The sequence below is a fragment of the Leifsonia sp. CL147 genome (assembly GCF_900114565.1).
Taxonomy (GTDB): Bacteria; Actinomycetota; Actinomycetes; order Actinomycetales; family Microbacteriaceae; genus Leifsonia.
Genome location: NZ_FOTM01000010.1, coordinates 1 through 113,827, shown reverse-complemented (window position 1 = coordinate 113,827; position 113,827 = coordinate 1). Strand labels below are relative to the sequence as shown.

Sequence of the window (113,827 nt, the reverse complement as noted above, 5' to 3'; positions counted from 1 at the left end):
CGGCGTCCTCGGCGCCCATCACCAGTGGTGCGGCTCCTGCCGCCTTCGACTTCCGCCCATAACGCAACCAGAAGAAGAGGTAGCAGGCCGCGGTGAAGGGGATGCCGAAGTACAGGGCGGCGATCTGAGTCGGGTCGAAGGCGATGGCGACCAACGAGATGAACAGCAGAACGAACGCCAGAATCGGCACGAGCGGGTACAGGGGCGTGCGGTACGGCAGCGTCTTCAGGTCGCCGCCCGCCTGGATGAACTTACGGCGGTGGAAGAACTGGGAGGCGACGATGGACATCCAGACCACGACGACAGCGAACCCGGCGATCGAGACGAGCACGAGGTAGACCGTCTCGGCAGCGATGACACTGGAGATGAGCGAGGCGAGGCCTCCGACCATGCTGACCGAGAGGGCGACGAGAGGGATGCCGCGGCGCGTCAATTTGGCGAGGACCCGGGGGCCGTGGCCTTCGCGTGCGAGGGAGAACAGCATCCGTGCGCACGAGAAGAGACCGCTGTTTCCCGCCGACAGCAGGGCCGTGATGATCACGAAGTTCATCACGTCGCCGGCGTAGGGAATGCCGACGTAGTCGAAGACATCGACGAACGGGCTGTTCGTCAGACCGGCCTGCTTGTACGGCAGGATCGCAGCGATCACCGCGATCGCGCCGATGAAGAAGATCACGAGTCGCAGAACGGTCGAGCGGAGGGCACGAGGGATGTTCCGCGCCGGGTCCTTCGTCTCGCCGGCGGCGACACCGATCAGCTCCGACCCGCTGAAGGCGTAGAAGACGGCGAGCGACGTCACCAGGATGCCCCCGATGCCGTTCGGGAAGAGCCCGTGAGGAGTGGTGAAGTTGCTGAAGAACACGGGCGCGTGATGGACCGTGGAGAACGGGGAGAAGCCGAAGACGGCTGCGCCGCCGAGAACGATGAGCGCGACGATCGCCGCGACTTTGATCATCGAGAACCAGAACTCGGTCTCACCGAACACCCGGGCTGAGATCGCGTTGATGCCGAACAGCACTGCCGCGAAGATCAGACACCACACCCAGACATCGACGCCCGGAAACCAGCGCTGCATGAGGATACCGGCAGCCGTGAATTCCGATCCGATCGCGACCACCCAGCACAGCCAGTAGAGCCACGCGGTCGTGAAACCGGTCGCAGGACTGATCGACCGGGCGGCGTAGATGTGGAACGCGCCCGAGACCGGGTACGCGACAGCCAGTTCACCGAGACAGGCCATCACGAGATAGACGACGACGGCGCCGATGCCGTACGCGATGATCGCACCGAGAGGCCCGGCCTGGTGGATCGTGTAGCCGGAGCTGAGGAACAGACCGGATCCGATGACGCCGCCGAGCGCGATCATGATGAGGTGGCGCGCGCCCATCGACCGTTGAAGTTTGCGGAGCGGAACCTGGGTTGCCGCCGTCTCCGGCAGCACGTTCGACAACTCCGCGCTTCGATTGGATGCAGTCATTGATCTCACCTTCGAGCTAAGAACTGTTGTGGGCTTTATGAACACTTCTAGGTGCATACTTTGCACGTTTGTGGAAACGGTATAGGGGCGTGTCGAAAGCCGCAACAGGGACAGTGCGTTCTGCTCCGTCGAATTGCCGTTTCGTCCATCTCTGGTGCCTGCCCCGAAATCGCGCAAAGGCCGGCCGCAATACAGTGCAACATGAGCAATTCGGAGTGCTGTGACGACCATACTGGCTTTCAGAGCGCACAGCAGTGCCGCTCCAGACATGCGGTAATGCGCCGCAACAAACCGGATCGGGCGGCTGCTCGGTCGCCAGAGACGGAGATGCAATGTCAGACCAGCGGCCCCTTCGGTTCGCCTTGTACGAGCAGGCAAGCGTCGGCTGCGGTGGGGCCCCGTCCCTCTGGACCCACCCGTCGGACGACCGCCTCGGGGTGAACTCGCTGGACCGGTGGCGGAACACGGCGATCGTCGCGGAGCAGGCGAACCTCGAAGCGATGTTCTTCGCTGACGTGCTCGGCCTCTACGACATCTACCGCGGGTCCGCTGCGGCCGCCGTCGAGTGGGCCGTCGAAGCGCCGGCGAACGACCCGTTCGTGTACGTCGCAGCTCTCTCAGCGCTGACGGAGCGTCTCGCGTTCGTCGTCACCGCTTCGACGACCTACGAGCACCCGTTCAGCCTCGCCCGCCGGTTCGCCACGCTCGATCACCTCAGCAAGGGTCGTATCGGTTGGAATATCGTCACCTCCTACCTGGAGAGCGCCGCCAGGAACTTCGGACTGGACGCCATGCTCGGTCCGCAGGACCGCTATCGCCGGGCCGACGAGTTCATGGAGGTGGTGTACAAGCTGCTGGAGGGCAGCTGGGCTGACGACGCCGTCGTCGCCGACCGGGAGCGGCGCGTCTACGCCGACGGCGAGCGCGTCCGACGGGTCGACCACGTCGGCCAGGACTTCCGGGTCGCCGGACCCGCCGTCACCTCCCCCTCCCCCCAGCGCACGCCGGTGCTCTTCCAGGCAGGATGGTCCCCGCGTGGCCAGCAGTTCGCCGCAGCCCACGCCGAAGTGGTCCTGCTGCCCAAGAAGGATCCGACGGAGATCCGCCGCGGCCTGGACAACATCCGGCAATTGGCACAGGCCTCCGGCCGGGCGGCATCGGACGTGAAATCGATGGCGCTCGCGCGGGTCATCACCGCGCCGACGGCGGCCCTCGCCCAGGCGAAGTACGACGACCTGCAGGCCAACTACCACCTGGAGGCGCAACTCGTCAGCTACGCCGGCGACACCGGCATCGACCTCAGCCGCTACGCCGACGACGAACCCCTGACGACGCAGAGCAGCGGACTGAGCTCCTACGTGCAGAAGTCCGGAGCCGGCCAGACACCGCTGACCGCGCGCGATCTCCGGGAGAGGTTCGCCCGCATCACCCGCGGATCCGACCTGCTGTTCATCGGCACCCCGGACGATATCGCCGACCAGATGCGCGACCACGCGAGCGCCTCCGGACTGGACGGCTACATGCTGAACCCGCTGACCAGCCCCGGAACGCTGGACGACTTCGCCGAGCACGTCGTGCCCGCACTGGCCGCGCGGGGCTTGTACGACACCGACCCCAAGGACGGCACGCTGCGATCACGCCTGCGCGAGGACCGATCCGACCGGCTGCCTGCCGCGTCCGCCGCCGGGTCGTACCGGTTCGGCTGAAGGAGGCCCTCAGAGCAGAACGCTCCCATCGCGTCCCTGCGGGTTGTACCGACGCTGCCGAAGAGCGGGATTCCGCTCGCGTGCGGCGTCGACGTCCGCCGTGGTCACCTCGAAGGTCGCCGTTGCCGGGGTCTCGCCGAGCTCGCCGAGGACGGCGCCCAACGGGTCGGCCAGGAGGCTCGTTCCGATCGAGATCGGGGAGGCCTGCGAGGTCGCGGCGACGAAACAAGTGTTCTCGATGGCCCGGGCCTTCGCCAGCGTGCGCCACTGGTCGACCTTGCCCGGGCCGGGAACCCAGGAGGCGCAGACCAGGACCACATGAGCGCCGGCGTCCGCGAGACGGCGGGCCAGTTCGGGGAAGCGGAGGTCGTAGCAGGCCATCAGACCGAATGTCAGGCCACTGACCTCGAAGACGACGGGTTCGAGGGAGTCGCCGGGCGCGATCCACTCCGATTCGCGGAAGCCGAACGAGTCGAACAGATGGAGCTTGCGGTAGCGGGCGATGACCGAGCCGGTCCCGTCGACCGCGATCAGCGTATTGTGCGGTCGCGGATCCGCGTCCGTCTTCTCGACGACGCCGGCGACGATCGCGATGCGGAGGGTGGCGGCCAGCTCCGCGAGCGCGGACACGAAGGGCCCGTCGACGGGCTGGGCCGCGGCGGCGAAGGACGCGTCGACGGCGCGCTTCTCGTACATGGTGTACTCGGGGAAGACCACAAGCTCCGCTCTGTCCGCGGCTGCCGCCTCCGCGGCCGTGCGGACGAGCCCGAGGTTGCGCTGGATGTCGTCGTCGGAGTCGATCTGCGCGAGGGTGATGCGCACAGTCTCTCCTTTCTCGGCCGGATCGCGTGGCCCGGACGGCCGCGGACAAGCATACGTCGGTCTCAGCGGGTCGCGTTCCCGACGACGGCGGCGGACGGCGTCCAGCGTGCCGGGTCGATGCGGCCGGAGTAGAGCGGCAGCTCGAGAGGCGCGTCCGTCGGCCGGAACTGGGCCCACATGCGATTGGAGCCCGCGGTTCCGGACCCGCGCACGCGGGTGACGGCATCCAGGTCGATCGTCTCGACGAGGATCGCCGGGTCTGCGCCCGAAGCGGCTGCGAGGACCGCGCCCTCGGGGTCCACGATGAGGCTGCGGCCCTCGCCGATCGGGCCGGCGCAGTTGACGCTCACGGTGAAGGTCTGGTTGACGATCGAGTTGGACTGGGCGAGCACGACCTCCTGGGCGCGGTCCGGCGTGGTGGTCTTGACGACGTTGACGACGGCTTCGGCGCCCATCCAGGCGAGGTGCCGGGTGACCTCCGGAAACCAGGCGTCGTAGCAGATGGAAAGCCCGAGGCGTCCGATGCCGGGAATGTCGAAGACGACGAACTCGCCGCCGGGGACGTACGGCTCGAAGGGCCGCCACGGGAAGACCTTGCGGTAGCTCGCGGTCAGCTCGCCCGTCGGCGAGAAGACGAGCGCCGTGTTGAAGAGCTCACCGGCGGGTCCGCGCTCGCACACGCTTCCGGGAACGAGCCAGACGCCCGCCGCCCGCGCGATCGCGCCGAGCTCGGCGATCAGCGGCGTGTCCAGAGCGATGGCGGAACTATCGAGCAGGCGGTTGCGGTCCGCGGGCGCGCGGTGCTCGGGACCGAAGAGGTGCAGCTCGGGATAGACGACGAGTCGCACAGCGGGGCCCGGGTGCGCGGCGGCGATCGAGCGCACCTCGTCCGCGAACACGTCGAGCGGAGTCCCGATCGGCAGCGGCTGCGCCTGGACCGCCACGATCTGCAGGAATCGTGCCATCGTCCTCACTCCTTCGTTCGTAGACCGGCTCACAGCAAAAATAGATCATTATGAGCGCTTATGTCCACCCGGGGCGGTTAGGGTGGAGGGATGACGTCGGGGAAGGACGATTCAGGAGCCGGGGACACGGCCGTGGCGGCCCTCGTGGACCCGGCCGTCGCGGGCATCATGCGCCTGAGCGCGCTGGAGACGGTGCGGGCTCGCATCGCGCTCGCGATCGAGCTGGGCCTCCTCGCCCGAGGAGAGCGCCTGCCCAATTACCGCCAGCTCGCCGAAGCGCTCGGGGTGAGCGATATCACCGCTCGCCGGGCACTGGAGAGCCTGGCTGACGACGGGCTCCTCGCCCGGCGGCGAGGCCGGGCGGGCGGGACCTTCGTGGCGGAGCGCGCAGCAGCGTCTGCGGTCTCGGCCGTCGGCGCCTACCTGGACGACGCCGAGAAGGTGCACGAGCTGATCGACCGCCGGACGCTGCTCGAGTGCGCCGTCGTCCATCACGCGGCGCTCGTCATCAGCGAAGCCCAGCTCGCCGAGCTCGACCGCTACGTCGAGCAGGCGGCGCGGGCCGAGGACTGGAGCGGCTACCACGCGGCCGACGAAGCCCTCCATCTGGCCATCGCCCGCGCGAGCGGCCTGCCCTGGGCCCTCCCGCACTACAGCACGACGCTCTACGCCCTGTACGAGTACTTCCTGCCGTACCCGGTCGCCTATCTGCACGGCGTCAACTCCGAGCACGTGGAGGTCGTCGACGCCCTCCGCCGACACGATCCGGTGGCTGCGGTGGCGATCATGGAGGCGCACGTCCAGACCCTCCATCGCTCCATGTTCATGGGCATCGCCACGGCGGGCGAGGACGCAGCGCGAACGACTGCGCCGGACGCCGACAGCTGATCGGACGTCCGGCGCGAGCCACGGTCGGTACTCAGTCGACGATGACGCCGGCGAGGTCCTCGCTCTCCGGGGCCGCGTTCTCGAGGTCGGCAGCCTGCTGCTCGGCCAGGGCCCGCTCCGCGGCGAGGTCGAGGTTGCGGGTGAAGAGCCAGTAGAGCGCACCGCCGACGGGGAGTCCGATGAACAGCGAGATGTCGACGCCGCCCATGCGCTGTGCGATGAACCCGGTGAAGAACGTGCCGATGCTGAAGAACGGGACCATGCAGGCGAAGGCGACCAGGTACGAGACGATCCCGGCCCAGCCCCAGCGCTTGTAGATCCCGTGCGGCTTGAAGATGTCGCCGATGGCGTAGTGGCCCTTGCGCACGATGAAGTAGTCCGTCAGGTTGATCGCCGTCCACGGGATGAAGAAGTACAGCACCAGCAGCAGGAAGTCCGCGAAGACCGTCGCGAAGTCGCTGGAGGCGTAGAGGGAGAGCACGCCCGAGATGACCGCGGTGACGCCGACCGTGATCACCCGCACCTTCAGGGTCGGCCGCACCTTGCGGATGCTGTCGATCGATGAGATCAGGGTCAGCGACCCTCCGTACATGTTGAGGACGATGACCGCCATCAGCCCGAACGCGATCACCAGCAGGGCGATGATGCCGAAGCCGGGGAAGAGACCGTCGGCGACGTCCCGGATCGCCGCCACCGGGTCGCTGGCGTTGAAGTCCTTGACGGCTGCGGCGAGGTACGCGCCGAGCAGGATCATCCAGGCGCCGCCGATGGCGCTGCCCCAGAACGTCCACCGGAAGGTCTTCTTCGGCGGGGTGTCGGCCGGGAGGTAGCGCGAGTAGTCGGACACGTAGATCGCCCACGAGATCTGGTACCCCGCGACCACCCCGAACTGCGAGAAGAACGCCAGCGCGTTGAAGTGCGAGATGTCGAACGACCCGGCCGGAAGGTGCAGGTGGACCAGCGCCGCGAACGTGAGCAGGGCGAGCACGACGACGGTGACGTAGGTGAGGTAGCGCTCGACCTTGTGGATGAGGTCGTAGCCGAAGAGGGCGACCGCCGCGCAGACGATGGTGACCAACCAGAACCAGAACGCATCCGCGCCGTGCCCGACGTGGATCGCCCCGGTGAGCGAGTCGCCGGCGAGGACCGTGTTGAAGACGTTGAAGCCGGCGTACTGCAGGAACGCGAAGAGCCACACCAGCAGCGCGCCGATGTAGCCGAACTGCGGGCGCGACTGGATCATCTGCGGCAAGCCCAGCTGCGGGCCCTGCGAGGAGTGCGCGGCCATGAAGATCGTGCCGACCAGCAGGCCGAGGACGATCGCGATCATGGACCAGATCAGGTTCCCGCCGGCTGCGATGCTCACGACACCGACGGCGAGGGTCGCGATCTGCGCGTTGGACATGAACCACAGCGGACCGATGTGCCACACCTTGCCGTGACGCTCGTGGTGCGGGACGTAATCGATGGACCGGACCTCGAGTCCGAGAGTGCTCCCGGTGGTCGTCCTCTGCTCTGACACAGGTACTCCTTCAACGTGTTGGGATACGACTGCGGAACGGGTGAGCCTGGGGGCGAACGCCTGGGGGCCTCGTCGTCCTGACACAGAACAAAATAGATCAGGATGATCCCTTTTGTCCACAGTCCTGTCAGCCATTGTCGAGCGTTGGCTACTAGGCTACTTTGGTACCCATCGACGAGAGACTGGAACAATGCCCGCCACCCAGAGCCCTGTAAAGGTTGATGCGGCCACCGATCGGCTGATCAGCGACGCTGCGCATTTCCTCGGTCGCACGAAGAAGGACATCGTCAGCGACGCTGTCCGCGAGTATGTCGAAACGCATCGTGACGAACTCAATGCAGCGATCACGGAGTCTCTGTCGCGGCTCGATGGGTCGAAGTCCGCCGCGGTCTCGGTGCTGACCGGCATGAGCGCCGCCGAGCTCGAGGAGCTCGGCGGCCTCCCGGCCGAGTAGTTCGTGGCCGACACGGCGCCGGTCCGCCCGACCAGGCGGGCACTGTCCGACCTGCGCCTCGATATCCCCACGATCGCCGTGCCGCTCAGTGAACTCGAGCATCCCGTCGTCGTGCGCGTCCAAGCAATCCCGGACATGGTGGCCGCCAACTCAGCCGAACGCGTTCTATCGCTGAAAGACCGAGTCTGGTTCAAAGTGAAGACAGGCGCCTGGCGTGGCGCAGCGGGCAACGTGCGCGGCGCGGTCGACGACAGCCCCCGCGCCGCACTCGAAACAGGGCAGGCCTGGTGGTGGTTGGCAGCGGCGGGCGCGCGACAGAACGACTCTCCTCAACGTGACTTCTACTCCAGGCTGGATGCGGAGGCACACGCGGCCGGCCCGAATAGTTGCTCGACAGACTTCCTCTTGCCGCAAGCATGGGACATCAAACGGCTCGAGGCCGAATTGGCTCTTGCACTCGTCAACGCAGTCCCCCCGCTCGTCAGGCGTGCCGCCGCACTCTCGATGCAAGAAGGCGATATCCGCGGATTCACGTACGGTCCCACCGACGTCCGGGTCCGTATCAGGATGCTCAATGACGGTCAGGTCTACTTGGCGATCAGCTCGGTCGGAGCAACCGACCCCGACTTCTTCGCGCTCCTACTCTCGGCATTCGACGGCCTCACTGTCCACGACTGGCTCCCCGAGCCCGGCCCATACCTGCAAGTACAGCCCGAACCAGGTGAGATCCTTTGGTCGACGATCCTGACTCCCGAGGCACAGCAGTCGCTGCTCCACGAGGTCGACGTTGAGGCGTCCGGCAACGAGGCACAAACGTAGGCATCGACCCTGACGACCTCGCGCGACGGCCATCCGCGTACTGCGTAGAGCGACCGAGCAGGTCGAGGCCCACACCTTCGGAACCTCGTAAGTCGCGCTGGCTTCAATAGAGCTTGGCGCGGGCGGCGTCCACGAATTTCGGTACGCCCGCCCGGGCGAGCGCGAGCAGAAAGTGGTCCACGGTCATCGCCGGGGAGTCGTAGCCCTCGACGAGTTCGACGAGAGCTCGGAGCGTAGGTGCGTGGTAAAGGTCGAGCTGGTCCAAGAGGAAGTCGTCAGGGTGCACGACTTCGAGGTCGAACGGCTCGACGGAGTCCTGCGGGAAGTCCCTTGTATTGAAGGTGACCAGCACCTCGGCGCCGCCGCGAACCGCGGCCGCGAGCACATGCCGGTCCTTCTCGTCATTCATCATCGTCGGCACAAGGTCGTCGTAGCCCGTAACCATCGCGTCGGCGAAGTAGCGCTCCATCGTGCCGACGCGCTTCTCAACGAGCACCGGATCCTCACCGTACTTCACAAGGTTCTTGGCAAGCTCGAACAGGACGTCTTTCGACCAAAGCGGTCGGAACAAGCTTCGGTCAGCGAGCTCCAGGATGAAGTCATTGAGGAGCGCCCCGTAGAGGACGTTGGTATCGAAGAAGGCCGGGAAACTCACTCAGCGTCGAACTCCGCGAGACGCTTGACCTCGGTCGCATTGCCGACCTGCAGTTTCGCACCGAGGGTGTCGCGCTGGAGCTCGCGCAGAGCAGCGCGGCGTTCTGCGCGGAAGTTCGCCTGGTACGCGACCAGGTCCTCCAGCCGGACGCGGCGATGACGGCCGGGCTTGTCGAAGGCGATGTCGCCGGCCTCGAGCAGGCGGACCAGCGTTGGGCGGCTTATCCCGAGGAAGTCCGCGGCTTGCTGCGTCGTCATGGTCATACCCTGCGGGACGACCGTGATGCCCTCACCGGCAGCGAGCGCATTAGTGACCTGGTCAAGGATGCGGAAGATCTCATCCGGAATCGGGCGAGCCTCGCCGCGCGGATCGACGAGCGCGGCCTTGGACGAGTTCTGGGCCAGATAGGACTCCAGCTCGCGCATCGTCTCGGCGAAGTCGAGCAGCTCTTCGCGAGCGTCGGCCTCGGGGAGGTAGGTCTGTGCCTTGCGGGCACCGCGTGGCGTATCGGTCGAGGTGCTCATGATGCCCATTGTATCCGGGCAAAACGAAAAAATCGAACATCCACCCTCGACGGGCAGCCCCTTTCATGGGGCCAGGAGAAGGCAGTCTCCTTACGAGCAGCACGATGACGACCCCGCCGGCCCGGTCGAGCACACACCGGTGGCGGGGAGGACCAGCTGCACCTTCGTCGCCGAGGCGATGTCTCCGGCGAGGTAGGCAGTGATGGAGCGGACCTGCTCGTAGCCGGTGGCGAGCAGGAACGTCGGCGCGCGGCCGTAGGACTTCATTCCGGCGAGGAAGAAGTCCGGCTCCGGATGCTGCAGCTCGGCGAACCCGTGCGGCTCCACCGTGCCGCAGGTGTGGACGTTCGGGTCGATCAGCGGCGCCAGGCGGGCGGGCGCTTCGACGATCTCGTCCAGCTCCAGCCGGATCTCACGCAGCACGTCCAGGTTCGGGCGGAACCCGGTGGCGTTCACGACCACATCGGTGTCATGCTCGACGACCTCTCCTGCGCGCTGCCCGATCAACCGCACCCCGCCCTGGATGGGGGCGACGCGGAGGATCTCGAACCGGTCGAGCTGATGGATGCCGCCGGTGCCGATCAGTCGGTCGACCCGCTTGCCGATGGCCGCACGGGCGGCCAGCCCGTCGTCGTCGGAGGTCGTGACGCGCACGGCGCCGGCGTTCCGGATGAGCCACGTGATCTGCGTCTCGGGCACCTCGCGCTTGAGGGCGGCGAGGTTCAGCAGCGTGTTCGCGGCGGAGTGGCCGGCGCCGACGACGGTGACGCGCTTGCCCGCGAAGCGGTGACGCTCCCGTCCCAGCACGTCGGGGAGGGCGTGCGAGACGTGGCCGGCGACAGCCGGCAGCCCGAGCGGGTCGAGACCGGACGAGGCGAGCCTGTTCGGGGTGAGGTAGGTGCCGGACGCGTCGATGACGGCGCGTGCGGTGACCTCCTGCACGCCGTTCGCATCGGCGATACGCAGCAGGAACGGGGTGTCGGCGCGGCCGGCGCTGCGTGTCCGGTCCATGCCCTCACGACTGACGGCGTCCACGGTCGCGCCGTACCGGATGCGGGAGTCGATCGCCTCGAGCTTCGACAGCGGCCGGAGGTAGGAGGCCACGAACTCGCCGCCGGTCGGCAGACCCGACCCCTCGGGCGGCGCCCATCCCGTCCCCTCGAGGAGGCGGAGGGAGGCTGGGTCGATCAGGTGACGCCATGGCGAGAAGAACCTGATGTGCGCCCATTTCTGGATGCTCGCCCCTGCATCCTCGCCGGCCTCGTACACGACGAAGTCGATCCCGCGTTCGACGAGGTTCGCCGCGGCGGCCAGCCCGATCGGGCCCGCCCCGATGATCGCGACCGGCAGGCCGACGAGACGGCTGCTGCGCACTGTGGGAGTTGTCAGGTCGACCAGAGTCATCGCATCCTCCATTGAGGTTCTTCGATGAATGGAGTCTGCCTCCGTCCATCGAAGTTTGTCAATATAGACGCTAGGATGAATCCATGAGCACTCCGGAAGCACTCCCCCTCACTCCGGTCGGCTCCTGCTGCACACCCCTCACCCAGGACGTGCTCACCGCCGACGACGCCGCGTCGATGGCCCTCGCGTTCAAGGCGCTGGGCGACCCGACCCGTCTCCGCCTGCTCTCGATCGTCGCCGCCTCCGGGGGCGACGAAGCGTGCGTCTGCGACCTGACCGAACCGATCGGTCTCAGCCAGCCCACGGTCTCGCACCACCTGAAGATCCTGATGGACGCCGGCTATCTCACCCGCTCCAAGCGGGGCACCTGGGCCTACTACGCGCTCGTCCCCGGCAGCCTCGACCGCGTCGCCGCGCTCCTCGCCACCGCGACCGCATCCAGGGCCTGAGAAGTCAGCGCGCGCGGGTTACTTGAGGCTGCCGAGCGAGAGCCCGCCCTGCCAGTACTTCTGCAGGGTGAGGAAGGCGACGATCAACGGGATGATCGACACGAGCGCGCCCACGATGATCAAGCTCCAGAGCGAATGCGAGCCTCCGTTGTTCGACGAGGCGAGCTGCGACCAGAGGCCGAGCCCGACGGTGATCGGGTAGAGCTTGGAGGTGGAGAGCATCGCCAGCGGGAGGAAGTAGTTGTTCCACGTCCCGACGATCGACAGCAGCAGCACGGTGATGAGGGCGGGACGCATCAGCGGCAGGGCGACGGTGAAGAACGTGCGGAACTCCCCGGCGCCGTCGACGCGCGAGGCGTCCAGCAGCTCGTCCGGAACAGCGTCGGCGATGTACACGCGCATCAGATAGACGCCGAACGGGCTGAGCAACGACGGCAGGATCACCGCCCAGATCGTGTCCGTGAGGCCCAGGTTCGACAGCAGCACGAACGTCGGGATGACGAGAGCGGTCAACGGGACCATGACGGAGCCGAGCAGCAGCGCGAAGGTGAAGTTGCGCCCGCGGAACCGGTACTTGGCGAAGCCGTAGCCGGCCAGGACGGCGATCACAGTCGCCCCGACGCCTCCGCTCACCGCGTACAGGACCGAGTTGCCCAGCCACTGGAGGTACTCGCCGCCGTTGTAGGTGAACAGGTCGGCGAGGTTCGCGAAGAGATTGAAGTCCTTGCCGAACCAGAGCGCTCCCGTGCCGGCGAACAGGTCGGGCGCGTTCTTGGTGCTCGCGACCAGCAGCCACCAGACCGGGACCAGGAAGTAGATCACCAGCACGACGAGGAACAGGTGCGCGATGATGTTCCGGGGCTTACGGGCCGTCCGCAGCGGCGCCGAGCGCCCGGCGTCGACCGGACGGGCCGTCTTCTCGAGGATTTCGGTCATTTGAGGAGGCTCCCCCGCTTGCGAGTGGCGAACATGAAGATGTACACGGCGATGAACACCACGATCCCGAGAGCGAACGAGATCGCCGACGCGTAGTTGAACTGGGCGTACGAGAAGGCCAGGTTGAACGCGTAGATGTTCGGCGTGAAGTCGGGAGTGATCGTCCCGTTGGCCACCGGTGCCAGCACCTGCGGCTCGGTGAAGAACTGCAGCGTCCCGATGAGGGCGAAGACGAGGATGAGGACGAGCGCCGAGGCGACCAGCGGGATCTTGACGCGAAGCGCCACCTGCCACCAGTTGGCGCCGTCGAGTTTCGCGGCCTCGTAGATCGAGGGATCGATGCCCTGGAGCGCCGCGTAGATGATGATCATGTAGTACCCGGCCCACTGCCAGGTGACGACGTTCAACAGCCCGGCGAACACGTTCCCCTGGCTGAGGAGGAACGGCGCCTGCGCGTTGAACAGGGAGAACAGCTGCTGGAGCGGACCGAACGTCGGGCTGTAGAGGAAGCCCCACATCAGCGCGCCGATCACCGCCGGAATCGCGTACGGCAGGAAGATCATCAGGCGCGAGAACCGGGCCAGCCGGGTCGTGAGCGCGTCGAGGACGAGCGCGGCCGCCAGCGAGACGAGCATCTGGACCGGGATCAGCACGATCGAGAAGCGGACGACGAACCACACGCCGTTCAGGAACGACGGATCGGTGAACGCCTTCACGTAGTTGTCGATGCCCGAGAACACCGTTCCCGTCGCCAGCCCCTTGGTGAAGAGGCTGAGATAGAAGGCGTACGCGAGAGGCGCGACGAGGAAGAGCACGAACACGGCCGCGAACGGCGCGATGAAGATCCAGCCGGTCCGCCCGCGGCGGGCCAGCATCTTCGCGCTGCCGGAGCGTGCGAGCGACGGTCGCGCAGCGGTGCGCGGTGGGGATGCGGTCGTGGTCGTGGACCCGACGGGGGCCATGGTCTCTCCCTGGATGTCGTGGGGGTCGGTTCCCGGGACGGGATGCAAGGGAAGTACCATCGCATCCCGCCCCGGAAGGGATTACTTGACGGTGAAGCCCTGGCTCTTGGCGTACTTCACCATGGTGGCCTGGAGATCGGTGGCCGCTTGCGAGCCGCTGATCTTGCCGGCGTTGATCTTCACGATCTCCGCCTGCAACTGCGCGTAGTAGTAAACGGAGAACGGGCTGTAGTCGAAACCCTTGTAGTTGTTCTCGGCGGGGATGTAGATGTCCTTGTTCGCGGTCTGGCCGTTGAAGAAGTCCACCGGGTTGTTGATGAACGCGTCCGACTTCAGCACGCCCTGGTTGAGCGGGAAGATCGTCTGGGTCTTCCAGCCGTCCGTCAGCGATGCGTCGTCCGCGTAGATCCCCTTCGCCACCTCGGCGGCGAGCTTCTTGTTCGTCGCCTGGGAGGTGACGGCGAAGGTCGATCCGCCCCAGTTGACCGAGACCTGGTCACCGGCGTTCCACTGCGGGAGCGGCGCTACGGCGAAGGAGCCCTTCTCCGAGCCCTTTCCGACGCCTGCGCCGGTGAGGTACCCCGGTGCCCAGGCGGCCGAGACGTAGGTGGCGTACTTGCCGCCGACGACGCCCGCGATGTAGTCGGTGGTGAACTGGTCCTGAGTGCCGACCACTCCCTTCTTCACCAGGCCGGCCCAGTAGTCGAGCACATCCTTCGCGGGCTGGCTGTCCAGGTTGATGGAGATGTTCTTCGGGTCCTGCAGGTTGTAGGTGAACGGCACGGCGCCCTTCTGCGCCATCAGCGCAGTGATCGCCGCAGGCACGTTGCTGCCCAGGTCACCGAAGAGCGGACCACCGGCGGCCTTGACCTTCTCGGCCGCCTGCGCGTACTCCGCCCAGGTGGTCGGCGGCGTGATGCCGTACTTGGTGAAGATGTCCTTGCGGTAGATCATCGCCATCGGGCCGCCGTCGACTGGGATCGCGTAGACGGACGAGCCCTGGGAGACGTCCTTCCAGGCGCCGTCGGAGAAGTTCTTCTTCACGTCGTTCGCACCATACGGCGCCAGGTCGACGAGAGCCTTCTGGATCTCGAATCCGGTCAGCTGGTCGGCCTCGAGCATGATGACATCCGGTGCGCCCTTGCCCGCCGAGATCGCGGTCTGGAACTTCGCGTACTCGGGTCCGCCCTGGCCCGCGACGGTCCAGCAGACCTGCACGTCCTTGTGCGCCCGGTTGAAGTTGTCCACAACCTTCGCCATGTTCGGGTACCAGGCCCAGACCGAGACCTGAGGCGCGTCGTTCATCATCTTGTTCGTGCAGTTCGTGAGCTTGGGGTTGCTCGCGCCCTGGGCGTCGGATCCGCCGCCCTGGCTGCAGCCGGCGAGCGTCGCGGCCAGCGCCATCGCCGCAACGGTGGCGACGAGTGCCATCCGGTTCTTTTTCACTGTGTTCCCTTCAGTGCTTCGAGTCGATGAAGGAAGGGAGAATGCGGCTGCCCGGAACGGTCATGCTGGATCCTCCTTGATCCTGATTTCTTCGTTTCTCCAACGTTATAGGAAAACGTTGTAGGAACATTGTGGCGGGGGATGCCGAGAAGTGTCAAGCACGCTTCCCCGGCGGGTGCTCAGGCCGGGACGGAGGCGACCGCCGAGCGCAGGACGCTCGACTCGCGCACGACCAGGCGGAACGGCACGTCGATCTCCTGGGGAGGATCCGACCGCTTCTTCCCGGCGATCCGCTCCACCAGCAGGCGGACGGCGGTCTCTGCGATCTCCTCGCGTCCCGGGTCGACCGTCGAGAGGGACGGCACGGAGTACCGGGTCTCGTCGATGTCGTCGAAGCCGATCATCGCGACATCGTCCGGGATGCGGAACCCGTTCTCCTGCAGGACGCGCATGGCGCCGAGCGCGATCACGTCGTTGAAGGCCACGACCCCGTCGAACGTCACCCCGCCGGCCAGCACGGCGTCCATGGCCTCGGCGCCCGTCCGCCGATGCCAATGGCCGACCGGGACGACCAGCTCGTCCCGGTACGGCACACCGGCGGCCGCGAGTGCCTCGCGATAGCCCGCGAGTCGCAGTCCGGCGGACCCGACGACTTCGTTCTCGTGCGCACCGAAGGCGAGAATGCGCCGGCGACCGAGCGCGAGGAGGTGCTCCGTCGCCGCTCGCGCTGCGGCGACGTTCTGCATGGTCACGTGGTCGGCGGGTCCATTGAAGATCCGCTCGCCCAGAAGCACGAGGGGAGTGGGGATGTCGAGGTGGGCGGCATCCTCCTGCCCCAGCGCGAGCACGCTGAACAGGATCCCGTCGACCATCCGCATGCGAGGACCGTGCAGGACCTCCAGCTCCTGCTCTCTCCGGCCGGCGCTCTGCTCGATCATCACGACCAGATCGTGGCTGGCCGCGTGCCTCATCACAGCGTCGGCCAGCTCGGCGAAGTAGGCGTTCTTCAGGTCGGGGATGATCAGGCTGATCGCTCCGGTACGACCGGACCGAAGACCACGCGCCGTCAGATTGGGCTGATAGCCGAGCTCCGCGATCGCCGCGAGCACACGCGCTTTGGTGTCATCCCGGATGTACGGATAGTCGTTGATGACATTCGACACGGTCTTGATCGATACGGAGGCCGCTCGCGCGACGTCGTGCAGGGTGACCGCCATGCCGGGCCCCTCCCCCTCGCCGGCTTGTCCGTGCGAGACCTGCGCAAATACTACAACGTTGCAGACCACCGCATCGCCCGCCACGCGGGACGGCACTCGCCCGGGCATGTTTCACCGTGTGACGCTCCGCGTGACTCGGGATGTCGATGGTCCTTATCCTCGATACACACCGCGCATCCCGCGCAGCCCCTCGACACCGTGAGAAGGAACATCGTGACCCGTCAGCCCAGCCCCACCGCGAAGGACGCCCTGCTCCGGGCCGCTTCCGGGCAGGGTGCGGAGATGTTCGACGACGGCTACGCACTGCACCCCATCGCCCGCCGCGCGGCGCTGGCCACCCCGTCGAACTGGGTCGACGCCTTCGTCGTCGCTGCGAAAGCGGACGGCTGGATCGAGCTCTCCGACCTCGACGGCGACAGCCTCCACTGCTGGCACTTCGACGACCTGCGCGAGGTGCTGGAGCCCGGCTCCCCCGTGGCGGTGCACGCCGTCTACGGCGTCCTCGCCGCCGGCGACGAACTCCTCAACGTCCGCGTCGGGCGCGCCTGAACCCCGGGTTCCTGACGTCGTGACCTCCTGACACGACGGAACGCCCAGCGTCTCGCCGGGCGTTCGAATCGTAGCGAGGGCTATGAGGCCATCATGGGCTTCATCGACGCCATCATCGCGTCGCACGCGTCCGCACAGTTCATGCAGACCTGAGCGCACATCTTCGCCGATGCGCTCGAGTCGCCCATGCCCGTGCAGTCGTCTCCGCAGGCGCGGCACATCGCCGACGTCGCCTGGAGCATCGACATCATCGCCGCCATGTCCCGCTCGCTGGTCGGCATCGGACGCAGCATCATCCGCATCATCGTGTTGCACATGTCCGCGCAGCTCATGCACATCGCCGAGCCCGACATGCCCTCCATCGACATGGAGCCCGCGCACATCGTGCACGCCTGCTCGCACGCCGCACACGCCTCGATACATCGCTGCATCATCGCCATGTCCATGCCCGCCATCGGCCCCTGGGCCGACTCGCTCATCATCGACATCATCTGAGTGGTCTCATCCATCACGTGCTCCCACCTCCCGCCGGCACGCGGAGGCAGGTCGCCTCGGAGTCGCCGTGCCGTAACACAGGCAACGATAGGAGTGCGCGCGCGTGGCCACAAGCGGTCCGCCCGGTCCGTGTCGCCGGAGGCGCACATCACGGGTAGGGTCGCAGTCCGACCGGTGGGCGCGCGAGCTGCGGTCAGCGTGCGCTCGTGGATGCGGCGAGAGAGTCGAGCGGCACGTTCGGGTCGCGCAGCGCATCCAGCGACACGACCTCGCCCGACCGGACGAGCGCCTTGATGTCGTCGTTGACGTCCCAGATGTTGACGTTCATCCCCGCGACCACCCGTCCCTCGCGAAGCCAGAACGCGATGAACTCTCCGGAGGCGGGGTCGCCGCGGTAGACAAGCTCCGCGTCGCGCGTGAGCGGCGCGAAGCCGGCGTACTCCATCCCGAGGTCGAACTGGTCGGTGTAGAAGTAGGGGATGGCGTCGTGGGTCACCGGCCGGCCGAGCATCGCGCGGGCTGCGGTGGTACCGCCGTCGATGGCGTTGGCCCAGTGCTCGCTGCGGATGCGCCGGTCGATCAGCGGATGGACGGCCCCCGCGATGTCGCCGGCGGCGAAGACGGCGGGTGCGCTCGTCCGGAGGGAGGCATCCACCAGGACGCCGTCGCCCGTGTCCAGCCCGGCGCGCTCGGCCAGCTCGATGAGCGGGACGGCGCCGACGCCGATCACGACCAGATCCGCCGGGAAGGTCTCGCCGTCCGCGAGCCGGACGCCGGTGGCATGGCCGTTCTCGCCGACGATGCTCTCCACCGCCACCGAGGTCCGGATGCGCACGTCGTGCTCGGCGTGCAGCCGGGCGAAGAAGCGCCCCAGCTCGTCGCCGAGGGCAGCGGCGAGCGGGACCGGATCGCGTTCCAGGATGGTGACCTCGTTGCCGAGCGTGCGGGCGGTCGCGGCGACCTCCATGCCGATCCAGCCGGAGCCGATCAGGACGATCCGCCGGCCGCCGCGCTGGAGGGTGTCGCGGAGGCGGTCGCTGTCGTCCACCGTGCGGAGGGAGACGACGCCGTCGAGGTCGGCTCCGGGTATCGGGAGCCTGCGGGGTGTCGAGCCGGTCGCCAGCAGGGCCCGGTCGAAGCGGTACCGGGTGCCGTCGTCGGTGGTGACCGAGCCGCTCGGGTCGAGGTCGGAGACCCGGGTCCCGAGGTGGAGGTCCACGTTGTTATCGAGGTACCACGAGGCGTCGAGGACGTCGATGCTCGCCCGGTCGTCGCTCCCCGCGAGATAGCCCTTGGACAGCGGCGGCCGGATGTACGGTGCGTGCCGCTCGGCGCCGAAGAGGTGGATGCGCCCGTCATACCCCTCGTCGCGCAGCGTCTTCGCCGCCGTCGCGCCGGCCAGGGCCGCGCCGACGATGGCGATGTCGGAGATCGCGTTCATCGCTCTGCACCCCCAGCGGTGAAGGCTGCAGGGGTATCCATCGTCCGTGACATGAGCTCCTCCTCGGTCTATGCCGAGAATACGGACGCGGGATTCTCTATGTCAAGAAATACTTTTTTAGACGTGCTGATTCCGTTCTGGCCATTCCGCATCCATCGGTGGCGGATGCGGCCACAATGAGAAGCACCGAGCACGATCGAAGGGCCGATGTGGCACACGCAGAGAACACGATCACGATCGCGAGGACACCGGATGCGGTGTTCGCGTTCCTCGCGGACGGGACGAACAACCCGCGCTGGCGGACCGGGGTGAAGTCCATCGAGCTCCGCAGCGGCACGCCGGGCGAAGTGGATGCCGTGTACGCCCAGACGCTCACCGGGCCCGGTGGACGCCCCATCGCCGGCGACTACCGCATCACCTCCGCGGTCCCCGGGGAACGGCTCGGCTTCTCGGTGATCGCGGGACCCGCGCGACCGACAGGCGAGTACACGCTGACGCCGGACGGGGACGGGACCCGCGTCCGGTTCACGCTGGACCTCGAGCCGACGGGGCTCCTGAAGCTGATGAGCGGGGCCATCCAGAAGACGATGACCGCGGAGGTCGGTCAGCTGTCGACGCTGAAGTCCGTGCTCGAAAGCTGAGAACGAATCGGCGGCTACAGGGCGAAGGGCGGGCGCTGCTCGTCCGGCGTGAGTGCCTCGGCGGGGTCGGTGCCGAGGGCGACGATGCGGTTGGCCGCATCCACGTGCACCACGACCGGGACGAAGGCCCGCGCTTCGGCGTTGTCGAGCTGCGCGTAGGAGATGACGATCACGGTGTCGCCGATCTCGGCGAGGTGCGCGGCCGCTCCGTTGACACCCATGACGCCGCTGCCGCGCTCGCCCGCGATCAGGTACGTCTCGAAGCGGGAGCCGTTGGTCACATCCACCACGGCGACCTGCTCGCCGGGCAGGAGATCGGCGGCCTCCATGAGGTCGAGATCGACGGTCAGCGAACCCACGTAGTGCAGGTCCGCGTGCGTGATCGTCGCGCGGTGGATCTTGGACTTGAACATGGTGCGCAGCACGGCGTCCATCCAATCACCCCTCGCTGAGAATGCGTCACCCCTCGCTGAGAATGCGCGACACAGGGGCGAGCGAATCCGGAGCAGGCGAATCCAGAGCGCGCGACCCGAGCGCCGCAGACACCCGCGCGGTCGTCGCGTGCAGGGCGGGCAGCAGCCCGAGCACGCCCTCGTACGGCAGCACGACGGTCGGCACCGAGATCGAGACCGCCGCGGCGATGCGTCCATCCGGCCCGAAAACCGGCGCGCCGACGCAGTTCATGAAGGTCTCGTGCTCCTGGTGGTCTTCGGCCCAGCCGCGCTCGGCGCTGCGCTGCACCTCCGCGAGCAGGGCGTCGGGGGTGGTGATGGTGCGATCCGTGAACCGCGGCAGCTCGATCCCGGAGACGACCCGGCGACGCTCGTCCTCATCCAATCCGCCGAGCAGGACCTTCCCGACCGCGGTGGCATGCAGGGGAGCCGCGAGCCCCACGTGCGAGTACATGCGGAGGGGCTGCTGCGACTCGACCTTGTCCACGTAGGTCGCCACGCCCGCGCGATAGGTCGCCAAGTGGATGGTCTGGCCGGTCTCCGCGCCCAGCTCCCGGAGGGCAGGGGCGGCGACGGCGCGCACATCCACGGCGTCGAGCGCTGCGCCGGCCAGCGCGAAGACGGCCGGCCCGACGCTGTAGCGGTGTGCGCTGTCGTGGGTGACGTACCCGCGATCCTCCATCGTCTGCAGGAGGCGGAGCACCGTGCTCTTGTGGACCTCGAGCCGGGCGGCGAGCGCATCCAGGCCGACCACCCCGTGCGCGATCAGGTCGAGGAGGTCGAGGGCCCTGCCGGTGGACTGACTCATGAGACGGCCTCGGAGTCGCGCCACGGGAGGGCGCCCGCGTGCACCCTCCAGCGCGACCATTCGTCGTCGCTCGCTGCTGCGATCCGGGCGCGCTCCGCCCGGCTGGGAACGGTGACCGGACGGTCGCCGTGCGCGATCAGGGCGAGGGCGGCGAGGGCGTGGCCCAGGCGGAGGGAGGCGACGTCGTCCCGGCCCTCGGCCCTCCCGCAGAGGAAACCGGCAGCGAAGGCATCGCCCGCTCCCACCGGCTCCACCACGTCCACCATCAGGCACGGGACGGTGCTGACGCCGCCGTCGCGCCGGTGGACGGCGGCCGCGCGGACGTCGTCCTTCAGGACGAGCGTCGTCAGCTGCGGGTTGCCGGCGAAGAAGCGCTCCGGATCGGCATGACCGAAGTGGGCTTCGGCCTCGTCGCGGCCGGCGAAGAGCAGGTCGGCCCGGCCGACGAGCGCATCCAGAGCGGCGGTGTCCCTGTCCTGCCACAATCGCGGACGGAAGTTGAGGTCGACGCTCAGCACCGTGCCCGGGCCGACCACCTCGCGCAGCCGGGCGACCGCGGACGCGACACTCGGCGCGAGAGCAGCGGTGATGCCGGAGGTGTGGACGAGCGCGGCGCTCCGGAGCAGCGCGGCGGCGGACCCCGTTGCGAACGTCTCGAAGCCGATGGCGGAGGCGGCCGAGCCGCGGCGGTAGTAGTGCATCCGCGTGGTGTGGCCGGCGGGGCCGAGCGTCGACTCCTTGATGTACAGGCCCGTCGGGCGCGTGGCGTCGCGTTCCACCGTGGAGGCATCCACTCCGTACTCTGCGGCGGCGTTCCGGATTCGCTCCCCGAATCCGTCATCGCCGAGCCGCGAGAGCCACGCGGTCGGCACGCCGAGGCGTGCGAGAGAGGTGGCGACGTTGAACTCGGCTCCGCCGACATCCGAGCCGAACGCCTCGGCCTCGGCAAGGGGACGATGCCCCTCGGGGTACAGCACGACCATCGCCTCGCCGATCGTGACGTGCGGTGCGCCGTGCGGATCCATGCTGGTCCTTCCTCGTTCGCCTCCTGGCATGGTAGACAGGATGCGCACATCACGCAACGTGCGTTGCATATGACGCAACGAAAGAGGAGACCATGCTCATCGAGACGCTCGCGGCGGACCACGCCCTCGCGGTCATCCGCGCTCCGCGCATCGACGACCCGATCGCCCTGTGCGCCGCGCTCGCCGCAGGCGGCATCCGCGTGATCGAGTTCACGTTCACGACTCCGGGTGTCGAGGAGGTGATCTCGGCGGCCGCGGAGTTGCCCGGCGTGGTGGTGGGTGCGGGGACCGTCACCGATGCGGCGAGCGCCGAGGCGGCCATCCACGCGGGGGCGCGGTTCCTGGTGACTCCCGGGATTCAGGAGGATGCCGCCGCCGTCGCCCGCGAGGCGGGGGTGCCCATCCTGCTCGGCGCATTGACGCCGACCGAGGTGATGAGGGCCGTCGGACTCGGCGCCGCCGCGGTCAAGATCTTCCCGGCCTCCCTGGTCGGACCCCAGTACCTGAAGGACCTGCACGGTCCGCTGCCCCGCGTGCCGCTGGTGCCCTCCGGCGGGCTGCACGCGGCGAACGCCGCCGAGTGGATGCGCGCCGGCGCCCTCGCCGTGACGGCCGGGTCGAGCGTGGTGAGCGCGGCGGACATCGAGGCGGCCGAATGGGATGCGGTGACGGCGCGCGCGCGGGAGTTCAGCGGCGCGGCGGCGGACGGCGTCGCGCGCCGGGGCTGACTCGCCGCGGCGCCTGACCCGGCACCGCTGACTGACCCGGCACCGCTGACTGGCTCGGCAGCGCTCGCAGCACCCTCCCAAGCCTGTGGTTGGAAGCGGAGGTGCCGTCGACGCGCATCCTGCGTGGACGCCTCCGTTTCCGGCTCGACGTCGGCGTGTCGGCGGTCATATCCTCCGTTCCCGACCGGATGACGGGGCGTGGCTCGCGCGTATCCCGCGGTGTGGCCCAGCCGGAAACGGAGGAAGTTGACGCGGTGGGGCGGCGTGTCGACAGGCAACGGAGGTTGCGGTCGGTCCTGAGGGCGGGATGTTCCTCCGTTCCCTACACGAAGGCGTGACCAGACGAAGGCGCGAGCAGACGAAGACACGAAGGCGGAGGGTCGGGTCGGGTCGGTGAGACGGGACTCGTGCGGCGTCGCTCAGTGGAAGTCGTAGGTGAGGTGGGTCGCGTTCGGCGTGGCGACGGACGAGACCTGGCGGAGGGTGCGGGGCGCGCCCTGCACGAAGAGCGGTGTGCCCGATCCGAGGAGGACGGGCGCCAGGTGCAGCACCAGGACGTCGGCCAGTCCCGCGGACACCGCGGAGCCGATCAGTGCGCCGCCGCCCATGAGGACCACGTCGAGGTCCGCGCCTCGATCGGCGGAGGCCGCCTCGGCCCGGGTGCGGGCCGCCGCGATCGCATCCGGTAGCCCGGTGGTGACGAACGTCCAGTCGAGGCCGGTCAGCCGGACGGACGCGGGCGGGGTGCTGGTGACGACCACGAACGCGGGCTTCCCGACCTCGCGAGCGCCGTATCCCACGTCGTCGCTCCATCCCCCCGGCCCGTCCACCAGGTCGAACAGATGCCGGCCCAGCACGACGGCTCCCGACCGTTGCGTGCCCTCGTGCACCACCCTCGCTTCGTCCGGGTCGTCGGAGAAGGCCCACTCGTGCAGCGCCATCCCTCCGTCTCCCATCCCGTTCTCGGGGCCGACGTTCGGGCCGGTGACGAAGCCGTCCAGCGAGACGGAGATGTCCGCGACGATGCGTGTCATGATGCCCACCCGATCCTTATTCAACGTATTTGTTGAATACGAATGTACGGCGGCGGGAGGCTCGCGTCAACACCCGAGCGGTGGCCGCAGCGCCCAGGGCACCCAGGGTGAAGCCGGGGTGAAAACCGTTCGGGATGCCGCGGTTTGCGCTTAGCTTGAGCCCAGCGGAAGCCGACACTTCCGCCGGGACGTTCTGAGAACGCCGCTTCGACCAGTAGTCAATCGAGGTCGCGCGACGACATGAAGGGGATCAGCGTGCACAGAGGGCAGAGGACACGACAGCGACCGACGGACCGACGCGGGGGACTCCCGCTGTTGCGGTCGGGGCGGATGCGGCTTTCCGCGTTCGTGGGGACTCTGGCCGTGCTGGGCTCCGTCCTGGCCGGGACCACGCTGGCCGCCGCGCCCGCAACTGCCGCCCCGGGGGACCCGTTCCCCGTCGCTGACCCGTTGGTCTTCGTCGCACAGGGGATACCGACGGGGCTTTTCGAGGCGACGACGGATTCGTCGGGAACGGTGTCGTTCCAGCCTGAGGGCCCGACCTCGCCCGTTGCGTATAACGCGATCTCGTACAACACGGCCGACAACTACCTGTACGGCATCGTGAGCTCGCCCAGCACTGCGGCTCTCCCGACGAATTCTCTGGTGCGGATCGGTCAGGGTGGTGTCCTGACCCGGGTGGGCACGTCCGTCTACGATCCGGGCACCAGCTGGAACGTTGGAGCGTTCGGGGCCGATGGCCTTCTCTATCTCGCCTCGAGCGCCCCGCCAAGCACGGTCATGCTCGCGGTCAACCCGACGACTGGCGCTGTGGTGCGCACGGTGGCGCTCTCGTCGGCGATGCCCGCGGCAGATATGGCCTACGCGAAGGGCTACTTCTGGGGACAAGCCCCTACGGCAACCGGTTCGGAGATGATCCGGATCAACCCCACTACCGGAGCACTGGACACCTTCCCGGTGTCGTTCTTCGTCAACGGTCCGACGGATCCCGCCGGCGCAGCGTGGACGTTCGGAAACGGCAACCTCGGCTTCTCGCAGAATATCTCAGGCCTGGTCACCCAGGTGGCTGTCACGAATCCCTCGGCTGCGACACCGACCTTCACCGTGGTGGCGCAGAGCCCCGGCCCGGCCAGTGGGAACAACGATGGTGCTGCCTTTGTCGGCAGCCCGACCGATCTGGCGATCGTGAAGACAGGCCCGCAGGCCCTGGTTCCCGGGGCGACCGTCACCTACCAGCTGACCGTCACCAACAACGGCCCGGGTAACTCGAGCGGGTTCGTGGTCGACGACACGGTGCCGGCGCCGCTGACGAACGTCGCTTCCCCGGATGCCGCCTGCACGGTGACCGGGAACAACGTGCGTTGCGTCGGTGGCCGGACCCTGGTGGGAGCCTCAACGACCTACACGATCACCGCGACCGTACCCGCAGCGGGAGCGACCGCCAACGTCTCGAACACGGCGACGGTCACGGCGAACGAGTCGGACCCGACCCGGGCCAACAACACCTCGACCACGACCGCGGCCCCCGCTGGACTCACGGTGGTCAAGCACGCGGGCGCTCCTGTCGATGTGAACGGTGACGGCATCACCGATGCAGGCGACACCATCCAGTACACGTTCAGCGTGAGCAACACCGGCGCGGTACCTCTCACCGGCATCGCCGTGAACGACGCCAAGGCCGGCTCCGTGACCTGCCCGCAGACGACCCTCCCGGCGGGCGGCACCGAGACCTGCGCGGCGGACGCCGTATACACGGTCACTGCGGCGGATGTCACGGCCGGTGCCGTGGACAACTCGGCCACCGTGACGGGGACCACTCCGGACAACACCCCGATCACCTCCATTCCGTCGACCACGTCGACCCCGACCACGGCTCCTGCGCCCGCGCTGACCGTGGTGAAGTCCGGCGACCCGTCCGGAGCCGACACGTTCCTTCCGGGCCAGGTGATCACGTACCACTTCGTCGTCACCAACACCGGCAACGTGCCTCTGACGAACGTCACGGTGAACGAAGGCGCCTTCACCGGCACCGGCACCATGTCGGCGCCCAGCTGCCCGGTGACCACGCTCGCCGTAGGAGCCCAGACCGACTGCACAGCCACCTACACGCTGACCGCGGCCGATGTGAACTCGGGTTCGGTCAGCAACACTGCGACGGCCGAGGGCACCCCGGTCGGCGGCAACACGCCCGTGCCGTCGGGTCCCTCCACGGTGACCGTGCCCACCCCGCCCCAGCCGGGAATCACGATCGCCAAGTCGGCCGACCCGGCCCAGGTCACGAAGGCCGGCGACACGGTCACGTACTCGTTCGTGGTGACCAACACCGGAAACGTCACACTGACCGGCGTCGGCGTCGCTGACACGGACTTCTCCGGCACCGGAGCGCTCTCGGCGATCGATTGCCCGTCGAGCACGCTGTTCGCAGGCCAGTTCGAGACCTGCACCGCCACCTACACGGTCACCCAGGCCGACGTGGATGCGGGGACTCTCACGAACACCGCAACCGCCACCGGAACCCCGCCTGACGGGACCCCGCTGGTCCCGGTGCCGTCCAACCCGACCACGGTGGACATCCCGCGCACACCGGCCCTCACGCTCGTGAAGTCGGCGGACGCGCAGGCCGGCGCAGTCGGACAGGTGATCACGTACAGCTTTGTGGTGACCAACACCGGCAACGTGACCATCACCGACCCCCAGGTGACGGACGCCGGCTTCACCGGTCACGGCACCCTCTCGCCGCTCACCTGCCCGCCCGGGCCCATCGCGCTGGCACCCGGCGATGACCTCACCTGCACTGCGACCTACACGGTGACGCAGGCGGATGTGGATGCCGGCTCGATCGCCAACACCGCGTCGGTGACCGGAACGCCGCCGCCTGGGACGACCCCGCTGCCGCCGGTCCCTTCCAACACGGTGACGGTCCCGACGAGCCCGCACCCCGCGCTCACCGTCGCCAAGACGGCGGACACCAAGCAGATCACCACGGCGGGCCAGGTCGTGACGTACTCGTTCGCCGTGAAGAACGTCGGCAATGTGACGATCACGAACCCGACCGTCACAGAGGGGGCCTTCTCCGGCCACGGCGTCCTGTCGGCCGTCACCTGCCCGACCGGCCACTCCACCCTCGCACCGGGTGAGGATGTCACCTGCACCGCCACCTACGCGGTCGTGGCAGCCGACCTGTCCGACGGCACGTTGACCAACACGGCCACGGTCACGGGCGACCTCCCGGGTGGCGGCACCATCACCTCCGACCCGTCAACGGCCTCGGTGACGGTGAACCCGCCGGCGGTGGTCTCGGTCACACCGACCGGGCTCGCGCAGACCGGATCCAGCGTCTCCGGGCCTGCGGTGGCCATCGGCTTCCTTCTCCTGGCGCTCGGCGGGGTGATCCTCGTCCTCCTCCGCCGTCGCCGCAGGGGCGAGGCGTAGAGGATCGGGCACTGAGTGCCGGTGAGGGGGCCTGCCGATCGGCGGGCCCCCTCACCGGCACAGCGGCGGCTCCCCGCCGCCGCGCACAGCGCTCCGAGTCGAACCGGACCGACGGCTCAGGAGGCGAGCGCGAGCTGACGGAAACGGATCACGGACGAGCCGTCCCCACCGTCCGCGCAATCGTGGGCCGCCTGGAAGGGGTCCACGGCGCGCCCGTTGGGGAGGACGACCTCGAGGTCCGCGTGGTCGGGAGCGCCGCGGTGACGCGCGACCTGACTCCACCGGCCCCCATCGGCCTGGACGAGGACCTCGCCGATCAGGCAGCCCAGGCTCTGCAGCGTGAACTCGTCGCCGACGAAGCCGTCCTCGGTGCGCAGCTCAGTGAACAGGCGCTCGACGTAGACGAGATCCTCCGGCACGAACGTGACGGTGTGGCCGTAGAACTCCCGGATGCTGCCCGCCATGCCACCCGCGAGCAACGAGCCGACCGCGGGGTCGGTCCGGCCTCGGCGCGTCGGGTCGCGGGGAAACGGGAACATGAGGCCAACGCTAGGGCTCCACGGTGCGGGACTGCGCGCCCCAGTTCGAGTGTCCTGCGCGTCCCGTCATGGGGTACCGCACAATCGAGGGTGAATGCAAGGGGATCGGTCGCCCATTGACCGCGCCGCCGCCCGGGGGTCTGATGGTCGCATGATAGCTCTCATCGTGATTCTGCTCGTGATCTGGGCGGTGCTCGCCATCTTCGGCTTCGTCATCAAGGGACTGCTGTGGCTGGCCATCCTCGGCATCGTGTTCTTCATCATCACCGCGATCGTCGGGTGGATGCGGCGAGGTGCCAACCGGACCTGATCGTCCCGACCGGACGGCGGCCGCGCTCGTGGAGTGCGGCCGCCGTCCTGTGCGTGCGGCCGTTCCGACTCTGCAGGGATCGACGCCGACCGCATCAGGGCTGCGCGTCCCGTGCCCGAGGAAGCAACGGGTTGACAGGGCAGCGGCAGCGCAGCGGCGAGCTGTCGGGACTTATCCACAAGCGGGAGTTCTCAACCGTTCGATGCGAGCGGTTGGACTTCGCGGCCGCCACGGACGAATGTTGGAGGCATGACCTACGTTGCCGCTCCTTCCCGTTATGACGACATGATCTATCGCCGGACCGGGCGCAGCGGCCTCGACCTGCCCGCCCTCTCGCTCGGGCTCTGGCACAACTTCGGCGACGACCGCCCGTTCGAGACGCAGCGTGCCATCGTGCGGCGGGCCTTCGATCTGGGCATCACGCACTTCGACCTCGCCAACAACTACGGTCCTCCGTATGGTGCGGCCGAGATCAACTTCGGCCGCATTCTCGAGGAAGATCTGCATCCCTACCGCGACGAGATCATCGTCTCCAGCAAGGCCGGCTGGGACATGTGGCCGGGCCCGTACGGGCAGGGCGGAGGCAGCCGCAAGTACGTGCTCGCGAGCCTCGACCAGTCCCTGAAGAGACTCGGGCTCGACTACGTCGACATCTTCTACTCGCACCGGCCCGATCCGAGCACGCCGCTCGAAGAGACCATGCAGGCGCTCGACACCGCCGTCCGGTCCGGCCGCGCGCTCTACGTCGGCATCTCCTCCTACGGACCGGAAGAGACCCGGCGGGCCGCTGAGATCCTCCGCGATCTGGGCACTCCCCTGCTCATCCACCAGCCGTCGTACTCGATGCTCAACCGGTGGATCGAGACGGAGGGGCTGCTCGACACGGTCGACGAGCTCGGGGTCGGCGTGATCGGGTTCACGGCTCTCGCGCAGGGGATGCTGACGGAGAAGTATCTGCACGGCATCCCAGAGGGGTCGCGGGCGAGCGCGGGCACGTCGTTCGACGCCGGCTGGCTGACCGACGACGCCGTCAGGCGGCTGCGAGCGCTCAACGGGATCGCCGAGAACCGCGGGCAGACCCTCGCGCAGCTGGCTCTCGCCTGGGCGCTCCGGGATGAGCGGGTCACCTCTCTCGTCATGGGGGCCAGCGGGGTCGAGCAACTGGAGCAGAACGTTGCAGCGCTCGGCAACCTGGCGTTCACGGACGACGAGCTCGCCGCCATCGACGAGCACGCCGTCGATACCGGGGTTGACCTCTGGGCGCGCGCCCGTCGCGGGGAGGTCTGAGGCGCGTCGTGGTCCGACGCGGGGAGGTCTGAGGCGGGTCGTGGTCCGACGCGGGTCGTGGTCTGCGGTGCGTACCACTGCCACCTCCGCTCGTCATCCCCTCCACAGGCGTCTGCGCGACGCCTACATTGGTTGTCGAGCACGCTGGATGTGACGAGGACGCCACCGGGGCGTCGGAGTGTTCCCGGCGTGTGTGGGGCGGGTCCCGGGCACGTGGCGTGAGCTGCCGGGATGCCCGGGACCCGATGCACCGCCCGGCCGATCGATCCGGCACGCGGCAGCACGGCGATTCCGGCCCTGGAGGCCAGGCCTGGGCCGCGGCGGACGGAGGGGAGATGTGAGTTTCGGTATCGCTCGCCCACGCGTCGCCCAGGGTTGTCTGGTTGTCTGGGCGGTGTTCCCGTCCGACGCTTAGAAGTAGTGGGTATGACTGTCCTCGTCGAACCGGAGATCCGGGCAGGCCAACCGCTGCGCGCGGTGCGGCCCTGGACCATCGCGCTCATTTTCGGCGTGACCGGCACCGTGCTCTGCGCTCTGTTCAGCTGGGTTCCGTCACTGTGGGGCGACGAGGCGGCGACGCTGCTCTCGGCGAAGCGCCCGGTCGGCAGCCTGCTCGGGATGCTGACCCACGTGGATGCGGTGCACGGCCTCTACTACCTCCTCATGCACGGCTGGATCCGGCTGGCGGGCGAAAGCGCGTTCGCGGTCCGGTTGCCCAGCGCGCTCGCGGTCGGCGCGGCCGTCGCCGCCGTCACGCTGATCGCCGGGCGTCGCGGGGGCGCACGCGCTGCAATCGTCGCGGGCGTGGTGGCCTGCGTGCTCCCGCGGCTCACCTATGCCGGCGAAGAGGCGCGATCCTACGCGTTCACGGCCGCCGCCTCGGCGTGGCTGACCCTGCTTCTGCTGTGGCTGATCGACGGCGGCGGACGTCGTCTGACTCCCGGCGCGCGGCGGCTCGCCTGGGTGCTGTACGGCGCCGGGATGGCAGCGACGTCGTACCTCTTCCTCTACTCGATCACCCTGCTCGTGGCCCACGGCGTCCTGCTGCTGGCCACCCGCGCCTCCCGGGCGACGCTGCGGGCGTGGGCGCTGACCTCCGCCGCGGCCGTGATCTCGCTGACGCCGCTGGCCGTGATGGCCTTCCTCGAGCGCAGCCAGATCAGCTATCTGGGCTCCACACCGGACGACCCCGCCATCTGGTACTACTTCCTCTGGTTCGGGATGCCCTGGGTCGCCATCCCCGCCTGGGTCCTGATCGGGCTCGCACTGTGGCCGGCGTGGCGCGCCTGGCGGCTGCGCGGATCCGTCCCTTCCGTCACCGGACCGCGGGTCGCGTCCACCCGGCTCGTCGCCGCCACCTGGCTGTTCCTCCCGACCGGCCTGATGCTGCTGGTCAACCTCGTGTACCCCATGTACACCGGCCGGTACTCGACCTTCGCAGCACCCGCAGCGGCGCTCCTCGTCGCCGAAGGAATCCTCGTCTTCGGACGACTCATCGGCAGCGATGTCCGCCGGACGGTGAGCGCGACCGCCGGGACGACCATCGTCTTCGTGGCGCTCTGCGTGCCGGTCTACGTGGAGGAGCGCGGACCGTACGCCAAGAACGAGAGCGACTGGGCGGAGATCAGCGCCGCCATGGCTGTCAACGCCAAACCCGGCGACGCGGTGGTGTTCGATGAGTCGGCGCGTCCATCACAGCGGCCGCGACTCGCGATGCGCACCTATCCGTCCGGGTTCGCCGGCCTCCGGGACGTGACGTTGGAGACCCCATACTACCGCAACACCTGGTGGGGCGACCGCGCGTACTCGGTGGTCCAGGCGGAGGCTCGCGACCGCTTCGACGGCGTGGACCGGGTGTGGATGATCGAACTGGACGTCGACGGCGCCCAGGACACGTGGGGGCTCGCCGAACTGCGCGCGCTCGGGTTCGACGAGACGGGCCGCCGCATGACGACGCACCGCAGCGCCATCATCGAGCTGACCCGCTGACCGAGCGCCGGCCGCCTACGCGACCGGCTGGATGAGGTGCGGGCCGTCGTCCTCCGTCCTGAACGGCGCCACCTGGTCGAAGCGCAGCGTCTCGGCCTCCGCGATTCCGGCGCGGACCGCTTCGTCGACGAGCTCCTGGTCGCCGACGATCGAGGGGTCGATCCAGTGCTGCCAGAGCTCCTCGGGCAGGATGACCGGGTTGCGGTCGTGGATGTCGGCGAGGGTCTGCACGGCGTCGGAGGTGAGGATGGTCGCGGTCAGCACCCAGCGTCCGGGGTCGTCGTCGGCTTTGCTGCGGTCGCGCCACCAGGAGTAGAGGCCGGCGAACCCCATCAGCTGGCCGTCCGGGTAGCGGATGAAGTACGGGGTCTTGTGGCCCTTCGGACCCTGCCACTCGTAGTAGCCCCGGGCGAGGACGATGGCGCGGTGCGACTGGACGGGCTTGCGCCAGGTGGACTTCTGGGCGATGTCCTCGGCTCGGGCGTTGAAGGTCGGGAACGTGGGCTTCAGCGTCTCCGACCACGACGGCACCAGCGACCAGTGCGCCCGCTCGAACCGCAGCTCCCGCGTCTTCTCCGAGTCGATGAGCACCGGGATGTCGTCGGTCGGCGCGATGTTGTAGTCCGCCTCCCAGTCGGCTCGCCACTCCTCCGGTCGCCGGCCCGTCCGCTCGACGAACTCGGTGATCTCTTCGTTGACGTTGTCGTCCATCGCGAACCTGCCGCACATGCTGCCAGCTTAGGCGCGACCTCCGACGTCGGTCGATGGACGGCCGAAAGCCCACGGATCACCCGAGCCTGCGAAAATGAGCAATATTCACCCCCAAATGCGGGTGTCGGGAAGCTGTGAAAACGATGTATTCTCACCTTTGTGGATACATGAGGAACAGTCACTTTACGGGACTCGAACTCGCCGTTCACACCACCCGAAAGAGCACCAACCCGACCCGCAGGTGAGATCCGTGTACCCCTTTCCGCCGTGCCGAGCGCTTCCCGCACTCAACCCCAACCGACCGGGGAGCGACCGGCACGCGCGGATCCACGGAGAGCACCCCACGAGCGGAGCCGGCGGCGGTGAAGCCGTTCGAGACCACGGTTTCCCCCCAGCCGTCGTCGGCTCCCTGGCCGGACCCGCACGCGGGACCGGCACTGCGGAGGTGATGGCATGACCGTCATCCGCCCGCGCCTCTTCGCTCCCGGCGCCACCACCGCGCTCGGCGACCTCATGTCCGGCCGCGCCTGGGCGCGTCTCTACCGCTTCCGGCTGCTGGCGACCGATACGGCCATCATCCTCGTCGCGACAATCGGCGCGGTCTTCCTCCGTTTCGGCCTGGACGACGCGGAGACCCCCTCCACGGGATTCCGCATCGAGTACGCGTACCTGTCGCTGATCATCGCCGCCACGTGGATGTTCACCCTCACCGTCTACCACACGCGCGATCCCCGGGTGGTCGGGATGGGCGTCTCCGAGTACCGGAGAGTGGTGTCGGCGACCGCCACGACTTTCGGCCTCCTGGCCATCCTCTTCCTCGTCGCCAAGGTGGACATCGCTCGCGGCTACTTCGTCGTGGCGCTTCCGGCCGGGATGGGCGGCGTGCTGTTCTCGCGCTGGCTGTGGCGGCACTGGCTCATCCGGCAGCGGACCTTCGACCACTACCTTTCGCGCGCCCTCGTGGTGGGACGCTTCGACGACGTCGACTACGTCGTCCGACAGATCCACCAGAAGTCGGGGGCGGCCTACAACGTCGTGGGTGCCGCCCTCGACACCGGGAGGCGGAAGGGTGCGAAGAAGGACGCGGAACTGCAGCGCCACCTTGCAGCGCCCGGGCGCGAGGTGCCGATCGTCTCCGACCTGGCCGGGGCGGCGGCCGCCGCCGCGCGTCTGGGCGCGGACACGGTGATCGTCGCCGGACGCGCCCTCAGCGGCGCCGACTTCGTGAAGAAGCTGGCCTGGGAGCTGGAAGGGACGGCGACCGAGCTCGTTCTCGCGTCGCCGCTCACCGACGTGGCCGGCCCCCGCATCCACTTCCGTCCGGTGGAGGGGCTCCCGCTCATCCACGTGGAGATCCCGCAGTTCGAAGGCGGAAAGCACGTCCTGAAGCGCGCGTTCGACTTCTTCGCCTCCGCCCTCGCCCTCTTCGTCCTCTCTCCGCTCTTCGTGGCGATCGCGCTGGCGGTGAAGCTCGACGACAACGGGCCCGTGATCTTCACGCAGGAGCGCGTCGGCCGCAACGGGGAGCGGTTCACCATGTTCAAATTCCGCTCGATGGTCCTCGACGCCGAGGCGCGCCTCGCCGAGCTGCAGGCGGAGAACGAAGGCCAGGGGCCGCTGTTCAAGCTGAAGCACGACCCGCGCGTGACCCGGGTGGGCCACTTCCTGCGCAAGTTCTCGCTCGATGAGCTCCCGCAGCTCGTGAACGTCTTCCTGGGCGACATGAGCCTGGTGGGTCCGCGACCACCGCTTCCCTCCGAAGTCGAGGGATACGAGAACCATGTCCGCCGCCGCCTCTACATCAAGCCCGGCCTCACCGGGATGTGGCAGGTGAACGGCCGATCCGACCTCTCGTGGGAGGAGAGCGTCCGCCTGGACCTCTACTACGTCGAGAACTGGTCGCTGACCGGCGACCTCGTCATCATGTGGCGCACCGTCAAGGTGATGGCACATCCCGTCGGGGCGTACTGATGCGCCCCCGAAGCACCACCAGCAACAGCAGCACCACCAGCAACAGCAGCACGACCGGCAGCACCAGCAGCACCGGCTCCAACCCGACCAGCCCCATCCCGACCACACAGACACCGAGGTTGTCATGAGCACATCACCCCGCCCTCGCTCTCGTTCCCTGGGCATCCTGACCGCCGTCCTCACGGCGATCGGTCTCGTCTTCGGCGGCCTCGCACTCGCCCAGCCGGCCCTGGCGGACACGGCTCCACCGGATCCGACGAATCCGGCGTCGCCACCGACGGTGGGCGCGGACGTCCTCCCCACCACGCAGATCGACGGAGTCGCGTGGGCGCAGGTCGTCGTGGGCAACACCGTGTACGTGGCGGGCAAGTTCACCACGGCCCGCCCCGCGGGAGCAGCAGCAGGGACGAACACGACGCCCCGCAGCAACCTCCTCGCCTACGACATCACCACCGGCAACCTGATCACCGGCTTCAACGTGCCGCTGAACGCGCAGGCGCTGGCGATCACGGCTTCGCCGGACGGCTCGCGGATCTACGTCGGCGGTGACTTCACGACGGCCGGCAGCGGCAACTACTACCGCATCGTCGCCATCAGCACCGCTACCGGCCAGGTCATCAGCTCCTTCCGGCCGATCATGGAGAGCGAGGTCCGCGCGCTCGCCGCGACGAACACCGCAGTGTACGCGGGCGGGACGTTCTCGTCCGTGAACGGGACGCCGACCGGATACATCGCCAAGATCAACGCCTCCGACGGATCGCTGAACACGACCTGGGCCGCAAGCGCCGACTACGTCGTGGATGCTCTCGCGGTCAGCCCCGACACCACCAAGGTGTACGCGGGCGGCCGGTTCCAGAACGCGAACGGGTCGAACCCGGCCTACGGCCTCGCCATGTTCGACGGCACCACCGGCGCCTTCCAGACGTTCGGCGCCAACTCGGTGGTCCGCGACGCAGGCGATCAGGCGGGGATCACCTCGCTGGTTGCGACGAGCGACCGGGTCTACGGCTCCGGCTACGTCTTCGGCACCGGCGGCAACCTGGAGGGCAGCTTCTCGGCCGACCCGAGCACCGGAAACCTCATCTGGATGGAGGACTGCCACGGCGACACCTACTCCGTCTGGCCCATGAACAACGCGCTGTATGTTGCGGGGCACCCCCACTACTGCGGCAACGTCGGCGGCTTCCCGCAGACGAACCCGTGGACGTACCACCACACCATCGCGTTCTCGAAGGCGCAGACCGGCACGCTGACGAACAACGGTGACGGCGCCTACGCCAACTTCACCGGCGAGCCCTCGCCGACCCTCCTCAACTGGTTCCCGCAGTACGTCACCGGCTCCTTCACGGGCCAGGGACAGGCGGCCTGGACAGTCGCCGGCAACGGCAACTACCTGGTGGCCGGCGGCGAGTTCCCGTACGTGAACGGCGTGGCGCAGTACGGCCTCGTCCGCTACGCGATGGACAACGTCGTCAAGAGCAAGCTCGGCCCGAACGTGAACACGTCGCTCGTGCCGAACGCCGTCTCCTTCAAGACGGGACAGGCGCGCGTCTCCTGGACGGCGACCTACGACCAGGACAACGTGAACCTCAGCTACAAGGTGGTCCGCGACGGCAACAACGCTAGCCCCGTGTACCAGACCACGCTGATCTCCAACTTCTGGACCCGGCCGTCGATGGGCTTCGTGGACACGGGCCTGGCCCCGGGATCCACCCACTCGTACCGCGTGTACGTGACCGACCCGGACGGCAACCAGATCTCCCGCCTCGGCAACACCGTGACGATCGCATCCACGGACAGCGGAGGACCGTACGCCGACTCGGTGACGAACGCGGGCGCCAGCTCGTACTGGCCGCTGGACGAGGCCAGTGGAGCGATCGGCTACGACCACGTCGGATTCAGTGACCTGCAGCTGCAGGCCGGTGCGACGCGCAACGGTGTCGCTGGCCCGATCAGCGGGAGCACCGCGACCACCTTCAGCGGCGCATCCACTGGATTCGCTGTGACGCCGTCGTCGATCACGGGCCCGAACACCTTCACGGTCTCGGCCTGGTTCAACACGACGTCGACGAGTGGAGGCAAGATCATCGGCTTCGGCAACTCCAACACCTCGACGACCTCGAGCAGCTACGACCGCCATGTCTACATGGACAACAACGGCCGGATCTGGTTCGGCGTCTACCCGGGAGGCGTGCAGACGCTGAACAGCGGCACCGGCTACAACGACGGCCAATGGCACCAGGTGACGGCGTCGCTCGGAGCGAACGGCATGCGGCTGTACCTCGACGGCAAGCAGGTGGGCTCGCGCACCGATGTGACGAGCGCCCAGAGCTACTCCGGCTACTGGAGGGTCGGCGGTGACAACCTGGGCGGCTGGCCGAACCGGCCGAGCAGCGACTTCTTCGCCGGCACCATCGGGCAGGTCTCCCTCTACCCGACGGTGCTCGACCGGACGACGGTCGTGAACCAGTACGTCGCCTCCGGTCGCCCGTCCCCGCTCCAGGCGGCTCCCAGCGATGCCTACGGAGCGGCGGTGTACAACGCGAACCCGGACATCTACTGGCGGCTGGATGAGACCAGCGGCTCCACCGCGTTCAGCGCCGACGCCTACAGCAACAACGGCACCTACTCGGGCACCGCGACGACGAAGGGCCAGCAGGGCGTCCTCTCCGCGACCGACAAGGCGGTGAAGTTCAACACGCCTCTGCACGGCAGCGGCGGAAGCCTCGTCTCCAGCAACCAGCAGTTCACGAACCCGACCGTCTACACCGAGGAGATCTGGTTCAAGACGTCCACGACGCAGGGCGGGAAGCTGATCGGGTTCGGCGATCAGCAGACCGGCCTGTCGAACAGCTACGACCGCCACATCTACATGCAGAACGACGGGCGCCTGGTGTTCGGCGTCTGGACCGGCCAGACCAACACCATCACCTCGCCCACGGCACTGAACAACAACCAGTGGCATCAGGTGGTCGGGGTGCAGGGCCCGGACGGCATGAGCCTGTACGTGGACGGCCAGCTCGTGGGCACCAACCCGCAGACCGCCGCTCAGGCCTACAACGGCTACTGGCGGATCGGCGGCGACAACACCTGGGGCTCGACGAGCGCGTACTTCAACGGGACCCTGGATGAGGCGGCGATCTACCCGAGCGAGCTGACGGCACAGCAGGTGGCGAACCACTACTCGCTGGCCACCACCGGGACGCTGCCCAACCAGACGCCGACCGCGTCGTTCACGACCACGCAGAACAGCCTGACCGTGAACGTGGACGGCACCGCCTCGAACGACCCGGACGGGACCATCGCCTCCTACGCGTGGGACTTCGGTGACGGCGCCACCGCCAGCACGGCGACCGCCAGCCACACCTACGCTGCGGGCGGCACCTACACGGTGGCCCTCACCGTGACCGACAACCAGGGGTCGACCAACACCGCATCCAAGCAGGTCACGGTCGTCGCCAACCAGCCGCCGGTCGCGTCGTTCACCTCCAGCGTGTCCAACCTGACCGCCTCGTTCGACGCTTCCGCGTCGTCCGATCCGGACGGGACGGTCGCCTCCTACGCCTGGGACTTCGGTGACGGGACGACGGGAACCGGGGTGAACCCGACGCACACCTACGGCAGCGCCGGCACCTTCACGGTGACGCTGACGGTGACGGACAACCAGGGTCTGGCCGGAACGCCGGCGCAGAACCCGGTGACCACCACCCTCCCGCCGAACCAGCCGCCGGTGGCCAGCTTCACGGCCTCGACGAACGGATTGACGGTCAGCGTGGACGGCACCGGATCCAGCGACCCGGACGGCACCATCGCCGGTTACGCCTGGGACTTCGGTGACGGCGCCACGGCGACCACGGCGACGGCCAGCCACGCCTACGCCTCGGGCGGCACCTACACGGTGACGCTGACGGTGACGGACAACCGCGGCGGAACCAACGCCGCCACGAAGCCCGTGACCGTGACGGCACCGCCGCCCGCGGCGATCGCGTCCGACACGTTCGAGCGCACCTCGGCCAGCGGCTGGGGCAGCGCGGACCTCGGCGGAGCGTGGACCGGAGCCGGCTCGGCGACGGCGTACTCGGTGGGAGGCGGCACCGGCCAGATCGTCGGGGCAGCCGGATCCACGAAGACGCAGCTGCTGAACACGGTGTCCAGCAGCAACACGGACACCACGGTCCAGTTCACGACGGACCGCACGTCGACCGGCGGCGGGATCTTCGTCTCCGCCCTCGGCCGGGTGGTGGGCACGTCCGAGTACTCGGCCCGCGTCTGGTTCCAGTCGAGCAACCTGGTACAGCTTCAGCTGCTCCAGGGCTCGACCGCCCTCCAGCTGGTGAACATCTCCGGCCTCACCTACGCTCCGGGCACCCAGTACCAGGTCCGCGTCCAGGTCTTCGGCACCTCGCCGACGACCATCCGGGCGCGTGTCTGGAAGGTGGGCGCCACCGAGCCGGCCACCTGGCAGGCATCGGTGACGGACAGCACCGCCGCCCTGCAGGCAGCCGGCGCCGTCGGCCTCCGCGCCTACCTCTCGGGTACCGCGACTGACGTGCCGCTCACCACGAAGTTCGACAACTTCGTCGTGACGCCTGCTCAGTAGGGGCATCCGAGGATGACACACGCCAGCCGTCGCCGACCTTCGCACACCGTTCTCGTCGCGCATCCCAGCCCGGAGCTCTACGGCTCCGACCGGGTGATGCTGGAGAGCGTGAGCGGTCTGGTCGACGACGGCTGGCGTGTCGTCGTCACAGTCCCGACCGACGGGCCGCTGGTCGCCGAGCTGCAGGCACGCGGAGCGTCCGTCGAGTTGTGCCCCAGCCCGGTGCTCCGCAAGAGCGTCCTCACCCCCCGAGGGTTCGCCCGGTTCGTGCGCACCTCCGCAGCATCCATCGTTCGCGGCACCGCGCTGCTGCGCCGGGAGCGACCCGCTCTCGTCTACGTCAACACGATCACCGTTCCCCTGTGGCCGCTGCTCGCGCGGGCACTGGGCGTTCCGGTGCTGACCCATGTGCACGAGGGCGAGGCGAGCGCCTCCCGGACGATGCGCCGGCTCCTGGCCCTCCCCCTCTTCCTCTCGCGGGTCCTGCTGGTGAACAGCAGGTTCAGCGCGAGTGTGCTCTCGAGTTCCTTCGCCCGGCTGGGCCGCCGGGCCGAAGTCGTCTACAACGCCGTGCCCGGACCGGACCGCCGGACGCCTCCGCGCGAGTTCATCGCCGGGCCGCTGCGCGTGACCTACATCGGACGGCTCTCACCGCGCAAAGGAGTGGATGTGGCGATCGACGCGGTCGGACGCCTCCGCGACCGCGGCATCAGCGCCCAGCTCAACGTGGTGGGGTCGGTCTTCCCCGGCTACGAGTGGTACCAGCGGGAGCTGGCGGCCTCGGTCGGATCGAAGGACCTGGTCGGCAGCGTCCGCTTCCACGGCTTCCAGCCGTGCGTGTGGGACATCGTGGGCGACGGCGATGTGGTCGTGGTGCCGTCCCGGGTGGACGAGCCCTTCGGCAACACGGCGGTGGAGGCGTTGCTGGCCGGTCGGCCGGTCATCGCCAGCGCGACCAGCGGGCTCCTGGAGGCGACGGCGGGGTACCGCACGGCAGTGACGGTTCGGCCGGACGATGCGGCCGCGCTTGCGGATGCGCTGGAGCTGACCATCCACGACTGGGATACGACGCTGGAGGCGGTCGGCGGCGACGCCGACGAGGCGGAACGCCGCCACGGGGTCGCAGGGTACCGGGAGCGGATCGCGCGCATCGTGCGGGAGGCGGCCCGGGGGTGAGGGGCTGCCGCGCGTCTCGGCGGGGCTAACGGAGGAGATCGAGTGTCGAATCTCCTTCAGATGGCAGTGCTGAAGGAGATTCGAACGGTATTCGTGCGAATCTCCTCCGCTTGCGGACGGACCCCCCGCGATGACGGCGGACGACGGGAGTCGGGGAGAGCGGAAGCCGACGGGCGCTCCGACCTGGGTATCGTCCTCTGCTGCCGGGGCTATCGAAGGAGATCGAGTGTCGAATCTCCTTCGAATGGCAGTACGGAAGGAGATTCGAACGGTATTCGTTCGAATCTCCTTCAGTAGGGCAGGGCCGTCGTCAGCGGCCGGGCTTCGCCTCCGGGGTTCCGCCAGTGTTGGCCAGCTCGAAGTCCTCGTCGTCCATGTCGGTGCGGCCGCGGGCGGCGGCGTCGCCGGCGCCGTCGGCGGCGCCGGCGCCGTCGGCGGCGCCGTCGGCGGCGTCCTCGGCGTCGGCGTCCGCCTCGGCCAGGCTCAGGTCCGCGTCGAACTCCTCGTCGAGGGGCGCGTCGTCGACGGCGTCCTCGGGGACGAGGGCGAGCTCCTCGTCCTCCATGGGGAGGGCGGGCAGGGGCGGGAGGGGCAGAGGCGGCGCCGACTGACGAGCCCGACGCATCGTCAGCCGGCGCCACCGGCTCTGGGGGCTCGCGGCAGCGGGGCGGTAGTAGCTGCTCGAGCTCTTGGTGGGGGCGACGCGGTTCAGCACCAGGCCGAGGATGTGCACGCCCGACTTCTCGAGGAGGTCCATGGTCTGGGCGAGCTGCTGGCGCGACACGCGGGTGCGGTCGGCGACGACGAGCGCGCCCTCGAGCGACCGTGCGACGATCGCCGCATCCACCACGGCCGTCATCGGCGGAGTGTCGAAGACGACGACGTCGTAGTCGTGCGAGACCTGCGCGATGAAGTCGGCCATGGCCCGGGACGACAGCAGCTCGCTCGGATTCGGCGGGATGGGGCCGCTCGTGATCACATCCAGGCCGTTCCACTGCTGGACGGCATCGGCCAGGGCGACCCGGCCGACGAGGATGGAGGTCAGACCCGAGCCTCCCGGGAGGCCGGTCGCGTCGGCCAGCGTCGGCCTGCGCAGGTCCGCATCCACGAGCAGCACCCGGCGGTCGCCTTCGGTGAGGGTCAGCGCCAGGTTGAGGGAGACGAGCGACTTACCCTCGTCCTCGATGGAGGAGGTCACCACGAACGCCAGCCGGTCGGAGTCGACGCTGACGAACTCGAGACTCGACCGCAGCCGGCGGTAGCCCTCCGCCGCGCTGGAGAGCGGGTCGGCGAGCAGGATCGGGCTCGGGAGCCTCCGCCGCAGTCGCTGGATCTGGGCGAGCATCGGCACGCCGGTCACACGCGACGCGATCTCCGCCGAGCGCACGCGCGTGTCCAGCAGCTCGCGGAGCACGACCGCGAGGACTCCGATCAGGATCCCGATGACGAAGCCCGCCACCAGGTTGAGCCGGACGTTCGGCGACGAGGGGGTGTCCGGCTTCACGGCGGTCTGGATGGTGCGCACCGACACGGTGGGTGCCCCCGCGACGCTCTTCGGCGCGATCTCCTCGACCTTCTTGCCGAGGGTGGCGGCGACGGCGTTCGCGATGTCGGCGGCCTGCTGCGCGTCCGGGCTGCTGACCGAGAGCTGCATGATGACGGTGTTCTGCGGCGTGCTCACGGCGATGGAGTCGCCCAGGTCGGCCGGCGTGGTCTGCAGGTCGAGCTGGTCGATCACGGGCTGCAGCACGAGCGCCGACTCGGCCAGCTGGGCGAACGAGAGCATCTGATTCTGCGTGTAGGTGGAGCCCTGGTTGAGGTCGTTGGCGGACCCGCCGAAGTTCAGCGAGAAGTACAGGCTGCTGGTGGCGGTGTAGACGGGGGTCGCGACCTGCGCGAGGCCCCATCCTCCGGCCAGTCCGGCGACCGCACCGATGGCGACGATGTACCAGAACCGTTTCAGCGCCGCGCCGAACTGGTGCTGGGCGGCGGTGGGAGTGCTCGAACCGGCCTCGGCAGTGAGCGGGGCCTGCGGGATGTGTCGGGCTGGCGCTGGCATCAGCGGGCGCTCCTTTCGGGCAGAGGTGCAGTCGTGGCGACCGGGGGCCGCGCACGGCGGTACCGGTCGGACGACACCAGGAGGTTCGCCTCGGCGGTGGCCGGGCGGACATGCTGGGTGGTGGCGGCGAGACCGACCGCCACCCAGAGGAACACGGAGTACTGGGTGATCAGGGCGACCGTGGCGAGCGCCGGGATCTGCGCGACCACCGCGATCGTCGCGGGAGTCGCCCTGCGGGTGACGACCAGGACGATGCCGGCACCGAGAGCGACGACGACCACGGCCAGCGCGATCAGCCCGCTCGAGAGCCCGGTGAGGATGAGCTGGCTGTCGATCGAGCGGAAGTTGCCGAAGTAGACCTGACCGGTGGAGTTCTTCTGGGCCGATCCCGCGACGCCGACGGCGTTCATGCTGCCGAGCAGGGAGAGGAGGTCGCCGCGGTAGTTGGCACTTCCGGTCGCCTCTGCTCCGGCATCGTCGAAGACGGTGGCGACGAGCGGGAAGAGCAGCGCGGAGACGATCGCGATCGCCGAGGTGAGCACGATGCGCGCGCGGCGGGAGATCGCATCCCGCATGAACACGATTGAGAGGACGAGCCCCAGCAACGCTCCGATCATCCCGATCCGGCTGAAGGTCAGGACCGTTGCGGAGAGCATCAGCAGCACCATCCCGGCGCGCACGAGGAGGGGGAAGCGTGCCGCGAGGGTCAGCGGGATGGCGATGGCGAGGCTCGATCCGAGGGCGATCGAATGCCCGAAGGCCCCTTCGGCCCGGGCGACGCCGCCGCGCTCCTGGATGGTGCCCCAGACCGCGTACATCGAGTTGCCGGAGCGGATGGTGACGAACGGGTTCCAGTGCGCCAGGAACTCGACGATGACCAGGACGCTGACGACGGTGAAGGCGATGGCCACGGCTCCGTAGATCCACGAGGGGTCCACGCGCAGGCCCGCGACGCGGCCGAAGACATAGCCGGCGATGAAGTAGGTGAACAGGGAGAAGGCGAATCCCAGCGCGATGCCGGCGTTCGCGGTGATGAGGGAGGCGAACGCGAACACGATGAGCAGGGCTACCAGCCCATCCATGGCGCCGAACCGGAATCCGTGCACCGGCAGCAGCACCACGGTCGCGAGGACCGCCATGCCGGAGACGGCCGGCAGGTAGTAGTTGCCGTTGAAGCCCAGGCTCAGGCCGATCCAGACGGGGACGAAGCAGAGCACCGCGATCCACACGCCCACGGCCGTCCGCGGCATCCGCCTCAGCACGATGAAGGCGGCGACGGCGACGGCGATCCCCGCCACGCCGAGCAGCGTGGTGTCCAGCGCCGTGCCGCTGAGTGCGGCGGCGATGGTCTCGGTGGCGGGGATCATGATGGGCTCACTTGAAGACGGTGATCGGCGTTCCCGCGGCGTCGGTCACGGTGACGACGGCCGAACTGCTCTGCCCCTCGGGGATCGAGAAGATGTAGACGCCGGTCCGGGTCTCGCCCGCCTTGAGCGTGCCCAGCAGCGGCTGGGCGCCGTCGGTGAGCTCGGTGGCCGGGATGGAGGTCTTGCCGTAGTACGCGTTCACGGCGACCTGCGCGAGGGAGACGTCGGTGCCGCCGGGATTGGTCAGCTCGACCTGCACCGTGATGGCGGGACCCGCGACCTCACCGGCGCGGACCGCCTTGGCCGTCGTGTCCGCCACGTGAAGCTTCGCGGTGAGGCCTCCGGCGAGGGTCGCGGTGGTGCCCGTGGAGACGACCGCCGCGACAGGGGCACCGTACCGGGGGTCGACCTTCGGCGGAGCCGCGGGCTTCGACGACGAGGTGGACTGCGGAGCCGGCGAGGCCGAAGGGGGCGGCGGCGAGTTCTTGTCCGGCGTCGGCAGCTGGAAGGGGGTCGGCGTGCTGACCGCACGGGCCTGGGCGTTCTGCGCGCCGCGGACGGCGGCGACCGAGATCGCGACGGCGAGCAGGGCGGCGACCACCACGGCCCCGACGACGATCAGGATGCGGCGGCGCCGGCGGGACGGCTCCTGGGGGTTCTGTTCCGGGTTCTGTTCGGGACGATCGACCTTCGTCATCGGAGGTCCCCCTTCTGTTCGGGTCGGGTCTCTTCGGGTGGGGTGTGTCCGGGCAGGGTCTGCTCGGGTTGCAGCTGTTCGTGCGCCTGTTCGTGGGCCTGGGCGGGTCTCCAGGAGCGCAGCTCGCGGAACCACTTGACCGCCGCGAGGAGCAGGAACGCGGTCGTCGCGGCGGCGATCAGCGTGTACAGGGTGACGAAGACGGGGATCGCGCCGAGCGTGAGGAACGACAGGCACAGCACCCCGTAGTCCATCGGCAGCACGGCGACGGCGCGCAGCCACGACGGTCGCCCGGCCGCATCCTCGGCGAGGGGGACGGTTCCCTGTGTCCGCCGCCGGAGCTGCTCGGTCAGGATCATGCCGAAGAACAGCACGGCCGAGACGATCGCGAAGGCGATCGGCACGAGGAGCCACGGGACCGGGACCACCTGGAAGCGGTAGAACCCGACGGCGAGCGCGAGCGGCATGCTCGACACCTTGGTCGCATCCACCATGTGGTCGAGCCACTCACCGGCCGGGCTGCTGGTGCCGAGGAGCCGCGAGAGCTGGCCGTCGGCCGAGTCGAAGGCGTAGCCGACGAGGAGCAGCAACGCGATGAGGACGCCGAGCAGCCACGACGGCGGGAACAGGACCAGCAGCACGATGGCGGCGAAGGTCCACACAGCGCTGACGGCCGTCACGGCGTTCGGGGTGAGCCGCACACGGTACGCCCAGGCGGCCAGGTAGCGTCCGATGCGCCGGTTGACGAACCGCGAGTAGGCGGGCGCCGAACGCGCCGGGGGCTTCTGTGCGGCGCGGAGGCGGCGCAGGGCGTCGGCGAAAGTGTCGCCGTTCGCGGGTGACGGGACGCTGGGCGACGCCGGGGCGCCGGACGCCGCCGGGATACCGGACGCCGCCGGGATGCCGGCCGGGGACTCCGCCCGCTGCCCGCTCATCGTGCCGCTCCGTGGATGCGACCCTCGACGCCGGAGGTGCCGCGTCCCGGGATGCGCCCGGCACGCTCCTCGGCGGCCTGGCGGCCCGCGGCTCCGGTCCGCTGGCGGCCCCAGGGGCGAGCCGTCCGGACCAGCTCGTGCGCCGCGAGCCGCAGGCACAGCTGCTCGTAGCGGTCGGCGACGTCGTCCCAGTCGTATTCGGCGGCACGGCGGGCGGCTGCCCTGCGGCGGCGCTCCAGGAGGGCCGGATCGCCGTCCGCGATGTCGATGGCCGAAGCCACGCCGGAGGCGTCCGTGAAGTACGCCGCGGCCGCCCCGGCCACCTCGCGGTTGAACGAGACGTCGTAGGCGATGACAGCGGTTCCCGCGCCGAGCGCTCGCAGCAGGGAGGGATTCGTCCCGCCCACCGAGTGGCCGTGCAGGTAGCTGGCCGCACCGGCGTAGAGCTGGTCGAGGAGGCGCTGGTCCCATACGCCGCCGAGGAAGCGGACGCGCTCATCCGCCGCGCTGCGCACCCGTCGGCTGTACTCCTCCGCGTAGGGTGCGGATCCGACGACGACGAGCGGCTTCGTGGACCGGCTGCGCACGTAGCCCTCGACGATCAGGTCCACGTGGTTCTCGGCTTCGAAGCGCGCGACGACGAGGTGGTAGCCGCCTGCCTGCAGGCCGACCCCCTCCAGGAGGTCGTCGCCCGGGGTGACCGCCGGTGCGCCGTAGGCGATGAGCTGGGTCTCCGCCCGGAACTCGTCCCGGTAGTAGTCGGCGATCCCCTGCGCGTCGGCGATGAGCGCGTCGGACCAGCGCACCGCGAGGGATTCGGCGGTGCGGTAGTACGCCTGGCCCATCCGTCCCCACTTGGCGCGTCGCCACTCCAGCCCGTCGACGTGGGTGGCGACGGGGATGCACGCCGCACGCAATGCGGGCAGGTAGGGCGCATTGGCGGCGTTGAACACGATGGCGGCATCCGTGCGGTGACGAAGCAGATGTGCGACCGAGAGACCGGTGTGGCTCAGGGTCTCCAGGCTCCGCCGGTGCATCGCGCCCCGGTGGATCAGCCGCATCCCCTCGTACTCGGCGGGACGGTCGTCGGTCTTCCCCGAGCGGCAGTAGACGACGACATCGTGCCCCCAGGCCGCGAGCCGGGTGCCGACCTCCTCCACACAGGTCTCGAACCCTCCGTAGCGCGCCGGAACGCCACGCGTACCGACGAGCGCGACGCTGATGCGCCTTCCCCCATCGACCATTGGATGCTCGCTCTCACTTCTCTCGGATACACGGCGGCTCGGCCAACGATGTCTCCGTGAGCCTCCCTCGGGAGAGAGGACGGAACGGCTATCAGGTCGCATCAGGGGTCGGGTCGCTGTTGCACCACCAGACTAAGCGAGAATTCCTCACCTGTCGCCCCCCTCATCAGAGGGTCACGGCGTCAGGGGAGTCCCCACCGACGAGCGATCACGACCTTCCGCCCGTGCGGCGAGCTCGGCCCGGGCGATCCGCCGTCCGTCGCGCAAGCCGCGCCAGGCCGCACGCAGCGGCGCGACCGGGTGCAGGAACTGGCGACGGCCGCCCTGCAGGAGGATCTCCCCGGCGACGCGGGGCGAGGTGCGCAGCCACCGGGCGAGGTCGTCGTCCGGCAGGTTGAGCGCGGCGAACAGCATCCGGTTGCGGATGTTGAAGTAGTAGTAGCCCGCGGACTTCGCGGTCGCCGCGCTCTCGGCGCCCGGCCGCTGCGTGCCGCCCTCGGCGTGCGTCACCGTCGCGCTGTCGAGGAGCGTCAGGCGGCCCCCGGCCCTGCGGACCCGGAACGACAGCTCCACGTCCTCCCAGTAGAGGAAGTAGCCGTCGGCGAAGCCACCCACGCGCTCCCAGAGCGGCACCGACACGCAGAGGCATGCGCCGCTGAGCCACGGCTCGGCCCGTCGTCCGGGCGGCTGCGGCCGCCGGCGCGCCGATGTCATCCGCCCATCCACCAGGGACACGTCGGCGCCCGCCGACCAGACCGACCCGTCCGGGCGGAGGATGCGCGGGGCGACCAGAGCCTCGGGGTCGGCGATCACCGCGTCGAACAGAGCGCGCGCATCCACCGGAGCGATCACGGCATCCGGGTTGAGGAGCAGGATGCGCTCGGCGCCCGCCTCGGCGGCACGGGCGACCCCGGCGTTCATGCCCGACCCGAAGCCGGGATTGTCGTCGGGGAGGACGGCGATCCAGCCCTCCTGCCGGCACAACGCGACGATCGCCTCGCGTTCGGCGTCCGTGCTGAGGCTGTCCACCACGACCGTCAGCAGGCCCGTCGCCGCGCGGGTGAGCGGCGCGAGGTTCTCCGCGAGCAGCCGCGAGGATCCGTAATTGACCACGACGATCGCCTCGCCGGCGAACGACGGCGTGCTTTCGGGCCGCGCCGCCGACGTGTCCCGGGTCGGGTCTGGCATAGACTTCCGCTCTGACGTGAGGGGGGTGACCGTGCAACCGGAGGAACCGGTGACAGTGACGATAGCCGTGCCGACGTTCCACCGTCCAGCCGAACTCGGTGCGCTGCTGCCGATGCTGCTGGCCCACGCCACTGAGGCCGGCGCGCCCTATCCCACCACGGTGCTCGTCGTCGACAACGACCCGGAGGGAAGCGGCAAGGCCGTCGTGGATGCGCTCCCGGATGCCCGCGCACGCGCCGTCGTCGAGTCCCATCCCGGAATCTCGGCCGTCCGGAACCGTGCGCTGAGCGAGGCCGGCACCCGGTTGCTCGCCTTCATCGACGACGACGAGCTTCCGCACGACGGCTGGCTCGCACGTCTTCTCGACACCTGGAGCTCGTCCGGCCGGCCCGCCGCCGTCTCCGGCCGGGTCGTTGCGGAGTTCCGCGGCGAGCTCGACGCCTGGCTCGAGGCCGGGTCGTTCTACGTCCGCCGCCGGATGCCCACCGGGACGCCCATCGACGTCGCGGCCGCCGGAAACCTCCTGCTCGATCTCGAACAAGTGGCCGCGGCCGGGGTCCGGTTCGCCGACGACCTGGGGCTGAGCGGCGGAGAGGACACGCTGTTCAGCCGGCAGCTCTACAGCCGGGGCTACCGGATGGTGTGGTGCGACGAGTCGGCGATCACCGACGTCGTCCCGCCCGAGCGGATGACCCGCCGCTGGGTCCTGCAGCGGGCCTGGAGTCACGGCAACTCGACCAGCACCATCCGCATCCGGCTCGCCCCGACTCCCCTCCGCCGCGCTCTCGCGCGCCTCACGGCAGTGGTCGGAGGCTGCGTCCGCGTGGTCGGCGGCGCCGGCCGGTGGCTCGCCGGCCGGGCCACCGGATCCCTCCGCCACCAGGCCCGGGGCGCACGCGCCGTCTGGCGCGGGGGCGGGATGGTGTCCGGCGCGTTCGGGGTCGTGTACCAGGAGTACGCGCGCACCGGTCGCGCCGGCGAAGCCGCAGGGGCCGACGCGTGAGCCTGCGGCGCGCGGGCCTTCGTCGCTTCGGGCGCGACGCCATCCGGTTCGCGCTGGCGCCCGTCGGCTCCGTCGTGTCGGTGCGCACCTCCGCGCCGGAGCTCGTGCTGACCTACGACGACGGTCCGGTCGCCGGCATGACCGATCGCCTTCTCGAGCTGCTGGCCTCCCGCTCCGCGACGGCCACCTTCTTCGTGCTCCTGTCGCGCGTGCGGCGCGACCCGGCGCTGACCCGTGCCCTCTTGGAGGACGGTCACGAGGTCGCCCTGCACGGCATCGACCACGTCGATGCGGCGACCATCGCCCCCGACGTGTTCCGCCGCCGGATGCACGACGGCCGCCGCGAGCTCGAGGACACGATCGGCCGCGAGGTGCGCTGGTACCGGCCGCCGTACGGCCACCTGACGTTCGCCGGCTGGCGCTCGGTACGGGATGCGGGGCTCACGCCGGTCATCTGGAGCACCTCTGTCCGGGATGGTGCTGCAGCACTGACGGACGACCAGCGCATCGCGGCCGCCCGGGCCGGAGCGCGGCGGGGCGCCATCCTGCTCGCCCACGACAACTTCGCGTCCGCCCTCGACGGGGTCGACGACGGACCGGAGCCGCAGGTGGATCGCCTGCGGCTCGCCTCCGAGATCCTCGACATCTCGGCGGCGAGGGGCCTGCGCGTCCGATCCCTCGGTGAGGCGCTCGAAGCGGGGCGCGTCGTCAACCGGGGCGTCTTCGTCCGGCCCCGCGGCCGCTGAGGTCGATGGCGCGCCGGTAGGCGTCCACGTGGCGTCGACCCGTCTCCTCCCAGCCGCGCCGGCTGAGGTCCGGGCGGGCCGCCGGGTCGCGCGGCCGCACCGCGGCGAGCGCGCGCTCGAGGTCGGCCGCGGTCAGGGGCGGCTGGTAGCACTGGACCCAGAGCTCCCCGGCCTCCGCCGCGAGCATCCGGTTCACCTCGTTGTCCGGGACGAGCACCGGACGGTCGAGGGACAGGCTCGACAGCGCGCCGCCGGAGTTGTGCATCTCGCGGTACGGCAGCACGATGAGCTCCGCCTCGGTGACCGTCGCGACCAGCTCCTCGTCCGAGAGGAAGGCGAAGTGGAGGGCGATGCGGTCGTCCCCGCGCGCCGCCTCGCGCAGCAGCTCGGCGAGCTCGTCGGAGGACGGTTTGCCCGAGACGGTCAACGTCGCCTGCGGCTCGGGCGGCGACGACCGGAAGGCCGAGCGGAAGGCGGCGATGAGCGCATCCACGCCCTTGTAGCGCCGCACCAGGCCCACGTAGGCGAGCCGCCCCGGCGTTGCCGGATGCTTCGGGTAGCGGGCGAACCATTCGCGGTAGTGCCCGTGCTCGATCGTCTCGACGGCCGACCCCTCCGGCACCGGAGTCAGGGGATTCAGCCGGATGCGGAGAGTGGTGGAGCGGTCGATCAGGCGCAGGAGCGCCCTCTCCCGCCTGCTGATCCCGTCCGGGATCTCGAGGTTGTGCGCGGTGCGGACGATCGGGGTCCTGGTCAGCCGCAGCTTCACGACGAGCGCGAGGGTGAGGACCTGCCGCACGGCCTTCTTGAGCGGGCTGTGCCCCGAGACCAGGATCTCCGGCCAGTGGACGTGGAAGACGTCGTACCGGCCGAGCAGCGCTCGACGCCAGGTGAACGTGCGGACCTCGACGCCCGGCTGCGCGGCGACGGCGTCGCGCAGCATGATCAGGTACGGGTTGGTGGTCGGGCGCGGGTCGGGGAAGGACTGCTGCACGACGAGCTCGCGCATCTCTCCCCCTCCGGCCGGTATGCGGTCCACTCTGGCACGACGCGGCAATTGCCTCACGCGCCCTCAATTGGGGTCACGCGCCGAGCGTCCGCTGGCTAAGATACATGAGTAAGTCTCACTTGGGCGCGCGCTGGGCGCCTGCGTGCGATCCCCACCGACCCGACCCGGGAGCGCCATGCGAACACTGATCCTCTGGGCCGACGACGCATCGCCGAATCTCGGCGTGCGCGCGCTCGGCGCGGGGACAGCGGCCCTCCTGAGACGTGTGCATCCGCAGAGCGAGATCGTCTTCCAGAACTACGGGATGCGCGTTCCCCAGCTGCCGATCGGCCGGCTCCGCTCGCTCCTCGCAGAACGAGCGACCGGGCGTAAAGGGATGCAGCGCTGGCTCGCCGGGTTCGACCTCGTGATCGACACCCGCTCGGGCGACAGCTTCGCCGATATCTACGGGATCCGCCGGCTGGCGGTCATGTCGGCCGTCGCCGAGTTCGCGGCCCAGGCCGGTGTCGCCGTCGTCCTCGGGCCGCAGACGATCGGACCGTTCCGGACGGCGACCGGCCGCGCTCTCGCCCGGCGCAGCCTCCGGCGATCGCAGCTGGTGATGGCCCGCGACAGCGAGAGCGCCGATGCCGCCGGGGCGCTGGGCCGTCCGGTCGACGTGCTCACCACCGACGTCGTCTTCGCCCTCGCACGCCCGGAGGTGCAGAAGAGCCGGGATGTCGTGCTCAACGTCTCCGGGCTGCTCTGGCACCCCAATCCGCACGTCGACAGCTCGCGCTACCGCGGCACCATCCATCGCCTGCTCGATGCCCTCGCCGCGGACGGGCGCGAGGTGACGCTGCTCGCCCATGTCCTCGAATCGGACAACCCCGACTCGGACATCGACGCCATCTCGGAACTCCTCACCGAGCGGAAGCACCGGCTGGAGACGGTCGTGCCCGGTGGGCTGGACAATGTCCGCCGGACGGTCGCCTCCGCGAACGTGGTGCTCGGCTCACGCATGCATGCCTGCCTGAACGCACTCTCGACCGGGACTCCCGCGGTGCCGCTCCCCTACTCCCGCAAGTTCGGCCCCCTGCTCGCCGACCTCGGCTGGACGCGCTCGGTCGATCTGCGGACGGCCGCGGACCCCGTGGAGGAGGTGCTCGCGCAGACCGCCGACCCCCGCCTCACGGCGGACGCCGGCCGGGTGCTGGAGGTCGCGGGAGACCGGCTCGAAGGCGCGGTCGCAGCCCTCGCGCGCGGCCTCGATCGGGTCGCCACATGACCGCGACCGCACGAGCCTCCACGAGCGACGCGACCGGCGCCCGGACCGCCGCGTTGCGTGCTGCGGTCGCCCGGGTCGTCGCCTCGGGCAATTGCAGCGGATGCGGCGCCTGCACCCTCCTCGACCCCGGCCTCCGGATGCGCCTCGACGAGGAGGGCAACCTCCGGCCCGTACCGGTGGACTCCCAGCCGGTGGACACCCAGCCGGTGGACCCCCAGCCGGCGGGCTCCCCGCAGGCACCCGTCGACTCCGCGCCCGTGGGGCCCGACGCCCTCCGCCGGTTCGAGGAGGCGTGCCCGGGCGTCACCGTCCGCGCGGTGCGGCCCCCGTCGACCCGGCGGCACCCGACGATGGGCCCCTACCTCCGGGTCTGGATGGCGTGGGCGACCGACACGGACGTCCGGTTCCGGGGAAGCAGCGGCGGCGCGCTCACGGCGATCGCCGCCTGGATGCTCGAGACCGGCCAGGCCGCCCGGATGGTCGGAGCCCGTGCCGACACGCAGGAGCCGCGCCGGACCGTGAGCGTCAGCATCCTCTCCCGGGAGGAAGCGCTGACCGCGGCGGGCTCCCGCTATGCGCCCACGGCGAGCGCCTCCCGTCCCGAGGCCCTGCTCCCCGGCACGGTCATGGTCGGGAAGCCGTGCGAGGTCAGTGCGATCCGTGCGCTGACCTCCCGCCCGGACGGACGCCGGGACGACAACCCCGTGCTCCTCTCCTTCTTCTGCGCCGGCACGCCGAGTCAGCACGCCACCGACCGGCTGGCGGCGCAGCTCGGTTCGCCGGCCGGGACACCCGTCACCGACCTCTGGTACCGCGGGCGCGGCTGGCCCGGACGGTTCACGGTCCAGCGCCCGGATGGGACGTCGAGCGACGCGAGCTACGACGAGTCCTGGGGCTCTGCCCTCGGTCCTGCCACCCAGTGGCGCTGCAAGATCTGCCCGGACGGAGTCGGCGAGAGCGCCGACATCACGGCAGCCGACTTCTGGGAGTCGGACGAGAAGGGGTACCCGGTCTTCGCCGACGGCGACGGCCGCAGCGCCCTCATCGCGCGCACCGAGCGCGGCTACGATATCGTCCTCCGCGCGATCGAGGCCGGAGTCATCTCGGTGAGCACGATCGACCTCGACGAGCTGGCCGCCGTCCAGCCGCTGCAGACCACTCGTCGCAGCACACTGGCGGGACGCCTCGCGGGTGCCCGGCTCGCCGGCGATTCCGTCCCGCACTTCCGGGGGTTCGGACTGCTCGCGCTCGCGCTCCCCCGGCTGCGCGAGGTGGTGCGCGTCGCGCGCGGGACCTATCGACGTGCCCGGGATCGCCGGGCCGCCGCAGGACTCCGGTCATGACCATCCGCACCCCGCGCTCCCGGCCCGGGCGGCGGGACGCTGCAGACCCGGAAGACACGCGCGGCCTCGGCGGCCGGGCGGTCCGCGGGGCGGCCGTCACTCTGGGCGCGCAGGGCGGCAAGGTCGTCGTGCAGGTCGCCTCCGTCATCGTCCTGGCGCGGCTGCTCAGCCCGCACGACTACGGCCTGATCGCCATGGTCGTCGCCATCATCGGCGTGGGCGAGCTCTTCCGCGACTTCGGGCTCTCGTCGGCCTCCATCCAGTCGCCGAGCGTCAGCCGCGGCCAGCGCGGCAATCTGTTCTGGATCAACGCCGGGATCGGCGCGGTCCTCACGGCGATCGTCTTCAGCGGAGCGGGACTCATCGCCCTGGCGTTCCGTCAGCCGGACCTGGTGCCGATCGCCCACGCACTGGCCTTCACGTTCCTGATCAACGGGCTGGGCACCCAGTACCGAGCCGATCTCGTGCGACGGATGCGCTTCTCCGCTGTCGCGACCGCCGACATCCTCGCCCCCGCCGTCGCCCTGGCCGTCGCGATCGTCTCCGCGCTCGCGGGCTGGGGATTCTGGGCGCTCGTCGCGCAGCAGCTCACCCAGGCACTCGTGCTGCTCGTCGTGCTGATCGTCGCGGCGGGCTGGCTCCCGGGGCTCCCCCGACGGGATGCGCCGGTCGGCGCGTTCCTCGCCTTCGGCTGGAACATGCTCGCGTCCCAGTTGGTGACCTACGTCAGCAACAACATCGACAACGTCCTCGTCGGTGCGCGCTTCGGGACCGCAGCACTCGGGGTGTACAGCCGGGCGTTCCAGCTGCTGATGACTCCGCTCAACCAGGTGCGGGTCCCGCTGACGACCGTCGCCCTGCCTGCGCTGTCACGGCTCCAGGATCAGAAAGAGCGGTTCGGCGAGTGGCTGAGCCGGGGCCAGCTGGCGCTCGGGTACACCATCGTGGCCGGCCTCGCTCTCGTCGCCGGCGCGTCCGACCCGCTCACCGCCCTGCTGCTGGGGCCGAAGTGGAGCGCGGCCGCGCCCATCCTGCGCCTCTTCGCCGTCGCCGGGATCTTCCAGCTCCTCGCGTTCGTCGGCTACTGGGCGTACGTTTCACGCGGCCTGACGGGGGCGCTCCTCCGCTACTCCCTGGTGAGCGCCGCGATCAAGGTCGTCTGCATCGCCATCGGATCGTTCGGGGGCGTCCTCGGCGTCGCGATCGGATACGCCATCGCGCCCGCCCTCTCGTGGCCCCTCTCCCTCTGGTGGCTGTCGCGGAACACAGCGGTCCCGACGGCCCGGCTGTACGCCGGCGCCGGCCGGGTGCTCGCCTGCGCGATGCTCGGCGGCGCCGCCGCCTGGGCGGCATGCACGACGGCCGCCGCCCTGGGCACGGTGGTCCAGGTGGCGGCGGCCGTCGTGGCGCTGGCGCTGGTCTACGGGGTGGCGGTCCTGCTCATCCCGGCGATCCGGCGGGATCTGGCGGGAGTGATCGCCGTGGCGCGGCTGCTCCGCTCCCGCTGATCGCGCTGCCGGGTCAGTTCCACGCACCGATCCGCAGCGAGCCGGCCGGCTTGCCGGTCAACGCGGCCGTCGCCGCGGGGAGCGGCTGAGCCAGCGCCGAGGTGAGCGAGGTCACCAGCGGCAGCGGGGCGAACCCGGCGGAGAGCACGTTCTGACCATCGAAGGAGCGCGACGTGCGGTCCTGCCCGGTCGCTGCCGTGAACTCGGCGAGCGAGTTGTAGACGGCCGGGTTTCCGGCGCCACGCGACCAGACGATGAGCCAGGTCGGGCTACCCGCCGAGGTGCGCTGGTAGACGTTCCCCGTGAGGGTGATCCCCATCTGCTCCGCCGAGTGCCAGTGGCTGTAGTCCTCGACCGCGAGCACGGCGTTGCCCAGGCTGTTCGCCAGGATGTTGTTCGTCACGGTGACGTTGCCGGTGATCCAGGTCACGGTCGGGTCGGGAAGCGACTGCCGGGGGTCGTGGCCGGCGGTGGACAGGTCGCTCGCACGCCGGTCGCCCTGCGTGATGCTGATGTCGCGCACGTTGCCGGAGACCGTGTTGTTGCGGATGTCGACTCCATTGGTGTCGCTGACCAGGATGCCGTCCATGCCGTTCTGCGCCACCACATTGTTCGCGATGGCGAACTTCGCGGAGATCTCGGCGACCAGGCCGTGACCCGAGTTGCCCACGATGTCGCTGTTCGCGATGGAGGCGTCGTACACCGACTCGTCGAACCAGAGCGCGTTGCCGTCGTTGTTCAGGAAGTTGCTCCCGGTGACGGTGATGCCTCGCGACCGTGCGACCTTGAAGCCGCCGGCGACCGGAGCACGGTTGAAGTGCTCCGTGTTGTTGTGGTCGGCCAGCATCCCGGTGACCCGGAGGCGGTCAGCGTAGGTCGCCTGGGCGCCGAGCATGCCGTTGCGGGCGACGGTCACGTTGGTGACCGTTGCGTCCGTCCCGCCGACGAAGAGGCCGGTGGTCGCGTTGTCGGTGATCGAGACGTTCTCGATGGTGGTGCCGACGGCGTAGTCCTGCACGGTGCCCATGTCGGGGACGGAGGGCGAGTACCGGCGGATGCCGATGCCCTTCAGGGCGCTGCCGTCACCCAGCACGAGGAAGGCCTTCACCGTGTCGCTGGCGTTGACCTGGTGACCTGTCGGGTCCGAGCCGAGCACCAGCTCGTGGGTGGTCCCGTCGACGTAGAACGTCCCGGCCGTCACGGCCGCCCGCGAGGCGACCTGCTTCAGAGCGGTCCCGTCGAGGAACAGCTGGTCGGGATGCGCGGCCATCGGGTACGCCGGGTTGACGAACTGCCAGCCGGCGGTCGTGCCGTCGGGCGCTCCGCGCGTGTACGTCGGGCTGTCGTCGAAGGCGACGTTCCAGTTGCCAGCGACCCAGGCCGAACCGGAGCGCGACCAGTTCGAGACCGTGCGGCTGCCGTCGAACCAGACGGCCTCCTTCGGATACGCCTGGATGGTGACCTTCTTGCCGCGCGGGATCGTCACCGACTCGTGATACGTGCCGCCGCGGACCACGATGGTCGACCCGCTGGGGACGGCGTCGACCGCGTGCTGGACCGTCTTCCACGGCGCGGACTGGGACGAGCGCGAGACGGCGTCGTCGCCGGTGGTCGCCACGAAGTAGGCGCCGGAGGGCACCGCGTACGAGGTGCTGCCGATCGGCGCCGCTCCGGAGGCCGAACGAGCGGTCGACTGGTCGATGCTCGTGTCGGCGCCGCTGGGCGCGGTGGGGCCGGTGGCCGGCGGCTGCGGAGCGCTCGTCGGCGTCTGCGTCGGGGTGGGCGCCGGCGTCGGCGTGACGGTCTGGCCGGGGGTCGGCGTGACGACCGGCGTGGTCGCCGTCGGAGCGGGCGTCGAACCCGACTGCGCCGCGAGCTCGCTCGCGGTCACATCGTCGAAGCGCACCGGCTCGGCGGCCGAGCTGCTGGAGATGTAGCTCCACAGCGCGATCGAGCCGGCGTGGCTGAGGCGGTCGAGCGAGGAGTCGCTCGCGGTCACCTGCCAGTCGGGGGCCGTGCTGGACGCGGGCCAGGCGCGGGCGCTCAGGGCGACCGAGTCCGTCCCGGTGGCGCGCAGCTCCACCCGGATCGGCGCGCCGGCGGCGACGGCCGGAAGCACGACCTTCTCGGCGGCGACCGTCGTCTGCGTGGCGGTCGAGCCGTTCACGCGGGTGATCGACAGCACGCCGTGGTGCCGCGCGTCGACCCGGAAGGTGGCCTGGTAGTACGCGGTGCCGGTCGAGCGCACCTGCACACCCGAGTAGACGCCGTTGCCGGTCGACGGCAGGGTGTCGATCAGGACGTTCGCAGCCGCATCCACATCGGACGCGGTCGCGGAGGGGAGGCTGGCCGTGAGCGACGCGCCGGGCCGGGGAACGGCCTGGCGGCCGGAGGCGGAACCGACCGAGAACGCAGCAGCGCTGTTCACGTGGTACGCGCCGCCGAGCTGGGCGGCGCCCCAGCCGTTGGTCTGGGTCCGGTCGAAGGTGTCTGCGGCGATCTGCCGTGAGACGACGTAACTTGTCGGGGCGGCGAACGCGCCGGCGGCAGTGATGCCGACGGCCACGGCCGCTACTGCGGCACTTGCCGCGAGGGCGATTCCGGATCGCAGGCGCGCTTTCGCAGCGCCCGCTTTCCGATTGGTCTCGAAACGGTGAGCGGGGTGTCGGGACATAGAGGGGTGCTATCCAAACGTCGGGTAGAACGGGGAAACGGGTGGCAGGCGAGACCAGTTCCTGCCGCAGGTTGGTGGTGACGTTAGCAAACGCTGGGGGCGCGGTGCCAGTGACAGAACCAACCGAGCTTTCAGCGACAGACCGTAGCACGCCGCAGCGGAGAACCACCCCCATTCGGGTGTCGGCACGCGGGCGGGCGGGCGTATCCGGGAGAATGGACGGATGGCTTCGGCGACCCGCTTCCGCATCCGCGCGATCTGCACGGGCAACATCTGCCGGTCGCCGGCGATGGAAGCCCTGCTCGCGGCCGAATTGGATGCTGACCGGGGTTTCATCGTGGAGTCCGCCGGCACGGAGGCGATGACCGGATGGCCCGCCGATCCGGCCATGGTCCGCCTGCTGCACGAGCGCGGACTCGACGTCCGCGAGCACCGTGCGCGCCAGTTGGATGCGAACATGCTGGGAATCGACGACCTGATCCTGACAGCGACCTACGCGCACCGGGAATGGATCGCCTCCGCCGACGCTGCGGCCGCCCGCCGGACCTTCACACTCGCCGAGTTCGCGCACATCGTGGACGGCGCTCCGGCGTCGGGAACGGCGTCCGACCTCGTCGCCTGGGCGGCGGCCCACCGGCCGGCGGCCCACCGGCCGGCGAGACCCGCCGGGAGGACGCCGTCCACCTGGCGCGGCGGCGGTCAGGGCGACATCGTCGATCCGTACGGACGTCCGGAGGCCGTCTTCCGCCAATCGCTCGCTCAGATCCTGCCCCTGGCGAGCGCGGTGGCGGCGGCTCTCAACACCCGGGAGTAGTCCCCGGAACCCACTGGTGACAAATCCTCACTAATCCGCCAGAATAGGTGAGGATAGCTCAATCAGAGGGGGAGGCCCGTGACCCGACACATCGGCTACGCCGCAGGGGCGTTCGACCTGTTCCACATCGGACACCTCAACATCCTGAGGCGCGCCAAGAGCGAGTGCGACTACCTGATCGCGGGCGTGGTGTCGGACGAGATGCTCGAACTGACCAAGGGCACGCCCCCGGTCGTCCCGCTCCACGAGCGGCTGGAGATCGTCCGCAGCATCGCCTACGTCGACGAGGCCGTCGCCGAGACGGTCCCGGACAAGCTGGACATGTGGCGCGAGCTCCGCTTCGACGTCTTCTTCAAGGGCGACGACTGGCGCGGCACCGAGAAGGGGCTCCGCCTCGAGCGCGAGTTCGCGGCCGTCGGAGTCGACGTCGTGTACTTCCCGTACACCATGACCACCTCCTCCACCCAGCTGCGCCGCGCCCTAGCCGCCCTCGCCGGCTGACCCGCCCCGCCCGCTCCCGCGCCCGCGCCCCCGCCTCCCACCATCGAGTACGCAGAGACTGCACGCCACCACGGCGTGTCGCGTGCAATCTGTGCGGACTCGGCGGTGGGGGGTCAGCGCTTTTTGGACTTCTCGTGCTCGGGGAGGGTGCCCGCGGCGCGGCGCTCGGCGTAGTAGGCGCGCGCCTCCGCCTGCCGCTCGGCCTCGGCGCCGGAGGCGATCTTCGCGCGGACCAGCTCCGGGCCGTAGCCGAACGCATCCACCAGGTCGACGGCGTGCGGACGGATCCGCGTCAGCAGCCGGTCGATGTAGGCGCGGACGGCTTGGGCGCGCTGCGGCGACAGCCGGCCGTTCATCAGGTACCACTCGAGGTGCTTCTCGATCAGCCCGAAGCCGAAGAGGTCGCGCAGCCAGGTGAGCACCTGCTTCGTGCCGGCGTCGGGCGCGTCCTCGAGAGCGTCGGTGAACGCCTCCCACTGCAACAGCTCGCCGTGCGCGCGGGCCGCCTCGATGAGCTCGTTCTGCTGCGAGTTGAACAGCTCCGCCGCGGCCTTCCTGCCCAGCTTGGAGGCGGGACGGAGACGCCCGGCGATCTGGGCGATCATCGTCTCGACGCGGTCGGTCAGCAGCTCGCGCTGGGTGGCCGGCTCCTGCAGCCAGTTGACCGCGCGGGCGGTCGAGCCGAAGTCGCGGACCGTCTGGGCGACGCTCCGCAACCCGGAGCCGTGGTAGGCCCGGCCCGCCGCCTGCGTCACGACGTAGCGGGCCAGCGCGCCGGCGTCCGCCTTCGCGAACTTGCGGCTGAAGTCGGTGAGCAGCCGCTTCGCGACCAGCTGCAGCAGGACGTTGTTGTCGCCTTCGAACGTGACCCAGATGTCCAGGTCCTGCCGGAGCGAGGTGAGACGGTTCTCGGTGAGGAAGCCCGCGCCGCCGCACGCCTCGCGCGCCTCCTGCAGGGTGTCGAGCGCATGCCAGGTGCTCAGCGGCTTGAGTGCGGCGGCGATGGTCTCCAGGTCCTGGCGATCGGTGTCCGTGTCGGCGGCGCCGCTGAAGACATCGTCGAACTTGCGCAGGAACACCTCGTGCGCGAAGCTCGCCGCATACGTCGTGGCGAGCAGCGGGAGCAGCCGGCGCTGGTGCCGCTGGTAGTCCAGCAGCACCTCCTCGTCGGTGTCGCTGCCCGCGGTGAACTGCCGGCGCTGATCCGCATACGTGATCGCGATGGCGAGGCCCAGCTTCGCGCCGATGGTCGCAGAGCCGTCGAGCGAGACGCGGCCCTGCACGAGCGTCCCGAGCATCGTGAAGAAGCGGCGTCCGGGGCTCTGGATGGGCGAGGTGTACGTGCCGTCCTCGGCCACATCCCCGTAGCGGTTGAGCAGGTCGGTGCGCGGGATGCGGACGCCGGTGAAGTGCAGGCGGCCGTTGTCGATGCCGTTCAGCCCGCCCTTCTGGCCGTCGTCCTCGCCGCCGATACCGGGAAGGAAGTCGCCGTTCTCATCGCGGATCGGGACGTAGAACGCGTGGACGCCGTGATTGACGTTGCCGGCGATCAGCTGTGCGAAGACGACGGCGGCCGTCGCATCCACTGCCGCGTTTCCGAGGTAGTCCTTCCACGCGCCGCGGAACGGAGTGTCGAGGACGAACTCCTGCGTCTCCGCGTCGTACGTCGCCGTCGTGGCGATGCTGGCGACATCCGAACCGTGGCCGGTCTCGGTCATCGCGAACGCGCCGGGGACCTCCAGCGACATGATGCCGGGGAGGTACTTCTGGTGGTGGCGTTCCGTGCCGAGGTGCAGGACGGCGGCGCCGAACAGGCCCCACTGCACCCCCGACTTGATCTGGAGGGACGGGTCGGCCGCCACGAGCTCCTCGAACGCGGCGATGTTGCCACCGTGATCCTCCAAGCCTCCCAGGGACTTCGGGAAGGCCCGGTGGACCTGACCGTTCTCGACCAGGAGCTTCAGCTGCCCGAAGACGCGGGCGCGGTGGTCGGCGACCGAGAGACCTTCCTGCTTCTGCATCTCCGGACGCTTCGCGACCTCCCGGGAGGCGAGCCGCGCCTCGGCCCAGTGACCGAGCAGCTGGCGGCCGAGCGCCTCGACGTCGACCCGCGGCGCTACGCCGGCGGGCGGGACCGTGGGCTCGGTGAGCGTCGAGGGCGCTGCTGGGCCGGCGGAAGTGGATGCGGGGGTGGCGCTCGGAACGCGTTCGGCAGTGTCGACCATGACTTCTCCTCTAGGAAGATCGCGGGATGCCGCCACGCTACGACCGGCCACCCGCGACGGCGAAAACGTCGGTGCCCGGCCTACAAACCGGGCCGGGCAGGCCCGACCCCGCTCTTGTGGGAACCTCCAAATCCACCCTCCTCGCGCGTGACACCATGCACAACCCGCAGCGCCGCCCTCCGCCCCGCGCCCTCCGCCCCCATCGCCGAGTACACGAAGACTGCACGCGACACCGGCGTGTCGCGTGCAGTCTGTGTGTAGTCGATGCTGGGGCGGGGCCCGCGGGTCAGGCGGCGCGACGGGATGCGCGCTGCTGGGGGCGCGGGGCACGCAGCGGCGCCGCCAGGGCGGCTCGGGCGGCGGCCGCGCCCTTCAGCTCGATGACAGCGCCGGCCGGGACGTGCGTGTCGCGCTCGAGGCGCGCACCGTTGCCGACCATGGCGTTCTCGCCCAGCTTGGAGCCACTGCCGATCTTCACTCCGCTGCCCACGAGGCATCCCGCTCCGACGTGGACGTTCGCGCCCACGAAGGTGCGGTCGCCCACCGTGGCGCCCTTGTCGATCCAGCTTCCTGCGCCGACGTAGGCGTCCATCCCGACCCGTGCGTCGGCCTCCACGTAGGCCGTCGGCTCGATGTACGCCGACGCGGCCACCCGCGCCGTCGGGGACACCAGTCCCCGGCCGTTCGCGTGACGCTTGTACTTGATGACCGCGCCGGTCTCGTCCTCCAGCTCTTCGATCATTCGTGCCATCTGCTACTTCCTCCTCCGAGATCGCGCAGTAATCATTCAATGTCATAACGTCGGGCGGCCGGAAGGAATTCCCTGGTCGCCCGATGGAACGACGGACGATACTCCCCCTCGGGCACCGCGCAAGGGGGAACGACGAGGTCGGCTGTGCAGGATCGGAAGTGGAGGCGGCTGTCAGGCCGGCGCAGCCGCGTCGGCGCCGGCGACGACGGAGAGCAGCGCCTCGCCGTAGACCTCGCGCTTCTTCACGCCGATGCCGCTGATGCCGTCGAGGTCGGCCAGCGACGCCGGGCGGGCTGCGGCGACCGCGCGGAGGGTCGCATCGCCGAAGACGATATAGGCGGGAACGCCCTGCTCGCGAGCTTGACCCGCCCGCCACGATCGGAGCGCCTCGAACAGCGGCTGGTCGGCGGCCGACAGGTCGGCCGCCGCCGCCCCGTTGCGCGACCCGCGGGGCGCTCGCTCGGGCCGATCCGGCTCGCGGCGGAGGATCACGGTCCGTCCGCCGGCGAGCACCTCGGCACCGCCGGGCGTCAACGCCAGCACGCCGTACTCCCCCTCGGGCTTCAGCAGCTCTCCGGCGATGAGCTGCCGGACGACGCCGCGCCACTGGCTGTCGCTGATGTCGTCGCCGATGGCCCAGGTGGACAGGCGGTCATGGCCGTACTGCTCCACGCGCGGCGTGCGCTTGCCGCGGAGGATGTCGATCAGGTGCCCAGCACCGAACCGCTGATTGCGCTCCCGGTGGAGGCGCACGACGGTCGAGAGCAGCTTCTGGGCCGGGACCGTCCCGTCCCAGCTCTCGGGCGGCGTCAGGCAAGTGTCGCAATTGCCGCACGGGCCCGAGGTCTGCCCGAAGTATCCGAGCAGGTTCACGCGCCGGCACTGGACGGTCTCGCACAGCGCGAGCATCGCATCCAGGTGCTGCGTCAGGCGTCTGCGGTGCGCCAGGTCGCCCGGGGAGTCGTCGATCATGCGCCGCTGCTGGACCACGTCTTGCAGGCCGTAGGCGAGCCACGCGGTCGAGGGGAGGCCGTCGCGGCCGGCGCGGCCGGTCTCCTGGTAGTACCCCTCGACCGACTTGGGCAGGTCGATGTGGGCCACGAAGCGCACGTCGGGCTTGTCGATGCCCATGCCGAAGGCGATGGTCGCGACGACGATCACGCCCTCCTCGCGCAGGAACCGAGACTGCGTCGCCGCCCGCTGGGACGCCTCGAGACCGGCGTGGTACGGCAGAGCGGTCAGGCCGCGTGACGACAGGTACTCGGCCGTCTTCTCGACCGACGCCCGGGACAGCGCGTAGACGATCCCCGCGTCGCCCGCATGCTCTGCGGTGATGAAGTCGAGCAGCTGTTTGCGGGGCTCCACCTTCGGCACGATGCGGTACTGGATGTTGGGCCGGTCGAAGTCGGCGACGAAATGCTCCGCCTGCTCGATCCGGAGGCGGGACGTGATCTCGCGGTGCGTCGCGTCAGTCGCTGTCGCGGTCAGGGCGATGCGCGGTACGCCGGGCCAGCGGTCGGCCAGCTCGGAGAGCATGAGGTAGTCCGGCCGGAAGTCGTGCCCCCACTGCGACACGCAGTGCGCCTCGTCGATCGCGAACAGCGCGATGCGGCCGCGCTCGAGGAAGCGCTTCGTCGCCTCCGACGACAGGCGCTCCGGGGCCACGTAGAGCAGGTCGAGCTCTCCGCCGAGGTACGCACGCTCGACCGCCGCCCGGGCGGAGCCGTCCTGCGTCGAGTTCAGGAACGCGGCACGGACGCCGACCGCAGTGAGCGCGTCCACCTGGTCCTGCATCAGCGCGATGAGCGGCGAGACGACGACTCCGGTGCCCTCACGCAGCAGCGACGGGATCTGGTAGCAGAGGCTCTTCCCGCCGCCGGTGGGCATGAGCACCACGGCGTCGCCGCCCCCGGCGACCCGTTCGATGATCGCCTGCTGCTGCCCGCGGAACCCGTCGTACCCGAAGACCGTGCGCAGCGCCTCCGCGGCGGATCCGAACCGTGGCGGTGTCGCCCGGACGACCGGCGGAGCCGATACCGGGCGACTGGACGCCGCCGCCGTCCCGGCCGCCGCCGTCCCGGGCCCATCCGCGGCGGGCCACGCCTCACCGGCATACGGGTCGTCGAACTCGGGCTGCGGCGGCTCCTCGTCGAGAGGAGGCGCATCCCGGTCGTCGGGCACCCGGTCGTCGGAGGCCGGGTCGCCGGGGATCCAGCCGTCGGTGAAACTCATTCCTCGATCGTATCCGCGGCGTCTGACGGTCGGCCCGGCGGATGCGATCTGTGGATAACTCCCCGTCGAACCCGCACTCGGGTACCATCGCCCACATGCGCCGGCTGATCGTGACCGAGTTCATGACCCTCGATGGAGTCGTGGAGGCACCCGGCGGCGAGCCGACCCACCGGCACTCGGGATGGACCATCCCGTTCAGTTCCGATGACCTCCGCGCCTTCAAGCTGCGGGAGGTGCTCGAGGCCGAGTCGCTGCTGCTGGGCCGACGCACGTACGAGCAGTTCGCGGAGGCCTGGCCGCCGCGCGAGGGCGAGTTCGCCGAGAAGATGAACGCCATGCCCAAGGTCGTCGCCACCTCCCGGCCGCGCGAGCTGGAGTGGAACGCGACCGCGGTGGAGCATCCCGTCCGCGCCGGCATCGGCACGCTCAAGGAGGGCGACGGCGGCCCGATCCTGGTCGCGGGCAGCGCCTCGCTCGTCCGGTCGCTCCTGGTGTGGGGGCTCGTCGACGAACTCCGGCTGATGGTCTACCCGGTCACGATCGGCGGAGGCACCCGGATCTTCCCCGACGACCGCGAGAAGTGGACGTTCGAGCTCACGCAGCTGGACCGCTTCAGCTCCGGAGCTGTGCTGCACACCTATCGACTGGCCGGGAGCTGATGCCGGCGGTCCTCGGGCTGCTCAGCGCCATCGTCTACGGATCCGCCGATTTCCTGGGCGGCGTGGCCTCGCGGCGCATCGGCCCGATGCGCACCACTGCGGTCGGCGCGGTCAGCGGCCTCGCTCTCCTGCTCCTCGCGCTCCCCTTCGTGGGCGGCGCCTGGTCGGTGCCTGCGCTCGGCTGGGGCGCGCTGTCCGGATTAGCGGGATCGGTCGCCATCGGCCTCCTGTACGGATGCCTCGCGATCGGCCCGATGAGCATCCTCTCGCCGCTCACCGCGCTGGTCTCCGCCGTCGTGCCGATGGTGTGGGGACTCGTCGGGGGCGACCGGTTCGGGCTCGTGGGCTCCCTCGCGCTCGGACTCGCGCTCGTCGCCGTGGTGCTCGTCGGATTCGTCCCCGAGAAGGGCGCCGTGCGGCCGAGCGGTCGTGCGCTGCTCATGGCCGTGGGCGCCGGCGCGATGCTCGGCGTGTTCCTCATCCTGCTCGATCAGACGCCGAGGGACTCCGGCGTCGTGCCGCTGATCGCGAACCGCGCGGTGAACGGCGCGGTGATGTGGGCCGCGGTCGCCCTGCTGGTGCTGAGGTCCCGGCGCTGCGCCCGGGTGCGTCAGAGAGCCGCACGCGAGCGAGTGGATGCCCTCCTCCCGGGCGACGCGCAGGCCCGGGTGGAGGCGGCAGCCCGGGTGGATGCGCCCGCCCGGCTCGAACGCCTCGGCGTGGGCATCGCGATCGCCGGGGGCGCCATCGACGCCTCCGCGAACGTCCTCATCCTGCTCGGGTTGAGACTCGGGGAGCTGACCACGATCTCCGTCCTGGTCGGCCTCTATCCGGCCGGAACCATCCTGCTGGCGGCCGTCGTGCTGCGCGAGCGGGTAGCGCCCGTCCAATGGGTCGGGCTGGTGCTCGCGGTGGTGGCCGCGGCGACGCTCGCGATCAGCTGACCTCGCCCTCGGCCCGGCCCAGCCGGTACTGTGGGTCGCTGGAACAGACGGAGGCGATCCATGAGCACACCGCACGACCCGGCCGACGAACTCGAGAATCCCCGGGAGCACCTCGGCGATGTGAGTCAGGCCGTCCAGGACTTCTCCAGCGAGCAGGAGGGCTACCACAAGTCGCTCTCGTCGCGGCAGCTGCAGATGATCGCCATCGGCGGCGCGATCGGCACCGGTCTGTTCCTCGGCGCCGGCGGCCGTCTGCACGATGGCGGCCCGCTGCTGGTGATCGTCTACGCGGTGTGCGGCTTCTTCGCGTTCCTGGTGCTGCGGGCGCTCGGCGAGCTCGTGCTGCACCGGCCGTCGTCCGGCTCGTTCGTGTCGTACGCGCGGGAGTTCTACGGCGAGAAGATGGCCTACGTCGCCGGCTGGATGTACTTCCTCAACTGGGCGATGACGGCGATCGTCGACTCCACGGCGGTGGCCCTGTACGTGAAGTACTGGAGTCTGTTCTCCAGCGTCCCGCAGTGGCTGCTCGCCCTGATCGCGCTCGTCGTGGTGGTGAGCCTCAACCTCATCTCGGTGAGGGTGTTCGGCGAGATGGAGTTCTGGTTCGCCCTGATCAAGGTGGGGGCGCTGGTCGCGTTCCTGGTCGTCGGGATCGTCGTCCTGGCGGCCGGCTGGCCGACCGATGTCGGCCCGACCGGTATCGCGATGCTCTCGCAGAACGGCTGGCTGCTGCCCCACGGCGTCGCCACCATCGCGATGGCGGTCGTGCTCGTGCAGGGCGTCGTCTTCGCCTACGCCGGCGTCGAGCTGGTGGGCACCGCCGCCGGTGAGACCGCGAACCCCGAGAAGATCATGCCGCGGGCCATCAACAGCGTCGTGTTCCGCATCGCGGTGTTCTACTGCGGCTCGGTGCTGCTGCTCGCGCTGCTGCTCCCGGCGAGCGCCTACAGCGCCGATCAGAGCCCGTTCGTCACGTTCTTCAGCCATCTCGGCGGACCGGAGCTCAGCGCGGTCATCGGCTCGATCATGAACTTCGTCGTGCTCACTGCCGCTCTCTCCAGCCTGAATGCCGGGATGTATTCGACCGGTCGCATCCTGCACTCGATGGCGCAGACGGGAGCGTCGCCCCGATTCACCGCACGGATGAACTCGCGCGGGGTCCCGTACGGCGGCATCCTGCTCACCGCTGGGATCGGCGTGCTCGGCGTCTTCCTCAACCTGATCGTGCCGGAGCAGGCGTTCAACATCGTGCTGAACGTCGCATCCCTCGGCATCGTCACCAGCTGGGGGATGATCGTCCTCTGCCAGATGCAGCTGCGCCGCTGGGCGCTCCGCGGCGTCTACACGCGTCCCTCGTTCCGGCTGTTCGGCGCGCCGTTCACCGCCTGGCTGACCCTCGCGTTCCTCGTCGCGGTGCTCGTGCTGATGGCGTTCGACTACCCCACAGGGACGTGGACCGTCGCGTCGCTCGTCATCATCATCCCGCTGCTCGTGATCGGCTGGTACGCGCAACGTTCGCGCATCCTGGCCATCGCAGCGGAGCGCCAAGGGCACACGGGTGCGCACCCCGTCATCGCGGCACGCCGCCCCGGCCGCCCGGGCCGCCCCGGCGACCCCGGCCCCCGCTGACCCCACCCGCCCCGAGCCGGACGCGCCGGCGCCACCCGCCCCGGGCCGGACGGGCCGGCGCCACCCGCCGAGGCCCCTCGGCCGAGGTGCATTCACCGAGGCCAATTCACCGAAGTGCTCGTTGTTACACGCGACACGCCGGTCGCGGCTGCAACAACGAGCACCTCGACCCAGTCCCATCCACCGAGGCCAATTCACCGAAGCCGATTCACCGAAGTGCTCGTTGTTGCATCCGACACGCCGGTGGCGGGTGCAACAACGAGCACCTCGGCGGATTGGCGAGAGGCAGGACCGGGGAGACCCGGGGGATGCGGGAGACGCGGCGGACGCGTCAGGACGCGGGGGACGCGGGAGACCCGGCGGACGCGTCAGGACGCGGGGGACGCGGGAGACGCGGGCGGGGCCACCTGCGCGGCCCGCTCCAGCGCGGGCAGGGCGGCGCGGACCGCATCCACCTGATCCGGCGTGAGCTCGGCGAGCACCGCGGACACCGCCCGCGCGCGGTCCGACCGCGCCTCGTCCAGCAGCGCCTTCCCCGCCTCCGTCCCCGAGACGAAGAGGGAGCGTCCGTCCTCCGGGTCGGGAGCCCGCTCCACGAGACCGCGCGCCTCGAGGTCGGCGACGATCCGCGTGATGGTCGGAGCCGCCGCCACCTCGATGGCGGCGATCTCGCTGGGGCGGAGGGGTCCGCGGCGGACGATGGTGGACAGTGCGGACAGCTGGCCGTGGCTGAGGCCTCCGGTGGACGAGCGGATGCGGCGGTTCAGCCGCCCCACAGCCAGGGCCAGGCGGCCGGAGACATCGTCGACGACCTCGTTGTCGCCGCCTCCGGTCGCCGGCCGCTCGTCAGCTTCATGCGCGGTGGGCACCGACTTCCTCGCCTTCCTGGGCGGCCTGCCGCTGGGGTGCGACGGCCTCCTCATGAACATACTTCGCCCCGCCGAGGAACGACGCTACAGCGCCGATGACGCTCATCACGGCGGCGGCGATGAAGACGACCACGAGCCCGTCGTGGAACGGCCCGGAGATCAGCTGGGGGAAGAACTCCTTGCCCGTCAGCGTGGCTGCGTCCACGTGCGGCGAGGTCAGGATCCCGGTCGGTGCGAGGAGGCTCTGGATGGGGTTGTAGCCGAGGAAGGCGGCGAACAGACTGCCGACGGGCGGCGTGTTCCCGACCTGGGCCGCGATGTTCGCCGGAACCCCGTGGGACGTCAGCCCGTTGCTGAGCGCCGACGGCAGGGCCACCGAGAGCCCGGCGATCATCAGCGAGAAGAAGATGCCGATGGAGAGCGAGCTTCCGGCGTTGAGGGCCACACCGGCCATCCCGGATGCGGCACCGCGCTCGTTCGCCGGCACGCTGTTCATGATCGCGGTGCGGTTGGGCGAGGAGAACAGGCCGGACCCGATCCCGTTGAGTCCGGTCAGCAGGGCGAACTGCCAGTACTCGAAGTTCACCGGGATGAGCAGCAGGCCGACGAACGTCGCGCCGACGAGGAGCAGTCCGACCGTCGCGAACGAGCGCGATCCGAAGCGGTCCGAGAGCGCACCGGAAACGGGACCGGCCACCAGGAACCCGATCGTGATCGGGAGCATGTAGATGCCCGCCCAGAGCGGCGTCGACTCGTAGCTGTAGCCGTGCAGCGGCAGCCAGATCCCCTGCAGCCAGATGATCAGCATGAACTGCAGCCCGCCGCGCCCGATCGCCGCGAGGAATCCCGAGAAGATCCCGGAGGAGAAAGCACGGATGCGGAACAGCCTCATGTCGAACATCGGCGCCGGGACCCGCAGCTCGATGAACACGAACGCGACGAGCAGCAGGATGCCGCCGACGATCGCACCGAGGACCCACGGGTTGCCCCATCCCTGGCTGGAGCCGCCGTAGGGCTGGATGCCGTACGTGATACCGGTGAGGAGGGCGATCAGGCCGAGCGCGAAGCTCGCGTTGCCGAGCCCGTCGATTCGTCCCGGGTTCTTCTGCCCGACCTCGTGCAGCGACTTGAGGGACCAGATGGTGCCGACGATGCCGAACGGAACGGAGACGAAGAACACGGCCCGCCAGTCCACCTCGGCCAGCAGGCCGCCGAGGATGAGGCCGATGAAGCTGCCCGCGATGGCGGCCACCTGGTTGAGCCCGAGGGCGAAGCCGCGCTTGTTGGCCGGGAACGCGTCCGTCAGGATCGCGGTCGAGTTGGCGAACAGCATCGCGCCGCCGATGCCCTGCACGAACCGCCACACGATCAGCCACATCGCGCCCGGTCCGCCGGTGAGCGGGTCGAGGCACAGCGCGATGGCCGCGATCGTGAAGATCACGAACCCGAGGTTGTAGATCCGGACCCGTCCGAACTGGTCGCCCATCCGCCCGAACATGACGACGAGTACCGCGGTGACGAGCATGTAGCCCATCAGCATCCAGAGGAGGTACGACACGTTGCCCGGCTCGAGCGGGTTCAGCTTGACGCCGGTGAAGATCGCGGGCAGGGAGATGATGACGATCGACGAGTTGATCGTCGCCATGAGCATGCCGAGCGTGGTGTTGGACAGCGCCACCCACCGGTAGTGCGGGTGGTCTTTGGTGAAGATGCCGGTGCGGGCCACGGAAGTCCTTGTCAGTGCGCGTGAGAGTACGTGGAGATGCGGTCGTTTATATGCGTCAACTATATTACGCCCAACGGCCGCACGGTCCGATGGGCGGACGGCAAGAGACTCCTACGACTCCGCGCTGAGCGCGATGGTGCCGAGCCCGAGGGCGGCCAGGATCCCGGCCGACACCCGCTCCAGCCACGTGGTGACGGCCGGCCGCTTCAGCCAGGCCACCGCCCGGCCGGCGAGGAGCGCGACCGCCACGAGGTAGAGCGAGCCGACGACCGCGTCGATCGCCCCGAGCAGGAGGGTGCTGCCGATCGTGGAGCCGTCGTGGGGCACGAACTGCGGCGCGACGGCGAGGAAGAACAGGCCGACTTTCGGGTTGGTCATCGTGGACAGCGCCCCGGCGGCGAACCCTCCGTACAGCGACGTGCGGCGAGCGGTCGGCTCGACCCCGCCGGAGTGGTTCTTGCGGCTGGCGATGAACGCCATGACACCGAGGTACACGAGGTAGAGGCCGCCGACGATCTTCAGGATGCGGTAGAGCTCCGCGGACTGCTCCAGCAGCGCGGCCAGGCCCAGTGCGACCGCGAGCGCCCAGCCGAGCGAGCCGACCGCCGAACCGACCGATGCCGCGATCCCGGCGCTCGGCCTCGACAGGCTGAACCGCAGCACGAGGAACGTGTCCGGCCCCGGCGTGATCGCGAGGACGACGCACAGGCCGGCGAAGGCGAGGAGGCTTGCTGCGGTCATCCGACAAGTATGCAACGGCGACCGAAAACCTGTCGCGCCCGTCGCATACTGCCGGACCGGGGTTAGGCTGTGCGCAGGACCCACGGGAGACGTCGGCCCAGCCTGCAACCCGAGAGGCACGGCGATGATCGAGACGGACACCGAAACAGACCCGGGCGAAGAGCAGGTCTCCATCCCGGACCAGTTGCGCAGCCTCCTGGACGGCGAGCGCGGGATGAAGGAACTGGCCGCGACCAAACCGGTCTGGTACCCGGCCCTGGTGCGCCAGCTCGAGCTGGCCGTCGGCGACGACGAGATCATCTACCTGGGCGCGGCCACCGCGACGTCGGCCTCCGCCGTCACCCTGCGGGTCGGGATCTTCACCGCGAGCATGGTGGTCGCGGCGGAGGTCGTCGACGACGGATCGCCGGGCGCGCACGTCACGACCCGGGTGGAGGGCCGCGCCGCGCTGGAATGGTTCGAGCTGTCCGGCGGCCAGGGGGACGACGGATCCGACTCGCCGTGGCCCGGCGGCTTCCGGATCCGCGCGTACTACCGCTCGGGGCTCACAGTGACCGTGCCGGCGAATGTGGTGGACACGGAGGCGAAGCGCGTCTCGGTGCACGGAGTGCTCGACGGCATCCGGGCGGACCTCAAAGCCCGGATGTAGACCCCGGCCCTGGTACGCCAGCTCGAGCTGGGTGGTGGAGGACTCTGGAAATCGAACCAGACAGGTCGCCCCGATAGGCGAGTCCCCCGAACCTGAACAGTATAAGGAAGCTTCCGCCGAGGTGCTCGTTGTTGCCGTCACCCGCGGCGTGTCGGATGCAACGACGAGCACTTCGGCGTGCGCTCAGGGGGGCGGGGGCACGCTCCGATCCGGAACGGAACCGGAGCGCACTCCCCCGCAGGGCGACGCACGGCGCCGCCGGCGTCCCCGGTTAGAACGTACGGACTTCCCGGTTTGATCGCAAATGCAAGTGTTACGCAGCGCCGAACGCAGCAGTGACCACGCCCCACACCCGGGCGATGTCCTCGCTCAGCGTCTCGAAGGTGTTGCGCTCGGCCGCGATCGTGTAGGCGCCGAAGATGCCCTGAACGGCGACCATCGCCAGGTCGCGCACGTCCACGTCACTGCGGCGGCGATCCTCGGCTTCCTGCCTCAGCAGCCCGGCCACGAAGGCCGCCCAGCGCGCATACGGATCATCGTCGGCGGCCGGCGGAAGCACCGTCTGGGTGAGCTTCATGGCGGCGCGCGCCCGGATGTCGGCTCCCAGGACAGCCGCCACCCGCTGGGTCACTTCCTCCGCGGCCGCGAGCCCGCGCATCCCGGACGCCGTCACGTCGTGGACGATGGCCGGCCAATCGCCTTGGCTCTCCTCCACCAGCGCCGTCGCGATGTCGAGCTTCGAGCGGAAGTGGAAGTACACCGCGCCCTTCGTCGCACCGGTGCGCTCGACGATCCGGTCCAGGCGCGCGCCCTCGTACCCGTGCTGGTCGAACTCGGTCGCAGCGGCGTCGAGAATGGCGATCCGCGTGCGCTCGGCGCGTTCCTGTCTCGGCATGCGTCATCGCCTGTCTCGTGAAGGGAGGGGGTGACTCGACGATAGCGCGGCGACCCGCGCGGTCGGCGCAGCGACGGCCGGATTGCGGTCGGGAAACGAACACGCGCGGACGCACGGGAACGCCCGGAGAGCAGAACCGAAGGTCACGCGACGGGAAGCAGCTCCGCGATCAAGGCCCGGACGCGCTCCTTGATCTCGTCGCGGATGGGCCGCACCTCGTCGATCGGCCTGCCGGCGGGGTCGGTGAGCTCCCAATCCTCGTAGCGCTTGCCGGGGAAGACGGGGCAGGTGTCACCGCATCCCATCGTGATCACGACGTCCGACTCCTGCACGGCTTCCGTGGTGAGGAGCGCGGGGCTGCCCGCCGAGATGTCGATGCCGTCCTCGGCCATCGCTTGCACGGCGATGGGGTTCAGCGCGTTCCCCGGCTCCGATCCGGCCGAGCGCACCTCCACCCGATCCCCGGCGAGGGCCCGCAGGTAGCCGGCGGCCATCTGACTCCGGCCCGCGTTGTGGACGCAGACGAACAACACGCTGGGGCGAGGGGATGCGCTCATACGTACAGCTTCGCAGGTACGGGGCAGCCTCGCCTCACGTGCCGGGCAGCTCCCGCAGCTCGCTGGTCCGGTCGCCGGGATCGTCGCCGTGTTCGCCGCGGCCGGCGGTGTCGGAGGCCGGTGGTTGGATGGGCACGTGCTCCTCGATGCGCTCGTGACGACGGCCGAGACCGTCGCATCCACCCGCTCCCGGCTGGCGAAGGTGGATGCGCTCGCGGCGCTGCTCTCGCGCCTCGCGCCGGAGGAGGTGGCGCCGGCGGTGGGCTTCCTCGTCGGGAAGGCCCGGCAGGGCCGGGTCGGCGTCGGCTGGCGCGGGCTGAGCGGAGCGATGGGCGAGCCCGCGGCCGAGCCCGTCCTGACGGTGGACGACCTCGACGCGCTGCTCGACCGGCTGAGCGCGCTCTCCGGCACCGGCTCGGCCGGCGAGCGCAATCGCATCCTCCGCGACTTCACCGCGCGCGCGACGACCCGCGAGCAGGACTTCATCGCTCATGTGCTCCTCGGCGAGATGCGGACCGGCGCGCTGGAGGGGGTGCTGATGGATGCCATCGCCCGCGCCTCGGGACGAACGGGCGAGGCGGTCCGCCGTGCGGCGATGCTGTCCGGCGACCTCGGCGAGACGGCGCTGCTCGCGCTCACCGGCACGGCCGAGGAGCTGGATGCGGTCGGGCTGGTGGTGGGCCGGCCGGTCCTGCCGATGCTCGCCGCCTCGGCGCCGACGGCAGCAGAAGCGCTCGGCACGACCGGGACCGCGTCGGTGGAGTTCAAGCTCGACGGCGCGCGCATCCAGGTGCACCGGCACGGCGACGAGGTGCGCGTCTTCACGCGGAACCTCGCAGACATCACGCACCGGCTGCCGGAGGTCGTCGAGGTGGTGCGACGCCTTCCCGTGCGGGACGTGATCCTCGACGGCGAGACCCTCTCGCTCGATGAGGACGGCGCGCCGCGGCCGTTTCAGGAGACGATGTCGCGGTTCGGGTCGGAGCGGGCCTCCGTCACCTCGGTCGCAGGCTCCCTCGGCGCTGGGGTCGCGGCGCCGCTTCGCGCTGCTCTCGGCTCCGCGCTGCGCCCCTGGTTCTTCGACGTGCTCCACGTCGACGGGCGCGACCTGCTCGACGAACCGCTGTCGACCCGGCTCGCCGAACTGGAGCGGGTGGCCGGCGAGCACCGCATCCCCGGCGAGGTCACCTCCGACCCCGCGGTGGCGGAGCGCGTGGCGAGGGATGCCCTGGCCGCCGGACAGGAAGGCGTCGTCGTCAAGGCGATCGACTCGCGGTACGCCGCCGGCCGTCGCGGCTCCAGCTGGATCAAGGTGAAGCCCGTGCACACCTACGACCTCGTCGTCCTGGCCGTCGAGTGGGGGTCCGGCCGCCGCCACGGCTTGCTGTCGAACATCCATCTCGGCGCCCGCGACCCGGACGGGGAGTACGGAGAGCCCGGCGGCTTCGTCATGGTCGGGAAGACGTTCAAGGGGCTCACCGACAAGCTGCTCGCCTGGCAGACGGAGCACTACCAGGAGATCGAGGTGCGCCGGACGCCGGGCACCGTGTGGGTGGCTCCGACGACGGTCGTGGAGATCGCGATCGACGGTGTCCAGCGCTCCAGCCGCTACCCCGGTGGGATCGCGCTGCGGTTCGCCCGCGTCAAGCGGTACCGCGACGACAAGGACCCCGGCGAGGCGGACACGATCGGGACCCTGCGCGCCCTGCTGCGCGCCTGACGCCGCCGTTCCCGCCGGGAACCGAGGAGCGCATCCTGTCTCCTCGTCCCCGACGGGTTCACGCGATCAGTCGGTGCGTCCCCGGCGGCGGTAGCGGGTCACGAGAGCCGCGACGAGACCCAGGACCAGCAGTCCGAATGCGATCAGGAACGGCGGCAGCAGGTCGCTGCCCGTCGACGCCAGTCCCACCGGGGCGACCTCCGTCACCTTCGCCGTGGACGGATCCGAGACGATCGGATCGCCGCCGGCTGTCGTGCCGGTGGCCGTCGCCGTGTTGGTCAGCGTCCCGCCGGCCGCCAGGTCCGCCGCCACGACCGTGTACGTGGCCGTGCAGTCGATCGTCTGGCCGGGCGGAAGGATGCTCGGGCCCGGGCAGGCGACGGCCGAGAGGCTGCCGTGTCCGCTGAAGGCGCCCTCCGCGACCTTCGGGTTGCTGATGTCGACATTGCCCGCATTGGTGATCGCGAACAGGTAGTTCACGACCTGCCCCACCTGCGTGGCCTGCTGGATGCTCGCGGTCTTCACGAGGGCCAGTGCGGGATGCGGGCTGGTGACGACCGTGGCCGAGGACGCAGCGGAGGTGACCGTGTCGCCGCCCGGCGAGGTCCCACTGGCCGTTGCGGTGTTCGTGATCTTCCCGGAGTCGATGTCCGCCTGCGTCACCGTGTACGTGGCGGTGCAGGTGGTCGTGTCGGCCGGAAGGAGGACGACGGCCGGCGGGCAGGTGATCGCCGACAGCTGTCCGGTCCCGGAGAACGCCGACTCCGTCACGGTCGGGCCCGTGATGGTGACATTGCCCGTGTTGGTGATCGCGAACGAGTAGGTGAGCTGCTGGCCCACCTGGGCGGCCTGCGCGCTCGCGGTCTTCACGAGCGTCAGCTCGGGCGCCTGCGCCGCGTTCACGACGGCGTTCGACGGCGCGGAGGTCACCGGCGCACCGGTCGGCGGCGTGCCCGTCACCGTCGCCGTGTTCGTGATCGTCCCGGCGTCCATGTCGGCCTGGGTGACCGTGTAGGTGGCCGTGCAGGTCTCGAACTGGCCCGCGACGAGCGAGATCTCGGGGCAGTCGATCGCCGAAAGGGCGCCGGTTCCGGAGAACTGCGTCTCGGTCACCGTCGGGTTCGTCAACGTCACGTTGCCCGTGTTCGTCACGAAGAACGAGTACGTCACCTGCTCGCCTGCAGCGTTCACCGTAGCGGAATCGACCGACTTGACCAGAGAGATCCCGGGAGCGGGCGTCTGCGGAATGGTGACGGACGACGGTCCCGACGGGACGGAGACGTCCGACCCGGTGGGCGTGCCGTTCGCCACGGCTGTATTCGTCAGGCTGCCCGCATCCACATCCGCCTGGGTGAGCGTGTACGTGGCGGTGCAGACCTCCTGCTCGCCGAGAGCCAGCGTCGGGGATGGGCAGGTCGCCGGGGACATCGTGCCGGTGCCGCTGAACTGCGACTCGTCGACGCTGATCCCGTTCATCGGCACGTTGCCGGTGTTCGTCACCACGAAGTGGTAGGTGATCAGCTGGCCCGGCAGGTAGGCCGCGGCGTCCGACGGGTCCGCCGACTTCACGAGGCTGAGCGCGGGAGCAGGGGCGGCGGTCGGAGTGTCCGTCGTGGAGGGCAGGGACACGACCGGCGTGACCGCTCCCGGAGGCGTCCCCTCCGCGGTGGCGGAGTTGTGGACTGTGCCGGCGGTCACATCCGCCGCGGTGATCGTGTACACGCTGGTGGCCGTGCAGAGCTCGCTCGCGGCGGGGGCGAGTGTCGTCTGCGGGCAGGTGACGGCGCCGGCCATGGGGTCGTTCACGCCGACGCTGCTCAGGGTGAGGACGCCCGTGTTCGTGACGGTGAAGGTGTACTGGATGGTGTCCCCGGCATCGGTCAACCCGTCGCCGTTCACATCCACGGGTGGACTGGCGTGCTTGTCGATCGAGATGGCGGCGCAGGCCGCGGTCGGGACGAAGTCGAACCCGGCCTGGCCGGACGAGGTCCCGGCCGGGGCGTCGGTGACCCCATTGTCACCCGTGGTGACGGCGTTGGCCGTGTTCGTCACGGTGGTTCCCGGCTGCGGGCAGGTGTTCAGCACGGTCGTGCTGTAGCAGGTCTGGATCGGATCCCCGCTCCAGGAGAGCTGGACGTGCGAGGCGTTCACCGCTGCGGAGTCCGTCACGCCGGCCAGGTTGAGGACGGCCGTCAGGCTCGCCGTCGCACCGCTGGTCGGGATCGACGAGATGTCGATGCTCGGCGGAGTGCCCGCCGGGAAGGGGATGTTGTCGAAGCCCGCGACCGGGTTCCCGTTCGCATCCTGCACCGTGACGGTGGCGCTCTCGTACTCCGTGCCGGTCAGGCCGGGGAGGGAGACGGTCTGCCACGAGGAGACGTGACCGCTCTGCCCGTCGCAGTAGTACTGCTCGGGCGACAGGGTCACCTGCTGCGAGGCGGTCGTGCAGGGTCCGCCGGTGAGGGCGTTGAAGATCGTGATCTGTGCGCCATCGCCGTTGGACGCCATGCATCCGGGCAGGTTCTGCAGGGTGCGCACGGTGTACCCGCGGACGTTCGCCGGCGCGGTGGTGAACTGGGCGCAGGGCTGGACCTTGCCGCCCACGAGCGGAATCGAGAAGTCGTAGCAGGAGTCGACGTTTCCGTTGGCCGTGTAGTACTTCGTTCCCACGAGGACACCGGTGCCGAAGCCGTCGTTCGTCGCCGCGGAGAAGGCGTAGGCCGTCTGGCTCCACGGGTTCGGGAGCGGCGCGCCCGCCGGCGTGAAGCAGGCGGAGTCGAAGACGGCGCATCCGCCGAGGACGGTTCCGGTCGAGGACACCACCGGGAACACCTCGCTGCCGTGCGGGCTGGGAGCCCCGACGGCGATGGGGAAGCTGGGGCAGACCGCGTGCGCGGTCGTGTCGTAGCAGCTCAGGAACTCGGTCGTGTTGGAGGCATCCACGTAGGAGATGTAGACGTATTGACCGAACGTGTCGATCTCGGGGTTGCCGACCGTGCCCATCGGCTGCCCCGCGGTCACCGTCGTGGTGCCGCAGGAGGCGCCGGCAGGCGAGACGCACTGCAGGTTTCCGTTGAGGTCGACGTAGTAGTAGTTGCCGTCACCCGCAGCGATGCCGTCGCCGCTCAGCGAGTAGCCGGGGACCGTGGTCGAGCCCAGGGGAGTGAAGCCGCAGCTCGTCAGCGAGTTCAGATCGAGGCACTGCATCCCGAACGGGTTCGCCGGGACCGCGTTCTGCGAGGCCGGCCAGTACAGCCGTCCGCCGGAGATGAAGGAGCCGTTGACCAGGTCGGAGAAGTACGTGGTCGATGAACCGGTGCCGAGCGGCGTCCCGGGCGTCGGGTCCACATACGAGGACTGGGCCGGCCAGCCCGGGCAGATGGCGCCGGACAGAGTGGCGCAGAACACCACGGTGGGGCTGCTGTTGTGGTGGAAGACCGTGTACACGTTGCCCAGGTAGCCCTCGACGCTGTAGCCGTCGCCGCCGGGCGTGTTGAACGTGACGGCCGCCGCCGAGAAGTTCGACGAGGCCGAGCTCGTGATGCTGGCCGGAACCGTTCCCGTCGCGCCGACGCCGTTCACCGGGGCACCGGAGGGCGGGCTGCCTGCGGTCCAGGTCTGGCCTCCGTCGGTCGTGTACTGGGGCGACAGGCTCGGCGGCGTCTTCAGCGACCCGGGCACGTAACCCTGCAGGCCGGTGATGGCGTCGGTCTGGTCGACGGTCGCCGACGATCCGGTCGTGTTGGTGTAGTGCAGGACCCAGTTGAGGGTGTCCGACTGCTGCGTCGTCCCCGTCGTGCCGGCTGCCGAGTCCGTCGACGTGCCGGTTGCGGTGGAGGTGCCGGTCTTGGTGAAGGTCGCCGCGGCGCTCGTCCCTTCGGGACGCGCCGTCGCGGCTGTCCCCGATGGCGCCGCCTGCGCCGGCTGCGCCGGCTGCGCTGCCGCTGCCGGGAGCGCCGCCGTTCCGCCCGCGACGGCCAGCCCGCTCACCGCGAGGAGGATCGTGACGACCGAGGAGAGGGTGCGCGACGGTCGCCGCACGGGCACCCGCTCGTCGAACAGGCCTGATTTCGTGTGGCGCATGGTCCCCTCCAGAACGCTCCCGGCGCGAAACGCGCCGCACAGCTGCCGGCGCCGCGGTCGGGCGGAGCCGAGTACCCGGGTCGACAGAACATATGTATTCCTGTCGACCCCGGAGCACACGCTAGCGGAGGGATGCCACCCCGAGACCGTTTTTCACCCCAGGTTCACCCTGCACGGCCCGGTTCGGGGGAACGGTGCCTTCAGGACCCCACGGCGGCCTTCAGGATGTCGGCGACGCGCTTCTTCTCCGCCGCGTCCAGCTTCGTCAGGGCGAAGCCGACCGGCCACAGGTTGCCGTCGTCGAGGTTCGCCGCCTGCTGGAACTCGAGGGTCGCGTAGCGGATCTTGAACTTGGAACCCGGCTTGAAGGCGACCACCACCTTGCCGTCGGCGTCGGTGTAGGCGGGCATCCCGTACCAGGTCTTCGCGTTCAGGGAGGTGTTCTCGGCGACCAGCTGGTGGAACGCCTCGGCGAGCTCCCGGTCGGTCCCGGTCATCGCGGCGATCGCGGCATCGCACGCGGCCGCCGCATCCGCCCCTTCCTGCGCCGCCTTCTTCTCCGCGACCGCGGCCTTGATGGCTGCCTTCTCCTCTTTGCTGAATGTCGTCGTGGCCATGATGTCCTCTTCCTGGTCTCTGGGCTCTCGTTGAACTGCGACCAATCTACGATTCGCGCACCACGACCGCTTCTCCATTCCTGCTCACTCCGATCCCCCTCCGCTTCCCGCTCTCCGGGCCGCCGCTCAGCCACCCCGTCGCCGCTACGATGACCGCATGACGACCTCCTCCCCGGTCTGGGGCATCCTCGGAACGGGCGGCATCGCCGCCGCCATGACGCGCGACCTCCAGCTCGACGGGCACACCGTCGCCGCCGTCGGATCCCGCACACCGGAGTCGGCCGCACGCTTCGCCGCCGCCCACGGCCTCCCGCGCTCGCACGGGTCGTACGAGGAGCTGGCCGCCGACCCCGCCATCGACATCGTCTACGTCGCGACCCCGCATCCGCAGCACGCGCCGAACGCGCTGCTCGCGCTCGCCGCCGGCAAGCACGTCCTCGTGGAGAAGCCGTTCACCATGAACCAGCAGGAGGCGCAGCAGGTCGCCGACGCCGCACGCCTGGGCGGGCTGGTGGCCCTCGAGGCGATGTGGACGCGGTGGCTGCCGCACATGGACCGCCTCCACGAGATCATCGACGACGGAACGCTGGGCGAGCTCCGATCGGTGGTGGCGCACCACGGCCAGCGGACCAGCCCCGATCCCGCCGGCCGGATGCTCGACCCCGCACTCGGCGGCGGCGCCCTCCTCGACCTCGGCATCTATCCGGTGTCGTTCGCATGGGATGTGCTGGGCGCGCCGAGCGAGGTGCTCGCGTTGTCGACCCCGACGGCGACCGGCGTCGACCGGCAGACCTCCATCCTGCTCGGCTACGAATCGGGCGCCCAGGCGGCGCTCACCACGGTGCTCGATGCGGCCGGCGACAACAGCGCGACGGTGGTCGGGACGGATGCGCGGATCGAGCTCGACGCGACCTTCTTCGTGCCGACGGCGTTCCGCGTCGTCGACCACGGCGGGCGCGTGATCGAGACCTACGAATCGCAGATCACCGGCCGCGGGATGCAGTTCCAGGCGCGGGCGATCGAGCGGCTCATCGCGGCCGGCGGCGGAGAGGATGCCCGGCTGCCGCTGTCGCAGTCGGTCGCGATCATGGGGACGCTCGACACCATCCGGGAGCGCATCGGCCTCGTCTACGAATGACCCCGCCGCTCTTCCCCGGGCTGCGCGGCCGGAGTTAGAGTGCGGCGAGGGCCACCGGCCCTGCGGGAAGGAGTGTCGACGATGACGGACCTCACCGGAAGGCGGGCGCTGGTGACCGGCGGCGCGAGCGGGATCGGGCTCGCCTGCGCGGAGGCGTTCGCGGAAGCGGGCGCCCGCGTGACGATCGCGGACCTCAACGGAGACGCGGCGCGCGAGGTCGCGCAACGGCTGGGTGGGGAGGCGTGGGAGGTCGATCTCTCCCGGACCGGCGAGCTCGCCCAGGCGACCGTCGACACCGACATCCTGGTGAACAATGCGGGCATCCAGCACGTCCGGCCGATCCCGGAGTTCGAACCCGAGACGTTCGCCCTGATGCTGCGGATCATGGTGGAGGCCCCGTTCCTCCTCATCCGCGCCGCACTTCCCGGGATGTACGAGCGGGGCTTCGGCCGGATCGTGAACATCTCCAGCGTCCACGGGCTGAGGGCCTCCGAGTTCAAGTCGGCCTACGTCACGGCCAAGCACGCTCTGGAGGGCCTCTCGAAGACCACGGCTCTCGAGGGCGGACCGCACGGCGTCACCTCCAACTGCATCAACCCCGGCTACGTGCGGACGCCGCTGGTCGAGAAGCAGATCGCCGACCAGGCGCGGCTGCACGACATCCGCGAGGAGGAAGTCGTCGAGAAGGTGATGCTGACCGAGGCGGCGATCAAGCGGCTGGTCGAACCGGCCGAGGTCTCGAGCCTGGCGCTCTGGCTCGCCGGACGCGACTCGGCGATGGTGACCGGAGCCAGTTACACGATGGACGGCGGATGGAGCGCCCGGTGACGCCGTACGAACGGGTCGGCGTCCCGGTCGACGGAGGAGAGCTGGCGGTCGGCAGCTGGAGCCCGGAAGCCGGCGGGATGCCGCTGGTCGGCATCCACGGCATCACCTCCAGCCACCGCGCGTGGCGGCTCGTCGCGGAGAACCTGCCCGATACCCGCGTGATCGCGCCGGACCTGCGCGGCCGCGGGCGCAGCTCCGGGCTGCCTGCGCCGTACGGCCTGGTCCAGCACGCCGACGACCTCGCGAGGATGCTCGACGCGCTGGGGGTGGACCATGTCGCCCTCGCCGGGCACTCGATGGGCGGTTTCGTCGCGGTCCGGTTCGCGGCGCGGCATCCCGATCGGGTCCGGCGCCTGGTGCTGATCGACGGCGGCCTGCCGATCCCGGCTCCTGAGGGGGTCGCCCCGGAGGACGTTCCCGCGGTCCTCCTCGGGCCGGCGCTGGAGCGTCTGGGGATGCGGTTCGCGACGTTCGAGGAGTACCGGGCCTTCTGGCAGCGGCACCCGGCGCTCGGCCCGTGGTGGACCGGCAGCCTCGACGACTACATCGGCTACGACCTGGTGGGCGAGGCCCCGGAGCTGCGATCGAGCGCGGACCCCGAGGCGGTGTCCGTGAACGCACTGGAGCTCGACGGGTCGGGCGGGTACGCGGAGGCCCTGGCGGGATTGCAGCTGCCGGTCTCCTTCATCCGGGCACCCCGGGGACTGCTGGATGCCCAGCCGCTCTACGACCCGGCCGTGGTGGCCGAATGGCAGCAGCGGCTGCCGGGGATGCGGGTCCGCGAGGCGACCGACGTCAACCATTACACGATCCTCCTCACCGAGGCGGGGGTGCGTCAGGTGCTGCCGCTGCTGCATCCACCCGTCCCGCATCCACCTGTCCCGCATCCACCTGGCGGGCGGGCCCCCGTCCCGCATCCACCTGTCCCGCATCCACCCGGCGGGCGGGCCCCCGTCCCGCATCCACCGGTCCCGAAGGAGGCCCACGCATGAGTGGAACGCTGCTGCCCGGCATCGAGTCCCGCACCGTCCACACCGCGCGTTACACCGCCAACGTGCTGGAGCGCCCCGCGAGCGGCGAGGCCCTCCGCACGGTGCTCTTCGTACACGGCAACGTGTCGTCGTCGCTGTTCTGGCAGCCGCTCATGCTCTCGCTCCCCGACGGCGTGCGCGCCCTCGCCGTCGATCTCCGCGGCTTCGGCGACAGCGAGACGCTTCCGGTCGACGGGACGCGCGGAGTCCGGGACTTCTCCGACGATGTCGCGGCGGTCGCCGACGAGCTGCGGCTGGGCGCTGTGAACGTGGTGGGCTGGAGCCTCGGCGGAGGCGTCGCCATGAAGCTGCTTCTCGACCGGCCGGACCTGGTCGGCACGTTGACGCTCGTCTCCCCGGTCTCCCCGTACGGCTTCGGGGGAACGGCGGCCGACGGCAGCCTCCTCAACGCCGACGCATCCGGGACAGGAGGCGGCGGTGCGAACCCCGACTTCATCGCCCGTCTCGAGGCGGGCGACACGGGCGAGGACGCACCGACCTCACCGCGGGCCGTCTACCGCTCCTCCTATGTCGCTCCCGGTTTCGTCTCCGAGTTCGAGGACCTCTGGGTCGAATCCATGCTCTCCACCGCGACCGGACCGGACAACTACCCGGGCGACTCCGCCCCCTCGGCGAATTGGCCGGGCTTCGCTCCGGGCACCCGGGGCGTCCTCAACACGCTCGCGCCGACGTACTTCGACACCTCCGGAATCGTGGATGCGCCCGCCAAGCCGCCCATCCTCTGGATCCGCGGAGCCCAGGATGCGATCGTCGGCGATGCGTCCTTCTTCGATCTCAACCAGCTCGGAGCCGCCGGCATCATCCCCGGCTGGCCCGGCGAGGACGTCGCGCCGCCGCAGCCCATGCTCGCCCAGACCCGCGCCGTGCTGGCCCGCTATGCGGACGCCGGAGGCACCACCCGTGAGGTCGTCTTCGACGACTGCGGCCATTCCGCCCACATCGAGAAGCCGGACGAGTTCCGCACCGAACTGCTCGCCTGGATCAGCTGAGCGATGCCGTGTCGCCGAGCGCGCCGCGCTCGAGTCCCAGCATCCCTTCGACTGCGCGCGCCAGAGCGGGGCCGCGCTCGCCGCCCGCTCCCCAGCGGACCAGCGCCTGGGCGTTCAGTCCGTCGATCATGCCCAGCAGCTGCCAGGCCGCCTGCGCCGGGTCGTCGGGCCGGAAGTCGCCAGCCGCGACGCCGTCCTCGATCACCGAGAGGATGAGCGCCTGCCACGCGTCCATCTCGCCCCGGACGGCCGCGGCGAGCGCCTCATTCCGGCGCCCCAGCGCCCAGGCTTCGACCCAGACGAGGGTGACGTCCTCCCGCGTGCCGTCGAGCAGCGTGCGCAGGAGAGCGTCGAGCCGGGCGGTCGGCCCGTCGAACGGCGCCAGCAGGCCGCGCAGCTCATCCAGCTCGGCCGCGACCACGGCACGGAAGGCGGAGGCGACCAGCTCATCCATGGCCGGGTGGTAGTGCGCGACGAGTGCGGGCGCGACCCCCGCGCGGGCGGCGACGCCGCGGAGGGTGACCGCGGCGAGCCCGTCGGCGAGCGCCACGTCCCGCGCGGCAGCGGACAGTTCGGCGCGGCGCTCAGCGGGCGGGCGTCGGGCGGCTCTTGACATGGTCCGCCCAGTATAGGTAGCTTCGCTCACATATTGATCGTCTGATCAACAATTCGTCGCCCATCCGCGGAGGACACCGATGACCTGGCGCATGCCCGCTGAGACCGCACCGCACGAGCGCACCTGGATGGCCTTCCCGCGCGCCGGCATCACCCTCGGCGACGACGCCGCCTCGGCCGACGAGGCGTACGCCGCCTGGACGGCGGTGGCCCACGCCGTCTCCGAGTACGAGCCGGTCACGATGGTCGTCGACCCGAGCGAGCGCGAGCGCGCCCGCCGGATGCTCGGCGCCCACGTGGAGCAGGTGGAGGCGCCGCTGGACGAGTTCTGGATGCGCGACTTCGGCCCCACGTTCGTCGTCGACGACGAGCGGCCGGGCGCACTCGGCGCCGTCGACTGGACCTTCAACGGCTGGGGCGACCCGGACTGGGCCGAGTGGCACGAATCCGCCCGGATCGCCGCATTCGTGGCCGACCGGACCGGGGCCGGGCTCATCAGCTCCCTGCTCGTCAACGAGGGGGGCGGCATCCACGTCGACGGCGAAGGGACCGTGCTCCTCACCGAGACCGTGCAGCTGGACCCGCGCCGCAACCGGTACGCGGACAAGGCGCGCGTGGAGGCGGAGCTCGCCCGCACGATCGGCGCGACGCACGCCGTCTGGCTCCCGCGCGGACTTACCCGCGACTACGACGACTTCGGGACGAAGGGTCACGTCGACATCGTCGCGACCATCCCGTCTCCGGGACGCCTCCTGCTGCACGCCCAGCAGGATCCCGGGCATCCCGACTTCGCGGTGACGCGCGAGCTGCGGGCCCTGCTCGCCGGGACGACCGACGCGGCCGGGCGCTCCTGGGACATCGTCGACCTGCCCGCACCGGCGACCCTGAAGGACGAGGAGGGCTTCGTGGACTGGAGCTACGTCAACCACCTCGTGGTCAACGACGGCATCGTGGCGTGCGGCTTCGGAGAGGAGCGGGCGGACGCCGAGGCGACCGCGATCCTCGAAGCGGTGTACCCGGGGCGGACGGTGACCATGGTGGATTCGCGGCCGATCTTCGCGCGCGGGGGCGGCATCCACTGCATCACCCAGCAGCAGCCGGCCGTGGCCGCGGCGCCCGCGTCCGCCGCTGCGGCCCCCGCCTCCTCCGAGGAGGGCGGGCGATGACCGTCGACGTGGTGGAGGCGCCGATCTCGGAGTTGCGGCGCGCGCTCGAGGCCGGCGACACGACGAGCGAGGAGCTCGTCGCGGCATACCTCGCGCGGATCGACGCCTACGACGTCGCCGGCCCGCGCCTCCACTCCGTCGTCGTCCGGAACCCGGACGCGCTGGCCGATGCCCGGGAGTCGGATGCGCGGCGCGCGCGGGGCGAGACGCTCGGACCGCTCGACGGCATCCCGTACACGGCGAAGGACAGCTACCTCGCCCGGGGACTGACCGCGGCGGCCGGGTCGCCCGCGTTCGAGCACCTCGTCGCACAGCGGGACGCGTTCACCATCGAGCGTCTGCGGGCTGCCGGGGCCGTCCTGCTCGGGCTGACCAACATGCCCCCGATGGCGGCCGGCGGGATGCAGCGCGGCCTGTACGGTCGCGCGGAGTCCCCCTACAACGGCGACTACCTGACGGCCGCGTTCGCCTCCGGCTCCTCCAACGGCTCGGGCACGGCCACGGCGGCCAGCTTCGCGGCGTTCGGGCTCGGGGAGGAGACGTGGTCGTCGGGCCGCGCCCCCGCATCCAACAACGCCCTCTGCGCGTACACGCCCTCCCGCGGCATCATCTCGGTCCGCGGCAACTGGCCACTGGTGCCGACGATGGATGTGGTGGTGCCGCACACACGCACGATGGCGGACCTGCTCGAGGTGCTGGACGTCATCGTCGCCGACGACGCCGAGACGCGCGGCGACTTCTGGCGCTCCCAGCCGTGGGTGCCGCTCCCGAGCGCGTCGGATGTGCGGCCGGCGTCCTATCCCGCGCTGGCCGCCGGCCCGACTCTTGAGGGACGACGGTTCGGCGTTCCGCGCATGTACATCAACGCCGACCCGGAGGCCGGGACCGCGGGAAGCGCGCTGGCCGGACGGACCTGGATCGGCGGCCCGACCGGTCAGCGGATCGAGACGCGCGCGTCGGTGATCGCTCTCTGGGAGGCGGCCCGGCGGGACCTGGAGGCGGCAGGAGCGACGGTCGTCGAGGTCGACTTCCCCGCCGTGTCGAACTACGAGGGCGACCGCCCGGGCGCGCCGACGATCGCGACGCGTGGGCTGGTCAGCCCGGAGTTCCTGCACCGCGAGATCGTCGACCTGTCGGCGTGGGCGTGGGACGACTTCCTCGCCGCCAACGGCGACCCGGCCCTGAACACGCTGGCGGTGGTGGACGGCGCGCGCGTCTTCCCGCATCCTGAGGGTGCGCTGCCCGACCGGTACGACGGGTTCGAGGACGACATCGCGGGGTACCCGGACTGGGTGCGCTCGCATCCCGGAACGACGCTCGCCGGCATCCCGGAACTCGCCGAGGGGATCCGCGGGCTGGAGGATACGCGCCGGGTCGACCTGGAGGAGTGGATGGACGGGCTGGGCCTGGACGCGGTGATCTTCCCGGCGGTGGCGGACGTGGGCCCGGCGGACATGGACGTCGACCCCGCCTCGGCGGACCTCGGCTGGCGGAACGGCGTCTGGGTCGCCAACGGCAACCTGGTGCCGCGCCACCTCGGCATCCCGACCGTGACGGTGCCCATGGGGACCATGGACGACATCGGGATGCCCGTCGGCCTCACCTTCGCCGGCCGCGCCTACGACGACTCCGCGCTGCTGGCCCTGGCCGCCGCCTTCGAGGCGACCGGCCCCCGCCGCACCGAGCCCCCGCGCGCCCCTCGCCTCCCCTGACGCCCCACACCCCCACCGCCGAGTCCGCACAGATTGCACGCTCGCTCGGCGTGTCGCGTGCAGTCTTCGTGTACTCGACGGTGGGGGTGCGGCAGGGGGCGGGCGGGTCAGCCGGCTACGCCGACGGGAGCGCGCTCCGTTTCGGGGCGGCCGAGGCTGGCCAGCATCGCGTCGGCGAGGTCGGCGCGCGAGACGGTGAAGTGGCGCGGAACGCTGCCTCCGACGCGGGTGAGGTACTTCCCCTTCGCCGGGCCCGACGTGAGCATGGGCGGGCGGAACGCCGTCCAGAGGGCCGGGGACTCGGCGAGCGCGCGCTCCATCTCGCGCAGGTCGTCGTACACGGGACGCAGCAGCGTGCCGATCAGCGGCAACGCGATGCGCCGGCTGATGAAGCTGTCGTCGGCGGACGGCGGAGCGACCGGCGCCGCACTGATGACGACGAAGCGCTGAGGCGTATCGCCCATCCCGGCCAGGATGGCCCGGGCGGCCGGGGCCGCGACCGGGGCGTCCGCGCGCTTGCGCGGACCGATGGCGGAGAACACTGCATCGGCCCCGGCAACGGCCGAGCGCACCTCCGCCGTGTCGTCGAGGCTGGGAACGACCCGGGTGCGGGCGCGGGAGTCCACGTCGGCGGAGGGCCGGCGGACCACCGCGGTCACAGTGTGACCGCGGTCGAGGGCGAGGCGGGTGAGGAGCCGGCCGGTCTGGCCGTTCGCTCCGAAGATGGTGAGCTTCATATCGTCATTGTAAGTGATAGTCACAGTCGCGTGCAATCCCATCTTGGTACGATATCCGGATGAACTCGGAGTCGCCCGGCCTGGAATCCCGCGTCAGCTTCCTCGTGTCGCAGCTGGGATTGCAGAGCGCGCAGGCGTTCACCGCCGCGCTCGCGCCGCTGGGGCTGACGCCGAACCGGTACGGCATCCTCATGAACGTCGCCCGGCAGGAAGGGCGGACACAGCAGGAGCTCGCCACTGCGCTGGGCCTGCACCGCAACTCCATGGTGGGGCTCATCGACGACCTCGAGAAGAGCGGCCTGGTCGAGCGCCGCCGGCACCCGAAGGATCGACGCGCCTACGCCATCCACTTGACGCCGGCGGCCCGGGATGTGGTGGCCGCCGCGACCCGCCTCGCCGACGAGCAGGAGGAGGCCATGCTCCGGAACCTGGATGCGGACGACCGCGCCACCCTGCTGGCCATCCTCTCCCGGATGGTGGAGCGCGGCGGCTACCGGCCCGGGGTGCACCCGGGGCTCGCACGCGACCACGGAGCGCGCCGGTAAGCTGGATGCCGTGTCCAAGGTCTTGAGCAGTCTGCCCGTCGGTGAGCGAGTCGGCATCGCGTTCTCGGGAGGCCTCGACACCTCCTGCGCGGTCGCCTGGATGCGTGAGAAGGGTGCCATCCCCTGCACCTACACCGCGGACATCGGGCAGTACGACGAGCCGAACATCGACGAGGTCCCGGGGCGTGCCGTCGAGTACGGCGCCGACATCGCCCGTCTGGTCGATGCGAAGCGCGCCCTCGTCGAGGAGGGCCTGATCGCGCTGCAATGCGGCGCGTTCCACATCCGCTCGGCCGGCAAGACGTACTTCAATACGACGCCGCTCGGCCGCGCCGTGACCGGCATCATGCTGGTGCGCGCGATGATGGACGACGGCGTCGAGATCTGGGGCGACGGCTCCACGTACAAGGGCAACGACATCGAGCGGTTCTACCGCTACGGCCTGATCGCCAACCCGCGGCTGCGGATCTACAAGCCGTGGCTCGACTCCGCGTTCGTGGAGGAGCTTGGCGGCCGGACCGAGATGAGCGAGTGGCTGGTCGCGCGCGGCTTCCCGTACCGCGATCCGAGCGAGAAGGCGTACTCCACCGACGCCAACATCTGGGGCGCCACCCACGAGGCCAAGCGCCTGGAGGAGCTGGATGCCGGACTCGAGATCGTCGACCCGATCATGGGCGTCGCCGCCTGGCGCGACGACGTCGAGGTCACGCCCGAGACGGTCTCCGTCCGGTTCGAGGGCGGACGCCCGGTCGCCATCAACGGCGTCGAGTTCGACGACCCGGTGGCGCTGGTGCTCGAGGCCAACGCGATCGGCGGCCGGCACGGGCTGGGCGCCTCCGACCAGATCGAGAACCGCATCATCGAGGCGAAGAGCCGCGGCATCTACGAAGCCCCCGGCATGGCGCTCCTGCACATCGGCTACGAGCGCCTCCTGAACGCCATCCACAACGAGGACACGGTCGCCAATTATCACAACGAGGGCCGCCGTCTCGGACGCCTCATGTACGAGGGCCGCTGGCTCGACCCGCAGTCGCTGATGCTGCGCGAGTCGCTGCAGCGGTGGGTCGGCTCGGCGATCACGGGCGAGGTCACCGTGCGCCTGCGCCGTGGCGACGACTACACCATCCTCGATACGACGGGCCCGGCTCTCAGCTACCACCCGGAGAAGCTGTCGATGGAGCGCGTGGGCAACTCCGCGTTCGGCCCGGGCGACCGCATCGGTCAGCTGACGATGCGCAACCTCGACATCGCCGACTCCCGCTCCCGCCTGGAGCAGTACGCCGCGGCCGGCCTCATCGGCGGCCCGACCGGCGCCCTCGTCGGCGAGTTGGAGGAGGGGAGCGCACGCTCCATCCTCGAAGGCGTCGAGGCGGTCGACGAGGCGCTCTCCCGCGATATCGACCTCAGCTCCGAGGGCGCGGCCTTCGACTCCGGCACCGACTGACCCGATCGCCGCACCGAGATGACAGCCGGCGTTTCGGGTGACGGCACGGCCTCCGACCACGTCGTCGCGGTGCTCGTGCTCGACGGCGCAAAGCCGCTCGACGTCGGCATCCCGGCCCAGGTGTTCTCGCGCCGGCCGAGCATGCCCTACGACGTCCGCGTCTGCGGTGCGGCGCCGGGGCCGGTCACCGGCGGCGACGGGCTCTCGTATCACGTGGCGGAAGGGCTCGAGGCCCTGGAGCAGGCCGGCACCGTGTTCGTGCCCGGCTACCGCAACCCCGCCACGGCGGATCCGCCGGATTCCGTCGTCTCCGCCCTCCTGGCCGCGCACGACCGCGGCGCCCGGCTGGCCGCGATCTCGACCGGGGCCTTCGCGCTCGCCGCCACCGGGCTGCTCGACCGCAAGCGCGCCACGACGCACTGGCACTACACGCGCGCGCTCGCTCAGCGGCATCCACTGATCCGGGTGGACGAGAACGTACTGTTCGTGGACGAGGGCGACATCCTGACCTCCGCCGGCGCCGCCTCCGGAATCGACCTGTGCCTGCACCTGATCCGGCGCGACCACGGCGTCGCGCTTTCCAACCATGTCGCACGGCGGCTGGTCGCGGCCCCGTACCGCAGCGGCGGGCAGGCGCAGTACGTCCCCCGCAGCGTCCCGGAGCCGCTCGGCGACCTGTTCGCGGAGACGCGGGAGTGGGCGCTGGCGCACCTGGCCGAGCCGCTGACCCTGGTGGAGCTCGCACGGAACGCCAAAGTCTCCGCGCGCACGTTCTCGCGACGCTTCGTCGAGGACACCGGCTACACGCCCATGCAGTGGGTGCTCCGGGCGCGGGTCGACCTCGCCCGCGAGCTGCTCGAACGGACGGACCTCGGCGTCGAGCAGATCGCCGCCAGTGCCGGCCTCGGCACCTCGGCGAACCTGCGGCTGCACTTCCAGCGCATCCTCGGCACCTCGCCCACGGAGTACCGGCACACGTTCTCCGGCTGACGAGACCGGCGGCGCGCGGGCGTCGCGCGGGCGCCGCGCGGGCGTCACGCGTGGCGCGATGCTTGCGCTAGCTGTCGATGACGCCACTTTCGGCCGGGGCGCCGACACCGGACGATGGATGCGGCACACGAAAGGACCCCCATGACCCGCATCGCCATCAACGGATTCGGCCGGATCGGCCGCAACACCCTCCGCGCCCTCCTGGAGCGCGACTCCGAGCTCGAGGTCGTCGCCCTCAACGACCTGACGGCACCGGCCACGCTCGCCCACCTGCTGAAGTACGACAGCTCCCTCGGCCGTCTGGGCCGCAGCGTCGAGGTCGACGGCGACACCCTCGTCGTCGACGGCCGCCGCATCCGCGTGCTGGCCGAGCGCGAGCCCGCCGACCTGCCGTGGAAGGAGCTCGGCGTGGATGTCGTGCTCGAGTCGACGGGCCGCTTCACCTCGGCGGACGCCGCGCGCGCCCACCTCACCGCAGGCGCCAAGCGGGTGCTCGTCAGCGCCCCGGCCGACGGCGCGGACGTCACTCTCGCCTACGGCGTGAACACCGACGCCTTCGACCCCGCGACGCATGTCATCGTCTCGAACGCCTCCTGCACGACGAACGCGCTCGCGCCGCTGGCCGCGGTGCTGGACGACCTGGCCGGCATCGAGCACGGCTTCATGACGACGGTCCACGCCTACACGCAGGAGCAGAACCTCCAGGACGGCCCGCACCGCGACCTGCGCCGCGCGCGGGCCGCCGCCGTGAACATCGTCCCGACCACGACCGGCGCCGCGAAGGCGATCGGCCTGGTGCTCCCGCAGCTCGACGGCAAGCTCTCCGGCGACTCCATCCGCGTCCCCGTCCCGGTCGGCTCGATCGTGGAGCTGAACACGACCGTCGAGCGCGAGGTGACCCGCGACGAGGTGCTCGCCGCGTACCGGTCCGCCGCCGACGGCCCGCTGCGCGGCATCCTCGACTTCGCCGACGAGCCGCTGGTCTCCAGCGACATCACCGGCCAGCCGGCGTCCTCGATCTTCGACGCAGCCCTCACGCGAGTGGATGGGCGGCACGTCAAGGTCGTCGCCTGGTATGACAACGAGTGGGGTTTCTCCAATCGCGTGGTCGACACACTGGAGCTGCTCGCCCGGGGCTGAGTCCTACAGCTCCACCGGGCGCGGCACCTTCACCGTGAGCCCGCCGGCCTCGACCCAGGTCCGGAGTGCGGACGCGCGGCCGAACAGGTCGCCGTCCAGCTCCACCTCCTGGGGCCGGCTCAGCCGCATCACGAACCGGCTGCCCTTCAGGTAGTTCATCGCCCGCACCTCCTTGTCGGCGCCCATCAGGCGGCGGCCGACGGAGGTGCGGCGGAGCACGCCGTTCTCCCAGAAGATCTTGACCACGATCTGCAGCCAGCCGAGGAACCCCTCGGGCCGCAGCACGACGATGTCCAGCTCCCCGTCGTCCACCGCCGCTTCCGGCAGGAGCAGGATGTTGGCCGGCAGCGAACCGCAGTTGCCGATCAGGACGCTGTGCGCGCGTGCCGAATGCGTGCCTTTCTCGTCGAGCTGGTAGCGGACCCGCAGCTGGTTCTTGTCGCGGAGCACGGTGCCGATCGCTTTCACATAGGCGAGCCAGCCGTGACGCTCCTTCAGGTCTTCGTCGGTGGCGGCGATCATGCGGGCATCGATCCCCACGCCCGCCATCACCAGGTACGCGTGCCGCCGGGTGGGTCCGCTGCCGTCGCGCAGCTCCACGACGCCGACGTCGATGGCGCGGTCGTCGCCGTCGAGCGCCGACTCGAGGGCGTTCTCCACGTCGTCCAGAGTCAGGTCGAGGTTGCGCGCCAGCAGGTTGCCCGTGCCGGAGGGAAGCAGGGCCAGCGGGACCCCGGTCCCCTGCAGCGTCTCAGCCACGGTCCGCACGGTTCCGTCGCCTCCCGCAGCGATCACCACATCCACACCGCGGTCGAGTGCCTCCATCGCCTGTCCGGTGCCCGGGTCGTCCTCCGTCGTCTCCAGCCACAGCGTCTCCCCCCACCCGTAACGCTGCTCGGCGGCGGCCAGCGCCGTGCGGAGGGCGGGCGCATCCACCTTGACCGGGTTGACGACGATGGCGGCTGTCCGGGGTTCGGGATGCTGGGGCTCGGCTGGCACCTCACGACAGTACCGGCGGAGTACGGACCGCGGAAGCGGTCAGCCATGGCCTTTGCCGCCGCCGTTGTTCTTGCCGGGGCCCTTGCCGGGGCCGCCGCCGCCGGCCGGGCCCTGCTGCGCGGGGCCGTTCGCCGGATTCGTCTGGGTCCCCGACGTGCCCTGGCCCGGGGCGGGCGTCGTGGCGGGCGGTGCGACCGTGGCCGGCGGAGCCACCACGCTCGGCGTCGGCCTCGGAGTCGTCGGCACGGTCTCGGGCTTCTGGTCGGCGGGCGCCATGAGGCTGCCCAGGGCGAGCGCGGACGCGATCACGAGAAGGGAGCCCGCGACGGCGCCGGCCGTGAGGAAGCCGCGGCGGCGGCGTTGCGCGTGCGAGGCCGGCAGGACCCGGGTGGTCCCGGTAGCTCCGGCCGGCTCGGCATCCCCGGCATTCCCCGCCGACTGGAGTGCGGGAGCGGCCGCACCCGGCAGCACCTCCCCCGCACCCGGCTCCGGCATCCAGCCGTCGAGCTGCGGAGCGAGCTCCCGTGCCATCACCGCGACCTCCATCGCGGTGGGCCGCCGGGCGGGGTCGCGCGCGGTCATCGCTCCGAGGAGTCCGCGCCAGTCCTCCGGGAGGGACGAGGGGATGCGGGGGTCGTGATCCGCACGCGCCGCCACGGCCTCCAGCGGGGTGCCGGGATACTCGCGAACGCCCGTGAGCGCCTCCAGCACGACGAGGCCGAGCGCATAGATGTCGACCGACGGCCCGGGCTCACCGCCCAGGAACTGCTCGGGACTGAGGTAGCCGGCCGTGCCGATCACGGTGCCGATCGTGGTGATCCGGTCGGAACCCAGCAGATGCGCGATGCCGAAATCGGCGAGCTTCACGACCGGTCGGCCCCCCGGCACGCTCGGACCGGCGAGGAGGATGTTGCCCGGCTTGAGGTCGCGGTGCACCATCCCGGCGCCGTGGACGACGACGAGCGCCTCCGCGATCCCGACGGCGACCTCCACCGCCTCGTCCGCCGGAAGGGGGCCGCGCTCGAGGCGGGTGCGCAGGTCCTCGCCGTCCACCAGCTCCATCACCAGGAAGCTCGGCGTCTCGTCGCCGTCAGCGGCCAGGTGCGCGTCATGGAGCGCGACGAGGTGCGGGTGGCTCAATCGTGCGAGCGCAGTCGCCTCGCCGCGCCGCCGGGCATCCTCCACCGCCGTTCCGCGATCGAACAGCTTCACCGCGACCTCGCGGTCCAGCAGGAGGTCCGTCGCGCGGTACACGGACGCCATGCCGCCGTGCCCGAGCCGCCCCGTCAACTCGTACCGGTCCAGCAGCACTCGATCGTCCACCGCGCGAGCATACGCGCGCATCGCGTCTCCGTGAATCCACCGACAGTCAGGTCCACCCCCGTTGCGCACGCGCGCGAGGAGGGCATGACTGGGAAGGGTGAAGCACGAACCGGAGGTGCCTGAGCCGGACCCGGCGCCCCGGCCGGATACGGCCGTCCTCGAGGCGCTTCAGGTCTATCGTGCGGCCGAGGCGGCGATGCGCCGGCGCACCGGGGCCGCCATGGGCATCGGGGACAACGACCTCCTCGCGCTCCGCCTGATCCTGGACAACACGGCCGCCGGCCGGCCGACCTTCGCGAAGGACCTGAGCGCCTACCTCGGGATCTCCAGCGCGTCCACGACCCTGCTCGTCGACCGGCTGGTGCGCGGCGGATTCGTCGAGCGCCGGCCGAGCCGCGTCGACAAGCGCTCCGTCGAGCTCGTCCCCACCCGCGACTCCCTCGGGGACACCGGGCCGCTGCTGCAGGCCGCCCAGGAGCAGATCGCCGCGGCCACCGCAGAGCTCAGCCCGGACGAGGCCGAGACGGTCACGCGCTTTCTGGCGAAGATGCGCCAGACCGTCGACCGGATCGCCAGCGAGCGCGCGGTTAGGCCGAAACGAACCCGAAGTCAAGGGGATTCCTAGGCAATTGAAGCAGTTGTTACGTGGAGTCGTCAGAGAAAGGACACTTCTCCATGAACATCCTGCTCATCATCATCGCCATCATCGCGATCATCCTGCTGCTCACCGGGGGCTTCGTGCAGTCGTTGAACTTCCTCCTGTGGGTGGGGATCATCCTGCTCGTCCTGGCTGTGATCGTCTGGCTGGTGCGGCTGCTCACCGGGAGCCGACGGGTATAGGAGGCATCCCATGAGTCTCGGCGCCGGAATCTTCCTCGTCGTCGTCGGCGCGATCCTCGCGTTCGCCCTGAACGTCCAGGTGAGCTGGATCGACCTCCACCTCGTGGGGTACATCCTGATGGTCGCCGGCGTCATCGGCATCATCGTCGGGATCATCCTGATCACGCGGCGTCGCACCTCCATCGCCACGACGCGCACAGCGGTCGACCCTGCGACGGGCGACCGGGTGACGCGCCGGTCGGGCGAGTCGGACGACATCGTCTGACACCTCTCCCCTCCACGGACCCGGAAGACCCTGTGCCCCGGACGGCACAGGGTCTTCCGCATGTCCGGGTCCGGCCGGCGCTCGCGACCGCGCCGCTCACTCCATCGTGTCGAGGATGCCTACCAGGTCGTCGAAGGTCGTCAGCGGGTTCAAGATGGCGAAGCGCGAGTTCGGGCGGCCCGCATGCGAGCTCGGGGTAACGAACGCGCGCTGCTCCTCCAGCAGCCGCGCGGACCACACCGCGTAGTCCTCCTTCGCCCACCCCTCCCGCTCGAACACCACGACCGAGAGCTGCGGGCGCCGCACCAGGCGGAACCCGTCGCGCCGCTCGAGCTCGTCGGCGATCTGCGCGGCGAGCCGGATGGATGCGGTGATCGCGTCGCGATAGGCGGCCGCGCCGTGCGACGCCAGCGAGAACCAGAACGGCAGCCCCCGCGCACGGCGCGTCAGATGCGCCGCGTAGTCGGACGGGCTCCACTCGGTCGTGTCCGTGAGCGTGTCGAGGTACTCGGCATGCTGCGTGTGGGCACGGCGGCCGGCCTCCGGGTCACGGTAGATCAGGGCGCAGGCGTCGAACGGCGCGAACAGCCACTTGTGCGGATCGACGATGACCGAGTCGGCGTGCTCGACGCCGGCGAAGCGCCGGCGTGCGAGAGGCGACAGCATCCCGGCCAGCCCGTACGCGCCGTCGATGTGCAGCCAGAAGGAGAACTCGGACTTGAGTGCGGCGATCGAGGCGATATCGTCGACGATGCCGAAGTTGGTGGAGCCGCCGGTCGCGACGACCGCGAGGACCGCATCCCCGTACTCCTGCAGGGCCGGGCGCACGGCATCCCCGGTCAGCACGCCCGACTCGCCCGGGGAGACCGCCACCACATCCACATCCATCACCCGGGCAGCGGACGAGATCGAGGAGTGCGCCTCGGCGCTGCAGACGATCACCCAGCGCCCGCTGGGGTTTCCGTGCTCCGTCCGGGCGACATCGCGCGCGGCGACGAGGGCGGAGAGGTTGCCGAGCGTCCCGCCCTGCACGAACACCCCGCCCGCGGTGGGCGGCAGCCCGAACTCGGCGGCCAGCCAGGAGAGCACCTGGTTCTCGGCATAGACGGCGCCGGAGCCCTCCAGCCAGGACCCGCCGTACACAGCGCTGGCCGACACGACCAGGTCGAAGGCGGTGGCCGCCTTCGTCGGCGCGGTGGGGATGAACGACAGGTACCGCGGGTGGTCGGTCGTGATGCAGGCGGGTGCGAGGACGTGCTCGAACAGGGCGAGCGCCCGCTCCGCGCCCATTCCGGACTCTGAGACGGTCTGCCCGGCGAGGCGGCGGAGCTCGAACTCGGGCAGTGGCTTGTCCAGCGGCGTGTCCTCGCTGAGAATGCGGCGGCGCGAATAGTCGAGCACCAGGTCGACGAGTTCGCGGGTCTCCGGCGTCACGGCGTGCATCCGGTCGTGCGGCTGGGCTGGCGTGCTGGTCATGAATCCTCCGTCGGCCATGCTGTCACAAAGATCCCGCATCCGTTTCGCGCGCGACGCAACGATCCTGCGGTGTGGATGCGCAGAGCGCACGATTCTGATAGTCGGCGTGCCGTTCCTGATACCGTCGAGCGGTGAGCGACACGCCCCGAGCGGATATCCGCAGCGACGCTGCCCTCGTGTCCCGCCTGCTCGCCGAGCAGCATCCCGACCTCGCGGGCCGACTGCGGTTGGTCTCGGACGGCTGGGACAACCAGCTGTACCGCCTCGGCGAGGACCTCGCGGTGCGCATCCCGCGCCGGGAGGTGGCCGCCCACCTCATCGAGCACGAACAGCGGATGCTTCCCGCGATCGCCGCGCGGGTGCACGTCGCCGTCCCCGTCCCGCTCCGGGCCGGGGTGCCGTCCGCCGCGTTCCCCTGGCCGTGGAGCGTCGTCGAGTGGTTCGAGGGCGTCGACGGAGCCTCGGTGGACGGGGCGGGCCGTGCGGGCATCGCCGAGCCGCTGGCGGACTTCGTCGGAGAGCTCGCGGTTCCGGCGCCCGATGCTCCGCGCAACCCCGTCCGCGGGGTTCCGCTGGCATCCCGGCACGAGGTGGTCCGCGAGCGGCTCCGGTCGCTGTCCGGACGGATGGAGGTGGCCGGCCTCGAGCAGGCGTGGCGCGAGGCCCTCGACGCGCCACCCTGGGACGGCGCGCCGCTGCTCCTGCACGGCGACCTGCATCCCGGGAACCTGCTGCTCACTCCGGAGGGCGGGCTGGCGGCGGTGCTCGACTTCGGGGATGTGACCTCCGGCGACCCGGCGACCGACCTCGCGACCGCGTGGTTGACCTTCGAGGGGGATGCCCGCGAGCGCTTCCGCCGCGCGCTGCCTGCCCCGCCCGACGCTGCGACCTGGCGCCGGGCCCGCGGCTGGGCCGTCGTCACGGCCTCTGCCCTGGCGACCGCCTCGGACGACAACGCCCGCATGGCGTCGCTGGCCCGCCACGCCCTGACGCAGCTCGCGGGCTGACCCTCGACGCGGATCTGCCGCCTCCACAGGGCGCGAGATTCGTCACGAATGTGCACTCCCACGCCGCCGAAGCGACGATTCGTCACGAATGTGCACTCCCACGCCGCCGAAGCGACGATTCGTCACGAATGTGCACTCCCACGCCGCCGACGCGACGATTCGTCACGAATGTCGCTTCGGGCACGCAGGCGGGAACTACAGCTAGACCCCGCGTTCGTGCGTGGTGCCGGTCACCGGCTGGCCGAGCTCGTCGACGGCGATCAGACCGGTCGAGCTGGCGGCCGCCACGGCGAGCCGCTCGATCCAGTCCCGGTCCAGCGCCGGCGGCCGGGAACCGCTGAACCGGAAGCGGAGCGGGATGGAGGGATCGATCCACACCGTAGTGCGCCCGTCGCCGTTCTCGGGCGTCTCCCGCCAGCTCAGTGCGAAGGACTCCTTGCGCCGGAGCTTGGACACGATCACGACTTCCAGATGCGCGAGAACGCGATCCTCGAACGAGATCTGCGTGCTGCTGTCGTACATCATGTAGCCCATCGAGCACCTCCCGGCTTCACCGTACGCCTCGCGAGGATGTTTGCCGCAGGACTACGCCGCAGACGTGTCTCAGAGCTGCCCGGTCATCGCCGCCGGTAAGCGTCGGCGGCCGGACAGTCGAACGGGTCGCGGGCGCTCAGCCCGACCTCGTTGAGGTACCGGATGACGATCGCATACGACTTCACCAGGGTGGTCTCGGTGTACGGGATGCCGAGCCCGGCGCAGTGCGCCATGGTCAGCTGCCGGGCGCGTGCGAGGTGCGGCCGCGGCATGCTCGGGAAGAGGTGGTGCTCGATCTGGTGGTTGAGGCCGCCCATGAACATGTTCATCCGCCAGCCACCGGCGATGTTGCGGGAGGTGAGGACCTGCTTGTCGAGGAAGTTGACGCGCGAGCCCTCGGGCAGCTGCGGCATACCCTTGTGGTTCGGCGCGAACGAGGCGCCCATGTAGAGGCCGAAGACGGCGAGCTGCACGCCGAGGAACGCGAACGCGACGCCCACCGGCAGCAGCAGGAAGACAGCGCTGACGTAGATCGCGAACCGGACGAAGATGGCCGTGAGTTCCCTCGCGCGGCCGGGAATCGGCGTCTTGCCGAGAAGGGACCGCACGGACGTCACGTGGAGGTTGACGCCTTCCAGGAGCAGGAGCGGGAAGAACAGGTAGCCCTGGCGGCGGGTGAGCGCACGCTGGAATCCGGTCGCCCGTGCCGCGTCCGCCTCGGTGAACGAGATCGTGTCGCGGGCGATGTCCGGGTCTTTGCCGATCGTGTTCGGGTTGGCGTGATGACGGGTGTGCTTCGTCATCCACCACTGGTAGCTCATCCCGACGAGCCAGGTCGCGAGAAAACGGCCCGCCCGATCGTTGGCGGGGCCGGAGGCGAAGACCTGACGGTGCGATGCCTCATGCGCGAGGAAGGCGAACTGTGTGAAGATGACGCCGAGCGCTCCGGCGATCAGGAGGGTGAACCAGGAGTCGCCGAGCAGGACCAGACCGGCGACAGCGCCGGCCAGTGCCAGGGCGACGACGGCGAACGTCAGGATGTAGAAACCGCGCCGGCGTTCGAGGAGACCCTCGTCACGCACCTGAGCAAGCAGATCGCTGTAGCTGCTGGTGATCGGCGGGCGGGCGGACCGCGCCTTGGTGGTCCGGATCGGACCGAGAACGGCTGTGGTCACGGTAGGCCTCCGCTGTGTCAGACGACTTCCCAGCCGAGGTAGTAGGCAGATGCCCGAGATTCTCGAAGCATATGCGTCGTTCCTGGGCAGGAGCACGGAATCGTGTGCCGCCAGGAGGGAGGGATCGGTGCGGGGCCGGAAGCCGGTCCCGCACCGATGGGGATCAGGCCGGGCGGATGTCCGACGCCTGCAGGCCCTTCGGGCCGCGCGTCACCTCGTACTCGACCTTCTGGTTCTCCGTCAGGTTGCGGAAGCCGCCCTCTGACTGGATCTCGCTGTAGTGGGCGAACACGTCGGCGGTGCCGTCATCGGGCGCGATGAATCCGTAGCCCTTTTCCGTGTTGAACCATTTGACGGTGCCTGTAGCCATCGTTTTTCTTTCCTTCTTATTCGTATACGGGACCGCTCGAGCGGCCCCGTTCAGCCGCACCGATGGCGCGGACGTGTGTGGGCTGCGACGGCAGTTGCCGGTCGCGGCGGATTGCCGAGGAGGGGGTCGCGGTCGCCCTCGTCGGGGAGCTGAACGGCGGTAGCTGCCGTGCGGAGGGGGAGATATCGGTCCTTTCGCGGCGTCGCCGCGGATTCATTCGTTCCGATGCGCGACGGCGTCGTCCGATCGGAGTCCCGCCAGCCTACAGGAGATCGGCCGTCAACTCACCCCCCGTTCTGCAACGACCTCCGCCGGACCGCGCGAAAGCACGCATCCGCCGCCTGCGACATTCGTCACGAATGTGCACTCCCACCACGGCGAACGCGACATTCGTCACGAATGCGCACTCCCACCACGCCGAACGCGACATTCGTCACGAATGTGCACTCCCACCACGCCGAAAGCGACATTCGTCACGAATGTGCACTCCCACCACGCCGAACGCGACATTCGTCACGAATGTGCACTCCCACCACGCCGAACGCGACATTCGTCACGAATGTGCACTCCCACCACGCCGAAAGCGACATTCGTCACGAATGTGCACTCCCACCACGCCGAACGCGACATTCGTCACGAATGTCCACCCCCACTCCCACCGCGTCGAAGGCGACATTCGTCACGAATGCCGGGAGCAACCGCAGGGGAAGGGCTACCAGTCGTTGCCGACGCGGATGAGCTTCTTGTTGACGAACTCGTCCGCGCCGAAACGGCCCAGCTCCCGGCCCGAGCCGGAGCGCTTCACGCCGCCGAAGGGCAGCTCGGCGCCGTCGGCGAGCACCACGTTGACGAACACCATGCCGGCCTCGATCCGGTCGGCCACGCGCGAGGCCTGCTCCTTGTCGGTCGTGTAGAGGTACGACCCCAGGCCGAACGGGGTGTCGTTGGCGATGCGGACGGCGTCCTCCTCATCCTTTGCGCGGAACACCTGCGCGACGGGGCCGAAGAACTCCTCCTTCGAGGCCGGGTTGTCCGGCGTCACGTCGGTGAGCACCGTCGTCTCGAAGAACGCGCCGTTGCGGCCGCCTCCGCGGACCAGGGTCGCACCGTTCTCGACCGCGCGCTTCACCTGCTCGTCCAGGTTCTCGGCCGCCTTGAGCGACGACAGCGGGCCGAGCGCCGAGTCCTCGGAGGTCGGGTCGCTCGCCTCGACTTCCGCCAGCTTCGCCGTGAACTTCTCCAGGAACGGCTCGTACAGCTCGTCGATGACGACGAACCGCTTGGCGGCGTTGCAGGACTGGCCGCTGTTGTCCAGGCGCGCATCCACCGCGTTCTGCACGGCCGCATCCAGGTCGTCGGTGGAGAGCAGGATGAACGGGTCGGAGCCGCCCAGCTCGAGCACGACCTTCTTGAGGTTGCGTCCGGCGATCTCGGCGACCTTCGCGCCCGCGCGCTCCGAGCCGGTCAGCGAGACGCCCTGGACCCGCGGGTCGGCGATGACCCTCTCGATCTGCTCGTGGCTGGCGTAGATGTTGACGAAAGCGCCTTCCGGGAAGCCGGCGTCGAGGAAGATCTGCTGGATGGCCGCCGCCGACTCCGGGCACTGCTCCGCGTGCTTCAGCAGGATGGTGTTGCCGATCACCAGGTTCGGGCCGGCGAAGCGGGCCACCTGGTAGTACGGGAAGTTCCACGGCATGATGCCGAGCAGGACGCCGAGCGCCGAGCGGCGGATGATCGCGGAGCCGTCGCCGTCGAGCAGCCGGATGGGTTCGTCCTGCAGGAACTCGTCCGCGTGGTCCGCGTAGTACTCGTAGATGGCTCCGGCGAAGTCGGCCTCCGCCAGCGCCTGCTCGACCGGCTTGCCCATCTCGAGCACGATGATGTCGGCGAGCTGCCGGCGGCGCTCGGCGTGGAGCTCCCCGACGCGCCGGACGAGGGCTGCCCGCTCCTGCACGGTGGTGGATCGCGACCAGTTGCGGAAGGCGTCGTCCGCTGCGGCGATCGCCGCGTCCAGGCCGGCGTCGCTGATGGTGTCGAAGGTCTTGACCGTCTCGCCGGTGGCGGGGTTGGTCACGGCGTAGCTCATGGCGCTCCTCTTCTTCGCTGAAACGGGGCCTGCCTCGCGAACGGGGACTCGCCCACCATGACAATACGTCGTGCGAGGCCACTGTGGATCGCCACCTCGTCTACACGGATCGCCTCCCCTCGACACGGCGTACAGCCCGTCGGCTCCGCCTGGATCGAATCTGCGGGCCCTCGCAGCATCCTTGCCTTTACGCAAACGCAGCGTTGAATGGGCGGCACCCGCGGCGTTCACCGCGGCTGATTCGAGGAGGTGCTCGTGAAACTGGATGGAAAGGTCGCGATCGTCACCGGCGGCAACACCGGGATCGGGGCGGCCATCGTCCGATCCCTCGCCGCCGCCGGCGCCGCAGTCGTCATCGACTATGTCGCGCAGCCGGAGGACGCGGCCGATCTGGTGAAGGACATCGCCGCCGGGGGCGGCCGGGCCGTCGGAGTGGAGGCGGACGTGACGACCGTGGCCGGCATCGACAAGCTGATCGCAACGGCGGTCGACCGGTTCGGCCGGCTGGACGCCTTCGTCAACAATGCCGGCATCGAGAAGCGGCACAGCCTCCTGGAACTGGACGAGGAGACGTTCGAGAAGGTGATGGCCGTCAACGTCAAGAGCGCGGTCTTCGGCACCCAACGCGCGGCGAAGCGCTTCATCGACCAGGGCTCGGGTGGGGTGGTGGTGAACATCTCGTCGGTGCACGAGGACTGGCCGATGCCCGGCAACCTGACCTACTGCGTGTCGAAGGGCGGGATGCGGATGCTCACGCGCACCGCCGGGGTGGAACTCGGGCCGCAGGGCGTCCGGGTGGTGAGCGTGGCGCCGGGCGCCGTGAACACTCCGATCAACGAGCAGACCATGAAGGACGACTCCCTCCGGCAGAAGCTGGAGAACTCCATCCCGCTGCGTCACGTGGCCGAACCGGAGGAGATCGGGGACGTCGTCGCCTTCGTCGTCTCGGACGCCGGAAAGTACATGACGGCGACGACCGTGTTCGTGGACGGCGGCATCATGCACGGCAGCGTCGGTCTATGACGAGCAATCGGATCGAGGACTACGCCATCGTCGGCGACCTCCACACCGCGGCGATGGTGTCCGTGTACGGGTCCATCGACTGGTTGTGCCTGCCGCGGTTCGACTCGCCCGCCTGCTTCGCCGCCCTCCTCGGCAGCGAGGAGGCGGGCCGCTGGCAGCTGGCGCCCGCCGGGTCCGGCCGGTGCACCCGGCGCCGCTACCGCGACGAGACCCTGATCCTCGAGACGGAGTGGGAGACGGCCGGCGGGCAGGTGCGCATCATCGACTTCATGCCCGTCCGCGACCATGCCGCCGACCTGGTGCGCATCGTCGAAGGCGTCTCGGGCGTCGTCGAGATGGAGATGGAGTTGATCTTCCGGTTCGACTACGGGCACGTCACCCCGTGGGTGACGAGCACGGAGGGCGGCATCCACGCGGTGGCCGGTCCGGACGCGGTGCTCGTCACCACGGACGTCCCCCTGGCCGGCCGCGCCGAGAGAACGGTGGCCGAGTTCACCGTCGAGGCGGGGGACCGGGTGTCCTTCGTCCTCACCTGGTTCCCCAGCCACGAGCCACGGCCGACCCCGGCGGATCCCGAGCAGGCTCTGGCCGCCACCGAGTTGTTCTGGACCCGGTGGAGCGCCCAGAGCAAGGCGTACGGCCCGCACACGGACGCCATCCAGCGCTCGCTCATCACCCTGAAGGCGCTCACCTACGCGCCGACCGGCGGCATCGTCGCGGCGCCGACAACCTCCCTCCCGGAGCAACTGGGAGGCCCGCGCAACTGGGACTACCGCTACTGCTGGCTGCGCGACGCCACCCTGGCCCTGCAGTCGCTGCTCACCGCGGGATACACCGAGGAGGCGGTGGCCTGGCGCGACTGGCTGCTCCGGGCGGTCGCCGGGGACCCGGCGGATCTGCGCATCATGTACGGCCTGGATGGGCGCCGTCGGCTGCCCGAGGAATCCCTCGAGTGGCTCGGCGGCTATGACGACTCCCGGCCCGTCCGGCTCGGGAACGCGGCCTCCGATCAACTGCAGCTCGACGTGTGGGGCGAGGTGCTGGACGGCCTGTCCCTGACCCGCGCGACCATCGGCGCCGGCGACGACGCATGGAACGTGCAGCGTGCGCTGGTCGAGCACCTCGCGACGATCTGGCGCGAGCCGGACAACGGTCTCTGGGAGATGCGCGGGCCCCGCCGGCACTTCACCCACTCCAAGGTGATGTCGTGGGTCGCGGTCGACCGCATGATCCAGGGGGCGAAGCAGTTCGGCCTCGCCGGTCCCGTCCGGCGCTGGGAGCGGCTGCGCGCCGAGATCCGCCGCGACATCCTGGCCAACGGCTACGACGCCAAACGGAACACCTTCGTGCAGTCCTACGGCTCGACCGACCTGGATGCGGCCCTCCTGCTCATCCCCCGGGTCGGCTTCCTGCCCCCGGACGACCCGCGCATCGTCGGGACCATCGATGCGATCCAGAAGGACCTCACCGACGACGGGCTGGTGCTCCGCTACCGGCCGCAACGCAGCGACGACGGCCTTCCCGGCGAGGAGGGCGTGTTCATCGCCTGCTCCTTCTGGATGGTCGACGCCCTGATCGGAGCCGGCCGCCGGGAGGAGGCCGAGACGCTGTTCGGACGCCTGCTGAGCCTCCGCAACGATCTCGGGCTCCTGAGCGAGGAGTGGGACCCGCACGCCTCGCGCCAGCTCGGCAACATGCCGCAGGCGTACAGCCACTTCGCCCTGGTCCGAGCCGCCTTCCACCTGCTTTCGGGCGGAGTGGCGACGACGCAGGACCGCATCCCCATCGCGAGCGAGAAGGACTGAGCAGATGCCAGAACCGAACATCCTCATCCTCGGCGCCGGGTTCTCGGGCTTCACTCTCGCCCGCGCCCTCCGCCGGGATGCCGCCGCCCATCGCCTCCGGCTGACCGTGGTGGAGCCGGAGCCCTACCTGACGTACAAACCGCTGTTGCCGGAGGTCGCCGGAGGCGAGACCCTGGCGCGGGACTCGGTGGTGCCGCTCCGGCGCCCGCTGAAGCATGCGGAGGTGGTGGCCGGCTCGCTGGAGTCCGTCGACACGGCGGCGAAGGTCGCCGTCGTCCGGACCCTGGACGGGACACAGCGCCCGCTGCAGTTCGACCACGTGGTGTTCGCGCTCGGCGCCGTCACCCGGACGCTTCCCATCCCGGGCCTCGCAGAGACCGCGATCGGGTTCTCCAGCGTCGAGGAGGCGTCCTACCTGCGCGACCACGTGCTGGACCGCATCCGCTTCGCGGCGGCGACCGCCGATCGGGCCGAGCGCAGACGCGCCCTGACCTTCGTCTTCGTCGGGGGCGGGTACACGGGCGTCGAGGCGATCGCCGAGCTGCAGCGGACCGCCGCCGCGGAGTTCGAGCGCTACCGCGAGCTCGACGGGGAGCGGATGGCGTGGCTGCTCGTCGAGGCCGCCGGCCGGATCGCCGCGGAGCTCACCCCGGAGCTGTCCGCCTGGACCCTCCGGCTGCTGCGCCGCCGCGGCATCCAGGTCCTGCTCCACACGGAGATGAAGAGCTGCGAGGACGGCCACGTGGTCCTCAGCACCGGGGAGACCTATCCCGCCGACACGCTGGTCTGGGTGGCGGGCGTCACGCCGAACCCGGTGCTCGCGCGGGCGGACGTCCCACTCGGCCCGAAGGGCCACGTGCAGTGCAACGCGAGCCTGCAGGCGGTCCGGGACGACGGCACGCCGCTCGACGGGGTGTGGGCGCTCGGCGACGATGCGCAGGTGCCGGATCTGACCGCGCAGAAGCAGCCGGCCTACTATCCGCCCAACGCGCAGAACGCGATCCGGGAGGGGCGGGTGCTGGCCGGGAACCTCCGCCGCGCGCTCGATGGCAGCCCGCCTGCGGAGTACCGCCACAAGACCCTCGGGACGCTCGCGAGCTACGGCGGGATGCGCGGCGCCGCCGTGGTCCGCGGCATCCCGCTGCGCGGTCTCGCGGCGTGGACGGTCGACAAGCTGTACCACGCGATCGCCCTGCCGAGCACGGCGCGACGGTTCCGGCTCGTGCTCGGCTGGATCGGCAACGGCCTCACGGCGCCGGACACGGCGCCCGTCGGCACGGTTCTGGACCCGCGCGGGCGGTTCCGGGAGGCGGCCGAGGCGCAGTCCCGCGAGTGACGGCCGGGCGACCGGTCCGGCCGGGCGGATGATAGCCCGCTGGGAAAGCCACTGCGAGGGGTTCACCCGCCCCGGCGATGGTGCAACGCTTGCGAAGACGCAACCATATGGATGATCGAGGAGGTCGCGTGGGCCGGCGCAGAGCACGAGGACGGGCACGAGCACGGGTGCGTCGGGAGGCCGCACAGACGGTCCACGGGATCGACCGGCTGGTCCGCAACGTCGAGACCGGCCGGTTCGAGCGCTCCCTCTCCGGACTGACCGCGGTGAGCTCCCTCGTCACCGCGGGCGAGATCTACTTCGAGCACGACAAGGCCAGCTTCGGCGACCCCTGGATGTGGGCGCCCATCGTGCTCGGGCCGGTCGGGGCGGCGGCCGGCATCGCGGGCGTCTTCAGCCGCCGGGCCGCGAAGACCCTCCTCCCGATCGCCGCAGCCACGATCGTCGCCAACGGCATCCAGGGCACGTGGCTTCACGCCAGGGGAATCGGACAGAAGCCCGGCGGGTGGCGCAACCTCCCCTACAACCTCGAGATGGGACCGCCGCTGCTCGCGCCGCTCCTGGTCACGATGGTGGGCGGGATGGGTCTGCTCGCCGCGATCCTGAGGCGCGAGAAGTGACCCCGCCCCGGACGACTCCGCGGACACCGCCCGCCCAGGGGCGCGGCGACGTGCCCGACCGCTTCCCCGGCTTCCGCGTGCTCGACCAGGCGGACACCTGGGACGACGCCACGACCTCCGTGGTCTTCGCCCGGATCGGCCGTCCCGCCGACATCCGCTTCTTCGACCTCCACGAGCAGGCGACCGTCACCGCACTGTTCGACGAGGTGCTCGACCAGCAGGGCGAGGACCGTGTCCCCGTCACGGCGATGGTGGATGCGCGACTCGCCGAGAGCGAGGGCGACGGCTGGCACTACGACAGCATGCCCGCCGACGGCGACGCGTGGCACGGGACGCTCGCGGCGCTGGACGAGGACGCGCAGGCGGCCTACGGCCGGTCCTTCGCCGACTGCGACCGGGACAGCAGGCACGCTCTGATGAACGCCGTCCGGAACGGCGACGGCGACTGGCATGGCTACCATCGCGCGCAGGTGTGGAGCCTGTGGACGCGCTACGCGTGCACCGCCTTCTACAGCCACCCGGACGCGTGGGACGAGATCGGCTTCGACGGACCGGCCTACCCGCGCGGGTACAAGAATCTGGGCGTCGGGAAGCGGGAGCCGTTCGAGGTCGCGGACGCGCATCCCGAGGCCGTGCCGTCGACGCGGCCCGCTGCGGCGGGCCCGGAACGCCCGGGCGCGCCGGGTCCCGGCCCCGGACCGGAGGCCGGCTCGTGAGCGCGGTCCGCGAGAGGAACGCCTCCGCCTGGCTGCTCACCCCCGATGGATCGCGGACCCGCCCGGACCTGATCGACGGGATGCGGCGCTTCGCCGACACCGACGAGGTCGACATCGCGATCGTCGGCTGCGGCGCCGGCGGCTCCGTCCTGCTGCAGCGCCTGGCGCGCGCGGGCTGGAGCGCTGTCGCCTTCGACGCCGGGCCGTTCTGGGATCCCGAACGCGACTGGGTCAGCGACGAGGCCGGATCGCACCACCTGTACTGGACCGAGCCCCGGCAGATCGGCGGCCACGACCCGGTCCCCCTCGGCTCCAACAACTCGGGCCGCGGCGTCGGCGGCTCCATGGTGCACTACGCGGGCTACGTGCCGCGCTTCCATCCGAGCGACTTCCGCACCCGGACGAACGACGGTGTCGGCGCCGACTGGCCTTTTCGCTACGACGCGCTCGCCCCCTTCTACGCGGACATCGAGAACGAGCTCCCGGTCGCCGGCGAGGACTGGCCCTGGGGCGATCCCCACCGCTACCCGCACAGTCCGCATCCCGTCTCCGGCAACGGCGAGATCTTCCAGCGCGGCGCGGAGGCGGCCGGCATCGTGGCGAAGGTCGGTCCGGTCGCGATCACGAACGGCCGGTTCGGGCACCGCCCGCACTGCATCTACCGCGGGTTCTGCCTGCAGGGCTGCAAGGTGAACGCGAAGGCGTCTCCGCTGATCACGCACCTCCCGGATGCGCTCGAGCACGGAGCCGAGATCCGCGCCGACAGCATGGTCGCATCCATCGAGTTCGACGAGAGGACCGGCCGGGCGACCGGCGTTCACTACTTCCGCGACGGCATCCCCCGGTTTCAGCGGGCGCGGATGGTCGCGGTGGCCGGGTACTCGATCGAGACCCCGCGGCTGCTGCTCAACTCGACGTCGCGCCGCTTCCCCGACGGGCTGTGCAACGACTTCGACCAGGTCGGGCGCTACCTCATGGTGCAGGGCGCACCGCAGACGGCGGGCCGCTTCCCGCAGGAGATCCGGATGTGGAAGGGCCCGCCGCCCGAGGTCAGCACCGAGGAGTTCTACGAGACGGACCCGACCAAGCCCTACAAGCGCGGATACTCCATCCAGACCGTGTCGCCGCTGCCGATCACCTGGGCCGAGCACGTCATGGCGCAGGGCCACTGGGGCGCCGACCTCCGCCGATACATGTCCGACTACGTCCACTGGGCCTGCCTCGGCGCGCTGTGCGAGTTCCTGCCGCAGCCGGACAACCGCGTGACCCTGGCGGACGAGACGGACCGCTACGGACTGCCGGTCGCCCACTTCACGTACTCGCAGTGCGACAACGACCGCGCGCTCGCGGCGGCGGCGCAGTCCACGATGGAGCGCATCCTGGAGGCCGCGGGCGCGCAGGAGACCATGACCGTGCAGCGCTACGCGCACCTCGTGGGCGGCGCGCGGATGGGCGACGACGAGAAGCAGGCCGTCGTCGACCGCGACTGCCGGAGCTTCGCGGTCCCGAACCTGCTGATCACGGACGGCAGCGTCCTGCCGACCCAGGGCAGCGCGAACCCGGCCCTCACGATCATGGCGGTGGCTGCGCGCGCCGCCGACCGGCTGCTGAAACACCCGGGGCGTTGACCCGGCGCGAGCCGGGGGTTGGATGGCCGGTGAACACGCGAAACGAACACACGAAGCGACGAGGAGAGACACATGACGACGGTGAGTGAATTCGTGATCGGCCGCATCCGCGAGTGGGGTGTCCGGCGGGTGTTCGGCTTCCCGGGCGACGGCATCGGGGAGTTCGACGGCGCGCTGGGGAAGGCCGAGCGGGAGGGCGACGGCCTGGAGTACATCCGGCCGACGCACGAGGAGATCGCGGCCCTGATGGCGACCGCGCACGCCAAGTTCACGGGCGAGGTGGGCGTCTGCATCGCGACGTCGAGTCCCGGTGGATTCCACCTCCTCAACGGGCTGTACGACGCGAAGATGGACAACCAGCCGGTCGTCGCGATCGTCGGCCAGCAGGGCCTGGATGCGTTCGGCACCTCCAATCAGCAGGAGAGCCACCTCGAGCGCACGTTCTCGGACGTCGCGGCCTACGTCCAGACGATCGTGTCGCCCGCGCAGGCCCAGGCGGTGGTGGATGCGGCGTTCCGCATCGCGATCACGCGGCTGCAACCGTGCGTGATCATCTTCCCGCACGACATCCAGGGCGAGGAGATGGTCGAGCCGGGGAAGAAGATGTGGGTCTCGCGCTCCAGTGCCGTCGCGCCGTCCACCGCCCTCGCCGCACCCCGGGACCAGGTGCAGGCCGCTGCGGACATCATCAACGCCGGCGAGCGCGTCACCTTCCTGGTCGGCCACGGGGCGAACGGTGCGACCGAGGAGGTGCTGCAGGCGGCCCGGCTCGCGGGCGCCGGCGTCATCACGACGTTGCGCGGGAAGCAGGTGGTCCCCTCCGACGTGCCGTTCCACACCCAGCAGCTGGGGCTGCTCGGCTCGCGCCCGAGCTACGAGCAGATGAAGGACTGCGACACGCTCGTGCTCCTCGGTACGAACTACCCGTACGGGCAGTTCCTGCCCGCCACCGGGCAGGCGCGCGGCATCCAGATCGACCTGCGGCCCGAGCAGCTGGGCGTCCGCTACCCGACCGAGCTGAGCATCTGGGCCGATGTGAAGACCGCGCTGGCCGAGCTCATCCCCCTCCTCCGGCAGAAGGAGGACCTCTCCTGGCAGGAGAAGGCGGCGGCGGAGATGCGGGACTGGGAGGACGAGCTCGCCGCCCAGGCCGAGCAGGCCTACGACGACGGAGTCAACCCGCGGCGCGTGTACTACGAGCTGAACAAACGCCTCCCGGCCGGTGCCATCGTCACCGCCGACGCGGGGACCACCGCCGACTGGTACGGCCAGCACATCCGGCTCCGCGACGGGATGCGCGGCGACCTCTCCGGCCGGCTCGCCACGATGCTCGCGGCCATGCCGTACGCCGAGGCGGCGAAGTTCGCGTACCCGGACCGCACCGTCGTCTGCACCATCGGCGACGGCGCCTTCCAGATGCTCGGGATGAACGAGCTGATCACGATCAAGAAGTACCTGAGCCGGTGGAGCGATCCGAGCTTCATCGTCCTCGTGCTGCACAACGACGACCTCACCCAGGTGTCGTGGGAGATGAGGACCGAGGACGCCAATCCGGTCTGGTCCACCTCGCAGGAGGTCGAGTCCGTCGACTATGCCGGCTGGGCGCGTCTGCTCGGCTTCAACGGCATCACCGTCGAGAGCGACGACGACATCGAGGCCGCCTGGGATGCCGCCTTCGCTCACCGGGGAGTCACCCTGATCGACGCGCACACCAGCAAGAACGTGCCGCCGCTGCCGCCGCACATCACCGCCGAGTTCGCCAAGAACACAGCGTTCGCGCTGCTGAAGGGCGACCCGGACGGCTTCGAAGTCATCAAGGACTCGGCCGCATCCCTGGTCACCGAAGGCGTCGAGCGGGTCAAGAACGCCTTCCACCGGGATCGCGGTGACGATGACGAGTGACGGCGGGACGCGCATCCACTCGATCGCCGCGGGCGCGTACCGGGTGCCCACGGCGACCGGTGGGACGGAGCGGCCGGAGAGCGACGGGACGATCACCTGGAGCAGCACCGGCGTCCTCGTGGTCCGGCTGAGCGCGGGCGGGGAGACCGGCCTCGGCTACGCGTACACGTCTCCCGCGGCGCTCGGGATCGTCCGGGACGTGCTGTCCCGGGTCGTCCTCGGAGCGGATCCCCGCGACACGGCGAGGACGTTCTGGGCGATGGCACGGTCGGTGCGCAACGCCGGGTGGCCGGGGCTGGGTGCCAGCGCCGTCGCCGCAGTGGATGTGGCGGCGCACGACCTCGCCGCTCGCCTCGCCGGCGTGTCCCTCACGCAGTACCTCGGCGGGGCGCACGACACCGTCGAGGCATACGGGAGCGGCGGGTTCACCGACTACACGGATGCCGAGCTGACCGATCAGCTGGGCTCGTGGGCCGCGGACGGCATCCGGGCCGTGAAGATGAAGGTGGGGACGCATCCCTCGGACGACCTACGGCGGGTCAGGGTGGCGCGGGAGGCGATCGGCGCCGGAGTCGAGCTGTTCGTGGATGCGAACGGGGCCTACGAACGGAAGCAGGCTCTCGCGCTGGCCGAGCGGTTCGTCGAACAGGGCGTCACCTGGTTCGAGGAGCCCGTCTCCAGTGACGACCGCGATGGGCTGCGCCTGCTGCGCGACCGGATGCCCGCGCCGATCCGCGTGGCCGCCGGCGAGTACGGGTACGTGCCTGCCGACTTCCGCGACCTGTTGACGGCGGGATGCGTCGATGTGCTCCAGGCGGACGCGACACGGTGCGGGATCAGCGGCTTCCGTGCTGCGGCGGCGCTCGCACGGGCCTTCGGCGTGCCGCTGAGCGCGCACACCGCGCCGGCGCTCCACGCCTCGGTCGCCGCAGCGGAGGATGTCGCGATCAACGTGGAGTACTTCCACGACCACGTGCGCATCGAACGGATCTTCTTCGACGGGGTTCCGCCGGTGCGGGACGGGTCGCTCGTGCCCGACCGGTCGGCGCCGGGCCACGGGCTCGCCTTCCGCTCGGCGGATGCCGAACGCTACCGCGTGGACGCCTTCAGCGACCGCGCCGACTGAGCCTCTCGCCCCCGCGTTGCCTCTGCGCAGGGTGCCGACATTCGTCACGAATGTTGCGTTTCGGTGCGCCCAGCCCCACATTCGTGACGAACCTCGCACCAGACGAGGTGCCGCCGCCCCTCGGCGACTCAGCGTGTCACTTCTCGTGGTGGTGGTGCTCGTGGTGGTGGTGCTCGAGCTTGTCGTGCTCGGGCTCGTGCTCCGCTTTCGGGTAGTTGCCGCTGCGCTGGTGGGTGCTGCGGACCAAGGGTTCCTTTCCATCCCGCTCCGCACCGATGTAGGTGCCGGCGATGTCGGGTTCCGGCCCGATCCCGTCGTGTTCGGTGTACTGCCCGTGGACTCCCCGTGGCTCCGGAGTCTCCGGATCCACCTGGGTATAGCGACCCTCGAGCCCGTCCCGTCCGTTCTCCTGAACCATGGCCATCGCCTCCTTGTTTGCGATGGCGCAATTATCCCACTGATCGACGCGCAGGGCCATGGATGCGCAGCTATTGCACTACCGCAACGGATTCGGGGTAGAAAAGACACGTGAGCACTGACGAACAGATCGAGGCCGCCCTCGGAGCCGCCGATGTGCTGATGCGCGTCGCGGCACGCTCCGTCATGGAGGTCGAGGACATCGTGACGTCGCCGCAACTGCGGGTGCTCGTGCTGATCGCCACCCACGGCCCGCGCACGCCGGGCGATGTCGCCGCCGAGCTCGGCATCCACGCATCCAATGCGACCCGGCTGAGCGAGAAGCTCGTCCGTGCGGGACTCGTCGAACGCCAGGGGGACGCCGCCGACCGGCGCTACGTCCGCCTCCACCTGACCGGATCCGGACGGAGCCTCGTGGAGCGGGTGATCGACCACCGCCGCCAGGCCATCGCGGAGGTGCTCGGCGCTATGCCGACGCCCTCCCGCGCGGCGGCCGCCCAGGCGTTCGACGCCTTCGCACGCGCCGCCGGCGCCGCACCCGCCGACGACGGCCGCTTCACTCTCGTGCCACCGGCCGGTGCAGGTTTCCCCTCCGCTGACGCCGAAACCTGACTAGCATTTAAAGTCCCAAACAAAAACCTTCTTATAGAACCACCAATCGCAGATTCTCTCCACTTCCACATCGGAATCAGGGATAATGGCGTGCCGACACCGCTGCGGCACACCCATGTCGATCAGTGACGCATTCGCCCCGCGGCAGCGGGTACGCGATCACCCTGCACCTTCTCGAAAGTGGACTCCATCATGAGCAGCACACCGCCTCTCGCCGACGACGCCGACGCACCCGGCACCACGGAACCCGTCGCGCCCACCGGCCCGATCGGGCCACGCGAGTGGAACACGCTCGCATCCAATGCGCTGATCTTCGCGCTGATCACCTGGCCCGCTGGGCTGATCCTGGGAATCATCGCGCTGGTTCAAATCAAGCGGACGGGCCAGAAGGGCAAGGGCCTCGCCATCGCTGCCACCATCTGGAGTTCGATCTGCGGGCTCACGACGGCCGTCATCATCGCGATCGTCAGCGTCGCCGCCATCAGCCACCAGGTGAATCGTGTCGTAGCCCTCCAGGAGCAGAGCACTCCACAGGCTTCGGCGACCGCCGAGCCACACGAGGACGCGACAGCGGAGCCCGGCTCGGGCGAGGCAGATTCGTCTGACGGAGGGATCAGCTGGGAAGGTGGAGCGTCCCTGTCGACCGCCGATGGATTCCCGCAGTGGGCCGACTCGGTCATGAGCAATCGCGACTGGAAGCTCACCTCACCCGACAACGGTGAGGGCCAATGGGGATACACCTCCTCTTCCACCGGCTGCACCCTCGACTTCAGCCAGACCCGCATCGACCCGGCCGCGGACACCCGAACGGACCGCGACGCCACCCTGTACTCGCTCACCCAGATCTTGGCCATCGCCGGCAATTACACGCCGGCGCAGGTGAAGGCCGCTGCCACCGAGCAGCCGATGGCCTACGGGTTCGGCGGGAGCAAGGCGCTTGTCGACGGGCTGCAGGTGACCGCCAGCAAGGGTGTCGTCTGGGCTCGCACAATCGCGAAAGCGGACGTCACCCTCGTCATCCTCGGCGGCTGCTCGAGCCCGGACGACCTTCCCGAGCTGACCCGAACCCTCCAGAGTCAAGCCATCGTCATCTTCTGACGACCATGGAACGGACCGTCATCCGGCTAACCGGGATGTCCCGCCGCGCATCCGCTGCCAGGAGAACTCGCCCCCCACTAACCCGGCGCGGTTCAGTCATCACTGAGCATCAACGCGACCGTGCACCGCCGACCCAACCTCCGTCAACCAACCTCTGCGACGCGCTGAATGATTGCTCGTGGTTCACACAAGCCACGAATCACTCGGACACTCGCCGCAAACGTCCTGGCGCTTTCTAAGCGTCGCGCCTGTCCTCATAGACGTACTCATAAGCCTCACTTAGCGAGCCCACGAAGTCGCGGCCGCTGGACCTGACCCGAAAGAATTCATCCCGGTCACCCGATATCCATATCTCATACAGACCATCACCTATCGGTACAAAATTGAAGGTCCGCAAGGCCAAACTCGTCTCGGAGGAGTCTTTCGGGAACCAGATCAGGTCCTCCGCATCTTCTCGGGAGTAACCGATCTCGGCCATACGTTTTACATATTTTTCGTGATTCATTGAATTTCCTTCAAATAACCTTGCTTGACTAGTTCCTTGATGCCACCAGGGAAGTGATACTGAACACCGCCTCCTGGTTGCCCAAATCCTGGTGCGATCTCGCCCATCCGCACACTGTTCGGCAGAGGCTTCAGAATCTCATAACGCTTGACGATTGTGTTGCCTCCGAGACGATCAGGCGGCAGGGTGTCGGCGGCCATGGAAAACTGCCCGTAGGCGGTCACGAGAACTGCCCGTGGGTGGCCAGGAGAACTGCCCGCTGGTGGCCATGAGTTCTGCCCACGTCTGATGGTTCCGCCCCGCGCGTCGTCGCGGCGGTGGGTCCTCCTTCCCGGTTCGATGACGGGTGCTGAAGTCGTCGTCGCCCGGGAAGGGGCTGTGTTGAAGTCTGACGGAGAAGTCATGGAGATTCTGGAAGCGTTCGATGCGACGGGGTCGTATCGGGCGGCGGGGCAGCTCGCGGGTTGCTCTCATCACACGGTCGCCGCGCATGTCGCGGCGCGAGCCGCGGGTCGGCCTGTC

Annotated in this window: 100 protein-coding genes (1 of these 100 cut by a window edge); 52 read left to right on the top strand and 48 right to left on the bottom strand. The window is 70.0% G+C overall.

What is annotated here, in order from left to right; translation table 11 throughout:
• Positions 1-1,387: the 5' portion of an amino acid permease gene (locus BM287_RS10520; protein ID WP_090039261.1), read on the bottom strand. The gene continues 29 nt to the left of window position 1, outside the view; the window shows 1,387 of its 1,416 coding nt (coding positions 1-1,387); it begins with the start codon at positions 1,385-1,387; the stop codon falls past the left edge of the window.
• Positions 1,388-1,809: 422 nt separating this feature from the next.
• On the opposite strand from BM287_RS10520, the gene BM287_RS10515 reads away from it, so the two are divergent.
• Positions 1,810-3,183: an NtaA/DmoA family FMN-dependent monooxygenase gene (locus BM287_RS10515; RefSeq protein ID WP_090039164.1), complete on the top strand. Its 1,374-nt coding sequence runs from the start codon at positions 1,810-1,812 to the stop codon at positions 3,181-3,183.
• Positions 3,184-3,192: 9 nt separating this feature from the next.
• Here the strand turns inward: BM287_RS10515 and BM287_RS10510 are convergent, their stop codons facing one another.
• Positions 3,193-4,005: a carbon-nitrogen hydrolase family protein gene (locus BM287_RS10510; protein WP_170857515.1), complete on the bottom strand. Its 813-nt coding sequence runs from the start codon at positions 4,003-4,005 to the stop codon at positions 3,193-3,195.
• Positions 4,006-4,067: 62 nt separating this feature from the next.
• Positions 4,068-4,970: a carbon-nitrogen hydrolase family protein gene (locus BM287_RS10505; protein ID WP_090039158.1), complete on the bottom strand. Its 903-nt coding sequence runs from the start codon at positions 4,968-4,970 to the stop codon at positions 4,068-4,070.
• A 90-nt stretch (positions 4,971-5,060) separates the two neighbouring features.
• Between BM287_RS10505 and BM287_RS10500 the strand changes: the two genes are divergently transcribed.
• Positions 5,061-5,858: a FadR/GntR family transcriptional regulator gene (locus BM287_RS10500; RefSeq protein WP_090039156.1), complete on the top strand. Its 798-nt coding sequence runs from the start codon at positions 5,061-5,063 to the stop codon at positions 5,856-5,858.
• Between the two features lie 31 nt (positions 5,859-5,889).
• On the opposite strand, the gene BM287_RS10495 is transcribed toward BM287_RS10500, so the two are convergent.
• Positions 5,890-7,380 (bottom strand): purine-cytosine permease family protein, encoded by a 1,491-nt coding sequence (locus tag BM287_RS10495; RefSeq protein WP_211772969.1) that lies wholly within the window; start codon positions 7,378-7,380, stop codon positions 5,890-5,892.
• A 190-nt stretch (positions 7,381-7,570) separates the two neighbouring features.
• Here BM287_RS10495 and BM287_RS10490 point away from each other — a divergent pair, with 190 nt between their 5' ends.
• Both BM287_RS10490 and BM287_RS10485 read left to right on the top strand, forming a co-directional pair.
• On the top strand, positions 7,571-7,834 hold the full coding sequence (locus BM287_RS10490; RefSeq protein WP_090039151.1) for a hypothetical protein: 264 nt from the start codon (positions 7,571-7,573) through the stop codon (positions 7,832-7,834).
• A 3-nt stretch (positions 7,835-7,837) separates the two neighbouring features.
• Positions 7,838-8,653, top strand: coding sequence for a hypothetical protein (locus tag BM287_RS10485; protein WP_090039148.1), 816 nt, complete (start codon positions 7,838-7,840; stop codon positions 8,651-8,653).
• Positions 8,654-8,756: 103 nt separating this feature from the next.
• Here the strand turns inward: BM287_RS10485 and BM287_RS10480 are convergent, their stop codons facing one another.
• The 3 genes from BM287_RS10480 to BM287_RS10470 all read right to left on the bottom strand — a co-directional run bounded on the left by BM287_RS10480 (position 8,757) and on the right by BM287_RS10470 (position 11,236).
• Complete coding sequence (locus BM287_RS10480; protein ID WP_090039146.1) at positions 8,757-9,308, bottom strand: PIN domain-containing protein; 552 nt, start codon at positions 9,306-9,308, stop codon at positions 8,757-8,759.
• Positions 9,305-9,832 (bottom strand): helix-turn-helix domain-containing protein, encoded by a 528-nt coding sequence (locus BM287_RS10475; RefSeq protein WP_170857514.1) that lies wholly within the window; start codon positions 9,830-9,832, stop codon positions 9,305-9,307. The genes BM287_RS10480 and BM287_RS10475 overlap by 4 nt, the downstream gene beginning before the upstream one ends.
• A 90-nt stretch (positions 9,833-9,922) precedes the next feature.
• A complete protein-coding gene (locus tag BM287_RS10470; protein WP_090039258.1) occupies positions 9,923-11,236 on the bottom strand; it encodes an FAD-dependent oxidoreductase in 1,314 nt (437 codons plus the stop codon).
• Between the two features lie 83 nt (positions 11,237-11,319).
• On the opposite strand from BM287_RS10470, the gene BM287_RS10465 reads away from it, so the two are divergent.
• Complete coding sequence (locus BM287_RS10465; protein ID WP_090039141.1) at positions 11,320-11,685, top strand: ArsR/SmtB family transcription factor; 366 nt, start codon at positions 11,320-11,322, stop codon at positions 11,683-11,685.
• Positions 11,686-11,703: 18 nt separating this feature from the next.
• Here the strand turns inward: BM287_RS10465 and BM287_RS10460 are convergent, their stop codons facing one another.
• From BM287_RS10460 to BM287_RS10445, 4 genes are all read right to left on the bottom strand, one after another.
• The gene (locus BM287_RS10460) at positions 11,704-12,621 is read right to left on the bottom strand and encodes a carbohydrate ABC transporter permease (RefSeq protein WP_090039139.1); all 918 of its coding nucleotides are present in this window, start codon (positions 12,619-12,621) and stop codon (positions 11,704-11,706) included.
• On the bottom strand, positions 12,618-13,583 hold the full coding sequence (locus tag BM287_RS10455) for a carbohydrate ABC transporter permease (protein ID WP_090039256.1): 966 nt from the start codon (positions 13,581-13,583) through the stop codon (positions 12,618-12,620). The genes BM287_RS10460 and BM287_RS10455 overlap by 4 nt, the downstream gene beginning before the upstream one ends.
• Before the next feature lie 81 nt (positions 13,584-13,664).
• Positions 13,665-15,014 (bottom strand): ABC transporter substrate-binding protein, encoded by a 1,350-nt coding sequence (locus tag BM287_RS10450; protein ID WP_090039136.1) that lies wholly within the window; start codon positions 15,012-15,014, stop codon positions 13,665-13,667.
• Between the two features lie 194 nt (positions 15,015-15,208).
• Positions 15,209-16,246, bottom strand: a complete 1,038-nt coding sequence (locus BM287_RS10445) for a LacI family DNA-binding transcriptional regulator (RefSeq protein ID WP_090039133.1) — start codon at positions 16,244-16,246, stop codon at positions 15,209-15,211.
• A gap of 213 nt (positions 16,247-16,459) precedes the next feature.
• Between BM287_RS10445 and BM287_RS10440 the strand changes: the two genes are divergently transcribed.
• Both BM287_RS10440 and BM287_RS17845 read left to right on the top strand, forming a co-directional pair.
• Positions 16,460-16,795, top strand: a complete 336-nt coding sequence (locus BM287_RS10440; RefSeq protein WP_090039131.1) for a hypothetical protein — start codon at positions 16,460-16,462, stop codon at positions 16,793-16,795.
• A gap of 186 nt (positions 16,796-16,981) precedes the next feature.
• Positions 16,982-17,290 (top strand): hypothetical protein, encoded by a 309-nt coding sequence (locus BM287_RS17845; protein ID WP_170857513.1) that lies wholly within the window; start codon positions 16,982-16,984, stop codon positions 17,288-17,290.
• A gap of 193 nt (positions 17,291-17,483) precedes the next feature.
• On the opposite strand, the gene BM287_RS10430 is transcribed toward BM287_RS17845, so the two are convergent.
• Entirely contained in the window at positions 17,484-18,731 is a 1,248-nt protein-coding gene (locus BM287_RS10430; protein WP_090039125.1) for an NAD(P)/FAD-dependent oxidoreductase, read from the bottom strand.
• 209 nt (positions 18,732-18,940) lie between these two features.
• On the opposite strand from BM287_RS10430, the gene BM287_RS10425 reads away from it, so the two are divergent.
• Complete coding sequence (locus tag BM287_RS10425) at positions 18,941-19,372, top strand: SRPBCC family protein (protein WP_090039123.1); 432 nt, start codon at positions 18,941-18,943, stop codon at positions 19,370-19,372.
• 14 nt (positions 19,373-19,386) lie between these two features.
• On the opposite strand, the gene panD is transcribed toward BM287_RS10425, so the two are convergent.
• From panD to BM287_RS10410, 3 genes are read right to left on the bottom strand one after another with little or no spacing between them, the layout of a single operon-like run.
• Positions 19,387-19,797, bottom strand: coding sequence for an aspartate 1-decarboxylase (gene panD / locus BM287_RS10420; RefSeq protein ID WP_090039254.1), 411 nt, complete (start codon positions 19,795-19,797; stop codon positions 19,387-19,389).
• Positions 19,798-19,831: 34 nt separating this feature from the next.
• Positions 19,832-20,632, bottom strand: coding sequence for an IclR family transcriptional regulator (locus BM287_RS10415; RefSeq protein ID WP_090039120.1), 801 nt, complete (start codon positions 20,630-20,632; stop codon positions 19,832-19,834).
• Positions 20,629-21,657 (bottom strand): sugar kinase, encoded by a 1,029-nt coding sequence (locus tag BM287_RS10410; RefSeq protein WP_090039119.1) that lies wholly within the window; start codon positions 21,655-21,657, stop codon positions 20,629-20,631. The genes BM287_RS10415 and BM287_RS10410 overlap by 4 nt, the downstream gene beginning before the upstream one ends.
• Positions 21,658-21,749: 92 nt before the next feature.
• On the opposite strand from BM287_RS10410, the gene BM287_RS10405 reads away from it, so the two are divergent.
• Positions 21,750-22,385: a bifunctional 4-hydroxy-2-oxoglutarate aldolase/2-dehydro-3-deoxy-phosphogluconate aldolase gene (locus tag BM287_RS10405; protein ID WP_090039116.1), complete on the top strand. Its 636-nt coding sequence runs from the start codon at positions 21,750-21,752 to the stop codon at positions 22,383-22,385.
• 419 nt (positions 22,386-22,804) lie between these two features.
• Here the strand turns inward: BM287_RS10405 and BM287_RS10400 are convergent, their stop codons facing one another.
• Entirely contained in the window at positions 22,805-23,419 is a 615-nt protein-coding gene (locus BM287_RS10400) for a dihydrofolate reductase family protein (RefSeq protein WP_090039252.1), read from the bottom strand.
• A gap of 363 nt (positions 23,420-23,782) precedes the next feature.
• On the opposite strand from BM287_RS10400, the gene BM287_RS10395 reads away from it, so the two are divergent.
• On the top strand, positions 23,783-26,851 hold the full coding sequence (locus BM287_RS10395; RefSeq protein WP_170857512.1) for a DUF11 domain-containing protein: 3,069 nt from the start codon (positions 23,783-23,785) through the stop codon (positions 26,849-26,851).
• Between the two features lie 116 nt (positions 26,852-26,967).
• On the opposite strand, the gene BM287_RS10390 is transcribed toward BM287_RS10395, so the two are convergent.
• Complete coding sequence (locus BM287_RS10390; RefSeq protein ID WP_244528158.1) at positions 26,968-27,390, bottom strand: hypothetical protein; 423 nt, start codon at positions 27,388-27,390, stop codon at positions 26,968-26,970.
• Positions 27,391-27,541: 151 nt separating this feature from the next.
• On the opposite strand from BM287_RS10390, the gene BM287_RS17550 reads away from it, so the two are divergent.
• The 3 genes from BM287_RS17550 to BM287_RS10380 all read left to right on the top strand — a co-directional run bounded on the left by BM287_RS17550 (position 27,542) and on the right by BM287_RS10380 (position 30,976).
• Positions 27,542-27,700 (top strand): DUF2207 domain-containing protein, encoded by a 159-nt coding sequence (locus BM287_RS17550; protein WP_139230655.1) that lies wholly within the window; start codon positions 27,542-27,544, stop codon positions 27,698-27,700.
• Between the two features lie 249 nt (positions 27,701-27,949).
• A complete protein-coding gene (mgrA, locus tag BM287_RS10385) occupies positions 27,950-28,987 on the top strand; it encodes an L-glyceraldehyde 3-phosphate reductase (RefSeq protein ID WP_090039112.1) in 1,038 nt (345 codons plus the stop codon).
• Positions 28,988-29,413: 426 nt separating this feature from the next.
• Positions 29,414-30,976, top strand: a complete 1,563-nt coding sequence (locus BM287_RS10380) for a glycosyltransferase family 39 protein (protein WP_090039109.1) — start codon at positions 29,414-29,416, stop codon at positions 30,974-30,976.
• 15 nt (positions 30,977-30,991) lie between these two features.
• On the opposite strand, the gene BM287_RS10375 is transcribed toward BM287_RS10380, so the two are convergent.
• On the bottom strand, positions 30,992-31,705 hold the full coding sequence (locus BM287_RS10375) for an SOS response-associated peptidase (RefSeq protein ID WP_090039107.1): 714 nt from the start codon (positions 31,703-31,705) through the stop codon (positions 30,992-30,994).
• 435 nt (positions 31,706-32,140) lie between these two features.
• On the opposite strand from BM287_RS10375, the gene BM287_RS10370 reads away from it, so the two are divergent.
• The 3 genes from BM287_RS10370 to BM287_RS10360 all read left to right on the top strand — a co-directional run bounded on the left by BM287_RS10370 (position 32,141) and on the right by BM287_RS10360 (position 39,434).
• Positions 32,141-33,658: a sugar transferase gene (locus tag BM287_RS10370; protein ID WP_090039104.1), complete on the top strand. Its 1,518-nt coding sequence runs from the start codon at positions 32,141-32,143 to the stop codon at positions 33,656-33,658.
• 124 nt (positions 33,659-33,782) lie between these two features.
• On the top strand, positions 33,783-38,258 hold the full coding sequence (locus BM287_RS10365) for a PKD domain-containing protein (protein ID WP_090039101.1): 4,476 nt from the start codon (positions 33,783-33,785) through the stop codon (positions 38,256-38,258).
• A gap of 12 nt (positions 38,259-38,270) precedes the next feature.
• A complete protein-coding gene (locus BM287_RS10360; protein WP_090039099.1) occupies positions 38,271-39,434 on the top strand; it encodes a glycosyltransferase in 1,164 nt (387 codons plus the stop codon).
• A gap of 310 nt (positions 39,435-39,744) precedes the next feature.
• Here the strand turns inward: BM287_RS10360 and BM287_RS10355 are convergent, their stop codons facing one another.
• From BM287_RS10355 to BM287_RS10330, 6 genes are all read right to left on the bottom strand, one after another.
• Positions 39,745-41,493: a tyrosine-protein kinase domain-containing protein gene (locus tag BM287_RS10355; RefSeq protein ID WP_211772968.1), complete on the bottom strand. Its 1,749-nt coding sequence runs from the start codon at positions 41,491-41,493 to the stop codon at positions 39,745-39,747.
• Complete coding sequence (locus BM287_RS10350; RefSeq protein ID WP_244528157.1) at positions 41,493-42,860, bottom strand: hypothetical protein; 1,368 nt, start codon at positions 42,858-42,860, stop codon at positions 41,493-41,495. The genes BM287_RS10355 and BM287_RS10350 overlap by 1 nt, the downstream gene beginning before the upstream one ends.
• Before the next feature lie 7 nt (positions 42,861-42,867).
• Positions 42,868-43,557 (bottom strand): hypothetical protein, encoded by a 690-nt coding sequence (locus BM287_RS10345; protein WP_090039096.1) that lies wholly within the window; start codon positions 43,555-43,557, stop codon positions 42,868-42,870.
• Entirely contained in the window at positions 43,554-44,492 is a 939-nt protein-coding gene (locus BM287_RS10340) for a CDP-alcohol phosphatidyltransferase family protein (protein WP_090039093.1), read from the bottom strand. Before BM287_RS10340 ends, BM287_RS10345 begins: the two co-directional genes overlap by 4 nt.
• The gene (locus BM287_RS10335; RefSeq protein ID WP_090039090.1) at positions 44,489-45,736 is read right to left on the bottom strand and encodes a DUF1972 domain-containing protein; all 1,248 of its coding nucleotides are present in this window, start codon (positions 45,734-45,736) and stop codon (positions 44,489-44,491) included. Before BM287_RS10335 ends, BM287_RS10340 begins: the two co-directional genes overlap by 4 nt.
• Positions 45,737-45,910: 174 nt before the next feature.
• Complete coding sequence (locus BM287_RS10330) at positions 45,911-46,924, bottom strand: glycosyltransferase (protein WP_090039087.1); 1,014 nt, start codon at positions 46,922-46,924, stop codon at positions 45,911-45,913.
• A gap of 55 nt (positions 46,925-46,979) precedes the next feature.
• Between BM287_RS10330 and BM287_RS10325 the strand changes: the two genes are divergently transcribed.
• Both BM287_RS10325 and BM287_RS10320 read left to right on the top strand, forming a co-directional pair.
• Positions 46,980-47,927 carry a glycosyltransferase family 2 protein gene (locus BM287_RS10325; RefSeq protein ID WP_244528156.1) on the top strand — a complete coding sequence of 316 codons (948 nt, stop codon included), beginning with the start codon at positions 46,980-46,982 and terminating at the stop codon, positions 47,925-47,927.
• Positions 47,924-48,673, top strand: a complete 750-nt coding sequence (locus tag BM287_RS10320; RefSeq protein WP_244528155.1) for a polysaccharide deacetylase family protein — start codon at positions 47,924-47,926, stop codon at positions 48,671-48,673. Before BM287_RS10325 ends, BM287_RS10320 begins: the two co-directional genes overlap by 4 nt.
• Here the strand turns inward: BM287_RS10320 and BM287_RS10315 are convergent.
• On the bottom strand, positions 48,636-49,682 hold the full coding sequence (locus BM287_RS10315; protein WP_090039085.1) for a glycosyltransferase family protein: 1,047 nt from the start codon (positions 49,680-49,682) through the stop codon (positions 48,636-48,638). The genes BM287_RS10320 and BM287_RS10315 overlap by 38 nt on opposite strands.
• Positions 49,683-49,857: 175 nt before the next feature.
• Between BM287_RS10315 and BM287_RS10310 the strand changes: the two genes are divergently transcribed.
• Genes BM287_RS10310 through BM287_RS10300 form a run of 3 tightly spaced genes read left to right on the top strand, consistent with a single transcriptional unit; the run spans position 49,858 to position 53,800 of the window.
• On the top strand, positions 49,858-50,949 hold the full coding sequence (locus BM287_RS10310; RefSeq protein ID WP_090039083.1) for a polysaccharide pyruvyl transferase family protein: 1,092 nt from the start codon (positions 49,858-49,860) through the stop codon (positions 50,947-50,949).
• Complete coding sequence (locus BM287_RS10305; RefSeq protein ID WP_090039081.1) at positions 50,946-52,292, top strand: Coenzyme F420 hydrogenase/dehydrogenase, beta subunit C-terminal domain; 1,347 nt, start codon at positions 50,946-50,948, stop codon at positions 52,290-52,292. The genes BM287_RS10310 and BM287_RS10305 overlap by 4 nt, the downstream gene beginning before the upstream one ends.
• Positions 52,289-53,800: a lipopolysaccharide biosynthesis protein gene (locus BM287_RS10300; RefSeq protein ID WP_090039078.1), complete on the top strand. Its 1,512-nt coding sequence runs from the start codon at positions 52,289-52,291 to the stop codon at positions 53,798-53,800. The genes BM287_RS10305 and BM287_RS10300 overlap by 4 nt, the downstream gene beginning before the upstream one ends.
• A gap of 13 nt (positions 53,801-53,813) precedes the next feature.
• Here the strand turns inward: BM287_RS10300 and BM287_RS10295 are convergent, their stop codons facing one another.
• Positions 53,814-56,366, bottom strand: a complete 2,553-nt coding sequence (locus BM287_RS10295; RefSeq protein ID WP_244528154.1) for a right-handed parallel beta-helix repeat-containing protein — start codon at positions 56,364-56,366, stop codon at positions 53,814-53,816.
• 331 nt (positions 56,367-56,697) lie between these two features.
• On the opposite strand from BM287_RS10295, the gene BM287_RS10290 reads away from it, so the two are divergent.
• Both BM287_RS10290 and BM287_RS10285 read left to right on the top strand, forming a co-directional pair.
• Positions 56,698-57,288, top strand: a complete 591-nt coding sequence (locus BM287_RS10290) for an arsenate reductase/protein-tyrosine-phosphatase family protein (RefSeq protein WP_090039074.1) — start codon at positions 56,698-56,700, stop codon at positions 57,286-57,288.
• 78 nt (positions 57,289-57,366) lie between these two features.
• On the top strand, positions 57,367-57,789 hold the full coding sequence (locus tag BM287_RS10285) for an FAD synthase family protein (protein WP_090039071.1): 423 nt from the start codon (positions 57,367-57,369) through the stop codon (positions 57,787-57,789).
• A gap of 113 nt (positions 57,790-57,902) precedes the next feature.
• Here BM287_RS10285 and BM287_RS10280 read toward each other — a convergent pair whose 3' ends face one another.
• From BM287_RS10280 to recQ, 3 genes are all read right to left on the bottom strand, one after another.
• Positions 57,903-60,014 carry an acyl-CoA dehydrogenase family protein gene (locus BM287_RS10280; RefSeq protein WP_090039069.1) on the bottom strand — a complete coding sequence of 704 codons (2,112 nt, stop codon included), beginning with the start codon at positions 60,012-60,014 and terminating at the stop codon, positions 57,903-57,905.
• A 286-nt stretch (positions 60,015-60,300) separates the two neighbouring features.
• Positions 60,301-60,765 (bottom strand): DapH/DapD/GlmU-related protein, encoded by a 465-nt coding sequence (locus tag BM287_RS10275; RefSeq protein ID WP_244528153.1) that lies wholly within the window; start codon positions 60,763-60,765, stop codon positions 60,301-60,303.
• 171 nt (positions 60,766-60,936) lie between these two features.
• Positions 60,937-62,997 carry a DNA helicase RecQ gene (gene recQ / locus BM287_RS10270; protein WP_090039065.1) on the bottom strand — a complete coding sequence of 687 codons (2,061 nt, stop codon included), beginning with the start codon at positions 62,995-62,997 and terminating at the stop codon, positions 60,937-60,939.
• A gap of 95 nt (positions 62,998-63,092) precedes the next feature.
• Between recQ and BM287_RS10265 the strand changes: the two genes are divergently transcribed.
• Genes BM287_RS10265 through BM287_RS10255 form a run of 3 tightly spaced genes read left to right on the top strand, consistent with a single transcriptional unit; the run spans position 63,093 to position 66,229 of the window.
• The gene (locus tag BM287_RS10265; protein WP_170857511.1) at positions 63,093-63,656 is read left to right on the top strand and encodes a dihydrofolate reductase family protein; all 564 of its coding nucleotides are present in this window, start codon (positions 63,093-63,095) and stop codon (positions 63,654-63,656) included.
• Complete coding sequence (locus BM287_RS10260) at positions 63,656-64,600, top strand: EamA family transporter (RefSeq protein WP_090039061.1); 945 nt, start codon at positions 63,656-63,658, stop codon at positions 64,598-64,600. Before BM287_RS10265 ends, BM287_RS10260 begins: the two co-directional genes overlap by 1 nt.
• A 60-nt stretch (positions 64,601-64,660) precedes the next feature.
• Positions 64,661-66,229, top strand: coding sequence for an amino acid permease (locus tag BM287_RS10255; protein ID WP_090039059.1), 1,569 nt, complete (start codon positions 64,661-64,663; stop codon positions 66,227-66,229).
• A 368-nt stretch (positions 66,230-66,597) separates the two neighbouring features.
• On the opposite strand, the gene BM287_RS10250 is transcribed toward BM287_RS10255, so the two are convergent.
• From BM287_RS10250 to BM287_RS10240, 3 genes are all read right to left on the bottom strand, one after another.
• Positions 66,598-67,098 (bottom strand): MarR family winged helix-turn-helix transcriptional regulator, encoded by a 501-nt coding sequence (locus tag BM287_RS10250; protein WP_090039057.1) that lies wholly within the window; start codon positions 67,096-67,098, stop codon positions 66,598-66,600.
• Positions 67,082-68,824: an MFS transporter gene (locus BM287_RS10245; RefSeq protein WP_090039055.1), complete on the bottom strand. Its 1,743-nt coding sequence runs from the start codon at positions 68,822-68,824 to the stop codon at positions 67,082-67,084. Before BM287_RS10245 ends, BM287_RS10250 begins: the two co-directional genes overlap by 17 nt.
• A 111-nt stretch (positions 68,825-68,935) precedes the next feature.
• Positions 68,936-69,565, bottom strand: a complete 630-nt coding sequence (locus BM287_RS10240; protein ID WP_090039053.1) for a LysE family translocator — start codon at positions 69,563-69,565, stop codon at positions 68,936-68,938.
• 124 nt (positions 69,566-69,689) lie between these two features.
• On the opposite strand from BM287_RS10240, the gene BM287_RS10235 reads away from it, so the two are divergent.
• Positions 69,690-70,214, top strand: a complete 525-nt coding sequence (locus tag BM287_RS10235) for a hypothetical protein (protein ID WP_090039051.1) — start codon at positions 69,690-69,692, stop codon at positions 70,212-70,214.
• 313 nt (positions 70,215-70,527) lie between these two features.
• Here BM287_RS10235 and BM287_RS10230 read toward each other — a convergent pair whose 3' ends face one another.
• Together BM287_RS10230 and BM287_RS10225 are read right to left on the bottom strand one after the other, a co-directional pair.
• Positions 70,528-71,109 carry a TetR/AcrR family transcriptional regulator gene (locus BM287_RS10230; RefSeq protein ID WP_090039048.1) on the bottom strand — a complete coding sequence of 194 codons (582 nt, stop codon included), beginning with the start codon at positions 71,107-71,109 and terminating at the stop codon, positions 70,528-70,530.
• A gap of 143 nt (positions 71,110-71,252) precedes the next feature.
• Entirely contained in the window at positions 71,253-71,666 is a 414-nt protein-coding gene (locus tag BM287_RS10225) for an arsenate reductase ArsC (protein WP_090039047.1), read from the bottom strand.
• 136 nt (positions 71,667-71,802) lie between these two features.
• On the opposite strand from BM287_RS10225, the gene BM287_RS10220 reads away from it, so the two are divergent.
• Entirely contained in the window at positions 71,803-73,386 is a 1,584-nt protein-coding gene (locus BM287_RS10220; protein WP_090039045.1) for an ATP-dependent DNA ligase, read from the top strand.
• A gap of 66 nt (positions 73,387-73,452) precedes the next feature.
• Here the strand turns inward: BM287_RS10220 and BM287_RS10215 are convergent, their stop codons facing one another.
• Positions 73,453-77,469, bottom strand: a complete 4,017-nt coding sequence (locus BM287_RS10215) for a DUF7507 domain-containing protein (protein ID WP_090039042.1) — start codon at positions 77,467-77,469, stop codon at positions 73,453-73,455.
• Between the two features lie 200 nt (positions 77,470-77,669).
• Positions 77,670-78,086, bottom strand: coding sequence for a hypothetical protein (locus BM287_RS10210; RefSeq protein WP_244528152.1), 417 nt, complete (start codon positions 78,084-78,086; stop codon positions 77,670-77,672).
• 157 nt (positions 78,087-78,243) lie between these two features.
• On the opposite strand from BM287_RS10210, the gene BM287_RS10205 reads away from it, so the two are divergent.
• The 4 genes from BM287_RS10205 to BM287_RS10190 all read left to right on the top strand — a co-directional run bounded on the left by BM287_RS10205 (position 78,244) and on the right by BM287_RS10190 (position 82,093).
• Positions 78,244-79,224: a Gfo/Idh/MocA family protein gene (locus BM287_RS10205; RefSeq protein ID WP_090039040.1), complete on the top strand. Its 981-nt coding sequence runs from the start codon at positions 78,244-78,246 to the stop codon at positions 79,222-79,224.
• Positions 79,225-79,305: 81 nt separating this feature from the next.
• Positions 79,306-80,052 carry a 3-hydroxybutyrate dehydrogenase gene (locus tag BM287_RS10200; RefSeq protein WP_090039038.1) on the top strand — a complete coding sequence of 249 codons (747 nt, stop codon included), beginning with the start codon at positions 79,306-79,308 and terminating at the stop codon, positions 80,050-80,052.
• The gene (locus BM287_RS10195; RefSeq protein WP_244528151.1) at positions 80,049-81,044 is read left to right on the top strand and encodes an alpha/beta hydrolase; all 996 of its coding nucleotides are present in this window, start codon (positions 80,049-80,051) and stop codon (positions 81,042-81,044) included. Before BM287_RS10200 ends, BM287_RS10195 begins: the two co-directional genes overlap by 4 nt.
• Entirely contained in the window at positions 81,041-82,093 is a 1,053-nt protein-coding gene (locus BM287_RS10190) for an alpha/beta hydrolase (protein WP_090039032.1), read from the top strand. Before BM287_RS10195 ends, BM287_RS10190 begins: the two co-directional genes overlap by 4 nt.
• On the opposite strand, the gene BM287_RS10185 is transcribed toward BM287_RS10190, so the two are convergent.
• On the bottom strand, positions 82,086-82,709 hold the full coding sequence (locus BM287_RS10185; protein WP_090039029.1) for a TetR/AcrR family transcriptional regulator: 624 nt from the start codon (positions 82,707-82,709) through the stop codon (positions 82,086-82,088). The genes BM287_RS10190 and BM287_RS10185 overlap by 8 nt on opposite strands.
• Positions 82,710-82,788: 79 nt before the next feature.
• Between BM287_RS10185 and BM287_RS10180 the strand changes: the two genes are divergently transcribed.
• Together BM287_RS10180 and BM287_RS10175 are read left to right on the top strand one after the other, a co-directional pair.
• Positions 82,789-83,874 (top strand): agmatine deiminase family protein, encoded by a 1,086-nt coding sequence (locus BM287_RS10180; protein WP_090039026.1) that lies wholly within the window; start codon positions 82,789-82,791, stop codon positions 83,872-83,874.
• Positions 83,871-85,586, top strand: coding sequence for an amidase (locus tag BM287_RS10175; RefSeq protein WP_090039023.1), 1,716 nt, complete (start codon positions 83,871-83,873; stop codon positions 85,584-85,586). Before BM287_RS10180 ends, BM287_RS10175 begins: the two co-directional genes overlap by 4 nt.
• A 107-nt stretch (positions 85,587-85,693) precedes the next feature.
• On the opposite strand, the gene BM287_RS10170 is transcribed toward BM287_RS10175, so the two are convergent.
• Complete coding sequence (locus tag BM287_RS10170) at positions 85,694-86,323, bottom strand: NAD(P)-dependent oxidoreductase (RefSeq protein WP_090039020.1); 630 nt, start codon at positions 86,321-86,323, stop codon at positions 85,694-85,696.
• Between the two features lie 59 nt (positions 86,324-86,382).
• Here BM287_RS10170 and BM287_RS10165 point away from each other — a divergent pair, with 59 nt between their 5' ends.
• From BM287_RS10165 to gap, 4 genes are all read left to right on the top strand, one after another.
• Positions 86,383-86,868 (top strand): MarR family winged helix-turn-helix transcriptional regulator, encoded by a 486-nt coding sequence (locus tag BM287_RS10165; protein WP_090039017.1) that lies wholly within the window; start codon positions 86,383-86,385, stop codon positions 86,866-86,868.
• 10 nt (positions 86,869-86,878) lie between these two features.
• On the top strand, positions 86,879-88,312 hold the full coding sequence (gene argG / locus BM287_RS10160) for an argininosuccinate synthase (protein WP_090039014.1): 1,434 nt from the start codon (positions 86,879-86,881) through the stop codon (positions 88,310-88,312).
• Between the two features lie 18 nt (positions 88,313-88,330).
• Positions 88,331-89,302, top strand: coding sequence for a GlxA family transcriptional regulator (locus BM287_RS10155; RefSeq protein ID WP_090039011.1), 972 nt, complete (start codon positions 88,331-88,333; stop codon positions 89,300-89,302).
• A gap of 141 nt (positions 89,303-89,443) precedes the next feature.
• The gene (gene gap, locus BM287_RS10150; protein ID WP_090039009.1) at positions 89,444-90,442 is read left to right on the top strand and encodes a type I glyceraldehyde-3-phosphate dehydrogenase; all 999 of its coding nucleotides are present in this window, start codon (positions 89,444-89,446) and stop codon (positions 90,440-90,442) included.
• Between the two features lie 3 nt (positions 90,443-90,445).
• Here the strand turns inward: gap and BM287_RS10145 are convergent, their stop codons facing one another.
• Together BM287_RS10145 and BM287_RS10140 are read right to left on the bottom strand one after the other, a co-directional pair.
• Positions 90,446-91,441, bottom strand: a complete 996-nt coding sequence (locus BM287_RS10145) for a diacylglycerol/lipid kinase family protein (protein WP_170857510.1) — start codon at positions 91,439-91,441, stop codon at positions 90,446-90,448.
• A gap of 39 nt (positions 91,442-91,480) precedes the next feature.
• Entirely contained in the window at positions 91,481-92,764 is a 1,284-nt protein-coding gene (locus tag BM287_RS10140; protein ID WP_244528150.1) for a serine/threonine-protein kinase, read from the bottom strand.
• A gap of 97 nt (positions 92,765-92,861) precedes the next feature.
• Here BM287_RS10140 and BM287_RS10135 point away from each other — a divergent pair, with 97 nt between their 5' ends.
• The 3 genes from BM287_RS10135 to BM287_RS10130 are packed head-to-tail and all read left to right on the top strand — an operon-like array spanning position 92,862 to position 93,869.
• On the top strand, positions 92,862-93,389 hold the full coding sequence (locus tag BM287_RS10135; RefSeq protein WP_244528149.1) for a MarR family winged helix-turn-helix transcriptional regulator: 528 nt from the start codon (positions 92,862-92,864) through the stop codon (positions 93,387-93,389).
• Positions 93,390-93,439: 50 nt separating this feature from the next.
• A complete protein-coding gene (locus BM287_RS17840; RefSeq protein ID WP_167552371.1) occupies positions 93,440-93,604 on the top strand; it encodes a hypothetical protein in 165 nt (54 codons plus the stop codon).
• 10 nt (positions 93,605-93,614) lie between these two features.
• Positions 93,615-93,869, top strand: coding sequence for a DUF6458 family protein (locus BM287_RS10130; protein ID WP_090039006.1), 255 nt, complete (start codon positions 93,615-93,617; stop codon positions 93,867-93,869).
• A 96-nt stretch (positions 93,870-93,965) separates the two neighbouring features.
• Here the strand turns inward: BM287_RS10130 and BM287_RS10125 are convergent, their stop codons facing one another.
• A complete protein-coding gene (locus BM287_RS10125; protein WP_090039002.1) occupies positions 93,966-95,363 on the bottom strand; it encodes a pyridoxal phosphate-dependent decarboxylase family protein in 1,398 nt (465 codons plus the stop codon).
• Between the two features lie 113 nt (positions 95,364-95,476).
• Between BM287_RS10125 and BM287_RS10120 the strand changes: the two genes are divergently transcribed.
• Positions 95,477-96,352, top strand: a complete 876-nt coding sequence (locus tag BM287_RS10120) for an aminoglycoside phosphotransferase family protein (RefSeq protein ID WP_090038999.1) — start codon at positions 95,477-95,479, stop codon at positions 96,350-96,352.
• A 201-nt stretch (positions 96,353-96,553) separates the two neighbouring features.
• Here BM287_RS10120 and BM287_RS10115 read toward each other — a convergent pair whose 3' ends face one another.
• The 4 genes from BM287_RS10115 to BM287_RS10100 form a co-directional block, all read right to left on the bottom strand.
• Positions 96,554-96,886, bottom strand: coding sequence for a DUF7882 family protein (locus BM287_RS10115; RefSeq protein ID WP_090038996.1), 333 nt, complete (start codon positions 96,884-96,886; stop codon positions 96,554-96,556).
• Between the two features lie 83 nt (positions 96,887-96,969).
• Positions 96,970-98,061 carry a fatty acid desaturase family protein gene (locus BM287_RS10110; RefSeq protein WP_090038994.1) on the bottom strand — a complete coding sequence of 364 codons (1,092 nt, stop codon included), beginning with the start codon at positions 98,059-98,061 and terminating at the stop codon, positions 96,970-96,972.
• 163 nt (positions 98,062-98,224) lie between these two features.
• Positions 98,225-98,431 carry a cold-shock protein gene (locus BM287_RS10105; protein ID WP_090038990.1) on the bottom strand — a complete coding sequence of 69 codons (207 nt, stop codon included), beginning with the start codon at positions 98,429-98,431 and terminating at the stop codon, positions 98,225-98,227.
• Between the two features lie 712 nt (positions 98,432-99,143).
• Positions 99,144-100,517 (bottom strand): NAD-dependent succinate-semialdehyde dehydrogenase, encoded by a 1,374-nt coding sequence (locus BM287_RS10100; RefSeq protein WP_090038988.1) that lies wholly within the window; start codon positions 100,515-100,517, stop codon positions 99,144-99,146.
• A gap of 255 nt (positions 100,518-100,772) precedes the next feature.
• Here BM287_RS10100 and BM287_RS10095 point away from each other — a divergent pair, with 255 nt between their 5' ends.
• The 8 genes from BM287_RS10095 to BM287_RS10060 all read left to right on the top strand — a co-directional run bounded on the left by BM287_RS10095 (position 100,773) and on the right by BM287_RS10060 (position 110,673).
• Positions 100,773-101,540 carry an SDR family NAD(P)-dependent oxidoreductase gene (locus tag BM287_RS10095; RefSeq protein WP_244528147.1) on the top strand — a complete coding sequence of 256 codons (768 nt, stop codon included), beginning with the start codon at positions 100,773-100,775 and terminating at the stop codon, positions 101,538-101,540.
• Complete coding sequence (locus BM287_RS10090; RefSeq protein WP_090038983.1) at positions 101,537-103,345, top strand: glycoside hydrolase family 15 protein; 1,809 nt, start codon at positions 101,537-101,539, stop codon at positions 103,343-103,345. The genes BM287_RS10095 and BM287_RS10090 overlap by 4 nt, the downstream gene beginning before the upstream one ends.
• Positions 103,346-103,349: 4 nt before the next feature.
• The gene (locus BM287_RS10085) at positions 103,350-104,681 is read left to right on the top strand and encodes an NAD(P)/FAD-dependent oxidoreductase (RefSeq protein ID WP_090038980.1); all 1,332 of its coding nucleotides are present in this window, start codon (positions 103,350-103,352) and stop codon (positions 104,679-104,681) included.
• Positions 104,682-104,848: 167 nt separating this feature from the next.
• Entirely contained in the window at positions 104,849-105,301 is a 453-nt protein-coding gene (locus BM287_RS10080) for a hypothetical protein (RefSeq protein ID WP_090038977.1), read from the top strand.
• Positions 105,298-106,017 (top strand): gluconate 2-dehydrogenase subunit 3 family protein, encoded by a 720-nt coding sequence (locus BM287_RS10075; RefSeq protein ID WP_244528145.1) that lies wholly within the window; start codon positions 105,298-105,300, stop codon positions 106,015-106,017. Before BM287_RS10080 ends, BM287_RS10075 begins: the two co-directional genes overlap by 4 nt.
• Positions 106,014-107,645 (top strand): GMC family oxidoreductase, encoded by a 1,632-nt coding sequence (locus BM287_RS10070; RefSeq protein ID WP_211772967.1) that lies wholly within the window; start codon positions 106,014-106,016, stop codon positions 107,643-107,645. The genes BM287_RS10075 and BM287_RS10070 overlap by 4 nt, the downstream gene beginning before the upstream one ends.
• Positions 107,646-107,717: 72 nt before the next feature.
• Positions 107,718-109,547 carry a thiamine pyrophosphate-requiring protein gene (locus tag BM287_RS10065; protein ID WP_090038973.1) on the top strand — a complete coding sequence of 610 codons (1,830 nt, stop codon included), beginning with the start codon at positions 107,718-107,720 and terminating at the stop codon, positions 109,545-109,547.
• Positions 109,537-110,673 carry an enolase C-terminal domain-like protein gene (locus BM287_RS10060; protein ID WP_090038971.1) on the top strand — a complete coding sequence of 379 codons (1,137 nt, stop codon included), beginning with the start codon at positions 109,537-109,539 and terminating at the stop codon, positions 110,671-110,673. The genes BM287_RS10065 and BM287_RS10060 overlap by 11 nt, the downstream gene beginning before the upstream one ends.
• Before the next feature lie 136 nt (positions 110,674-110,809).
• Here BM287_RS10060 and BM287_RS10055 read toward each other — a convergent pair whose 3' ends face one another.
• Entirely contained in the window at positions 110,810-111,091 is a 282-nt protein-coding gene (locus tag BM287_RS10055) for a hypothetical protein (RefSeq protein WP_170857507.1), read from the bottom strand.
• A gap of 110 nt (positions 111,092-111,201) precedes the next feature.
• Between BM287_RS10055 and BM287_RS10050 the strand changes: the two genes are divergently transcribed.
• Positions 111,202-111,702, top strand: coding sequence for a MarR family winged helix-turn-helix transcriptional regulator (locus BM287_RS10050; protein ID WP_244528143.1), 501 nt, complete (start codon positions 111,202-111,204; stop codon positions 111,700-111,702).
• Between the two features lie 192 nt (positions 111,703-111,894).
• Positions 111,895-112,800, top strand: coding sequence for a DUF4190 domain-containing protein (locus tag BM287_RS10045; RefSeq protein WP_139230654.1), 906 nt, complete (start codon positions 111,895-111,897; stop codon positions 112,798-112,800).
• 235 nt (positions 112,801-113,035) lie between these two features.
• Here the strand turns inward: BM287_RS10045 and BM287_RS10040 are convergent, their stop codons facing one another.
• Together BM287_RS10040 and BM287_RS17835 are read right to left on the bottom strand one after the other, a co-directional pair.
• Positions 113,036-113,305, bottom strand: coding sequence for a hypothetical protein (locus tag BM287_RS10040; RefSeq protein WP_139230653.1), 270 nt, complete (start codon positions 113,303-113,305; stop codon positions 113,036-113,038).
• Complete coding sequence (locus BM287_RS17835; RefSeq protein ID WP_170857508.1) at positions 113,302-113,505, bottom strand: TNT domain-containing protein; 204 nt, start codon at positions 113,503-113,505, stop codon at positions 113,302-113,304. Before BM287_RS17835 ends, BM287_RS10040 begins: the two co-directional genes overlap by 4 nt.
• Positions 113,506-113,827: the final 322 nt, after the last annotated feature.

What these genes read in the sequence shown, in the direction of transcription:
- BM287_RS10405 (WP_090039116.1), top strand. Translation starts at nt 21,750, where the DNA reads ATGCTCATCGAGACGCTCGCGGCGGACCACGCCCTCGCGGTCATCCGC.
- BM287_RS10310 (WP_090039083.1), top strand. Translation starts at nt 49,858, where the DNA reads ATGCGAACACTGATCCTCTGGGCCGACGACGCATCGCCGAATCTCGGC.
- BM287_RS10205 (WP_090039040.1), top strand. Translation starts at nt 78,244, where the DNA reads ATGACGACCTCCTCCCCGGTCTGGGGCATCCTCGGAACGGGCGGCATC.
- BM287_RS10445 (WP_090039133.1), bottom strand. Translation starts at nt 16,246, where the DNA reads ATGGCGGTCACCCTGCACGACGTCGCGCGAGCGGCCTCCGTATCGATC.
- BM287_RS10380 (WP_090039109.1), top strand. Translation starts at nt 29,414, where the DNA reads ATGACTGTCCTCGTCGAACCGGAGATCCGGGCAGGCCAACCGCTGCGC.
- BM287_RS10105 (WP_090038990.1), bottom strand. Translation starts at nt 98,431, where the DNA reads ATGGCTACAGGCACCGTCAAATGGTTCAACACGGAAAAGGGCTACGGA.
- BM287_RS10265 (WP_170857511.1), top strand. Translation starts at nt 63,093, where the DNA reads ATGCGCCGGCTGATCGTGACCGAGTTCATGACCCTCGATGGAGTCGTG.
- BM287_RS10430 (WP_090039125.1), bottom strand. Translation starts at nt 18,731, where the DNA reads ATGAACGCGATCTCCGACATCGCCATCGTCGGCGCGGCCCTGGCCGGC.
- BM287_RS10365 (WP_090039101.1), top strand. Translation starts at nt 33,783, where the DNA reads ATGAGCACATCACCCCGCCCTCGCTCTCGTTCCCTGGGCATCCTGACC.
- BM287_RS10170 (WP_090039020.1), bottom strand. Translation starts at nt 86,323, where the DNA reads ATGAAGCTCACCATCTTCGGAGCGAACGGCCAGACCGGCCGGCTCCTC.
- BM287_RS10045 (WP_139230654.1), top strand. Translation starts at nt 111,895, where the DNA reads ATGAGCAGCACACCGCCTCTCGCCGACGACGCCGACGCACCCGGCACC.
- BM287_RS10230 (WP_090039048.1), bottom strand. Translation starts at nt 71,109, where the DNA reads ATGCCGAGACAGGAACGCGCCGAGCGCACGCGGATCGCCATTCTCGAC.
- BM287_RS10350 (WP_244528157.1), bottom strand. Translation starts at nt 42,860, where the DNA reads ATGATCCCCGCCACCGAGACCATCGCCGCCGCACTCAGCGGCACGGCG.
- BM287_RS10100 (WP_090038988.1), bottom strand. Translation starts at nt 100,517, where the DNA reads ATGAGCTACGCCGTGACCAACCCCGCCACCGGCGAGACGGTCAAGACC.
- gap (WP_090039009.1), top strand. Translation starts at nt 89,444, where the DNA reads ATGACCCGCATCGCCATCAACGGATTCGGCCGGATCGGCCGCAACACC.
- BM287_RS10345 (WP_090039096.1), bottom strand. Translation starts at nt 43,557, where the DNA reads ATGACGAAGGTCGATCGTCCCGAACAGAACCCGGAACAGAACCCCCAG.
- BM287_RS10290 (WP_090039074.1), top strand. Translation starts at nt 56,698, where the DNA reads ATGGCTTCGGCGACCCGCTTCCGCATCCGCGCGATCTGCACGGGCAAC.
- BM287_RS10490 (WP_090039151.1), top strand. Translation starts at nt 7,571, where the DNA reads ATGCCCGCCACCCAGAGCCCTGTAAAGGTTGATGCGGCCACCGATCGG.
- BM287_RS10500 (WP_090039156.1), top strand. Translation starts at nt 5,061, where the DNA reads ATGACGTCGGGGAAGGACGATTCAGGAGCCGGGGACACGGCCGTGGCG.
- BM287_RS10280 (WP_090039069.1), bottom strand. Translation starts at nt 60,014, where the DNA reads ATGGTCGACACTGCCGAACGCGTTCCGAGCGCCACCCCCGCATCCACT.
- BM287_RS10260 (WP_090039061.1), top strand. Translation starts at nt 63,656, where the DNA reads ATGCCGGCGGTCCTCGGGCTGCTCAGCGCCATCGTCTACGGATCCGCC.
- BM287_RS10125 (WP_090039002.1), bottom strand. Translation starts at nt 95,363, where the DNA reads ATGGCCGACGGAGGATTCATGACCAGCACGCCAGCCCAGCCGCACGAC.
- BM287_RS17550 (WP_139230655.1), top strand. Translation starts at nt 27,542, where the DNA reads ATGATAGCTCTCATCGTGATTCTGCTCGTGATCTGGGCGGTGCTCGCC.
- BM287_RS10115 (WP_090038996.1), bottom strand. Translation starts at nt 96,886, where the DNA reads ATGGGCTACATGATGTACGACAGCAGCACGCAGATCTCGTTCGAGGAT.
- BM287_RS10240 (WP_090039053.1), bottom strand. Translation starts at nt 69,565, where the DNA reads ATGACCGCAGCAAGCCTCCTCGCCTTCGCCGGCCTGTGCGTCGTCCTC.
- BM287_RS10475 (WP_170857514.1), bottom strand. Translation starts at nt 9,832, where the DNA reads ATGAGCACCTCGACCGATACGCCACGCGGTGCCCGCAAGGCACAGACC.
- recQ (WP_090039065.1), bottom strand. Translation starts at nt 62,997, where the DNA reads ATGAGTTTCACCGACGGCTGGATCCCCGGCGACCCGGCCTCCGACGAC.
- BM287_RS10400 (WP_090039252.1), bottom strand. Translation starts at nt 23,419, where the DNA reads ATGACACGCATCGTCGCGGACATCTCCGTCTCGCTGGACGGCTTCGTC.
- BM287_RS10455 (WP_090039256.1), bottom strand. Translation starts at nt 13,583, where the DNA reads ATGGCCCCCGTCGGGTCCACGACCACGACCGCATCCCCACCGCGCACC.
- BM287_RS10200 (WP_090039038.1), top strand. Translation starts at nt 79,306, where the DNA reads ATGACGGACCTCACCGGAAGGCGGGCGCTGGTGACCGGCGGCGCGAGC.
- BM287_RS10275 (WP_244528153.1), bottom strand. Translation starts at nt 60,765, where the DNA reads ATGGCACGAATGATCGAAGAGCTGGAGGACGAGACCGGCGCGGTCATC.
- BM287_RS17840 (WP_167552371.1), top strand. Translation starts at nt 93,440, where the DNA reads ATGAACATCCTGCTCATCATCATCGCCATCATCGCGATCATCCTGCTG.
- BM287_RS10305 (WP_090039081.1), top strand. Translation starts at nt 50,946, where the DNA reads ATGACCGCGACCGCACGAGCCTCCACGAGCGACGCGACCGGCGCCCGG.
- BM287_RS10040 (WP_139230653.1), bottom strand. Translation starts at nt 113,305, where the DNA reads ATGAATCACGAAAAATATGTAAAACGTATGGCCGAGATCGGTTACTCC.
- BM287_RS10155 (WP_090039011.1), top strand. Translation starts at nt 88,331, where the DNA reads ATGACAGCCGGCGTTTCGGGTGACGGCACGGCCTCCGACCACGTCGTC.
- BM287_RS10180 (WP_090039026.1), top strand. Translation starts at nt 82,789, where the DNA reads ATGACCTGGCGCATGCCCGCTGAGACCGCACCGCACGAGCGCACCTGG.
- BM287_RS10375 (WP_090039107.1), bottom strand. Translation starts at nt 31,705, where the DNA reads ATGTGCGGCAGGTTCGCGATGGACGACAACGTCAACGAAGAGATCACC.
- BM287_RS10300 (WP_090039078.1), top strand. Translation starts at nt 52,289, where the DNA reads ATGACCATCCGCACCCCGCGCTCCCGGCCCGGGCGGCGGGACGCTGCA.
- BM287_RS10315 (WP_090039085.1), bottom strand. Translation starts at nt 49,682, where the DNA reads ATGCGCGAGCTCGTCGTGCAGCAGTCCTTCCCCGACCCGCGCCCGACC.
- BM287_RS10370 (WP_090039104.1), top strand. Translation starts at nt 32,141, where the DNA reads ATGACCGTCATCCGCCCGCGCCTCTTCGCTCCCGGCGCCACCACCGCG.
- BM287_RS10130 (WP_090039006.1), top strand. Translation starts at nt 93,615, where the DNA reads ATGAGTCTCGGCGCCGGAATCTTCCTCGTCGTCGTCGGCGCGATCCTC.
- BM287_RS10355 (WP_211772968.1), bottom strand. Translation starts at nt 41,493, where the DNA reads ATGCCAGCGCCAGCCCGACACATCCCGCAGGCCCCGCTCACTGCCGAG.
- BM287_RS10255 (WP_090039059.1), top strand. Translation starts at nt 64,661, where the DNA reads ATGAGCACACCGCACGACCCGGCCGACGAACTCGAGAATCCCCGGGAG.
- BM287_RS10340 (WP_090039093.1), bottom strand. Translation starts at nt 44,492, where the DNA reads ATGAGCGGGCAGCGGGCGGAGTCCCCGGCCGGCATCCCGGCGGCGTCC.
- BM287_RS10165 (WP_090039017.1), top strand. Translation starts at nt 86,383, where the DNA reads ATGAACTCGGAGTCGCCCGGCCTGGAATCCCGCGTCAGCTTCCTCGTG.
- BM287_RS10235 (WP_090039051.1), top strand. Translation starts at nt 69,690, where the DNA reads ATGATCGAGACGGACACCGAAACAGACCCGGGCGAAGAGCAGGTCTCC.
- BM287_RS10415 (WP_090039120.1), bottom strand. Translation starts at nt 20,632, where the DNA reads ATGAGTCAGTCCACCGGCAGGGCCCTCGACCTCCTCGACCTGATCGCG.
- BM287_RS10060 (WP_090038971.1), top strand. Translation starts at nt 109,537, where the DNA reads ATGACGAGTGACGGCGGGACGCGCATCCACTCGATCGCCGCGGGCGCG.
- BM287_RS10065 (WP_090038973.1), top strand. Translation starts at nt 107,718, where the DNA reads ATGACGACGGTGAGTGAATTCGTGATCGGCCGCATCCGCGAGTGGGGT.
- BM287_RS17835 (WP_170857508.1), bottom strand. Translation starts at nt 113,505, where the DNA reads ATGGCCGCCGACACCCTGCCGCCTGATCGTCTCGGAGGCAACACAATC.
- BM287_RS10465 (WP_090039141.1), top strand. Translation starts at nt 11,320, where the DNA reads ATGAGCACTCCGGAAGCACTCCCCCTCACTCCGGTCGGCTCCTGCTGC.
- BM287_RS17845 (WP_170857513.1), top strand. Translation starts at nt 16,982, where the DNA reads ATGCCCGTGCAGTCGTCTCCGCAGGCGCGGCACATCGCCGACGTCGCC.
- mgrA (WP_090039112.1), top strand. Translation starts at nt 27,950, where the DNA reads ATGACCTACGTTGCCGCTCCTTCCCGTTATGACGACATGATCTATCGC.
- BM287_RS10460 (WP_090039139.1), bottom strand. Translation starts at nt 12,621, where the DNA reads ATGACCGAAATCCTCGAGAAGACGGCCCGTCCGGTCGACGCCGGGCGC.
- BM287_RS10335 (WP_090039090.1), bottom strand. Translation starts at nt 45,736, where the DNA reads ATGGTCGATGGGGGAAGGCGCATCAGCGTCGCGCTCGTCGGTACGCGT.
- BM287_RS10390 (WP_244528158.1), bottom strand. Translation starts at nt 27,390, where the DNA reads ATGTTCCCGTTTCCCCGCGACCCGACGCGCCGAGGCCGGACCGACCCC.
- BM287_RS10330 (WP_090039087.1), bottom strand. Translation starts at nt 46,924, where the DNA reads ATGCCAGACCCGACCCGGGACACGTCGGCGGCGCGGCCCGAAAGCACG.
- BM287_RS10225 (WP_090039047.1), bottom strand. Translation starts at nt 71,666, where the DNA reads ATGAGCGCATCCCCTCGCCCCAGCGTGTTGTTCGTCTGCGTCCACAAC.
- BM287_RS10470 (WP_090039258.1), bottom strand. Translation starts at nt 11,236, where the DNA reads ATGACTCTGGTCGACCTGACAACTCCCACAGTGCGCAGCAGCCGTCTC.
- BM287_RS10505 (WP_090039158.1), bottom strand. Translation starts at nt 4,970, where the DNA reads ATGGCACGATTCCTGCAGATCGTGGCGGTCCAGGCGCAGCCGCTGCCG.
- BM287_RS10410 (WP_090039119.1), bottom strand. Translation starts at nt 21,657, where the DNA reads ATGGATCCGCACGGCGCACCGCACGTCACGATCGGCGAGGCGATGGTC.
- BM287_RS10175 (WP_090039023.1), top strand. Translation starts at nt 83,871, where the DNA reads ATGACCGTCGACGTGGTGGAGGCGCCGATCTCGGAGTTGCGGCGCGCG.
- BM287_RS10215 (WP_090039042.1), bottom strand. Translation starts at nt 77,469, where the DNA reads ATGCGCCACACGAAATCAGGCCTGTTCGACGAGCGGGTGCCCGTGCGG.
- BM287_RS10085 (WP_090038980.1), top strand. Translation starts at nt 103,350, where the DNA reads ATGCCAGAACCGAACATCCTCATCCTCGGCGCCGGGTTCTCGGGCTTC.
- BM287_RS10090 (WP_090038983.1), top strand. Translation starts at nt 101,537, where the DNA reads ATGACGAGCAATCGGATCGAGGACTACGCCATCGTCGGCGACCTCCAC.
- BM287_RS10360 (WP_090039099.1), top strand. Translation starts at nt 38,271, where the DNA reads ATGACACACGCCAGCCGTCGCCGACCTTCGCACACCGTTCTCGTCGCG.
- BM287_RS10210 (WP_244528152.1), bottom strand. Translation starts at nt 78,086, where the DNA reads ATGGCCACGACGACATTCAGCAAAGAGGAGAAGGCAGCCATCAAGGCC.
- BM287_RS10190 (WP_090039032.1), top strand. Translation starts at nt 81,041, where the DNA reads ATGAGTGGAACGCTGCTGCCCGGCATCGAGTCCCGCACCGTCCACACC.
- BM287_RS10450 (WP_090039136.1), bottom strand. Translation starts at nt 15,014, where the DNA reads ATGGCACTCGTCGCCACCGTTGCGGCGATGGCGCTGGCCGCGACGCTC.
- BM287_RS10185 (WP_090039029.1), bottom strand. Translation starts at nt 82,709, where the DNA reads ATGTCAAGAGCCGCCCGACGCCCGCCCGCTGAGCGCCGCGCCGAACTG.
- BM287_RS10055 (WP_170857507.1), bottom strand. Translation starts at nt 111,091, where the DNA reads ATGGTTCAGGAGAACGGACGGGACGGGCTCGAGGGTCGCTATACCCAG.
- BM287_RS10515 (WP_090039164.1), top strand. Translation starts at nt 1,810, where the DNA reads ATGTCAGACCAGCGGCCCCTTCGGTTCGCCTTGTACGAGCAGGCAAGC.